The organism is Cellvibrio sp. BR (assembly GCF_000263355.1).
Classification (GTDB): domain Bacteria; phylum Pseudomonadota; class Gammaproteobacteria; order Pseudomonadales; family Cellvibrionaceae; genus Cellvibrio.
In genome coordinates this window covers 440285-555627 of sequence record NZ_JH668202.1, presented here as the reverse complement: position 1 = coordinate 555627, position 115343 = coordinate 440285, and the positions used below count along the sequence as shown (strand labels likewise).

Sequence of the window (115343 nt, the reverse complement as noted above, 5' to 3'; positions counted from 1 at the left end):
AAACAAGGCGATCTTACCGAGCCTGGCGCGGAACATATTATTGGTTTGGATGGTTTAGCAATAATTGTGAATAGCAGTAATTCACTGGGTAGTTTGTCCATCCCGCAATTGGTGAAAATATTTTCCGGTGAAATTACTAATTGGTCAGCCTTGGGCGGTGCTGATCGCCCTATTAACCTTTACGCTCGCGATGAAAATTCCGGCACTTGGGATTCGTTTAAAAGCATGGTACTGGAACCATCCAGTGCGAGCATTTCGTTAACGGCCAAGCGCTTTGAATCCAGTACCGAGCTGTCAGACGCGGTGGCAAAAGATGAAGGGGCTATAGGGTTTATCGGTTTACCTTATGTGCGTCGCGCAAAATTATTGGCAATCTCTTCCACCAAAAGTTCCAAGGCGATAGTACCAACCCATTTCACCGTCAGCACTGAGGATTATCCTCTCGCGCGCCGCCTGTATTTTTATTTACCGCAAAAGAGCACCAACAGTGAGGCGGAAGAGTTTGTTCGTTTCAGTGCAACAGAACGCGGGCAGAGTATCGTAGAGGATATAGGTCTGGTTTCGCAAAATATTAAAACCGGTCAACCCTTTAATAATAATTTTTACCCCGAAGAAATGCGTCAGCTCACCAATCGTTCGCAGAGATTATCAATCAACTTTCGTTTTAAAGATGGCAGTGATGAGTTGGATACCAAGTCCATCAGCGATTTACAGCGGCTAGTGAAATACATGGAAGCTAATTCCCCCAAGCGCGTACAGTTGTTTGGTTTTACTGATGACGAGGGCGCGAGTGAAGAGAATCGCGAATTGTCGTTACGCCGCGCCAAGGTGGTGGAGCAGCAATTGATTGCGCGCGGGATTTATCCACTGGTGGCGCGCGGTATGGGCGATGAGGCGCCGCTGGCAAGCAGTAAAACGGAAGAGGGAAGGCGCATGAATCGCCGGGTGGAAGTGTGGATTTTGTAGGGAGAGCAAATCCCTCCTAACCTCTCTTTTTACAGAGAGGGGTTAGGGGAAACTTGATTATTTAATTTTAAAAAATGCCATCATTTGTTGCAGCTGTAGTGCTTGTCCCGTAAGTTCTTCCGCGGTGGAATAAAGCTCTTCGGCAGAGGAAGAGTTTTGTTGGGTAGCAATACTGATTTGCGTAATTGCCTGGGTAATCTGACCCGCTCCCAGATTTTGCTCAGTGCTGGCTGCAGAGATTTCTTGCACCAGATCTGCTGTTTTTTGAATCGCGGGCACTATCTGATCGAGCAATTGCCCCGCGCTTTCCGCCAGATCTACCGAGTGACCTGCTAATTCGCCAATTTCTTTAGCTGCGGTTTGACTGCGTGCGGCGAGTTTGCGCACCTCACTTGCTACTACTGCAAAACCGCGCCCATGTTCACCGGCACGCCCCGCTTCAATCGCCGCATTTAACGCCAGCAAATTGGTCTGGTAGGCGATGTCATCAATCACACTAATTTTTTGCGCAATTTCGCGCATCGCACTTACGGTATTAATTACCGCCGAGCCACCTTGTTGTGCTTCTTTGGCGCTATTGCTGGCGATGCTGTCAGTGACTTTGGCGTTGTGACTGTTTTGTTCAATGGATGCACTTATTTCCTCCATAGAAGCGCTGGTCTCCTCAATGCTAGCCGCTTGCTCGGTGGATGCCTGGCTGAGTGATTGCGCTGTTGCACTCAGCTCTTCAGACGCGGAGGAGAGCGAATCGGCGGTGGAGCGTACATCGCCAATAATGCTCGATAATTTATTCACCATTTGCCAGACGGCAAACAGAATGCTGTGCTCGTCGCGCGGTTTTAGTTTCACATCGACCGACAGATCTCCCTGTGCGATGCGATCAATAATGGCAGCGGTGTAATCAGGTTCGCCGCCCAATTGTTGAATCAAGCTGCGGGTAATCAATAACCCGAGAATAATACTGATGACGATGCTGAAAAGAATTAGCCCGATATTAAACAGAAAAGTTTTTTCATAATTATTTTTGGTGGTTTCATAGGCTTGCGCAGCAACACTGAGTTGCACATCTACCAATTGGTTGAAACGCTCGGAGACGGGTTCAATGCTAGGGTAGAGTTTGTGTAGCACAAACTGATCGAGACGGGTTGCATCTTGCGCAGCAAATATTTCCAATAGTGTTGCAGTGGCTCTGTCTGCTTCGCCTAAGAGCGGCGTCAGTTCACTTACCAATTGTGTTTCTGCTGTCACCAACTCGGTGGCGAGATATGCTTGCCATTGCTCGCGAATAACGGTCTGCGCCTGCTGAACACTCTCGCTACCGCGTTGCCAGTTCATCCCGCCGTTGCGCACTTTGTGCGCAACATCCACGATATTTACCGCATACATATCAGCAATGAGTTTAAGATTTTTTAACGGAATTACCCGATCAAGGTAAACACTGCGCATACCATCATAGGCAGCGCCCATACCTTTAATGCCTAGATAACCAATGATGGTCATTAAGACAATTAAGGTGCTGGCTAATAAGCTTAATCGCAGTGCTACGTTTATTGTTTTGAACATTAGAGGCTCCCTTATTGCGCACCGGTTGGTGTTAACCCTAGTTAGCGCGAGTGCCTTTGTCAAAGAAGGGCACTCGGGGAGTCTCGTATTGCGGCAGTGGAATGGTGTGTGTGGCGAACGCTAGAGAATTTAGTTTTGTTCCAGCAGCCAGCGTTTGGCAGCTTCCACATCGGTAAACAAACGACCATAACCAATGGAGCGGTTGGCGAGAACATCGCGGACAAATTGTGTGGTTTCGCGGGTGCGTGGATTGTTGTCCACCCAGGCAAATGTGTATTTTTTACTAATGCCTACTTTTTTAAACAGTGCGGGGTGATCAAAGGCTTCAGCGGTGGAAACCGAATCAAATAAATATTGCTCTCCGAGCACTTTAAAACATTGGTGATGCTCACAGGCATCCACCACGCTCTGCCACATAAACAGGGCATTTTCATAATTGCCCATGCCGCGCACATTCACGTGAATGTATTGCTCATGGTGTGTAATTTTTAGATCGAGATCCGTCAAGCTAAATAACTCCTGGTATTGGTTAAGTTGTAAAACAGTTTGTGCTTTTTAGCGTTAAGTAAATTGAGATATGCATAACACTACATACGTTGCTTGCAGGTGTTTCAGAGCATTATCGAGGCTTTTTGGAGTAGGAATAGTGTTCGCTAGGTAGAAACAGCTGGATACGAACAGAAAACACTGCAAAAACTATCACACTCCAGCGCTGACAAGGTGCAAACATTAACCAAACCTAACAAAAAGCCGGAGCAAGTCCGGCTTTTTGTTAAAGTGCTTCTATTGACTTTAGGCTCCAGTCGATTGCATCGCGGTAGTGGTGTTCCGGTAGTAAATCACCCAGCAGTACCAATGTTTCGCGCACTTCGGTGATGTTGTTACTCACTATATTGATATGGCCCACCTTGCGACCGGGGCGCACCTCTTTGCCGTACCAGTAGGTGCGCGCACAGGGCAGGTCGCGCCAGGCTGGATTGTAGTCGGTGCCTATGAGGTTGATCATCACATTCTGGCCGACTACTTGTGGCGCCGGTGTCGCCATGCCGGCAACCGCGCGCAGGTGATATTCAAATTGGCTGATACTCGCGCCCGCTTGGGTCCAGTGGCCGGAATTGTGTACGCGTGGCGCCAGCTCATTAATAAGCAACTGATCGCCCACACGGAAGGTTTCCATCGCCATCACACCCACGTAATCGAGGGCGTTCAAAATCTTGCCCAGCATTTCCTCCGCCTGTGTTTGCAACGGTTGCAAACGCGCCAGTGGTGCAACAGAGGCATAGAGGATGCCGCTTAAATGCAGGTTCAAGGTGAGTGGATAAAACACACAGTCGCCTGCCGCATTGCGCACACCCACCAGCGACACTTCTTCATCAAAGTTGATGGCCTGTTCGGCGATAGCTTCGCCCTGCCAATCCTCGGGCACTTCGTCTTCATCGGTGCGCAGCCAATGTTGGCCGCGACCATCGTAACCGCCGGTGCGACGTTTCAGCAGCACACGTTCGCCCAGCTGATCGCGCAATTCGTTAGCGGTGATGTCGTTAGCCACATTGCGCCAGGGAGCGGTGGCTATACCCAGTGAATCGATCAGTTCTTTCTGGGTTTTGCGATCAGCCAAACGGCCAAATACGTTTTGGTTGATAAAACGCGGGTGTTGGGCGAGGGCATGGGTCACCAGGGTTTCCGGCCATTGCTCGCGCTCGGCGGTGACCAGGTCATCGGCCGCCAGGGCGGGAGCACTGCTTTCATTGATATCCACCGGGCACACGTCCAGCGCCAATGGCATACCGGCGTGTTTGAGCATCGCACCCAATTGGCCTGCACCTAAAACCCAAATTCGTTGACTCATGCCTAACCTCAAAACGCGCTTACTGATTGCAAAAAGAAACTACCGAACATCACCAATTGATTGTTGGTCTCTTGCCTTTTATTGATCTCTTGGATCGGGATTGTCCAGCACTGCCTGAGTCTGGTCATGGCGGAATTGTTCGATCTTGATGGCTAGTGCTGGGTCAGTCACCGCCAGAATCTGGCAGGCCAGCAAACCGGCGTTAAACGCGCCTGCCACACCAATCGCCAAGGTGCCCACCGCCACGCCTTTGGGCATTTGTACGATGGAATACAGGCTATCCACACCGCTTAGCGCTTTGCTCTGCACCGGCACACCCAGCACTGGCAGGCGCGTATGCGCTGCCACCATACCTGGCAAATGCGCCGCGCCACCGGCACCGGCGATAATCACGGCGTAGCCTTGCTCCACCGCGTGTTCAGCAAACTCAGTCAGTTTTTGCGGCGTGCGATGCGCCGACACCACTTCAGTGTGATATTCAACGCCCATTTGCTCCAGTATTTCCACTGCAGCCTGCATAGTGGCCCAATCACTCTTGGAGCCCATAATCACCGCGACTTTTCTTGCCATAGCTATTGCCTGAATCTGAATGAATATTCGCTCAAAAAATGAGCCGGAAACGGAAAAAAGGCGCGCATATTAGCACGATGCGGGTGTGATGCCGACATCATTCTTTGCCTGATATTGACTGCTAGATAAACAAATGACTAAGGCGATCAAAATGATTAAATTAATTAAAGCGATCAGTGTGAGGATCTCTAATGGAAACCCGAACCGCAAGTGATGCCAAGCAACAAGGGCGGATGCGGTGCGGTATTTTTAAATCGCCAACCACTGCATCATCTCAAAATACACCGGAATCCCCACCAACACATTCAACGGAAAGGTCACACCCAGCGCCGCAAATATCGCGAGCCCCACATCTGCTTCTTTAATCGCCGCTTGAATCGCCGCCGGTGCGGCTATGTAGGAGGCGCTGGCGGTGAGTGCAGCGAGGATTAGTGTGCTGCCTTCGGGTAAGCCTAACGCTATGCCAGCGGCAATACCTATTACGGCCAAACCAAATGGGGCGATAAGCGCGAAGCTGATTAAGCGCCAGTGTTGTTTTGGGAAGGGATTTAAATGTTGCGATGCACACACGCCCATCTCTAACAAAAATAGCGCGAGCAAGGCTTTGAAGGCGCCGAGAAATAATGGCGCAATATCTTTACTTGCATCGGGGCCATAGAGGTAACCGATAATTACTCCACCGGTGAGCAAGACTACACCGCGACTGGTGAGCGCTTCATGCCAAATTCCTTTCATGCCGCCGGTGCTGCCGGTGGCTTTTTTGTATAACAGGATCGCCACCACAATCGCGGGTAATTCCAACAGCACCAAGTACAAGGTGGTTTGTGGGGCGATGCTGAGGTTGTTGGCTTCGGCAAACGCCAGTGCCACCGCAAAAGTCCCCGCACTGGCAGAGCCGTAGTGGGCGGCGATGCTGGCGCTATTAGCGGCGTTGAGCAAAATGAATTTACGCAGCAAAGGGTAGAGCAGCAGGGGGATGGCGATACCCAGCAAAATCACCGTGATCACTTCTGGCAGTAAGTGCCAGCTTACCTGGCCGTGCAGTGCCAGCCCGCCTTTAAGGCCAAGGGTCAGCATCAGCAGGATGCTCAAGGTGTCGTAAGCCGCCTTGGGTACTTTAAGGTCGGACTTGGCGAGGCCGGCAAGTACACCGAGCAGGAAAAACATAATGACGATATCGGGCATGGTTCGCTCCACAGCGTGATGACAGTGACGCTATTGTCGCCAAGTTGATCAATTGACGATAATTAATGTTTATACTTATATATATTTACGATTATCTATGGTTATTTAAACCAAGGGCGTGTTTATGAATATTCGCCATCTCACCTTTCGCCTGTTGCAGGTCTATGTCGCGGTGGTGCGCAGCGGTTCCATCTCGCAAGCGGCGCAGCAATTGCACCTCACCCAGCCTACGGTTTCGTTGCAAATCAAACGCTTGAGCGAAGCCGTGGGCGAACCACTATTGGAGCAGTGCGATGGCCGTTATAAACCCACCTTTGTTGGCAATGAGCTGTACCACGCGGCACTGGATGCATTGACGCGCTTTGAGGATTTTGATGGATTTTTAACCGATGCCGCGCGCGGCAATAAAGGCCATTTCAGTATTGGGGTGGTGACTACCGCGCAGTATGTCTTGCCGCGTTTGCTCAGCCCCTATGCGCAGCAATATCCGGCGGTAGATGTGACGTTTAATATTGGCAATCGCGGTAGTGTATTGCAGCGCTTTGAAAATCAATTGGATGATTTGTATTTATTCAGTCATCCACCTACGGGTGATCATGTTGTCAGTCGCCGTTTTTTACGCAACCCGCTGGTATTGATTGCGCCCATTCATCATTGGGCAGCGCAAAGGGATGATGTAGATTTTGCAGAGTTAGTTGATGAACGTTTTTTAATGCGCGAGCCGGGTAGTGCAACGCGTATGGTGTTTGAAAATTTTTTGCGTGAACAGAATTTCCAGTTACACAACACCATGCAAATTGAAAGCAATGAAGTGATTCGAATGAGTGTGGAAAATGGTTTGGGTTTGGCGGTATTGTCCGAGCATACATTGGCGCAATCACAAGCGCGCGTGGCGCAAATTAAACTGCACAATTTTCCGCTGCACAGTCACTGGTATTTGGTGCAACACGGCGATCGCCGCTTACCAGTTACCGCCCATAATTTTATTGAATTTATGAGTGCGCATTTGCGTGAATGGGTGGAGGAGAAATATATCGGCCCTGATATGGTGGGGTTAACCTCTGGGGAGTAATACTGCTTTGGTCAGCTGTTATATTTTCTCCGTTTGGCAATTCCAACAGGTCTCAAAAGCAGCGTCGTTTTGTTCATTGCATTGTGCACATTGCCATTCCGGTGCAGTGGGCGTGTTAAACGCATTGGACAGAATATCGATAGCTTGTTCGTAGTTGGTATCGTCCACCACCCACAGTTCCGGCCAGGTATCAAAGGGCGATATTTCGCCAATAGCGCCCGAGGAAAATTCATTTTTCCACACCACACGAATTCCGGCTTGTTCGAGAATGTTCTGCGCATTACCAACTAGAAAACGGTTTTCGTGGGTGTAGACGAGTTTCATGCTGAAGAATCCTGTTGGCTATTAAGGGTTTTTAAAACTAATTCCACTCATTGTTTTCAGAGCATCCGATTCGGTTTCAATCAGCTGGTCGCCTTCCTGATCGATAAACAATACCGCGAGATTTTGTGCATTGGCCACTTTTAAACCTTCGCGGCTACCCAGACAGGAAAATGCAGTAGACCAGGCGTCGCCCAGTGTGGCATCAGGGTGGAGAATGGTGACAGACACCGTGTTGTGTTCAACGGGTTTGCCACTGCGCGCATCCAGAATATGGCTGTAGCGTTTGCCATTGTCATCAAAAAAGTGACGATAGGTTCCCGAGCTGATCAGTGACATGGGTTCGCCGGAATCGAAGCTCACAATTTTATGCATTTTGCGCTCATTGGGCAGGGGTTTTTCCAGTGCAATACGCCATGCTTCGCCGTCGGTTTTTTTACCTTGAATTTTTAATTCGCCACCGATTTCCACCAGATAATTTTGTACGCCAAATTGCTCCAGAATTTTTACCATGCGTTCAACTGCATAACCCTGACCGATGGAAGAAACATCGATACGCAAATTGGGAAGTTGTTTGCGCAGCTGTGTAGTGTTGACGGTTTCCAAATTATCCAAACCGATGCTGGCGAGCGCCACACCTAATGCATCTTCACTCGGCGGTGTGAATACATCATTTTTAAAACCCCATAAATCAAACAGCGGTTTGATTGTGAGATCGTAACAGCCATTGCTGGCGCGATGCACAGTGCGTGCGATTTCAACTAGCTCCACCAATTCGGCATCCACGGTTTGGGCCTCGGTAGTTTTTTGCGCGTTAAATTGTTCAATCACCGAATCATCGCGGTAGTTGGACAATACCTTATCCATGCGCGCCAGTTCTTCGCTGATGGCAGTTTCAATTTTCTCCACCGGCAGATTGCTGTCGGTGGGTAATTCAAAGGTAAGGTTGTAGGTTGTGCCCTGTGCAAAACCTTCAATTTTGCTCATTTCGAGTTTAGGGCTGCAGCTGATGATAAAAAAACTGGTCGCAAGCAGTGCGAGCTGGGGGATAAAACGCATAGTCATAAATCCGGTAGTGGGTGTGGCTAGCGTTTTGGTTTTGCGCTGTGCGATTTATCGCGGAGCAATTTATCGCGGAGCAAAGAGTAAACGGTAGCCAACACCAGCTTCAGTTTTGAGGTACTTGGGTTCGGCTGGGTCTTCTCCCAGTTTCTGCCGCAAGTGGCTGACTATTATACGCAAATAATGGGAATCTTCCTGATGCGTTGGCCCCCAAATTTCCTGTAATAATTGGGTTTGGGTAATTACGCAATTGGGCACTTTTGCGAGCTTGGAGAGCACAGCGTACTCTTTAGGGGTTAGTTCGACGACGTTATTGGCGGTTTTGACGAGGCGTTTGCCTAAATCGATATGCAAATAACCATCGTCCAGAATTTGTGCGCTCTGCTGCTTAATATGGTCGCGCAGGTTGGCGCGCACGCGGGCGAGAAATTCTTCAATGCTAAAAGGTTTGGTTACATAGTCTTGCGCACCTGCGTCGAGCAGCTGTACTTTTTCTTTATCGCTGTTACGTACCGAGAGCACGATCACCGGTACTGCTGACCAGCTGCGCAATTCGCGCAGAAGTGTTTGTCCGTCCATATCGGGTAGGCCTAAATCCAGCACGACTAAATCCGGTTGCTGGCGAACAATACTGGCGAGACCCTGCTCGCCGTTTTCTGCCTCGCTAATGTCGTAACCTTCGCTTTTTAGTGCGATACGCAACATGCGCCGGATTTGATTTTCATCGTCGATAACCAGAATTTTTGCGCTCATCACAAATGCTCGTGCTTTTTAAATAGACAGGTTATTTCTGGTTCAATGGTAGCGGAATTTCCACCAAAAAGCGTGTGCCGGTTTTTTGTGAACCTTCCAGTGCAGTTACGCTGCCACCGTGGGCGGCGATCATACCTTTGCAAATAGCCAAGCCCATACCAGTATTGTTTTTTTTGTGGTCGCCATCGGATACTACATAAAACATATCGAAAATTTTCTCGCGCAGGTCTTCAGGAATTCCAGGCCCCTTGTCTTCAATGTTAATGGTGCAGTTATCATTAATTTGTTCGAGTGTGACAGTGATTTTTTCGCTGGGCGGAGTAAATTTTGCCGCATTTTCCAGAATATTAAACACTGCCTGTTCGATTAATGCTGCATGTGCATAGAGCAGCGGTGCCGTGCCATTCACGCGAAACTCAATCAATGCTTCCGGGCAGTAACGTTTTAAGCGGGTGAGGGCGCTGCCGATAATATCGCTGGCGGAAACCCAATCGCGCTCAATTTTTAAGGTGCCGTGGCCGAGGCGAGTCATATCCAACAGGTTTTGAATATAGCGGTCCAGGCGGCGACTCTCTTGCAAAATCGTATCGATTAATTCACTGCGATCTTCGCTGCTCAGTTGTTGATCCAATAATCGCAAACTGTCGGCAGCGCCAATCATGGCTGAGAGCGGTGAGCGCAAATCATGCGAGACGGATGAGAGCAGTGCTGAACGCAGTTGTTCAATTTCTGCTTTTACCCGCGCAGACTCCAAATCTTTGGTGAGGTAGATACGTTGCCATGCGTTGGCCGCCTGTTGGGCCATGGCGTTGACAATATCCAGATCATAAGCGGAGAGGCTGGTTTTTTCATTGTGCAAACGCACCAATATTACGGCGATAGTTTTATTATTTTTAGCGATAGGAAAACAGCTCCAGCTGGATTTACTCAGCGTATCACTAAAACGCCCCGAGGGCGCCGCTTGTTTGCGGGTCCATTCAATGGCAGCCATATCCAGTTCGGTGAACTTTTCGCTGTGCGTTGGAAACGTGTCGTAAGTATTATCTTTATTAAATTGCACGATGAATGTTTCTGCCAACAGCGAACTGTTTAGCTCTTTGGTGAGTGCTTGCCATAGTGCGCTCTGGTCGTCGGCGACAGCAAATTGTTCGGCGAGTCGCTGTAGGGACTCAGAGTAGCGATTGGATTCGGCGAGTAATAAAAATTGGCGGCGAATACGTGAGGCGGCAGGGCCACAGACCAAACCAATCACCACTAAAAATGCTAACCGCGTAATATCGTCTTGATTGTGTACCGTAAGTGTGTGCAATGGTTCGGTGAGAAAAAAATTAAAACTGAAGAAAGAAAAAATCGCAGAAAATACTGCCGGTGCAGCGCCAAATCGCAGACCGCTGATAATCACGGCAACTACACAAATTAATACCAGATTGTCCGGATGTAGCCAGTTTTTCGATAATACGGCCACCAGAGTGGCGAGTGCGACCCCAAGAATACTGAGCAAATAACCGCGTGCACCCGGCAAGAATTTTTCTGCGGGTTGAATAAAATGATTTACGCGGCTGTGTTGATCCGGATCGCGATAAACACTCACCTCCAATCCCAAACCACTGTTTATCAAGCGCTGATAAAGTGGCTTTCGCCAGCGCCAGCGGCGTGTGCCCGAGCCTACCAGAACAGTGTTGATGCGCTCTTCACGAATAAACGGAATAATGGTTTGCCAGGTGCTGGGGCCGCGCAGTATCTCTGTGTGCGCGCCGAGTTCCTGCGCCAGTGTCATGGCCGATTGCAGGCGCGCTTTATCTTGCTGCAGTTGTACTTGGCCAGTGTCCACCCATACCACCAACCAATTCATGCCGCGCTTTTCGGCAAGGCGACGCCCGATGCGAATTAAATAGTCGTGCGCGCTGCGGTTGGAAATTAATACCAATAATTTATCGTTGATAACTAAATGCTGTTGTGCGCCGCGTGAATCGAGCCTGGTTTTGAGTGAGTCATCCACATGTTCGATGACAATTTTCATCGCCAATTCGCGCAGTGCGGTTAAATTGGCGGGCGAAAAAAAACCTTCCAGCGCAGAGCGTGCGTATTCCTCTACATAGACTTTTCCTTGCTGTAAACGCTCGATTAAATTTTGCGGGGGTAAATCGATAAAGACAATTTCATGCGCTTGATCAATAAACGAATCGGGTACGGTTTCTTGCACGCGTACGCCGGTAATTTGCAGTACCACATCGTTCAGGCTTTCGATGTGTTGCACATTGAGCGTGGTGTAAACATTGATACCTGCTTTGAGTAATTCCGCAATATCCTGATAGCGACGTTTGTGACGACTGCCGGGAACATTGGTGTGCGCGAGTTCATCCACCAGAATAATTTTGGGGTGCAGTGCGAGCGCCGCATCTACGTCAAATTCTGTGAACTGTTGGTTTTGGTAGTGAATGGTTTTGCGCGGCAATATGGCACAGCCTTGCAATAAGGCTTCGGTTTCGGCGCGCCCGTGCGTCTCTACCAAACCGACACACACGGCGGTTCCCTGTTGCTGCAATTCCTTCGCTGCATTGAGCATGGCGCAGGTTTTACCTACGCCGGGCGCCGCACCTAAAAATATTTTTAACTGCCCACCGCCTTGCTGCTGCACTGTTTTTAGCAGCGCATCGGCTTGTTGGTGACGCTGTGTTTGTTCATCATTCATAGCAAGTGTTATCTAGTGATTAGCGCGGAGCGAGTTGATCGAGCTCGAGATTTAATAAAAGCACATTAACACGCACTTGTCCGAAAATTCCCCATTGTTTTTGTTCGGTATTGTTCGCGATTAATTTCGCAACCTCTGCCTCGCTGATACCACGCGCACGCGCAACCCTCGCGATTTGTACCTGTGCCGCAGCGGGGGATATGTGCGGATCAACTCCTGAGCCGGAGGCGCTGATTAAGTCCACTGGAATTTGCGCAGCAGTAATCTGCTCGCGGGTTTGAATTGCGCTGCTATCAGCAAGTGCGCGTTCGCGCAGCGCCGGGTTGCTGGGCGCCAGGTTGCTGCCGCCAGTAGCTGTAGGGTCGTTGTTGGCGGCGCTGGGGCGGCCGTGAAAATAGCCATCACCGCTAAAATTTTGGGCAACCAACACCGAGCCGCGCGCTTGGCCTTGCTCTAAACCCCGCGTTGTGTTTTGATCGTCAAGTAAACTGCCCTGAGCTTGATAGGGAAACAATAGCTCGCCAAGTTTGGTGATGCCGGCGGAATAGACAATTCCGCACAGGATCAACATCAGCAAACAAAAGCGCATACCGATAAAAAATTGTTGTGAAAAACTGAGTGAAAAATTCATGGTAAACCTCAACGACATAAGTGATTAGCGTGCAATTACATCAACGGCGCCTTACATTAACGGCGTAAGTATCACATCCAATAATTTGATCGCAACAAACGGTAAAACGACACCACCCAAGCCGTACACCAGCATATTGTTGCGCAGTAATTTTTCCGCGCTAATCGGGCGCAAGTTGACGCCTTTTAGTGCAAGTGGAATGAGTGCCGGAATAATCAGCGCGTTAAAAATCAACGCGGCTATCACTGCACTTTGCGGGCTGTGCAACTGCATAAAATTCAGTGCGCCGATACTCGGAATCGCGGCAATAAAAATCGCGGGCACTATCGCGAAATATTTGGCTATATCGTTGGCAAGTGAAAAGGTGGTGAGTGCGCCGCGCGTCATCAGCAATTGTTTGCCAACTTCTACCACCGCAAGCAATTTGGCGGGGTCGGAATCCAGATCCACCATATTGCCTGCTTCACGCGCGGCTTGGGTACCGGAGTTCATTGCTAGGCCAACATCAGCTTGCGCGAGTGCGGGGGCGTCGTTAGTGCCATCGCCTACCATCGCAACCAAGCGGCCTTTGGCTTGTTCGGCGCGGATCAGAGCGAGTTTGTCTTCCGGTTTTGCCTCTGCAATAAAATCGTCCACACCGGCTTCGGCAGCTATCGCACCGGCGGTGATGGGGTTATCGCCGGTGACCATAATTGTGCGCACACCCAGTGCGCGCAATCGGGCAAAACGTTCGGCGATGCCGGGTTTGATCACATCGCTCAAGGCCACTACACCGAGGATGGCGGTGTTGTTAGCGACTACCAGCGGCGTACCGCCCGTTTGCGCGACCTGATTAATGAGACCCTGCAAACTACCCGGTACAAACAGATCGTAACCCTCTGCCCAGCGGCTTACCGCTGTGCCCGCGCCTTTGACAAATTCGCGCGCACTCTTGCCCTGCTCACCTTCGGTTTGGCCATCACTTGCGGGCAGGCTTAAACCCGACAGGCGTGTTTCGGCGGAGAAGGGCGAAAAGACCGCATCGCTTGGCAAGCTGGGTAACTGAAATCCACGATTCTCGGCCAGCTTGACGATGGATTTGCCTTCAGGCGTTGGGTCTTGCAATGAGCTGTAAACGGCGGCTTCCAGCAAGTCCTGTTCGTTTACACCAGCCACCGGCAAAAAGCGGGTGGCCTGGCGATCGCCAAAGGTGATGGTGCCGGTTTTGTCGAGCATCAGGGTGTCTATATCGCCCGCGACTTCCACGGCTTTACCGGATTTGGCGACTATGTTGGCGGCCAGCGCGCGATTCATTCCGGCGATACCAATCGCCGGTAGAAGCCCGCCGATGGTGGTGGGAATCAGGCATACCAGCAGCGCGATCAGCATGGTGTTATCCAGACTCACACCCATAAATCCGGCCATCGCGGGCAGGCTGGCCACGGCGATTAAAAACACCAGTGTCAGCGCCGCAAGCAAAACCGTGAGCGCCAATTCGTTGGGGGTTTTCTGGCGTTTGGCGCCTTCCACCAAACCGATCATGCGGTCGAGAAAACTCTCGCCCGGTTCGGTGGTGATGGCGACAACTATCTCGCCGCTCAACACTTTGGTGCCGCCGATGACGCCCGAGTGATCGGTACCGGCTTCGCGCAATACCGGCGCCGATTCACCCGTCACCGCCGATTCATTGATGCTCGCCACGCCCTCGATAATCTCGCCATCGGCAGGTACATAGTTACCCGCGCTTACCAGCACTTTATCGCCCTTGCGCAGTTCGGTGGCGGGAATGGTTTTAGTGATGCCCCCATGATTATCTAACCGCTCGGCCATCAGATCGCGGCGTGCTGAACGCAGGCTGGTGGCTTGTCCGCGTCCGCGCGCCTCGGCAATCGCTTCGGCGAGATTGGCAAACCAGACGGTGAATAGCAGGATCAGGGCGCAGGTCAGTTCAAAGCCAAAACTGGCGCCAGCGAATGCTCGTTGCAGGGTGATACCGGCGCTTAACAATGTGCCGACCAGCACCACAAACATCACCGGGTTTTTACTGGCGCTGCGTGGATTGAGTTTTTTTACGGCGATCCAGCAAGCGGCGACGAGTTGATTTTGGTTGAGTGTAGGCGCTGCTTTTTGGGATTTTTTAATGGTTGAATTCTTCATTTGGCAGCTCCTGAGTGTTGAGCTAATTGCAGTGCTTCGCCAATCGGGCCAAGCACCATGGAGGGCAGGAAGGAGAGGAAGTTGAGCAGCAGAATCACCGTCACCAGCGTCAGGCAAAAAGTGGTGCTGCCGATATTCAAACTGGCGCTGGATTCCGGCGCGACACGTTTGCGCGCGAGATATCCGGCAATCATCAGCGGGATAAACAGCGGCAAGTAGCGACCCAATGCGAGGCACAAACTGGTACTCAGATTCCACCAAGGTGTGTTATCGCTCAACCCTTCAAACCCCGAACCGTTATTGGCAAAGGCGGAGACGTATTCGTAAATCACTTGGGAGATACCGTGAAAACCCGGGTTGCTGGTGCCGGTGATAGACGGGATTGCCAGCGTGATGGCGGTTAGCCCAAGAATGCACAAACTGGGCAACACAATCAGCACGCCGAGCAGACGAATTTCCGGTGTCTCCAGCTTGCGCCCGAAGATTTCCGGCGTGCGCCCGATCATCAAACCGGCGAGGAATACAGTGATCCACACATACACCATAAAATTCACAAAACCGCAGCCAATCCCGCCCCAGATGGCGTTAATCAACATGCCCGCGCGCGTTACCAAACCGGCAATCGGGTTGAGTGAATCGTGCATCGCATTGACTGAACCGTTGGACGTTTGGGTGGTGAGCGTCGCCCAGAGTGCGGAGGCATCGGCGCCAAAGCGAACCTCTTTACCTTCCATGTTCACATCAGTTGCGCTGAGTCCGCTAAAGGCCGCATTGGGTTGGCGCTCGCTGTAAACGCTGGCGCTGATGCAGGCGATACTGAGTATTCCCATCGCCGCCAAAGACATCAAAGTAAAACGACGGCTGCGCAGCAGATAGCCCGCCATAAACACCACCGCCATGGGGATAAGCACCAGCGCCATGGTTTCCAGCGCATTGCTTAGCGGCGTGGGGTTTTCCAGTGGATTGGTACTGTTAGGCCCGAACCAGCCGCCGCCATTGGTGCCAAGTTGTTTGATCGCCACCATCGCCGCGACTGGCCCGCGCGGGATTGTCTGCTCGGTGCTTGCCGATTCAAGTGTGGTGACAGTCGCCGCGCCCTCATAACTACTCGGCACACCTTGCCAGGTCAGCAAGAGCGCGAGAATAGCGGCAGCAGGGATTAATATGCGCACCACGGCGCGGGTCACATCCACATAATAATTGCCCAGATCCCGCTCTTCGCCCTCAGCGGCAGTGTCTTTATTGTTGCCGCCAAGCAGACCACGCAATACCGCCAGACAAATCGCCAAACCCATCGCTGGCGTCACAAATTGCAAGGTCACAATCGCAACAGATTGCGAAAAATAACTCAGCTGCGCTTGCCCCGAATAATGTTGCTGATTGGTATTGGTGATAAAGGATACGGCGGTGTGCAGTGCCAGATCCCAACTGAGTGGGCCGATACCATCGGGATTTAACGGCAGGCGATGCTGAAATAAGAACAACAAAAAAGCGGCGATAAAGAGTAAAAAGTTGCTAAGCAGAAACGCACTGCCGTAGGTTTTCCAGTCCATGCCGCGCGATACATTAATCCCCAGCAGGCGGTAAAGGGTTTTCTCGATAGGTAAAAAAATCCGGTCGCTGGTGTGAGGCTGCGCAGAGAAAATCCCCGCCATATAAATCCCCAGCGGCCACGCCAGCATCAAGCTGGCAACAACAATCAGCGTAATTTCCAGCATGGTTTACTCCTGAAATTTTTCAGGTGCGACCATGGCCACACATAAGTAGATGGAGAGCGCTATAACAATCAACAACAGCAACGTATTCACGGGCATAACCTCATCTGTTAACGAGGAGATCAGGTTAGGGAAAACGCGCGTAAAGAATCGAGTGGGCAAGCAGCGAGGGGCGTAAAGAAGTTGTAAAGTCGGTTTATCCAATGCATCAGCTATGCTGAGGGTAGTGAATTCATTTCGACCAAATTATTTAAGAGCAAATAGTTTTGATTCTGGCGTTGGTTTTGCAAAGATATTTGCAAAGACCAAAACCGGAAAAGTATCACCAAAAAAGCACTACCGAAAAACCCTGAATGAACAATCTTCCTAAGGATTCTCATGCCCCATCGCGCCCATTTATTTTCCCTGCGAATTGGCCACGCCTTGCGCGAGGCGTGCATCACTGAACATTATGGTGCGCCGCGCTTCACCCGCGATTTATTAGCGGGCATCACCGTTGGCATTATTGCGATTCCACTGGCGATGGCACTCGCCATCGCCAGCGGTGTGCCGCCGCAATACGGTTTGTATACCGCCATCATCGCCGGGTTTTTAATTCCGCTGCTGGGCGGCTCGCGGTTTAGTATTTCTGGCCCTACGGCGGCGTTTGTCGTGATCCTTTATCCCATCGCGCAAAAATATGGTTTGGGTGGCTTGCTGGTGGCCAGTGTGATGGCTGGTGGAATTTTGGTGGTGATGGCACTGCTGCGCTTGGGGCGTTTGATTGAATATATTCCTGAAGCGGTAACGCTTGGTTTTACCGCCGGTATTGCGGTGGTGATTGCGACTTTGCAAATAAAAGATTTTTTTGGTTTGCAATTGCCCGATATGCCCGAACACTATTTGGAAAAGCTCTGGTTGTTAATACAAAGCTTGCCGGATTTTTATTGGCCGAGTTTTGTTGTCGCTGCCGCGACGCTCGCCATCATGCTGTTGTGGCCGTTATTAAAGTTGCCTGTGCCACCGCATTTGCCCGCGCTGATTGTCGGCACTCTGGTCGCTGTAGTGTTGAATCAATCTGGTTTTTCTGTCGATACAATTGGCTCGCGTTTTTCTTACACTTTGGCCGATGGCACCACCGGTTTGGGTATTCCACCCCAGCTGCCGCAATTTGAATGGCCCTGGCTGCAGGCCGGTGCAAATGGCGAATCGATTCAATGGAATTTGCGCGTGGTGCAGGATTTACTCGCCGCTGCCTTTGCGATTGCCATGCTCGGTGCGATTGAATCCTTATTGTGTGCGGTAGTGTTGGATGGTATGTCGGGCAAACGCCACAGTGCCAATAGCGAATTATTAGGGCAGGGCATCGCTAATATCATCACGCCATTTTTTGGCGGTATTACCGCGACTGCAGCGCTTGCGCGTTCAGCGGCGAGTATTAAAGCGGGTGCAGAATCGCCGATAGCGGGAATAATTCACGCGCTGGTGGTATTGCTCGGTTTGGTTGCGCTCGCGCCGTTGCTTGCTTATTTACCAATGCCCGCGATGGCTGCGTTATTGGTGATGGTTGCCTGGGGAATGAGTGAAGCGCATAAAGCGGTGCACTTAATTAAAACGGCACCGCGAGGTGATGTTTGGGTTTTTATCACCTGTTTTGCATTAACGGTGTTGTTCGATATGGTTATCGCGATTACCGCGGGCATTGTGTTGGCGGCGCTGCTGTTTATGAAAGAAATTGCAGCTATGACTCATGTGGATGATGTGACGGATGATGGGCGAATTGATGATAAAAAATTACCGGAAAACTGGCGTGCGTTCAGTATTAGTGGGCCATTATTTTTTGCGGCGGCAGACAGGGTGTTTGGTGAACTCTCAACGCTCTGCACCGAACAGCAACATATTATTCTCTCATTAAAAGAAGTATCGCTACTGGATGCAGGTGGCTTGTCGGCGTTGAATAAACTGATCGCCAAATGTGAAAAAAATAATACCGAATTAATTCTGACTGATATCCCCAAACAGCCACTGAGCACGCTGGCGCACGCCAATATCAAACCGATAAAAGGCGTGCTGCGTTTTTATTTAACGCTGGCTGAGGCCAGAAGAGTGGTTGTCGAAGGCCATTGATTTTGGGTTGTCGCCGCACCAGTTATTTTGCGTGTTGATACCACCGTCGGGCGACGAGTAGCCCATGCAGCCGAGCAGGCTATCGAAAATTTGTTCATGATGTGGATTGAAATTATTTTCTTCACGCTTTTTCAGATTGGAAAATAGCACTTGATGTTGCGGTTGTGCAATAAACTTATCCGATGCCCAAACAATAAAAGGAACGCGAAATTGTTCGGGGGGCGCCATCTCTTTTGGGGTGGCGTGGAAGTGTTGGTTTTCCTCGATAGATTCGCCGTGATCTGGAACATAAAACACTAGTGCATTTTTATTGCGCAATTTATCGAATACATTTTTCAGCATGTAATCAACGTACAGCACAGAGTTATCAAATGAGTTGATCAATTGCTGTTTGGTACAACTATCATCTATGTCCATACATTCCGGTGTGAAGTTTGCAAAGTCTCGCGTATGACGCTGGCTATAAAGGTGATGAGATCCTTTTGTGTGCAATATGATTAGGTGTTTTCCCTGTAGGTGCTTGCTAATGGATCGCTCCATTTGAGCTACTAATAACATGTCATCAATAGGATGTTTGCTGTAAGCATATTCCGCCGCAACTACTTCACGGATTTCGTAGCGATTAGCATCCAGGCTTGAATAAAACCAGGCTTCGCTTTGCATGGCAAATAATTCTGAGGTAAACCCTAATTTACGCAGCACGGCAAATACATTGCGCTCTTTGAGCGTGCGTTGGGCATCGTCTTCAGTACCATTTTCGCGTACAAACATGCAGCGTAGTGAAAGTTTTGTTGCTGTGTCGCATGAGGTGCCACGCATTGCAATCAGGTTGGGTTCTTGTGCGAGCAGCGGAGTTGTGCTGCGCTCGTAACCAAATAGCCCCATATGATCCCAGCGCGTGGTTTCACCAATCACAAATACCACAAATAAATCATCAAGTGCGGGTGTTGCTTGATAGGTGAAGTGTTTGCTTGGGTCATACAACTTTTGATTGCTGGTGCTTTCTTTGCCGAGTTGATGTAGGTAAATACTGAGGCTGGCGATCCAGTTGGTCGGTAAATAAGAGTGAGCAATAATGCCGCCAGTGCTGGCCGTATATTGATTGTTTTTACGTGCGTGATCTTCTGTGATGGCAATAATGGTTTTGATGCTGACATTAAATGCCACTAGTGCGCCTAGTATGGGTAAACAACTTTTGGCAATAGATTTAATTCCCATGTTGCTGTAGGTGGTATTGGTTAATTTGGTAAACCACAGCCACACACAGGGAGCTAATCCCGTGAGCACAAGCCACAGGAAAAATGTGTAACCTACCGCTTCACTGTTTAAGTCAGTATCGAATGTTAGCGTGGAAACAATGGCACCGTAGCCAATCACCACATTGAAAAATGTCATGTAGTAACTTGCTGCAGCAGATACAAGCAAGGTAAAGCTTGAAAAAAATTTATAACCAGTCTGCCCGAATAAGCTGAAAAAACGGACAAGTAAATAACACAGCGAAAATAATGCTAGGGCAGATAAAAGCGCAGAGCTTGTCTGAAGCCAGCCTCCTGCACAATTGCGAATAAGAACCGGGCTATTGAGTATTAGCCCAATGTAAACACTCAGTGCTATCGTTACCTGATGCTGACTGAAATGGGGGAAAAAGGTCATTATTATTATCCAGTAAATAGGGAAGTGCCTGATCTTCCCCTCGACTTGTAATGATGTTTAATTGCTATATGACTTTGCAAACCATTAATGGGGGCTCACTAATTCAGTCAGGTACTAATTATCTAACATTGAATCAGCTTCACCACCAAAGGCTGCCAGTAACGCGGTGATAAAGTTTTTTAACTCCATCGCCATAATCGCGAAGTCGGCATCAAATTGCTCCGCTTTGCTTTCTGGGTTACGTTCGTTAGCTTTATCGCTAATTACATCTTCAAATTTCAAACGCTTCACTGCGACTTGATCATCGATAATGCAGCTGATGGATTCTTTCCATACCAGCGCGATTTTGCTTACGTGCATACCGCTTTCCAAATGATTGCGGATTTCGCTTGCGGTTAAATCCTGTTTTTTACAGCGGACTACGCGGCCATCTTTTGCGGCTTGTAGTTCAACCTCTTCACCCAATTCAAACTGGTGCGGTGCTTCGCTTTCACGCAGCCAATGGGTCATCACTTGGGTGGGAATGTTTTTGGGTGCGATAGGTAAACAGCGCAAACTGCCCAAGGCTTCGCGCAATTTGCTGAGCAAATCTTCCGCGCGTTTAGCGGACGATGAGTTGACTACAATCAACCCTTCCTGTGGTGCTATGTAAGCGTAATCCAGCGATGAACGGGTAAAGGCGCGCGGCAGCAGCGAAAAAATAATTTCGTCTTTTAACGTGTCGCGCTCTTTGCGACCAACCGGGCGCGATTCGGCGTCTTTAATTGCTTGAACTTTTTCTTCCAACTGTTCTTTGATTACGCCACCGGGCAGAATTTTTTCCTGCTTCTTGGCGCAAATCATCACGTAACCGTTAGTCACGTGTATAAATTCACTGCCGTGACGGCCTAGCGGTGGTTCAAAACCATAGCGCATTGGGTCCAGGTTGCCGCAGGGGTTAAAACAATATTCGGCAAGCTTTTCATTTAATTCTTCAGCGGAAATAGTCCACTGTTCGGTGAGACGATACAAACGTAAATTTTTAAACCACATGGAAAATCCGTTAACAAATTAACAGTGAATAATGGGGTGCTTGTAAAGCTTGTCGAAGCTGATGAAGCAGGAGTTGCGGAAGTGTTTCTGAGACCGTCGGAGACATGGATGTCGACGGCGAGCCTCCAGGGAAGGATTTACGGCGTGTCTCGGAAACACTTCCGCAACTCCTGCTGGAGCTCGACGTTGGTACGAATTAATTAACCAACAATATCAATCAACTCAACATCAAAAATCAGCGTTGAGAAAGGCGCAATACTGGCACCTGCACCACGCTCACCGTAGGCGAGGTTGTGCGGAACATACAAACGCCATTTGGAACCCACAGGCATCAATTGCAATGCTTCGGTCCAACCGGCGATAACACCGTTTACCGGGAAATCGATTGGCTGACCGCGATTCACGGAACTGTCGAACACAGTACCGTCGATCAAAGTGCCGTGGTAATGGGTTTTTACTTTAGAAGTCGCGGTTGGAACTGCACCGGAGCCTTGTGTAATTACTTCATATTGCAAACCAGATGCAGTCACAGTAATGCCCGCCTTTTTGGCGTTTTCTGCCAAGAAAGCTTCGCCAGCACCTGCCAACGCCTTGTGCTGTTCAGCCGCTTTGGCTTGCATACGGTTGTTAATTTCTTCAAAGGCGGCTTGCATCTCTTCATTGCTGTAAGGCATTGCAACATCCTTCAATGCATCCACAACGCCTTGGGCTACTGCTTCAGGTGATACACCATCAAACGGGTTGCTGGCCAATTGATCGCCCATTTGACGGCCAATGCCGTAGCTCACGAGTTCTTCAACGCTCTTGAATTGGTTAGACATAATCAAATCTCATCTTAAGGATTTATGGCTCCACTTGAGGTGGAGTCAAGGTAAAAAGGCCGCGCAGTCTAGCAGATCACTCAGCGGATTCCTCCGGCTTTTGACTCTCCAGTGCGACCGGTGGGGCATCGGGCACGTTTACATCGCGCATAAAAATTCCCCAAAAGGCGATAAATAAGGCCGCTATCACCGGCCCAATCACGAAGCCGTTAATGCCAAATAGCGCCAAGCCGCCGAGGGTGGAGAGCAACACGATATAGTCAGGCAGCTTGGTATCGCGCCCCACCAAAATCGGGCGCAGAATGTTATCAACCAAGCCGATTACTCCCGCACCAAAAGCAATCAAAATGATTGCTTTGACATTCTCACCGCTGGCAAACAGATAGATTGAAACCGGCACCCAAACAATCGCTGGCCCCACAGCGGGAATCAGCGACAACACCGCCATTACCACACCCCACAAGAGCGCGCCGGGAATACCCAGCGCCCAGAAAATCAGGCCGCCGAGTGAACCTTGAATCAGCGCAATTACCATATTGCCTTTGATGGTTGCCCGAGTGACTTCGCCAAACTTGGAAAACAACAAGCGCTCGCGGGAATCGCCCAGTGGCAAGGCGCGGATTAATAATTCCAACAGGTAATTACCATCGCGCAGCAGGAAGAACGTCAGGTACAACATCAGGCAGATATTCAGCAGTAGCTTAAAAGTGTTTTGGCCGATACTTAACGCATTTTGTGCCAACCATTTACCGCCGCTCATGGTCACGCTCAACGCGCCTTCTTTGACCTTGGCAAAATCGATTCCAACGCGATCCAGGGTTGCTTGCACGGCGGGGAAGGCTGTGCGTACCTGATCGAGATAGCGCGCCGGGTCTACCTCTCCCGATTCCAGCTTCTTGTAGTAAGCCGAACCCTCGGCAACCACCGAGCTAATCAGGATGGTGACCGGCAATACCACAACCAAAATGCAGGCAAATAATGTGAGTAATGCGCTGGTATTGGGGCGGCCATTGAAATATTTGATCAGCCGCGTCTGCATCGGATAAAAAATTACCGTAATCGCACAAGCCCAAAAAATGGTGCCAAAGAAAGGTTTCAAAACCAGTAAGAAGCCCACAGAGACGATGAGCAGAAAGAGCAAAAAAGTGCGAGTTTCCAGTTTTTGTTGCATGGTGCGAATTCCGTAAGTAGCCCTGCTGGTGATGCGCGACTATACGGCAGCAACTCCGGCGGTGTCATCCCTTTCCCTGTGCTAATCTCAAGCAAGGTGACTTCTGTGGATCAGTCTATGTGGCACTTGCGCTGGCACATCTTTACGGCCGTGTTTGTTCTCGCAAATTGTGCCCGGGCACAGGTCGCTGTTACACCTGCCGAAACTACCCCCAGCATTTATGTGGTGAATGTGGAAGCGGTCACCCCGGAGCGTGAGGATGACTACTACGTCAACCTGCTGCGCCTGATTCTTGCCGCAAGCAAAGCCCCCAATGAGCACATTGAACTGCGATTTTCCGATCGCCAATTCACCCAGTGGCGCTGGCTTATTGAATTAAGCAATACTGAAAGCACCAATAACCTGCTGTGGACAGTCACCTCCAATCACCGGGAAACCCTGCTACGTCCCATTCGTATTCCATTATTCAAAGGCTTAATTGGCGCGCGGTTGATGGTGATTCGCCGTCAGGACGAAGCGCGCTTCAAACAAATAACCTCGCTGCAGGATCTACAACAACTGGTCGCAGGACAGGGCGCAAACTGGCCGGATACGGCTGTGCTAAAAGCGAATGGATTACCGGTTACTGAAGGTGTAGGTAAGGAGCAGTTGTACAAAATGCTGGCAGCTAAACGGTTTGATTATTTTCCGCGCGGTGTCACCGAAATTGCTAATGAAACTGCCTTTTTGCAGCGGTACGATCTGGTGGTTGCGCCGAATTGGTATTTGTCTTACCCCGCGGCCATGTATTTTTTTGTGAATAAAGATAACGAAGAATTAGCCAAACGGATGGAATCCGGTTTTGAACGCTTAATCGATAACGGCGAATTCGAGCAGTTTTTCAAGTCCCATCCTCGCATCAAAAATGGCCTGCCTTATCTGGTGAATCGCAAACCGCTGCTGCTCAGCAATCCCTCCCTGCCCAAATCCATGCCGATTAATCAGCCGCGGTATTGGTATGGGGAGACGGGAGGAGGTTATTAGATTTTACCTTTTGAATGATTGCGCCCGCGTTGGATTGATTCAGGATCGAGGTGGGATATGGGAGAGGGCACATCAAAGGGCGCGATAAATCGCGCCCTTATGATCAATGTTGTGTTTTTTCGGTGGGATTGCTGCAGCTGGCGTCGCTGGTTTTATCGCACCCGCCACATCCACCGCAGGCGGCGGATTTTTTGGCGGAGGGGAACAGCCAGCGGCGCACTAAAAAAATCACCGCCGCCAGAACACAAATACCAACAATCAGTTCTTGCCACGGAATGTCTTGCCACATAGTTATTCCCCCCTTCGTTGATTAACCCACAATTGCGCTGGCGATTTGGTAGGTCGCCCAGGCGGCAAAGTAGGCCAATGCAAATAAATAAACGGTGAAAAAAGTCGTCGCTTTGGCGGAGTTGGTTTCGCGTTTTACCACGGCGATGGTGGATATGCATTGTGGTGCATACACAAACCAGGCGAGGTAGGCGTAGGCCACCGGCAGTGACCAGCTTGCAGCGAGTGCAGAGCCAAGTGCGACATCAATCGATTCTTCACCTACAGCATAAACCGTTGCTAACGCACTTACGGCAACTTCGCGTGCGCCCATGGCGGGGATGAGTGCAATACACATCTGCCAATTAAAACCGAGTGGGGCAAACAGCGGCTGCATAAAGTGGCCGAGTTGACCGGCGAAGCTGTAGTCGATAGCAGGCATAGTGGCGTTTTCCGGGGCGCCGGGGAATGTCGCTAAAAACCAGAGCACAATCGAGAGGGCGAGAATAATGGTGCCCACACGGCGGATAAAAATCCACGCGCGTTCACGCAAACCCATCAACAGGTGATAGGCCATGGGCCAGCGGTAGGTGGGCAACTCGAGCAGCAGTGGAAATTCTTCGCGGCCACTGCGGCGGCGCATAATCCAGGCGATCAGTGCGGCGCTGGCGACACCGGCGAAATAGAGGGCAAAGAGGGTTAAACCCTGCAGGTTAAAAAAGCCCCACACGGTTTGTTCGGGAATAAACGCCGCAATAATTAGCGCATACACCGGGAGGCGCGCCGAGCAAGTCATGAGTGGCGCGACCATGATGGTGATAAACCGCTCGCGTGGGTCTGAGATAGTGCGTGTCGCCATAATGCCGGGAACAGCGCAGGCGAAGCTCGACAGCAGTGGGATAAACGAGCGACCGGACAAGCCCAGCCCGCGCATGGGGCGATCCAGCAAGAACGCGGCACGGGTGAGGTAGCCAGTGTCTTCGAGTACCAGGATAAAAAAGAACAGGATGATAATTTGCGGCAGGAATACCAGCACACCGCCCACGCCGGCGATTAATCCCTCTACGATAAAGTCTTTCAGAATGCCGTCGGGCAATAGCGTGCCGACTAACTCTCCAAGCCCACTAAAACCCGCATCAATTAAATCCACTGCCGGTGATGCCCAGGCAAATACCGCTTGGAAGATCACCAACAAAATACTGAATAGCACCACTAAACCGAGCAGCGGGTGCATTACCAAGGCATCCAGACGATCTTGCCAACGCGGCAGGTGCGCGGGGGCGATGACGTACTGGCGTATCAAACTCTCGATTTCGGCATAGAGCGCTTCTACCGATTCCTGGCGGTCGCTCAGGGTCAAACTCTGCTCGCCAGCGGCCAGTGGTGGCTGTTGTGCATAGCCATCCAAGAGTGCGCGCAACTCGTTCACACCCTGGCTATTCACCGCGACGGTTTCGATAATAGGCATACCAATCGCGTGCGAGAGCGCTGCTGTATCAATACTGATGCCGCGACGTTTGGCTTCATCCATTTGGTTGAGTGCCAGCACCATCGGGCGATTGAGGGTTTTCAGCTCCATCACCAACCTTAAGCCCAGGCGCAGGTTGCAGGCGTCGACGACAGCGATAAGTAAATCCGGGCGGCGTTCACCGGCCAGTTTGCCCAGAATCACATCGCGGGCTACTTGCTCATCGGGCGATGTCACAAACAGGCTGTAGGTGCCGGGTAAGTCGAGCAATTCGGCGGGTTTCGTTAAACCGGTCACTATGCCCGAGCGGCGCTCAACGGTAACGCCGGGGTAGTTGGCCACTTTGGCGCGGGCGCCGGTCAAGCGATTAAACAGCGAGGTTTTGCCGCAATTGGGGTTGCCAATCAGCGCAAAGCGAATAGGGGAGGACATAGAGCTACCTGATAGAGGCCTGATTAGGGGTGAGTGGATGCAGGTTCCACACAGATTTTGGCGGCTTCAGCACGACGCAACGCGAATTTGGTACCGTTGACTTGCACTGCCATGGGGTCTGAGCCCATCAAGCCAAAGCCGATCACTTTGAGCAATGCGCCGGGTAAAAACCCCAGTTCTTTCAAACGCAGGCTGACGCGTTCGTCTTGCGCACCAAACAGCGGTTGTTCAATCAGGGTCGTCACCCGCACGGTCGCGCCTTTGCGACATTGATCAAGGCGCAGCACGGGGGAGAGGGAGTCAGCAAGCACAGCAGTATTCATAGATAATGTCGTCTTGAATGTAAATGAGATTGATTATTAGAAAGAATACTTCATTTACCCCTGTGCCGCAATTTACGGTGCCGTTTTTGCGCAAATCGTTAACATTTCTTTGTGAAACTTTTATTAACGATTTTCCAGCCGGTTGTAGTCCAGCAATGCGGCTTCTTCCGGTGCAGCGATTTTATAGAGTTGATGAACCCTATCGCTAAATGCCCAGAAGTCCGGGTGAGTGCGCCGGATTCCAAAACGAGCCTTGAAGTTGCGGTAGTCCTGCTCCGAGCCCAATTGCTGCAGCTGGGCGATAAACTCGTCCAATTCATGAGGTTCTATGCGCATAAAACTGTTGGGGTAGACGCCGATTACCCCGCGTGCAAGGGTGAGGTTGTCTTCGCCGGGAATACGCCGTTTGTCCTCGCCAAAGAGTGACGATAAATTGGAGTAAGCACTGTTGTGAATCAGGCTAAATAAGCCCACTCCGCGCAATTCGATGAGTGTGGTTTGCGGCAAAAAACTGATGGCCTTACCGCTGGTATTTTGCAACTCCTGATAGAGCGCCAGTTTGTGCGCTGGCAATTTGGCGGTGTTGAGGTTATGCGGCGACTGGCCCGCTTTGCCCAGATGTCGTTTCAACTTGAGGTAGAGCTCTTCCTGATGGGCGTCGCTCTGGTAGTGAATCTTATTGGTGATATCTACCTGCTTTAAATAGAGATCAATATAGGTTTGCAGGTTTGCTTCCGCATCGCGATACCAATACTGCAACGTGGTTTGCTGCGTCTCCCGAGGCAATAATTCAACAAAATTCATCTCGCCTTCAATGCGCAAAAAATCCATGTAGAGCCGGCTCAACAGTTGGTGGGAGACATTGCCGTACACATCAAAACCCGCCACCAATAAATAGTGAATCCGCTCCAGCAGCGGGTAGCCAATCACCCAGGCAGTTTTGGGCGATTGCCCAATCATGCCTTTGTGCACACTGGCGCTGTCGGCGTGGCGAAAAATGGTGAGCGCGGCGTTGTTATTACTGCCTTTATCGCCATCCCAAATACTGTGCATTTCCAGCCCGCCATTAGCGGCGATTTTTTCTTTCACAAAATTGGCTTTAGCCGCTAGATACTCTTTTTGCAGCTCTGAATACTTAATCCAGTTAGTGAGCGGCAGCAGGGTATTACCCGCACCCGCTGGCAATTGCAGGTGTTTGCTATTTTCCGCCAGAAAACGTGCATCCTCATCGGTGGCTTGTGATTCGGGTGAATAGAAAAATACCCAGAAGTGATCCTGAATCACATTGAGTGCCACCTGCCCGCGGCACACTGGGCCCTTGATGAAATTCATAATGGTGAACTGCGCTTCATTGAGCATAAAACGATAGCGCGCATTAATTGGCAGTTGTGCAAAGGTGATGAATGGGTTGGAGGCAGTTGCACTGTTGTAGTCAGGCAGGTGGCTGACTGGATAGGCGGGGGTATAAAACAGTTCTTGCCATTGCTGCGCTCGCGCCGCGTCCAGGCGATAGGGCATATGGTTTTTGGCGACGACACTGGAGGGATCTTGCCAGAGGCGGTAGTAAACCCGGCTCACGCCCGGGTCATCAAATGGGCGTGCGGTGCTGATACGGTTTATGGGCTCGCCCGGTGGCGTGCTGGAGCGCACCAGGCGGAAATACACACCGGGCGCGGCGGCAAAATCGATCTGCGCCAAAAACAGGTGTTCATAAATGTAGCGGTTGATCAACTGTGCTTTGAGTGTGTTGCCATTTAAAAAGGCTTCCCAGCGTGCGACTTCAGTGTAAATTTTTTCCGGGAGCACCGGTGCTTTGCCCATCGCCGCTCCCTGTTTAAGCCACTCCATGGTGACCTTATGCTCTTGTTCATTCAGCCCCGGCAGGCCATAGGGCATACCCAATAATGGGTTCTTGGCGGTATAGCTATGCAGGTTTTCAATGCTGGCGCAGTACTGGGGGCTATTAATGTCCAGATTGAACGCATCCGAGAGCAGGGCATCTTCTGGCAGTGGATTGTCTTGTTTTAACTGCAGCAGCTGGGCCGTCACACTTGCATTGATATTGGCGCTGGCGCTATTGCCACGCTCGTTGATTACCGGGTGAAAGCCTTTGCTGCGCCACTCAGCCGTGGACTGGGCATCCTCAAACAAGCGGGTCAGGCTGGCGCCCAGCAGGCGAGTACCATCATAAACTTTGGCGGGGTTGGCGCCGCGCAATAGTCCTTCATAGGATTCAAGTTTGAGTTGGCAGGGCGAGTCGTAACAACCGTGGCACACCACGCAGCGCTGTTCGATAATGGTTTTGGTATCGCCATAATAAGTGTGAGTCGCCAGTTGTGGGTCGGAGGAAAGCTCACGCGGAACGGCTTTGCCGTAGCGTTGATCCCACTGGGAACCCCCGATACTGACGCAGCCTAACAGGGTTAAAAAAAGAGCAAAAAGAGCAAGGCGACTCATAGAAATCCTTAAAATCTTCAACGCTGAACAGGCCAGAAATAGCCGTCAGTCTAGCGGTTGTCAGTAAAAGTTGGGAACCCTGTATCAAGGAGGCTGTCAGGCCTATAAGTATTACGCCATAATCGCCCATTAATTCGTGTTATCCACCATTACCAACAAGTCACCAACAAAAGGGTTTGCCATGAGTGATGATTACCAGCCCCGTCCCAAATCTTCGTCTACTGCCATGATTGTTACCGTAGTCATTGCCTTGATTGCGCTGGGCCTTGCCTTTATGTTCCTGCGCGATGATGGCTCTGCAATTACCCCTACGCAGGTAACGCCTGGCGCTACCACCCCAACGGCTGTTACTGCCAGTAGCGTTCCGGCGGAACAGGCGCCCATCGAAGAATATCAACCACCGGCCCAAGTAATTGAAGTTGAGCCGCTACCAGCACTCGGCGAGAGTGACAGCAGTGTATTGGCGGCGTTAATGCAATTGCGTGGCGAAGGGCTCATTGAATTACTGGTGCCGCAGGAATTGATTCGTAAATTTGTATTGGCTGTGAACAATCTTTCGGAGGGTAAAGTCATTCACGAATACCGCCCGGTCATATCACCACCGCCACCATTTATTGTGGATAGTTTTACCGTGATGATTGAAGGCGAAGCGGTTGAGCAGGAGCGCGTATCCACCAACAATTACCAGCGTTATGAAACCTATGTCACTACCTTGGCGTTAATTGATAGCGATGCAGCGATTGCCGTGTACCGTCGTTTTTATCCTTTACTCGAAGAAGCCTTTCGCGAATTAGGTTTGAAAAAACCGAATTTCCACAGCGTGCTGATTGCAGCGATTGATAACATCTTGGCGGCGCCAGATCATCAAGGTGACTTATTGTTAGTTCGTCCAAAAGTGTTTTATCAATACGCTGACCCGGCACTGGAACAATTACCACAAACCCACAAATTAATGCTGCGCATGGGCCCCGAAAATGCGCGCAGCGTGAAGGCAAGTTTGCGCCAATTGCGTGCACGCCTTATTACCCAGTGAGTTATTCTTGTGCGTAAGTAGGTGGGCGTTAAAGCCTGAAAAAAGCCGCATTTTTGCGGCTTTTTTTATGCCTGGAAATTCATGTGTGTATTTTCGTAATGTTTTTTCGGTAACAGCAAAAATAATTTTTTTGCGGTGTTTGGCACATAAATAATCTAATCATTTGATTTGTAATAGATTTCTTCTAAAACTCCACAGCAGCCATTGATTTACTTTCTTTTACGCGGATTTACAAAGTTGTTGACAACGTTGTCCGGTCTGGATAGTGTTGATTCATCGACAACGTTGTCTTGGGGCGGCGATTTTCGAAAAGGTTTAATCGTTATCAATACACATAAAAGTACCAATCTCGGGAGATTAACCATGCGTAATAAGTTAAGTGACGCGATCAAGCTAGCCAACAAAAGTGCAATCATGCTCGGTTCTGTTGCAGCCGTTGCGATGATGGGGTTTGCAGTAACTGCTAATGCACAAGATGCGGGTGCAGAGCCGGAAGAAGTATTGGTAACCGGTATCCGTGGATCGCTCAAGCAATCCATTGATGTTAAACGTAACGCTGCCACTGTAGTGGATGCAATTAACGCGGAAGATATCGGTAAGTTTCCGGATCGCAACGCGGCAGAGTCCCTGTCTCGTATCCCTGGTGTGAATGTAAGTCGTGAGTTTGGTGAAGGCGAAAAAGTAAATATTCGTGGTACTAGTTCAGATTACAACCGTACATTATTGAACGGCCAAACCGTAGCATCAGCTGACTGGTTCATTCTGGATAACCCAAACCGCAGTTTTAACTACACCTTATTGCCATCCGTTCTTATCGGCACTGTTGAAGTACATAAGAGCCCCGAAGCTTCTCAGGAAGAAGGTTCTTTGGGGGGTACTGTAATTATCAAGACCCGCAAGCCGCTTGAGCAAGAAGCTAACAGCTTTACTGTGTCTCTCGAAGGTCAATATCAAGAGACTTCAGAAAAAACTGATCCGCAAATAGCTGCGCAGTACTCTTGGAAAAACGACGCAGAAAGTTTGGGTGCGTTGATTTCTTACACCAAGCAAGATCGTTCAGTTGTTCGTGAAGGTTTTGAGGTGCTGGGCTGGGGTGCTGAAAATGCCAATGGTGTATCTGCTCCTAGCCAGCCGATGGGTGTTCCGCGCTTTGAGCAAAGCCGTGAGCGTGAAACAGCATTTGTTTCCCTCCAGGCTGCGCCAATAGATTCATTGACTATGACTTTGAATTTGTTGAATTCCAAAATGGATGCAAACAACCAAAATGCTAACTGGCTGGTTTGGCCAATCACTGATATCTCTGGCGCCACCATCGAAAATGGTAGCGTGGTTGCTAACGAGTCCGACTCTGTGAACGTAGGTGTGAACTGGATTAACCGTGTTTCAAGTACCGAAACCAAGTCTTACAATTTTGAAACCAAATACGAAACTGATGCGTTTACTTTGACTGGTATTGTTGGTTATACCGAGGCTGAAGGCGGTACTTTCCGTGAGACGTCATGGGAATATGTTGCCGCTGGTTCAAGTGCAAGCTTTGACCTGACTGCGCCAAGTCTGGTGTCAGACCCTGCTCCAGCAGATGCTTCTGCCTTTGCTGCTGGTTGGATTTGGGGTGGCTCTAAGCCAACTACCGATGAAGAGACATATGCTCAGGTAGATTTGGTGTTCCCTGTTGAGTTGGGTGCATTTAATGCCATTAAAGTGGGTGCAAAATTACGTGATGCAGAGCGTACACAAGACCGTCATGCTTACAGTTGGCATGCTGATCCGGTTGGTGATAACGGTGGCTATATGTGGTACGTCTTTGACCAGTGCCCAAATTTGGCAACTTGTGACCTGAATGCTTTAGGTGTGCAGAGTGTTGATGCACCTGTAGGTGGAAATTTCCTTGACGTAGTTAAGCAAAACCGTGCGGTAATGGAAGAGATTGCATTTGTTGGATTGAATGGTCGTCCTGCTACTTATGCTATCTGGAATAACTTGCCTGAGATCTGGACTGTTGAAGAGGATATCACTGCATTGTATGTGCAGGGTGATTTCGAATCTGACTCTATCAGCGGTAACGTGGGTTTACGTTATGTTGATACCTCGCAAACTTCAGGTGGTTATGACTACACCGGCTCTGGTTTGCAGCTCGTTAACGTGGACGAAATTGACCCTGCATGGGCTGCCTTGATATCTCCACCTACAGATACTGTGAACTGGACAACAGTAGATAACGATTACAGTGAAATCCTCCCTAGCGTGAACATCAAATATGATCTGAATGATGAGATGGCCTTGCGCTTTAGTGCTGGTCGTGTGATGGCTCGTCAAAATCAGGCATCACTTTCTGCTTACGAGACTGCTGGCGCATTGAACGTTCCTAACCCAACGGGTTCTGCTGGCAACCCATTGCTGAAGCCAACGTTTGCTAACCAGTACGACTTGTCTTACGAGTGGTATTTGGCTGATGCATCTATCGTATCTGCTGCTTACTTCTTCAAAGATATTAGTTCATACATTGGTACAGAAACTTATGTTGAACCTCGTTTGCGTGAAGAAGACAACACTATGGTTGATGTGGCATTCAATAAGCCAACTAATGCTGAAGGTGGCACGGTTTCTGGTCTTGAGTTGGCTGCGACACATACCTTTGAAAATGGTTTTGGTTTAACAGCTAACTACACTTATACCGATGCAGAAAATGATGACCCTGAAGCTTACACTCCAGGCGTTTCACAAAACATGTATAACCTGTCTGGATTCTATGAGAACGACTTGTTAAGTGCTCGTGTTATGTATAACTTCCGTACTGACTGGTACAAAGGTAAGCATAGCAACGGTAATGACTTATTTAACGATGACTTTGGTCAAGTGGATGCAACCATCAGCTTCAATCTGATGGAAGGTTTGAGCCTGAACTTTGAAGCTCTTAACCTGACAGATGAAGAAGTAACTGAATATGCTGATGATAATGAGTCTCGTCTGATGTCTATTTATGAAAATGGTCGTCGTTTCACTGCTGGTATACGTTATACCTTCTAATGAAATGGCCTAGCGTTTAATAAAAAGCCGGGCACTTGTCCGGCTTTTTTATTGCAAATGAAATAGGTTTTAAATGAGTTTTCAATAGGTGTTGTGATGGCAAATATAGAACTTTTGGATAAAAGTTTACACGTAGACTTATGTGTGTATAACAAGTTGAGTTTTGAACATGTTCAGAATGCGAATCTTGTGCCTTTGGTTGCTGATGAATTTATTTATGCAGCAGTTAATTTCCCTGTCGTATTTGTCAAAGATCCCGTTACAGGAGAGTTTCGCGCTGCTGGATTGGTGGGGTTAGAGAAAAATGAAAATCTAATTTTCAGCAATAAAGGTGCTCTATCAACCTATGTTCCGGCTTCAATTTATAGATATCCATTCTCTGCTGTTCTTAATGAAGGTACTGGAAATTTAAGTTTATGTATTGATATGGATAGTAAGCTGGTTGGTAAGCAGGGGGAGCGCTTGTTTCATTCGACTGGGGAACCAACAGAATTAACCATTCGAAAAATAAATGATCTTTCTAAATTGATGGATCAGGAAGTAAATACTTACAAATTTATGGAGTTTCTTTTTAAGAAAGGCTTAATTGAGCCTGTAGAGCTAAAAATTAACTTGGGTAATGATCAAAGTATTCTTGGTGGGATATATAGAGTAAGCCAAAAGGCTTTGAGCGAACTGGATGATGAAACCATTATTTTTATTCAGCGCAATAATTATTTTAGTTTAATTTATTCTCATTTGCTGTCATTTGGACATATCCAGCGCTTGATCGATTTTAAATTAAAAAAACGCGCTGAATAATCATGATATCTATCATTGACCAGCTTCCAAAAGTAGAGATTTTCCATGAATGGCAGTCTCCAGCGCTTTATGAGCTTCTAAAAAAGAAATCTGTTCCTGTGCTATTGAAAGGGCTTGTTAAGTCTTGGCCTATAGTCAATGCAGCGAGTCAGTCGGATGAATGCCTTTTTAACTATTTGTGCAGCAAAGCATCGCCTGGATTGGTCAATACATTGGAGGCTCCCTTTTCAACGAATGGTTATATTTTTTATAACGATACATTGCAAGGTTTTAACTTTGAACGAAAACAATCAAGTTTTCGCGAATTTTCCGATCGCCTGTTAAGTTTCAGAAACAGAAACTCCGCTTTTTTATCCATACAGAGCGCGTTTATTGATGATCATTTTCCAGGCGTGAATATTGAAAATACTATGACGGTTATGGGCGAGAAACTTCGTCCGCGCATTTGGATTGGCAACAAAACTATTGTTGGTGCACATTATGATGATGCAGATAATATAGCGTGTGTTGTCGCCGGCAGGCGCAGATTCACACTCTTCCCTCCTCATCAAATTAAGAATTTGTACGTTGGCCCTTTAGAGTTCACTCCAGCGGGAGCGACTGTCAGTATGGCCTCACTTGTTAATCCTGATTTTGATAAGTTTCCGCTTTTACGGAATGCGCTTGATAATGCGCTTGTTGCTGATATGGAGCCAGGAGATGGATTATTTATTCCTACCTTATGGTGGCACCACGTTGAAGCCTTGGGTGAGATAAACGCGTTGATTAATTATTGGTGTGGTGGATCTATCGGTGGCGGCATGGCGCCACCTTATCCTCATGCCGCAATGCTTATGAGCATGTTGGCGATGAAAAAGCTTTCTCCTGCTGAAAAAAAATCCTGGAAAGAAATATTTGATTATTATGTATTTCAAGAGAGCGACGAAATGGCGGGACACTTACCGCAGGATAAAAGAGGCATCATGGGAGAAATAAATGAAAAAGCTATGGAACGACTAAAAAAATGGCTGATTTCCCAGTTGCAATAACCTTCTGTAAAGAGTCTTGGATATGACAGTGTCATCAATAATTATAGTGGGAGGTGGAACAGCAGGATGGTTGTGCGCCAATCATTTGGGCAAACGATTTAGTGCATCAACAGAATTTAGTCCGCAAATTACTCTGATCGATTCCAACGAAATCCCACCTATCGGTGTCGGTGAAGGCACTGTGCCCGCCATAAGACAATCGCTGAAATACCTGGGTATTTCTGAAACTGAATTAATTCGCCATTGTGATGCAACTTTTAAGCAAAGTGTAAAATTTATTGGTTGGAATCAACAGTCAGCCCCAAATTATTATCATCATGTATTTGACTTTCCAGAGCTGAGGTCGCCAGACCAAATTTATTCATGGTTGGCGAGTGCTAGGCCGGAAATTCCATTTACTGATATTGTCTCTATTCAGGGGCATCTATGTGATGTGGGTCTGGGGCCGAAGCTCATTACCCAGCCGGAATACGCCGGTGTTGCAAATTATGCGTACCATTTTGACGCGGCTAAATTCAGTCAGCTTTTAATGAAAAATGCGACTGAAAAATACGCAGTTAAACATTTAAAAGCCGATGTCGAACAGGTAAAAATAACTGAAATGGGTGACATAGAATCTCTGGTCACTAAACAACTAGGACAGCTAAGAGCAGATTTATATATTGATTGCTCCGGTTTTTCGTCGTTACTCTTGGGGAAATCACTCGGAGTTCCCTTTGTCGACAAGAGTGGTGTTTTATTTGTTGATACTGCGCTGGCCTATCAAACTCCCTATGAATCAGCCGAAGCGCCAATTCCTTGCAGTACCTTGGCGACAGCGAAAAAGGCTGGATGGATATGGGATATAGGCTTGAGTTCACGTCGTGGTGCCGGTTATGTGTATTCTTCCTCGCATACAACTGATAGTGCTGCGGAACAGGATTTTGCGCGTTATCTAGGGCTGCAGGAGAATGATGTCAATTTTAGAAAAATTCCTATGCGGGTAGGGTATCGGGAAAAGTTTTGGCAAAAAAACTGTGTTGCAATTGGTTTATCCCAAGGATTTGTTGAGCCTTTGGAGGCGACGGGTTTATTGATGTTTGATGCAACCGCCAAAATGCTCGCCGAATTAATTCCTTCATCCTCCTCAACTTTTCCAGTGGTCGCCAAACAGTTCAATAAGATAGTGCGAGCAGCTTGGGACAATGTGGTCGACTTTATCAAGCTGCATTATTGCATTTCAGATCGTACAGACAGTGATTTCTGGAATGATAACCGAGAGTTAAGGGGGGTTCCTGACTCCTTGCAGGAAAAGCTGGAGTCGTGGCGCTGGCGCACCCCCAATATTTATGATTTTCCCAATAAATTGGGGATTTTTCATTGGGAAAATTATCTCTATGTGCTCTACGGAATGGACTTTAAAACCAGCTCTGTCCATCGTGAAAGCGAAAATCCGGATTTAACAGGGCAGTGCTCCAGGAGATTTACAGAGCTTAATCTAAAGCTCGATAAACATCGCGATCTTATTAATAAAATCAAACAATATGGGTTGAAAAAAATCTAACATTTCTTACGCTTTTTTTATGAAAATTTCAGTTTGGTGAATCTTCCAATAACCTGAAAACTGCACTGCCAATAATAGTGTTGCCTGCTTCTGTGGCCATAAATTGGCTGGCCAATAAAAAATTTCCAAAATACTCTTTATTTCTTTGACAACGTTGTCCGCAAGGCGTAATCTAATCCTGTCCGATGATGAAAGCCGGGCGGGGTAGCTCTCCATATCCTGTGTGGTGTCAGCGGGCATGAGTTCTCTAGAGCTGTAGTAGTGGTCTTGTGGTTAGTGCCCGAAAGGGCGCTAACCTTTTTTGAATCCGGATTGGATTTAAATAACCACCTTTGTCGCAGCTGGACATGGAAATATGCGACCATTCCACTGTCAGACTTTAAATAGCATTTGGCATGGTTGCGTGGCGCTGTAAGAGCCAAAGTTTATATTTAAAAATAAAGAGGTAGATCATGGTGAAAATGCCGCTTGGCGAGCAGACCTTGTACATCGGGATTGACGGCGGCGGCACCAAGTGTCGTGCCAGTATCATGACCGCTGATTTACAAGTGCTAGGCACTGGCGTTGGCGGCCCGGCTAACCCTTTCCATGGTGTACAGCAAGCTAAAGATTCTATTCGCACTGCCGCCGAACTGGCTCTTATCGATGCCGGTTTACCACCTGCTGTGATGGGGCAGTTGATTGCGGGCGCGGGTCTTGCGGGTGTAAATGTTCCCAGTCTCTATGAAGTGATGAGCGATTGGCAGCATCCCTTCAAAAAAATGTTTCTCACTACCGATTTGCATATCGCCTGCCTTGGTGCTCACAACAGTGATGAAGGAGCGGTGATGATTGCAGGCACAGGTTCTTGTGGTTATTCCTACGTTAATAATGCGTCGTTGTTTTTAGGTGGTCACGGTTTTCCAATCGGCGATAAAGGCAGCGGTGCCTGGATGGGATTGGAAGCGATTAAAGCCGTGCTACTCGATTACGACAACCTTGGCCCGGCCACTATTTTGAGTCGCAGCATTAGCAGTTTTTTGCAGGCTGAGGGTGTGATGATCGTGGACAAAATGTTCGGTGCCAAACAAGGTGATTACGCCAAATTTGCCATTTTTGTGGTGGATGCTGCAGATGCGGGCGATGAAGTTGCAATGAGTATTGTAAAAGAAGGCGCTGCTTATATGAGCGCTGTAGCTCGTCGCCTATGGGCAACCCAGCCTGGTCGTATGTCGATTATTGGTGGTTTGGCGCCGCGCCTTATTCCCTGGATGGACAAAGACATGGCGGACAACCTTTCGCCTGCGTTGTATCAACCAGAATTCGGCGCTGTCTATTTTGCCAAGCAGCAATTTAATGTTCAGGAAATCTCTAGCAAATAGATTTTTGTCTTGCCCGCAAACACGGGGGCTCATAAAAGCCACGAAACAATGAATTCGGTCAGTACCAATAGCCTTACCCAAAAACATAAGAACCCAATGTAAACCCACTAGCGCAGGTTACTTACTATGTCAGTCGAAACTATGGCGGTACCCAAGCAGTCATCCAACTTAATTCCCTTGGCGATGATTGCCGGTTTGTTTTTTATTTTTGGCTTTGTAACCTGGCTCAACGGTTCTCTGATGCCGTACCTGGAGTTGGTACTAACCCTGACGCCTTTTCAAGCATCATTTATTTTATTTTCGTTTTACATTGCAGTAACGGTTTTTGCTTTGCCCTCATCCTGGGTGATTCGCAAAGTCGGTTATAAAAATGGGATGGCCATTGGTTTAGCGGTGATGGCATCTGCCGCGCTGTTATACATTCCCGCTGCAAAATCCCATTGGTTTCTGTTGTTTTTAGTTGCGCAATTTATGATGGGGGCGGGCCAAACGTTAGTGCAAACTGCCGTTAATCCCTATGTAGTAAAAATGGGGCCGGAGGAGTCTGCTGCTCGCCGTATCAGTATTATGGGGATCTTGAATAAATCGGCAGGCATTGTGGCGCCCTTGGTATTTACCGCTTTGATTCTTGGTGGCATGAGTGGCACCGCATCAAAAACACCAAGCCCCGAAGAAATCGAACAGCTCGCGGATAACCTTGTATTACCCTATATCTACATGGCGTTAGTGATTGGTATTGTTGCCTTTTTGGTAAGAATTTCGTCGCTGCCAGAATTGGATTTGGATGAAAGTAAAGAAGAAAAGCTGCCGCTACGCGAAGTGTTTCAGTTTCCGAATTTAGTGTTGGGTGTTGTCGCGCTGTTCTTGTATGTGGGCGTGGAGGTGATCGCAGGCGATACCATTGGCTCCTATGGGCGCAGTATTGGCTATACCAATTTTTCTATCCTCACCTCTATCACTATGGCCTGTATGGTGTTTGGTTACATTCTTGGCATAGTGTTAATTCCGCGGGTAATTTCCCAACAAAATATGCTGTTGGTCTCCGCTGTGTTGGGGGTATTTATCAGTTTGGCAATTGTGTTTGGCAGCAACGAATCCACTTCTATTTCATCGTTTTTTTCATTCCTGGGTATGCCCGCTATTCCCAATACTATTTTGTGTATTGCGCTGCTGGGGCTTGCCAATGCCATTGTATGGCCAGCTATTTGGCCTTTGGCGCTGAGCGGTCTGGGTAAATACACTGCAACTGGTTCGGCGCTATTAATTATGGCAATCGCCGGTGGTGCGGTAGTGCCCGTTATTCTAGGTGCGGCGTCCACTATTGTGGATCGTCAGACTGCATACATCGTAATGACACCCTGTTATTTATTCATTCTTTATTACGCAGCAAAAGGATACAAACTGCGCAGCTGGAAATAATTCATCGCGAGTTATTTTTTGGAACTATTTTTATCATCTGCGAGGTATCCGGTGGTCAAACAACGTTTTCAGGCTTTGGATGTAATGCGTGGTTTGACCCTCGCGTTGATGATTCTGGTCAACACACCGGGTTCGTGGAGTTTTGTTTACGGCCCTTTATTGCACGCTGATTGGCATGGCGCCACAGCTACCGATTTTGTTTTTCCCTTCTTTATGTTTATCGTTGGCTCCTCCATGTATTTCGCTATGCGTGGTTTACGTCAGCTGGCGCCTGCGGCACAAGCACAAAAAATTCTGCGCCGTGTGGTGCTGTTATTTGTGATTGGTGTTTTGCTCTCGGCTTATCCGTTTACCAACAACATTGAAAATTGGCGGGTGATGGGGGTGTTGCAGCGCATTGCGATTGCCTACGGTTTTGCGGCATTTATTATTTTGTATTTTGGTTTTACCGGTCGGGTAGTGATGAGTGCGATCTTATTGCTTGGCTATTGGGGTTTGCTAAATATCGCTGCTGACCCTTACAGCCTTGAACATAACCTGGTGCGTCAATTTGATTTGGCAGTATTGGGTGCAAATCATTTGTGGCAAGGCAAGGGGCTAGCCTTTGATCCGGAAGGCATCCTCAGCACTGTTCCCTCCATTGTAAATGTGATTATTGGCTTTGAAGCGACGCGGGTATTGCTGGCGAGTGAGGATAAAGCAAAAGCCTTAAGCCAATTATTTGTTGCAGCACTGTTATTGATTGGTTTGGCGCTGGTGTGGAATTTGTTGTTCCCGATTAATAAATCACTCTGGACCAGTTCTTTTGTGGTATTGACCTGCGGGGTTGCCATCCTGCTGCTGTTATTGTTGGTTAAACTTGAACAATCTGCGGCGGCAAGCGCGGTTAAACCGGTTTATCATTTTTTTGAAATTATTGGCAAAAACCCCTTATTTATTTATGTGCTGTCGGGTTTGTTGGCGACAACCTTGTATTTAATTCCAGTGGGTGGTGAATCGGCTTACGCGGCACTTTATGCGGCCTTCTGCACCTTTGCTGATCCCTATATGGCCTCATTATTGTTTGCATTGTTGATGGTATTGATCCTGTGGTGTGTGGCCTGGGTGCTGCATAAGCGCAACATTATTATTAGCCTCTAAATAACGCCTTTTTACTTTGGACGTTAAACCGTTTTATAGGTGTTTTTATGAAACAAGCTTTGGTCGGTGCACGCATTTTTACCGGCGAAGAATTTCTGGATGATTACGCGCTGGTACTCGCGGGCGAAAAAATTGACGCGCTGCTACCACGTGCGCAACTGGACTCATCTATTCCGCAAACATTGCTGGTGGGTGGTGTGCTTGCGGCTGGTTTTATTGACCTACAAGTGAATGGCGGCGGAGGGGCATTTTTTACTAACGATACCAGTGTCAGTGCCATTCAAACCATACTCGATGGTCATCGCCCGACCGGCACTACATCGCTGCTGCCAACCTTGATTAGCGATACCCGTGAGGTGCATCAGGCCGGTGTAAAAGCGGTGGCGGATGCGGTTGCTGCTGGTATGAAAGGTGTTCTTGGCGTGCATGTGGAAGGGCCGTTTTTTGATATGGCACGTCGCGGTGCGCACAACGAGCGCTACATTCGCGCAATGGAGCAGGCGGATATTGATTGGTTGGTGGCCTCGGTAAAAGGTCAGCACGATTTTAAAGTGATGCTCACGCTGGCGCCCGAGCATGCGGCGCCCGGTCAAATTAAACAATTAACGTCGGCCGGTGTCGTTGTCTGTGCGGGTCATACGGATGCGCATTACGAATCGGTAGTCAATGCGCTAAAAGAAGGACTCTCCGGATTTACGCATTTGTATAACGCGATGCGCCCGACTACTGGTCGTGAACCCGGAGTCGTGGGGGCTGCACTTGAGGACGCTAACAGTTGGTGCGGAATTATTATTGATACCTATCACGTGCATGCGGCGTCTGCGCGAATTGCTTACTCTGCAAAACCCAAGGGCAAAATGTATTTAGTGACGGACGCTATGTCGACTGTCGGCTCGCCGGAAAAATCGTTTCAAATTTATGGCGAAACTATTTATGAAAAAGACGGTTGCCTGGTAAATGCGGAAGGACGTTTGGCGGGTAGCGCGATTGGGATGATAGATGCGGTGCGTCTGAATACTGCCTGGGTTGGTGTGGAGTTGGCGGAGAGCCTGCGCATGGCATCACTTTACCCCGCGCAATTTATGCAGGTGGATAATTATTTGGGGCGTATCGCCAGCGGTTATCGCGCGGATCTGGTTCATTTTACCGATGATTATCGTGTAACCCATACCTGGGTGGCGGGTGATCTGCGGTCCCATATTTAAAAAGCTGGAACGGTTGAGCAGTAGCTTTTACTGTCAGACTCGCCGTAAACCCATCCATGGGGGATCGTCGTCGACATCCTGTCTCCCACGGACTGCCAGTAAAAACTACTGCTCAGCCTTAGTGCTAAATTTTTAGTTAATGCCACTCACTGGAGTGTTCGATGAAAGTTGTAATTTTGAAAGATGCTGCCGCGGTTGCGCGTTATGGTGCAGATATTTTTATCCAACAAATTAATCAAAAACCTGATTCTGTTTTGGGTTTGGCGACGGGCTCCACACCGGTTGCACTTTATAAAGAGTTGATTGCTGCGTATAAAAATGCTCAGGTTTCATTTAAACGTGTGAGCAGTTTTAATCTGGATGAATACCTTGGCTTGCCATCAAGCCATCCGCAAAGTTATCGCTATTTTATGAATCAACAGTTGTTTGATCATGTTGATATCGACAAGGCGCAAACTCATGTTCCGCCGGGTGATGCGCAAGATCCGTTTAACGCTTGCGAAATTTATGAAGCGGCCATTAAACAGAAAGGTGGTATTGATATTCAATTGCTCGGCATTGGTCGCAACGGGCATATTGGTTTTAATGAGCCATCTTCGTCACTTATGTCTCGCACGCGAGTAAAAACCTTAACGCGCGCGACTATCGAAGACAACGCCCGTTTTTTTGGCGCAGACGAATACCAGCCTCATTTATCCATCACCATGGGTATAGGTACAATTCTCGAATCAAAAAAAGTGGTGCTACTTGCCACGGGTGAAAATAAAGCTGAGGCAATTAAAGCAACAGTGGAAGGGCCATTAACCGCCGCTTGCCCGGCATCGGCCTTGCAGTTGCATGAACAGGTGGTGTTAGTAATTGATGAAGCGGCTGCTTCGCAGCTGTCGGATGTGGATTTTTACAAACATATCGAAATAGAAAATCAAAAATTATTGGAAAGATTGGAGCAGTTGAAACTTCGTTGATTCACACTTCCGTTAGAGTATCGCTAAAAACCAAAAAGGCCGACTTGCAACAAGTCGGCCTTTTTATTGATTGGTATCTGAGTTATTGAACTAGCGTTTAGTCGGGGCTGGGCAGGTGGAGTCACGCACAATTAGCTGCGGATAAAAACCTTCACTCTCCACATCGCGGTGCGCGCGAATTGTGTCAATTAACAGCCCGGTCGCCCGTTCAGCAATCGTGGTATTGGGTTGCTGTGCAGTGGTGAGGTTGGGCCAGGCTTGACGCGAGAAGGGGCTGTCTTCAAAGCCGACAATAGAAAGTTGCTGCGGAACTTCCACGCCTTGAATCCGCGCGGCAAATAAAGTGCCCGCGGCTATTTCGTCGTTACAGGCAAATACAGCAGTAGGTTTTAAGTTGGATGCCAATAGTTGGCGAGTACGTTTTACCCCTGACTCAAACGAATATTCACCGGGGATAATTAATTTTTTATCGAGTGTAATTTTGTTGGCTTTGAGTGCGGCTCTGTAGCCTTCCAAGCGTTCAATACTGGATTTATGGGTTTCTTCACCACCTAAAAAGGCGATAGATTTGTGACCAAGGTCGATCAGGTATTGGGTAATTTTGTAAGCTGCTGTGCGGTCGTCGATAAAAATACAGGGGCCTTTTTTATCGGGCGGCTGTGAGCCGGACAGAATGCGCACAAATGGGATTTTACGTTTGCCCAGGGCAGAGAGTACCTCAGGCATTTCCGACATGGGTGGTGTGAGTACCAGGCCGCCTACTTGACTGCGATCCACCATGTTCAACACTTCATCGATAATGTCGTCGGCTTTGGAATCGCAGGGGTGAATCACCAACTCATAACCCTGACGACGACATTCGCCCAATATGCCTTTTTGCATATCGATCACGTAGTTGCTGTTGGGGTTGTCGTAAATAAACCCGATGGAAGAGGCCGCCCCACGCAGTAACCGCGCAGATAGATTCGGTTGGTAGTTCAGCGCCTTGACCGCCTGCATCACTTTTTCCTGCAGCTCTTGCCCAACCGTACCCTCTTTATTAATGACGCGCGATACGGTTTTAAACGAGACGCCAGCCAGTTTGGCGACATCTTTAATCGTGGCTTTGGACTTGGGTGCGTGTTTATCGACACTGGTTTTCATAGTGGTAGGTTTCAGTTGATCAGCAAAGTGCTAGGTTAGAGCTTAGGCTGGCAGAGCGCAATCATTTCACTGACTGTGACACCACTGATTAGCCCGGCAAATCAGTGAGGCCACGCAAGGATATGTAAAACATTTTGGATCTGTATATCAGCAGTGGCACCATGAACGCGCAAACAGATGTGGATGCGCCGACTGTTGCACAAGTGTTATTGCTGCGCGTGTTCGTGTTGACCCATAACCATAATGAGGTTTATCCATGAAAAAATTCTCTACGCTCATCGTTTTATCATTTAGTTTGTTATTTGCTGGCGCTCAGGCTCAGGCTGCCAAACAATTGGAATCACTGTGGCAAACGATCGATTTACCCACGCCCGAGTCAGTGCTTTATGTGGCCGACAAAAAGGCGCCCTACCTGTTTGTAGCATTGATTGACGGGCAGGGTGATGTGGCTGACGGCAAAGGTGGCATCGCAAAATTAGCCACCGATGGCAAAGTAATCGATAAAAACTGGATTAGCGGGCTCAACGCGCCCAAAGGTATGGCGCTGCACGAGAATTACCTCTATGTGGCCGATATTACCGAACTGGTCATTATTGATATCAAGAAACAGAAAGTTATCAAAAAAATTCCTGTTGCCGATTCAGTTTTTTTAAATGATGTGACGGTAAATTCTTCCGGTGTGGTGTTTGTATCTGACACGCGCACGAATAAAGTCCACCGCTATCTGGATGGTAAAATCGAACTCTATTTGGATAAGGTCAGCAGCGCCAATGGCCTGAAAGCCTTAGGTTCTACCCTGGTGGTAGGCGCTGGCCAAGAGTTAATATTGGTTGATGCAGACAAAAATCGTGCAGTGATTGCCAAAGGGTTTGAGTCAGGAATTGACGGTATAGAAATGATTGAGCGCGGTGAGTTTATCGTGTCTTGCTGGGTGGGCTTGGTGTATTACGTTCACAGCGATGGTGGTCTTGAATTGTTGATCGATTCACGCGAGCAAAAAATCAATACGGCGGACATCGGTTACGATCCTAATACCCAGCAGCTGTTTGTGCCCAATTTTTTCAAAAATACGGTGACAGCGTATCAATTGAAATAATCCCTGCAATTAATCGCCCCACTGCTTATGGGGTCTGCTAAAAGCCGTTGCAGTTGCAACGGCTTTTTATTGTCTCGATATTTGTGTTGGCTAATCTTTTTTGTTCATTTCCTGCGCAAATTTTGCCTGTTGTTCCGGCGAAGCTTCCGTTTGAAATTGTGTTTTCCATTCACTGTAGGGCATACCATAAATGTGTGTGCGCGCATCTTCATAATCCAGCTCAAGCTGTTGTTCTGCTCCGGCGGCTACATACCATTTGCTTAAGCAATTGCGGCAAAACCCGGCGAGGTTCATCAAGTCGATATTTTGCGCATCTTTGCGACTATCCAAGTGTGCAACCAAGCGACGAAAGGCGGCGGCTTCCAATTTTTCCCGCATGGCGGGGCTGAGATCTTCAATTTTCATAGGTTGATACTCGAGTAAATTAAAACGGTGCCGATATTCTACGATGCTTTATCTGAATCAGGGGTAATTGCTGTGTTGCCGTCGTCTGTTATGGATTAAATCCTGTTCTTGTCTTGATCCTCAATTCAAGCTGCCTATACTCAAACGGTACTGTTAAGCTTGTCGCCTGAATTGTTTTGTTATTTCACGGGTTGCTTATCTCTTCGGGGCAAACCTGTTTTTGGATTGGGGGTTTTTGCGTGAATATCATTTTGGGCATTATTGTTGTCCTCGGTTGTGTTATCGGTGGCTTTGTTGTCCATGGCGGTAACCCAATGGCGCTGATGTCGCCCATCGAGGTATTGATTATCTGCGGAGCATCTTTTGGGGCAATGATTATTGGTAATCCACTGTCGGTGACTATGGGGGTTATCAAATCCGGCGGCTCATTGATGACGCCCTCCAAATTCAACAAGGTGTTTTATCTGGAGCTGCTGACGCTGCTGTATGACATCCTCAACAAAACGCGACGTGAAGGTTTGATGGCCATTGAGGGTGATATCGAAGAGCCCGACTCCAGTCCTATTTTTGCTAATTACCCTTCTATTTTGAAAGATCACCATATCGTTGAATTCATCTGTGATTACCTGCGCATTATGGTGGCAGGCAATATGGCGCCCCATGAACTGGAGTCACTCATGGAGCAGGAGCTCGATGGCCACCATCAGGAAGCCTCGGTAGTGCCTGGAGCCATTCAGAATGCGGCAGATGGTTTGCCCGGTTTTGGGATTGTCGCGGCCGTGCTCGGGGTAATTATTACTATGGGTAAAATTGGTGGGCCACCAGCGGAAATTGGTGCTGCTGTAGCGGCGGCTCTGGTGGGCACGCTGCTCGGTATTTTGTTTGCTTACGGTTTCATCGCACCATTTGCGAGTTATTTACAGGGCAAGGTGCGCGACGAGAGTCGCTCCTACGAATGTGTAAAAGCGGTACTGGTTGCTTCCATGAACGGAGTACCACCGCAGGTCGCGGTCGAGTTTGGTCGTAAAGTTCTTTTCCACAGTGTTCGCCCCAGCTTTAAAGAGCTGGAAGAGCAATATCGCGCCAGCAAGAAGTAAGGTCGATTTTTTATGGAAAAGAATTCAGCTCAGCAACCCATTATCATCAAAAAGAAAAAGGGTCATGGCCATGGTCATCATGGTGGTTCATGGAAGGTTGCGCTCGCCGACTTTATGACGGCGATGATGGCGTTTTTTTTGTTGATGTGGCTATTGGGGAGTACTACACCAGAGGAAAAAAAAGCCATTTCTGGTTATTTTGTGGATCCGGGTAGCCCCTATGTGGTGGGTGAGGGCGGTGCTAACCCCGGTTTGATCAGCTTGGACCAGCCCGTGCAACCTTCTACCCCTACTGAAGCCCAAGAGGCTCCCGCGCAGGATGTGAATGAAGAGCAGCTTAAAAAGGAAATGGAGCGCATTGAAAATGAGCAGCTGGAAGAACTGAAAAAACAACTGGAGACGGAGATTAACGCGCTCGATTCGGTGTTCCAACAAATTAAGGATCAGATCCTCATCGATTTTACCGCGTTGGGTTTACGCATCCAGATCGTCGATAAGGATCAGCGACCGATGTTCGATGTGGGAAGTGCCAACCTCAAACCCTATTCGGTGGACGTGTTGAACGCCCTTGCACCTATCCTCAATAAAGTGCAAAACAAAATCAGCATCACTGGCCATACAGATTCAACACCTTACGGTGTTGGAGCTACCTACACTAACTGGGAGTTATCTGCTGATCGTGCCAATGCCGCGCGCCGCGCGTTGTTGCAGGGAACTTATCCGGAAGAAAAAGTAGCCACCGTTCAGGGTATGGGCTCAGCCGCTCCCTTTCTGGTGGATCGCCCGAATGAACCCATTAACCGCCGCATCGCCATTATTGTGCTGAAAAAAGCGGTGGCCGATGCTTTGGGTAGTGGGGCAGGTATAGACAGCAGCAAGCTGATCAACAGCAGTGATACCTTCATAGCACCACCGCCAGCCGGCCCTAAGATTTTGTCGCCAACAGAGGTGAATGACGCGATTGATGCGGCCAATGCGCCCTGATGTAATTCCAATTGCCATAATGAAAAAGCCCGGATCATGTCCGGGCTTTTTCATTATGGGCAGTCTCAGTCTTGTGCAGCGAGTTGATCGCGAATGAAACCGAACAGTTTGCGTGCATTGGTTGGCGGTTTGTTCTCCTCTCGCTCCTTTTGCGCAGCGCGAACCAGTTGGCGTAAATGCTGTACATCAAGACCTGGGCAGGATGTTACCAGTGTCTGGAATATCTGTTTGTCACCTTCAATCAGCAAGTCGCGGTAGCGTTCGATCTGGTGTTGGCGATGCACGTATTGATCGCTGCGGTTTTGCATTTTATCAACCGCTGCTTTGATCTCCTCGTGATTGCCCTCGCGCATCAAACGGCCAATGTATTGAATCTGGCGACGACGTGCTTCTTTAGGGGGGAGTTTGCGCGCAATGTAAATTGCATCCAGCATGGTGTCGCTCAGGGGAATACTGGCGAGCTGCTTTTCGTTCATATCAATGAGACTTTCACCCAGCGCTTGCAGTGCATGCATATCGCGTTTGACCTGCGATTTGCTGAGGATGTAGTCATCGGGATTGATGTCGTCGTAGTTATAAACCATAAAAATATCTGTATTGATCGGGTGAGTAGCGGCTAGTGTGCAGATTTATCTGCCAATCGATTGCCGATAACAAGGGAAACGATGTAAAAGGTCGCGCAGCTTAGTGCACTCAAGCGGTAGTAACAACCGCTTTAGATTAACAATAGAGTATTTATTCGCCTTCTTCAAAGCGATCAGCAATGAGTGCACGGATGGCAGTCATTGCCGCCTCGGCATCATCACCTTCTGTGCTCACTTCCAGGCGGCTGCCACAGCTGGCGGCAAGAAGCATTAATGACATAACACTTTTGGCATCGGCCCACACGCCGTCGCTCACCCGCGCTTGCACATTAGCCTGAAATTGGTTGGCTAAGGTGGCAAGTTTCGCGGCAGCGCGTGCATGCAGTCCGCGTTTATTAATGATGTCGAGAGTTTCAATTGCCATGATTTAATGTTTTTTGTGTTTATTGATATCGCGATGTCGAACCTGAACATCACTAAAACTCTGGTCAAAATAGCGTTGTAGCTTTTCTGCCAGGTAAACAGACCTATGCTGGCCACCCGTACATCCCACCGCAATGGTGATGTAACTACGATTATTCGCCTGATAGCGCGGCAGCCAGCGTGCCAAATAGTGCTCGATATCGTCGTACATCTCTTTGACGGTAATCTGTTCTTCCAAAAATTCGATTACATCCTGATCTTTGCCAGTAAGCGGGCGCAGGTTAGGTTTCCAGTGGGGGTTGGGAAGGCAGCGTGCGTCAAATACCAGATCGGCGTTTACCGGAATACCATGTTTGAAGCCAAAGGATTCAAACAAAATCGCCATCGTCGATTCGCTGCGGCCTACAACACGTTCTTTTACCAAGTCGCGCAATTCGTGCAAATTTAAATGACTGGTATCTATGACCTGATCGGCACAATCGCGAATAGGTTCAAGCAGCTGCTGCTCTGCGGCGATGGATTCCTCAAGGCTGGTGTGTTTATCCGACAGCGGATGCTTGCGCCTGGTTTCGCTAAAACGTTGGATAAGTACGGCGGGTTGAGAATCCAGAAACAGGGTTTGAAATGGCAGGTGCGCTTCTTTCAGCGTACTTATCATCTGCGGGAATATATTCAGATCCTGCCAGGCGTTGCGCACATCAATGCCGATTGCAAAACGCTGTTGGTCATCTTTATGAATTTGTATTTGTGCAACCAGCGCGGGTAGCAGGCTGACTGGTAGATTGTCGATGCAGTTAAAGCCCACATCTTCAAGGACATGCAGGGCGGTACTTTTTCCTGAGCCTGAAAGCCCGCTTACAATCACGAGGTGCATGGTATTGACCTGCTAAGGCGCTATAGCGACCTGATAAAGTGCGGCATCGCTATCGGCAGCACGCAAACGCTGGCGATAGTCAGCATTATTCAGCGCCCCAGCCAGAGCGGCCAGTGTTTGTAGGTGCTCATCATGAGCATCTTCGGGCACTAACATGGCGAAGAGAATGTCCACAGGCTGGGAATCTATGGCATCAAAGTCAATCGGGTCAGCCAATGTCAGGAGTGCACCGATTGTGCCGCTGCAGTTTTCAACCCTGCAATGCGGAATGGCAATGCCGTGCCCTATACCGGTTGAGCCAAGTCGCTCGCGACCAATCAAACGGCGAAATAACTCATCGGCATCAATGCCAGGAACATCCTGTGCGATGGCGTTGGCCAGTAGTTCCAGAGCACGTTTTTTGCTGCCGCCTTCAACGGCACACAAGGTTCGGCCGGGGCTAATAAGATTTTGAATTTGCATGGTAGGAGGTGATTACCAGGAATCTCTCAATTGTTGAGGCAGTGAGCGGAGATGATCTCGCTGCCTCCAGGGTGGGTTAGCGATGACTGCGCATCTTTTCTTTGTGCTTAATTAATTGGCGATCCAGCTTATCGGCCAATGAATCAATTGCTGCGTACAGATCTTCGTGAGTGGCATCCGCAAACAAATCTTTGCCGCTGACATGGATGGTTGCTTCTGCTTTTTGAATCAACTTATCGACGGAGAGGATGACGTGAGTACTGGTAATGCGATCGTGGTGGTGGCTCAGGCGCTCAATTTTGCTGCTGACATAGTCTTTCAGCGAATCGGTAACTTCCAAATGATGACCACTGATGTTTATTTGCATAGATACTTCCTCTCGATAGAAACAAAATGGTTGTGATCAGCACAACCTAACAGCTCGTCCGTGATTTTCTTCCGAATTTCGTATTTATAACCGATTAATGATAATTAAATGGTTTTGCGCTCATTAGAGGGTGGAATATTCAGCGACTCGCGATATTTTGCAATGGTACGACGCGCTACCTGAATTCCCTGTTCCGCGAGCAGGTCGGTGATTTTGCTGTCGCTCAACGGTTTTTTGGGGTTTTCCGCACTCACCAACTTTTTAATAATTGCGCGAATCGCTGTTGAAGAGCACTCGCCGCCGCTATCGGTACTAACATGGCTGGAGAAAAAGTATTTCAGTTCGAAGATACCCTGCGGTGTGTGCATATATTTCTGCGTGGTTACCCGCGAAATAGTGGATTCATGCATCTCAACAATTTCAGCAATATCGTGCAGCACCAGCGGCTTCATAGCCTCGGGGCCGTAATCGAGAAACCCGCGTTGTTTTTCCACAATACAACTGGCTACTTTAAGCAGAGTCTCATTGCGGCTCTGTAAACTTTTCAGGAACCAGCGGGCTTCTTGCAAATTATCCTTGAGAAATGTGTTGTCGCTGCTCGAGTCCGCGCGCTTTACCATGGAGGCATAATTGGAATTGATACGCAGGCGCGGTGCAATTTCCGGGTTTAATTCAACAATCCAGCGGCCATCGCGCTTTTCAACGAACACATCCGGTACTACATATTCCGTGTCACCACTGGCAATAATATCGCCTGGGCGAGGGTTTAGGCTTTGGATCAGGGTGATGGCCTGGCTCAACTCGGCCTCTTTCAGTTTGGTGCGGCGCATTAACTGACGGTAGTCGCGACTACCCAATATAGGCAAGTAAAGTTTGGCGATTAATTTTGCCGAATCCAAAAAGGGTGTTTTGGGGTCAAACTGTTGTAACTGCACCAATAAACATTCAGATAAGTTTTGGCTGCACACACCGCAGGGATCAAACTGCTGCAGCCGGTGTTGAACTGCAACAACTTCATCCAGTTCCAGCTCTTCAAAATCGCCACGCATTCCTTCGAATATTTCTTCAATGGTAATAGACAGCATGCCGCTGGGTTCAACCGCGTCGATAATTGCCATCGCCAACACCCGGTCGCGATCTGACATGGGCGTTAAATTGAGTTGCCACATCAAATGATCATAGAGTGAGTCGGTAACAGCGCGACGGCTTTCAAAATCATTGTCTTCATTATCGTAGTTGCTGGAGCTGCCGGTTGATGAAGTTTGGTAAACATCGTCCCAGCTGGTATCTACCGGTAAATCGCTGGGAATCGAGTCGCTCCAGTCACCGCTGTCGGCGCTGAAACTATCGCCTTCACCATAGACATCGCTATCACCAAAGGATTCCCCATCGCTAAAGCTTTCACCCTCGCCAAAACTTTCAGATTCGCCGTAGCCTGGTTCGTTGAAGTTATCAGCGGTTGATGACGAGAAATTGTCGCTGGCATTGAAGTCGGCGCTATTGTCGGTGCCGGATTCTGCAGCAATTTCCTGCTGGCGGGTGTAATCAATCTTATCGTCCGCGCTGCCTTCGTAATCGCTGCCGGTAGTTGCTGAGTCAAAACCTTCCTCAACTTCCAGCATGGGATTGGATTCGAGCGCTTCCTGGATTTCCTGTTGAAGATCCAGCGTGGAGAGCTGCAAAAGACGTATCGCCTGTTGCAGTTGGGGAGTCATTGTCAGCTGTTGGCCGAGTTTAAGCTGGAGAGATTGTTTCATTGTTGTAGCAACAAACCCTTATTTAACGCGGGATGGAAAACATCTGTTAGGTGGAGTTTAGTCAGGGTTTGCGCTTCAAGCAACATACTTAAGCAAGCTTTATGCCTAGTAGCCAAATAATATTACTTGTCAAGTTGTTTGTCGGGTGGTTAAAGCGTTTGTTGAACTCACAGGCGAAAGTGTTCGCCCAGATAGACTTCGCGGACTTTGCTGTTACTCAACACTGTATCGGCATCACCTTCGGCAATAATGTGTCCTTCGCTTACGATATAGGCAGTCTCGCAGATGTCCAAGGTCTCTCGTACATTATGGTCGGTAATAAGAACGCCAATCCCGCGATCTTTGAGGTGACGGACTATTTCTTTGATGTCGTTAACCGAAATCGGGTCAACACCCGCAAAGGGTTCATCGAGCAGGATAAATTTAGGGTCCGTCGCCAGTGCGCGGGCGATTTCTACCCGGCGCCGCTCACCACCTGAGAGTGCCATGCCAAGGCTGTCACGAATATGGGTGATGTGAAATTCGTTCAGCAGTGCTTCCAGTTTCTCTGCGCGTGCTTCCCGATTCAGGTCTTTGCGAGTCTCAAGGATCGCCATAATATTATCGGCGACGGTAAGTTTGCGGAAAATGGATGCTTCTTGTGGCAAATAACCAATACCGGCACGTGCGCGTCCATGAATTGGCAGTTGGGTGATATCGCGATCATCAATTAATACGTTGCCATTATCTGCCGGTACTAAACCGGCGATCATATAAAAGCAGGTGGTTTTTCCGGCGCCATTAGGGCCCAGGAGCCCAACAATATGGCCGCTCTCTACTGTGATAGAGACATCGATAACCACTTTACGTTTTTTGTAGCTCTTGGCGAGGTGTCGCGCGTGCAAACTAGGCATAGGAATCAGTTGCTATTGGCTGTGGATGAGGGGGCCTGTAGGTCTTCTGGTTTCGCGGATTTAGGGGGAATGACTATCTCTATTCGTTGTCCTTCGCCAGTGTTGTTGCCTTCTGCCTTCATCACTTCTTTGACCAGATCGTAATCGATATGTGGGCCACTCATGACGGCACCATTTTGCTCAACGGAAGCATCTTCAATGAGTAGTAAATGCTCGTTGTTGGGGGTGTAGGTAATTTGTTTGGCGGATGCGGTGACTACCCCTTGTTCTGCTTCCGGCTGTTGCTGGAATTTCGCAGGGCTGCCAGTGGCGATCATTTTTTCCACGCCACCTTCATTGTTGGTGTGGATGATGATTGAGTCGGCATTGATAATGAGTGAGCCTTGGCGGATCTCAACCGAGCCTGTGTAAGTTGCCACCCCGTTTTTTTGATCAACGGTCAGGTTGTCAGCGGAGCCGCGGATAGTTTCATTTTTGTCGCTTGGTAACGCCCAAGCTGTCACCGAACAGCATAAGCCCGCGAGCAGGGGAAGTATTTTAAGCAGTGATTTAGCGCGGTTCATAAGCGGCCTTAACTTGGGACTTTAACTGAAGCTGACTATTGGCGAAGTCTGCTTCCATGCCTTGGGCCGACATCTGGCCTTTTGCGCTGCGCATCTTAACAGCTTTGTCGGTGCGCGCGAATTGTGTCTTTGGGAATAGGTCCAGCAGGCTGGTGGTGATACGTACAACACCATTGGAGTTGGTTTGCTGTTGAATCACGACATCATCCTGCAGCCGGATGAATTCACCATTGAGTTGGCTTTTACCTTCGCGCGCATTAACTAGCCAGGGCGCAGTAGCGTCTTTGTCGTAAAAAGCCATGGCGGGTTGTTCAAAGAGTGTGTAATCGCGCTCCGAAGGGCCGTCTGCACTGATTTGATAATGGGTTACTTGTGGTGTCGTTAGTTGATAGCGAAGTGTTCCCTCTGGACTGTATTCGCGTGTCTCCACAGATTTCATGTAGTACTGGGGAAAACCGCTGGACTCATATTGGTCTGGTTGAATGTCATCTTTGTGCCTGAGGGAAAAGGCAAAGAACACCACCACCAGGGCAAAGGCGACTAGCCAGGGGCCCGGAATATGCTGGTGTAATCGCTGGATGCGCTGTAATAGGGCCATAATTTAGTGAGTGCTTCCAGTGAGGTAGGTATTTAAGGCGGTATCAAAGGTATTTTGTGCTTGCATTATAAGATCACAAGCTGCGCGCACCGCACCTTCACCACCGCGTTCGCTGCTTTGCCAGTGCGCGCGTTGGGCAACACTGAAATGGGCATTGGCCACAGTGAAGGCAAGGCCGACCCGTGTCATAACGGTAAGATCCGGCCAGTCATCACCCATAAAGGCAATTTCATGCAAGGCAAAGCTGTGATGCTGGAGTATTTCCTGTAGTGCATTCCACTTGTCTTCGCGGCCTTGTACTAAAATCTCGATTCCCAAATCGTTGGCGCGTTTGGCAACCAGGTTGCTGGTTCGTCCAGTAATAATCCCTACTTTAACGCCGGTTTTCTGCAGGGCTTTGATGCCTTGTCCGTCCAATGTGCTGAATGATTTAAATTCTTCGCCGCTATTGCTGAAGTAGAGGCGGCCGTCGGTAAGTACGCCATCCACATCTAACAATAAAAGTTTGATCTGTATGGCGCGCTCGCGTAATTCTGAGTTCATGCTCTGTTCCTGGTGGTGCTGCAATTGCAGGTTAGATGATGCCTGCGCGCAACAAGTCATTGATTTTTACGACACCGACAAGCTGTTTTTGTTCGTTGCTGACCAGTAGTACGTTTATTTTTGCTTCTTCCATTACCGCTAATGCTTCAGCGGCGAGCATGTTCTCGCGCAGAATTTTGGGGGTGGTGTTCATTAACTCGTATGTTTTAGCGCTGCGCACATCTACACCGCGATCAATACTGCGGCGTAAATCGCCATCGGTAAATATACCAAGTAGTTCATTATCGCTATTCATGACGGTTGTCATGCCAAAGCCTTTTTCTGACATCACCATTAATGCATCAAGTAGCGGTGTTTCAGGGGAGACGCGCGGTATATCACCGCCGGTATGCATGACATCTGAGAGGCGCAGCAGTAGTTTGCGTCCCAGCGCGCCACCGGGGTGAGAGAAGGCAAAATCTTCCGCGGTAAAACCGCGTGCTTCCAGCAGTGCAATGGCGAGAGCATCGCCCATTACCAATGTGGCAGTGGTGCTGGAGGTGGGGGCTAAATCGAGTGGGCAGGCCTCGTGAACTACACTGATGTCCAGGTTCACTTCAGCGACTTCGCCCAATGTGGATTGGGCATTGGCGGTCATGCTGATAATTTTGATTCCCGCGCGTTTTAATAGTGGCAACAGGGTAACAATTTCGCTGGATGTGCCGGAATAGGAAATGGCCAGCACTATGTCGCTTTTGGTGATCATGCCCAGATCACCGTGACTTGCCTCGCCGGGATGAACAAAAAAGGCAGGGGTGCCTGTGCTTGCCAGTGTGGCTGCGATTTTTTTGCCAATATGACCGGATTTACCCATGCCGGTCACTATAACTCTGCCGCTACAGGCCATTATCAACGCGCACGCACGGGTGAAGTTGGCATCGATGCGCTCACTTAATGCGTTAACAGCTTCTGCTTCAAGGCGGATAGTGCGTAGTGCAGAGCTAAGATAATCAAAACTGGCCATGTGACTATTCCAAAAAGCGGGAGGGCATTATAGCGGTCATGTTCGCCAAGGCGAGGGGCTGCGATGTTTTTTCCGCTTTAGCGGTTATCGAGCGGCATATCAAAATGCTATAGTCCGCCGCGCAAACCTGCTCGCTGCGCCTTCAGGTTAAGTTAACCTCCCCTTTGGTTCAATAAATCGCCACACCCACAATGTCATTAAAAAGAATGGCACCATAAGGAACTAGCGCTGTCCGAGTTTCGGTCACCTTAGTCTGGCTCAGGGCCAACTTGAATGAATTCATCTGACTTAATGGAAGGTTTTACCATGAAATATCTGCTTACCAAAATATCCGGTGCTGTTCTAAGCACGTTTTTATTATTCGGCGTCCATACAGTTGCCCAAGCAGCGGACGCGAATCAAGAACCGAAAGTTATTGTTGAGTCGGTTGCACAGGAACTCTTCGGTTTGGTTAAGGAAAAAAATGCGGCTAAAACCGCAGACGATATCTATTTCAAGCAGGTAGAAAAGGTACTTGATGAAGTGGTTAACTTCCCTTTCATTGCTGCTTCAGTGATGGGCAAGTCCACCTACAGCAAGGCCACTCCCGCGCAACGGACGCAGTTCCTGAAAGTGTTTAAAGATGGCATGGTGAAATCTCTGGCTAAAGGCATTCTCGGCTATGCAGATAGCAAGGTTACACTCGCGGGTGTGGTGACCGATCCCAAAAACGCCAAGCGCGTTGTAGTAAAGCAAGAAGTAATGGCTGAAGGCACTAGTCACAAGCTTGATTACACTATGGTGCAGGGCAAGTCTGGCGAGTGGAAGCTCATCAATGTGGTTCTCAATGGGGTAAATCTTGGGCAGTCATTTAGCGGTCAGTTCAAGGCCGGCCTGAAGAAGCATAGTGGTGATATTGATCAGGTGATTGCCAACTGGCTCGTGGATGCGTGATTTGTGATCTGACCTCAGTATCTTTTTATCCTCAACCCCCAGCCCCGGCTGGGGGTTTTGCATTTCAGGGTGCGGATTTTTAAGTGCGATATGGGCGACATTCCGGTAAACTCCGCGCCTTATTTACTTATCGCTAGATTATGTTCGCCCAAGGCTGTTCACTGCCTGTGACTGCCGGGTGCGAACCAGCCATTATCGGAAAATATTATGCAAGCCGAACAAATTAAAGCCCTGATTGAAAGCCAAATCCCTGAGTGTGATGTGAAATCCGTAGAGGTGCAGGGCGATCATATAGGTTTGGTGATTGTCAGCCCGGCTTTTGCTGGCCTGACTCCTGTTAAAAAACAGCAGTTGGTGTTGTCTACACTCAGCGCCCAGTTTGCCGATCGCAGTATCCATGCGGTGGACTATATCAAGGCGTTTACCCCCGAGCAGTGGCAGGCCCAGCAGTAATTCCGGCTGCAGTCTTGTTCGCTCATTTCGGTGGCTATAGCGATTATTAGTCGGCTATTCCGCTTTTTTCCTCGGTGCATCTTCTTTTAATTTCAGGTTGGCAATGGATAAGTTTTTGATTTCGGGCGGCGGGCCGCTCTCTGGTGAGATTCGTATTTCAGGCTCTAAAAATGCCGGTTTGCCGCTTTTGGCGGCATCTATATTGGCCGATGGCGAGGTGCGCCTCACCAATGTTCCACACTTAAAAGACATGACCACCATGGTGCAGCTACTGCGCACCCTTGGCCTGACTATCGAGATTCAGGGCGAGCATGTGGTAATTGTCGATCCTAATACTATCAACTCCTATACCGCCTCCTACGAGCTGGTAAAAACCATGCGTGCCTCGATTCTGGTGCTCGGGCCGCTGCTTGCACGCTACGGCGAGGCTAATGTGTCCTTCCCTGGCGGCTGCGCAATTGGTTCGCGCCCGGTGGATATCCATTTGCGCGGCTTGGAGGCTATGGGGGCCAGCATCGAAATTGACGGTGGTTATATTCGCGCTCGCTCCAATGGCCGTTTGAAGGGCTGTCATTTCCTGATGGATATGGTCACCGTGGGCGGCACTGAAAACTTGCTGATGGCCGCCGTGTTGGCTGAGGGCAAAACCGTACTGGAAAACGCCGCGCGCGAACCGGAAATTGTCGACCTGGCTAATATGCTGGTCGCCATGGGCGCAAAAATTGAAGGTATAGGTACATCGACCTTGACCGTTTACGGCGTCGAAAAATTGAATGGCTGTGAATACAGTGTCATGCCTGACCGCATCGAAACCGGCACTTATTTGGTGGCTGCTGCAGCAACACGCGGCAACATCAAATTGACCCATACCCGCGCCGATATTCTCGAAGCGGTGATTTTAAAATTACAGGAAGCGGGGGCCGATATCGCCGTGGGCGAGGATTGGATCACACTGGATATGCACGGCAAGCGCCCCAAAGCCGTCAGTTTGAAAACCGCCCCTTACCCGGCGTTTCCCACCGATATGCAATCGCAATTTATGGCGATGAATGCGGTGGCTGAAGGGGTCAGCCATATCACTGAAACAATTTTTGAAAACCGTTTGGTGCAGGTGGCCGAATTGAACCGTATGGGCGCGCATATCGAGCTGGAGCACAACACCGCCATTGTGACCGGTGTGGAGCGTTTGAAAGCGGCGCCGGTAATGGCGTCGGACCTGCGCGCCTCGGCGAGTTTGGTGATTGCCGGTCTGGTTGCTGACGGCGAAACATTGATTGACCGCATCTACCATATCGATCGCGGTTACGAGGCGATTGAACAAAAATTCCAAAACATTGGCGCCAGTGTGCGCCGTGTTAAAGGTTCGTAAGAAGGTGGATGCCATGAGCCAAACCCTGACTATTGCGCTCACTAAAGGGCGCATTCTGGAAGAGACTTTGCCCCTGCTGGCCGCTGCCGGTATTGAGCCGCTCGAAGATATGGAAAAAAGCCGCAAACTGGTGTTCGACACCACTCAGGCCAATGTGCGGTTGCTGTTGTTGCGCGGCGCCGATGTGCCCACCTATGTGCAATTTGGCGCGGCGGATATGGGTATCTCGGGTAAAGATACCTTGATGGAAAACGGCGCTGAAGGCCTGTATGAACCGCTTGATTTAAATATCGCACGCTGCAAATTGATGACTGCCGGGGTGAAGGGCGAATCACTGCCTGCGGGCCGGATCCGTGTTGCCACCAAGTACGTCAATATCGCCAAACAATATTACGCATCACAAGGTCGCCAGACGGATATCATCAAGCTTTACGGTGCGATGGAATTGGCGCCGATTATGAATCTGGCTGATGAGATTGTGGATATTGTGGATACCGGAAATACTCTGCGCGCCAATGGTTTGGAACCGCGCGATTTTATTGCAGACATCAGTTCCCGTTTGATCGTGAATAAAGCCTCGATGAAAATGAAACACGTACAAATCCAAACCATTATCGATCATATCGCTACCGCCGTAGCGGTCGATTAGTTTTCTATACCGTCCATTGCAAATGCCAATGGGTATTTGTAATGGATAGGCTGCATGATCAACCTATTATTTTTTAGTTCACATTGTTATTGGTTTTTTTAAAAGAGAATTCCATGTCTGAATCTATCATCACCCGTTTGGATGCAAGCCAAAGCGATTTTAATCAGCGTTTGGATCAGCTGCTCGCGTGGGAATCGGTAAGCGATACCCGTGTTGCAGCAGTGGTCGATGATATTTTGCAGCAGGTAAAAACCCGTGGTGATGCAGCGGTAGTGGAATTCACTAATAAGTTTGATCGCCGCTCGGCGCAGAGCATTAACGATTTTGTGGTTACTCCCGCGCAGTTGCAGCATGCGCTGACTAAAGTCAGTGCCGAGCAGCGCGTCGCATTGGAAATTGCGGCTGAGCGTATTCGCAACTATCACCAGCATCAGTTGCAAAGTTCCTGGCGCTACACTGAAGCCGACGGCACTGTGCTCGGCCAACAAATTTCAGCGATGGAGCGTGTGGGCTTATATGTGCCCGGCGGCAAAGCGTCTTATCCCTCATCGGTATTGATGAATGCTATTCCAGCGAAAGTTGCTGGCGTTGATGAATTAACCATGGTTGTACCTGCGCCCGATGGCGAGATCAGCCCGATGGTATTGGCAGCGGCAGCAATCGCCGGTGTGGATCGCGTCATTACTATTGGCGGTGCGCAAGCGGTTGCGGCACTGGCTTATGGCACAGAAACCATTGCCAAGGTCGATAAAATTGTCGGCCCCGGAAATATTTATGTAGCTACCGCCAAGCGAGCAGTATTTGGTCAGGTGGCGATTGATATGATCGCCGGCCCTTCAGAAATTTTAGTAGTGTGCGACGGCCTGACCGATCCGGATTGGATCGCGATGGATTTATTTAGTCAGGCGGAGCACGACGAGCAGGCGCAATCAATTTTGCTGTGCCCGGATGCCGATTATTTAAATAAAGTGGAGGCGTCGCTCAAACGTTTATTGCCAACGCTGGCGCGCGAAACGATTGCGAGTGTGTCATTAAAAAATCGCGGCGCATTAATTAAAGTTGCCGATATGGAGCAAGCCATTGCGGTGAGTAATCGTATTGCACCGGAACATTTGGAGTTGTCGGTTGCTGATCCAGAATCGTTGTTGCCGCAGGTGCGTCACGCCGGTGCCATTTTTATGGGGCGTTTTACTCCGGAAGCACTCGGTGATTATTGCGCTGGCCCCAATCACGTATTGCCCACGTCGGGTACTGCGCGTTTTTCATCACCGCTGGGGGTGTACGATTTCCAAAAGCGCAGCTCAATTATTATGTGTTCGGCAGCGGGTGCATCAGTGTTATCGAAGACAGCATCAGTACTGGCGCGCAGTGAATATCTGGAAGCGCATGCGCGCTCGGCGGAATACCGGATTGTCGATTAATTATTTGTTGATAGCGATGAAATAAAAATGGGCACTTAAGTGCCCATTTTTATTTTTGTCAGGTTTTGGTGGGCGGAAATCCTGCAATCGCCTTTAACTCTTGTGATTCGCCATTGCGAACTACCCTGAAGGTAATTTCAGCATTAGGTTGAATATTGCGGATTGAATTGATGAGAGACGGCGCATCTATCAAAGCTACTCCATCAATATGTGTAATGATGTCGCCTTTTTGAAAACCTGCCTCTTCAGCGGGGCTTTTGCTTTCGATTTCTGTCACAACCAAACCATTTACGCCCATTTCTTTGATCTGGTCGTTGGTTAATGAGTTGATTGCTAACCCCAGCCAGCCGCGACGCACCTCACCATACTCGACAATTTGGCGCAGTGAATTCATTGCTTTCTCGGCAGGAACCGCAAAGCTTATTCCAACGGAGGCGCCAGTTTCATCCAACATCGCCGTGTTTATACCTACTAAGTTGCCGTAAGCATCAATCAGTGCGCCGCCGGAGTTACCTGGATTAATTGCTGCATCTGTTTGAATGAAGTTTTCAGCACTGTTGATGCCAAGATTCCAGCGGCCAGTAGCGCTGACTATACCTTGACTAACACTTTGTCCAACACCGAACGGATTGCCAATCGCGAGTACGACATCGCCCACGCGGGTACTGTTGGAATCACCAATGGTGATAGGGGTTAGGTTTTCTGTGGTTATTTTTAATACGGCCAAGTCATTTTGTGGGTCTGTGCCAATTAGTTCTGCAGAGGCGCCGCGCCCATCGTAAAGCAATACAAAAATTTTATCGGCACCATTAACCACGTGTTTGTTGGTGAGTATGTGACCCTGTGCATCGACAATTACGCCTGACCCCAAGGTGTTTTGCATACGTTCTTGCTGTGGGGTATTGGATTTGTCGTAAAGTTGGCGGTAAAGCGGGTTGTTATAAAGATTTTGATAGCGTTGTACAACACGCTTTTCGGTATAAACATTCACTACAGCCGGGGCGGCGCGACTGACTGCATCTGCATAGGAAACTGCGCCTAGAGTGTGTTTTTGTTCATCAGGTTTTGGTGCGTTGTTGCCACGTAGTTGAGGAAATAAGAGAAGAGCAAGTAACGCAATAATAACGCCTGCGGTAATCGGCCAGCTTATAAACTGCAGCAAGCGCTTTAATAGAATCAAGGGTGTCTCCGTCGAGCGGTATTTGTCAGGCCAACAAAAACCCCGCTAGATGCGGGGTTTTACTTTTGTTCGACATCCTGTGTGTGAACTCAATGGGGAGCTATGCATTAAATAATCCGTTAGATGCAGATATTAATTTTTAGTATCGATTCGCTTTGCCGTCAAAGTCGTAATCATCTGCGGACTCTGTGGGCAAGCGAGAACTATCTACTGGGTCATCGCGCAAATCGTAGTCTTCGCTGAGTGTGCCTTTGGTGCCTGGTGCTTTGGGGGCCCAGTCCCGGGGCGGTTCGATATGCTGCCCACTGATGTAGGATTTAGTATTGCCGCCCAACCCACTATTGGCGGAATCCAGTATCTGGCGGCTGATGGCGGGTGTTGCCAACTTTAGCGCACCGCTAGCAAGGTGTTCGTGCACTTCACGATAGGATTGAGTCAGGTTGTTTACCAATTGCGATGTTTGTGCAAAGTGTTCGGCAACGTCGCGTTGATAAGCTTGTAGTGTGGTTTCAGCGTGATGTAGGCGCTGCTCAAGATTGTGCCCCAATAACTGGGCGCGAAACGTATACATAATTAGGGCGGTAAGGCCACCACCGGCGAGCAGGCAAACCAAACCACTGATGATAAGGGTACTAAGTGAATACACAGCTATCTCCTACTGAACAAGGGCGTCGCTCTGACAATATGCTGTCAGAAGCACCAATAAATCTATTATAAGTCCATTTTCTCATTAAAATGGGCAAAAATTATTGCCCATGTGCGAACTCGCACTGAATTTAGAGGTATTGCATGACTTTTCCTTTTGCCAAAGAGCAGGCGCTTTTGATTCCCGGACCTTGTGGTCATCTGGAGGTGATGATCCACGCTGCTGATGACGGGGGTGTATTTGCGGCGCGCCAAGCAGTGGCGATCATATGCCATCCACACCCACTGCATGGCGGCACTATGGATAATAAAGTGGTAACAACACTCATGCGTGTCTACCGCGATTTAGGGGTTCATGCGGTGCGCTTCAACTTTCGCGGTGTGGGGAAAAGCGAAGGCGATTTTGATAATGCGATCGGTGAGCAAGAGGATCTGTTGGCGGTTGTTGCGTGGGTAAATCAGCAGTTCCCCAGTGCACCCTTACTTCTGGCTGGATTTTCATTTGGTTCTTCTGTTGCGGCGCAGATTAGTTATCAAGTCCCAAAATTGCAGCACCTAACCTTGATTGCCCCGCCGGTGGAACGGTATCCCTACGCGCGTGATGGGCGCTTCGGCTGTCCAGTTTGTGTTGTGCAGGGTGATGTAGATGAGCGTGTTATTGCTGAGGGTGTCTATCAATGGGTTGGTGCATTGCAGGGTATGGTTGAGCTGGTTCGCTACCCGCAGGCTGGGCATTTTTTCCATGGATATTTAACAGCACTCAAGGTGGATTTGAGTATGGTGATTGAGCGGCAATGGGTAAGCATAGTATGACAATCGCCATGATGGATTCTTCAGTTTCCCTGTCACCTATGGCGCGCTACCAGCGCGATTTGACTCGGCCGGATTTTCGCCATGACCCTTCACAGGAGCTGGCTGTTCAGCATCTACAGCATCTCTATGAGGAGTTGCTGGTAATTTGGCGTGAAGAGCAGCAGCAATCGGCGCTGGGCAGTTTTCTAAAACGGCTCAAGGGTGGTGATTCACGCAAGCTGGTGCGTGGTCTGTACTTTTGGGGTGGGGTAGGGCGCGGTAAAACCTATTTAATGGATAATTTTTTTGAGAGCTTGCCTTTTGAACAAAAATTACGCGCGCACTTTCATCGCTTCATGCGACGGGTACATGCGGAGCTTAAAAAGTTGGATGGGCAAAAGAACCCGCTTAAAAAAGTCGCCGATATTATTGCGAGCGAGGCGCGCGTTATCTGTTTTGATGAATTTTTTGTCTCGGATATTACCGATGCAATGATTCTTGGCACTTTGATGGAGGAGCTGTTCGCGCGCGGCGTAACGTTGGTTGCGACCTCCAATATAGTTCCGGATGGCTTATATAAAGACGGTTTGCAGCGTGCGCGTTTTCTGCCTGCTATTGCCTTGTTAAATCAGCACACCTTGGTAGTGAATGTTGATGGGGGTGTGGATTATCGGTTGCGCGCTCTGGAACAGGCGGAGTTGTATCACTCGCCACTTGATGCTGCTGCCGATAAAAGCCTGATGTGTAGTTTCAAGAGCTTGTTACCTGCCAGTGCAGTGTTGCAGGATGATGTAGAGTTGGAGATTGAAGGGCGCATGATCCGCGCGCGTCATCTCGGCGAAGGTATTGCCTGGTTTGATTTTGTCGAGCTGTGCGATGGGCCTCGCTCGCAAAATGATTACATCGAGCTGGCGCGTGAGTTGCACACAGTTATCCTTAGTAATGTGCCGGGTCTTGGGCGTGCCAATGACGATCAGGCGCGTCGGTTTGTGAATTTGGTGGACGAATTTTATGACCGTCAGGTGAAGTTGGTGATTTCGGCCGAACAGCCTTTGGCTAGCCTTTATTCTACTGGAAAGCTGGATTTTGAATTCCAGCGCACGGTTAGTCGCCTGTTGGAAATGCAGAGTCATGACTACTTGGCTCGTCCGCATCGGCCAGAATAAGCATAAATATCGGTTGAAATACAAGCATTGGCTGTGTAGTATGCCGCCTCCCTGTTTTAGGGGATTTTTATGTACATCTATTTAGTATCCACATCCGATTAGGCAGGAATAACATGAAGACCTATATTGCCAAAGCAGAATCTGTCTCTCAAGACTGGTTCATCGTGGATGCGGCGGGAAAAACACTCGGCCGTTTATCTGCGGAAATCGCCTCGCGTTTGCGTGGCAAGCATAAGCCAGAATTCACTCCACACGTTGATACCGGCGATTACATCGTTGTAATCAACGCTGCTCAAGTGCGCGTGACTGGCCGTAAAGCAACTGACAAGATTTACTACTCGCACACTGGTTTTGTGGGTGGTATTAAATCTATCAGCTTCCAAAAGTTGATTGAGAAAGCGCCAGAGCGCACCATTCAAACTGCCGTTAAAGGTATGTTGCCGAAGGGTCCACTGGGTCGTGCTATGTTCAAAAAACTGAAAGTTTATGCAGGTAATGAGCATCCACATGCTGCTCAGCAACCTAAAGAACTGAACATCTAAGGGGAGCTGACATGTCTGCACAATTTTACGGCACCGGCCGTCGCAAAACCTCTACCGCGCGCGTGTTCATCACCGCTGGTTCAGGTACCATCACTGTAAATGATCGTCCTTTGGATGAATATTTCGGTCGTCCAGTAGCACGCATGGTAGTGCGTCAGCCGCTGGAGTTGGTTGGTTTGGTTGAAAAGTTTGATGTAAATGTCACCGTAGTTGGCGGTGGTAGCTTTGGTCAAGCGGGCGCTATTCGCCATGGTCTGACTCGTGCTCTGATGGAGTATGACGAGAGCCTGCGCGGTGAGTTGCGTAAAGCTGGCTACGTAACTCGCGACTCACGCGAAGTTGAACGTAAGAAAGTGGGTCTGCGTAAAGCGCGTAAGAAGCCACAATTCTCCAAGCGTTAATGGTTTTCTCCAGCAGCTTTTTGTGCTGCTGGTTGATGATCATCAAAAACGCCCAAGTCTTTGCTGGCTTGGGCGTTTTTTTATGTCTAAAATTGCACCCCTATAACCCACTATATAAGTGTGGTTATTCTTGTAAGCCGCGTGTTAATTCATTAAGATTGCCCGCCTTTTCTTGAGTCACCCAATAATCCTTTGTCGCCAGACTTCGTATAAGCCTTAGTATCAGGTTGTGGGGCGATGTGAGGCGATTTGCTAGCCGTTAAAGCTGTTAGGGGAGAATTCGTCATGAGTAATGACGCAGTAAATAAAACACGCCGTCGCGTGTTGATCGGTGCCACTTGTGCAGTGGGTGCGGTCGGCGTGGTGGGTGCAGCAATTCCATTCGTGGGCTCCTGGAGTCCCAGTGCCAAAGCAAAAGCTGCTGGTGCACCGGTTAAATACAACATTAGCAAAATAGAGCCGGGCGCGATGGTCACTGTAGAGTGGCGTGGCAAACCGGTATTTATTGTGCGCCGCACCCAGGCTGCATTAGATAGCCTGAAAACAGTGGAAGAGCAGGGTGTACTGCTGGATCCAGAATCCAAAGAAACCATGCAACCAAGTTATGCACAAAACCCTGAGCGAGCGATTAACAAAGAATTCGCTATCTTGTTGGGCATTTGTACTCACCTTGGTTGTGCACCTATGTTCCGCCCGGATGTGGGAGCTGCTGATCTAGGTGGCGATAAGTGGCAGGGTGGTTTCTTTTGCCCTTGTCATGGTTCCAAATATGACCTTGCTGGTCGTGTTTATTCCGGTGTGCCCGCTCCTCTCAACCTGGAAGTTCCTCCTCACCGTTATGAGAGCGACTCAGTAGTTGTGATTGGCGAAGATCAGGAGGCTTGATATGAATTGGTTAACAGGTTTGTGGCAGTGGGTTGATAAGCGTCTGCCGGTACAGCGCGCGTGGGATACCCACATGGGTAAGTACTATGCGCCTAAGAATTTCAACTTCTGGTATTTCTTTGGTGTTCTGTCACTGCTGGTATTGGTTAACCAATTGGTGACCGGCATCTGGTTGACTATGAGCTACAACCCATCTGCAGAAGGTGCATTTGCTTCTGTTGAATACATTATGCGCGACGTGGATTACGGTTGGATTCTTCGCTACATGCACTCTACCGGTGCCTCGGCATTCTTTGTTGTTGTTTATCTGCATATGTTCCGCGGCATGATGTACGGTTCATACAAAGCACCACGTGAATTAGTGTGGATTTTTGGTATGACTATTTATCTGGTGCTGATGGCAGAGGCCTTTATGGGTTACGTATTACCCTGGGGTCAAATGTCATACTGGGGTGCACAGGTAATCGTATCCTTGTTTGGTGCAATTCCTGTCGTCGGTGAAGGATTGGTGGAGTGGATCCGCGGCGACTACCTTATTTCTGGTATTACCCTGAACCGTTTCTTCGCGTTGCACGTTGTGGCGTTGCCGATTGTATTGCTGGCACTGGTAGTGATGCATATCCTGGCGCTGCACGAGGTGGGTTCAAATAACCCCGATGGTGTTGAAATTAAAAAGAACAAAGATGAAAACGGCATCCCGCGCGACGGCGTCCCTTTCCATCCTTTCTACACAGTGCATGATTTGGTTGGTATCACTGTTTTCTTGTTTGCTTTCTGTTTCATCATGTTCTTCATGCCGGAAATGGGTGGCTTCTTCCTGGAGTACGCCAACTTTGAAGAAGCGAATAACCTGAAAACACCGACGCACATCGCACCTGTCTGGTACTTCACACCTTTCTATGCGGTGTTGCGTGCAGTGACTTTGCAAATCGAACTTGGGCCAATGGTATTGACTGCAAAACTGCTTGGTTTTGTGGCGATGGGCGCAGCGATTGCACTTTTGTTTGTATTGCCCTGGTTTGATCGCAGTAAGGTTAAATCCATGCGCTACCGCGGTCATATTCCGCGTGTGATGCTAATTGCTTTCGCAGCTATGTTCGTGATCTTGGGTTATCTGGGGGTTAAGGCACCTACCGACGGCAGAACCTTGTTGTCGCAAATCGCTACTACCTTCTATTTCGCTTACTTCCTGACTATGCCAGTTTGGACTACTACTAGCCCGGAAAAAGCCAAGTCCATGGCGTCATGGATTGTGTGCGGTGTTTTTGCCGTCATCTTCGCCTGGATGGGGGTTGATTACATCGGTGGGGATGTGCCTGCATTATTGTTGGTTCTCTGCTTCGCATTAGCAGCAATTTTTGCAGTATTGCCGTTACTGGCAGCACGCGATAAAGACTTGGTTGAACCGACCCGTACCCAAGCGAAAGGTTTGCCTGCGATTGTTGTGCTTGGTGGTTTTGCGCTGTTCCTGATTCTGATGATTGTGCCCATCAAAGCGGTCGCAGCAGGTGGGGCATTTGCCTGCGGTGCCATACCTTGCGACAAGATGGAGCCGGATTTGCATAACAAAGAATCCTTGCAAAGTGGTGCCAAATACTTCATCAACTACTGCATGGGCTGCCATTCTGCCAAGTTTTCACGCTACGAGCGTGTTGCGGATGACTTGGATATTCCGCATAACTTGATGGAAGAAAATCTGATTTTTAGTGGTCAGCGTATCGGTCAGCTGATGGAAATTGCGATGAAACCACAGCAATCCAAAGTCTGGTTTGGTGTTGCACCGCCGGATTTGACCCTGGTAGCGCGCTCGCGTTCGCCAGAGTGGTTGTACACTTACCTGCGCAACTTCTACAAGGATGATACCCGTCCTTGGGGTGTCAACAACCGGGTATTTCCTAATGTTGGTATGCCGCACGTGCTCATTGGTCCGCAAGGGCTGCTGGAATGCGGTGCCGGTCCTAAACTGAATCACCATGGTGGCGCGGCGCGTAACGACTTGGGTGAAGTGGAAATGGATGAGCATTGCGGTGCATTGGTCGAGGGCAAGGTAAAGGGCACTATGACTACTGCCGAGTTTGATCAAGCGATGTATGATCTGGTGAATTTCCTCGAGTATGTAGCTGAGCCTGCGGCAGTTAAGCGCGAAGCGATTGGTTATTACGTATTAGGTTTTCTGATTATTCTGTTTATCTTTGTTTACTTCCTGAACCGCGAGTTCTGGAGAGAGATTCACTGATCGCAGTAAATAACAGCGGAAAGGGCGACTTAGGTCGCCCTTTTTGTTTGAGCTCTTGGCAAAACAAGGTAAATTGCAATTTGTTTAGCCCTGATCAGACCAAGGAAACACTTATGTCCATGACGTCCAGTCGCCCTTATTTTTTACGTGCCGTCTATGAATGGATTTTAGATAACAACTGCACGCCACATATTTTGGTTGATGCCCATGTGACCGGTACCCAAGTACCGCAGCAACACGTTAACAAGGAGGGACAAATTATTCTGAATATCTCCCCTTCGGCGATTAAAGATTTTTTTATGGATAATACTGCCGTATCGTTTAATGCGCGCTTTAGTGGGGTGGTCAATAATCTCTATATTCCCTGTGGTGCAATTTTAGGAATTTACGCTCGTGAAAATGGGCAGGGTATGATGTTCGAGCCGGAAGTTAATCCTGCACCGCCGCCACCCAGTGGGCCGACTCCTGTGTCGACGGGAGGCGGGTCTGTACCCTCAGGTGACACTCCTCCCGCCAAACGACCGGGCTTGCGCGTGGTTAAATAAATCGTCTCGTTTTTGATGTTCACAAACACCAGCTTCGGCTGGTGTTTTTGTTTGGGGTGGCGGTATAACCCTGGTTTGGCTGTATGACATTTGTGCGACACATTTGTGACAAAAATTTCCTCCGGTCACATAACTGTCATATTTGCTGGGTAAAGTAAGTCTCACTGAAGGGACAACTCTTCACAGGTAGACACACTATTTATTACTCATGTAATCACAGATGGAGCGCTCTATGAACGCTATGAAAATTATGAAGGGGTTGGTTCTTGCCGGCTCTATGGTTTGTGCTACTGCATTGCAGGCTGCAATTGATCCAGCGCTGCCAGAGTACAAGGCGACCACTGGCGTATCAGGTAACGTCAACTCAATCGGTTCTGACACACTCAACAACCTGATGACCCTTTGGGCTGAAGATTTCAAAAAGTGGTATCCCAACGTCAATATCCAGATTCAAGGTGCTGGTTCTTCAACTGCACCACCGGCCTTAACCGAAGGTACTGCTAACTTCGGGCCTATGAGCCGCGCGATGAAAACCGAGGAAATCCAGGCGTTTGAAGCCAAGCATGGCTACAAACCCACCGCTGTACCGGTAGCGATTGACGTACTTGCAGTTTACGTAAACAAAGACAACCCGATCGAAGGTTTAAGTATTCCTCAAGTGGATGCCATTTTCTCGGCAACCCGCAAATGTGGTGGTGCCAAAGACCTGACTCGTTGGGGTGATGTGGGCTTGACCGGTGCATGGGCAAATCGTGATTTCACCATGTACAGCCGCAATGCCGTTTCTGGTACTTATGGTTACTTCAAAGATGAAGCCCTGTGTAAAGGTGATTTCAAATCCAACATTCTCGAGCAACCAGGTTCTGCATCTGTAGTCCAGGGTGTGTCTGAATCGATCAACGGTATTGGTTACTCAGGTATTGGCTACATCACTTCAGGTGTGCGCGCCGTGCCTCTGTCCAAGAAAGATGGGCAGCCTTACGTTACTGCCGATGCAACTCACGCGCTGGATGGAACCTATCCGCTGTCACGTGTGTTGTTCATGTATATCAACAAGCATCCGAACCGCCCGCTGGATGCGATTCAGTTAGAGTTTGTGAAGTTGATTCTTTCCAAGCAAGGCCAGGAAACCGTAGTGCGCGATGGTTATATCCCACTGCCTGCGTCAATGGCCAACAAAGCACTGGCTGAATTGCAGAAGTAATCAGCGCGCGCCTGGATTTTCTTGTGTTACCCATAAAAACGCCGACTTGTTCGGCGTTTTTTTATAGACAGAGCCAGGGTAAATATGACAGTCAGATGACAGTTTCGGGTTTTTGTAACAAAAGTGTCATCTTTGATTGTTAGGATTCTTGCGCCAGACGATAAAACAGGTGAGTAGACCATGTCCGAACCCATTACAGCGGCAAAGCCAATCCAGAGCCTGATGCCCAATCGCGAGCAGCGCAGCAAGTTGCGCAACATTCGCAAATTTAAAGACCAGCTATCGCGCTACGGGGTGATGTCTGCCGGACTCGCGGTAGTATTTTCACTCGGTTTAATTTTCTTTTATCTATTCTCCGAAATTGCTCCCTTGTTTCGTGGTGCCTCGGTTGAACCCTTGCACAGCTACACGCCCGCCCAGTTGCAACAGCAGGCCTCCGACCCGACTGAATACCTCACGCTGGAACGCTACGAAGAAATTGGCGCCAGTTTCAAGCGTAGCGGCGCAGTGCATTTTTTTAATGTCAGCGATGGCAGCCAAGTGCTTAATGCCCAGGTATCGCGCACCGCTGATGTGAGTTTTACCAGTATGGCGACCAGTACGCCTGATTACGGTCTGGTTGCTTATGGTTACAGCAATGGCCAGGTATCAATAACGAAAGCCAATTACGCGCTCAGTTATCCAAACGATAAACGCCAAATCACACCGAGTTTGGTGTATCCCTTGGGTGATTCTCCCTTAACCCTGGATGACCAAGGCGCAGCGCTTACCCAGCTAGCCGTACAAGAGACTTCCAGCGGTATTTTATTAGCGGCCATGACGGCAGATGAGCGTCTACTGCTCGCTATTTTTAGCAGCAGTCAAAATATGATTACCGGGGAAGTCAGTATCAGTCAGGAAGTGATAGCGCTTCCCTCGCTTCCAAATGGCAGTAAGCCCGTATCTATGCAGATTGATAGCGGTGCCCAGCATTTAGTGATTGCTACAGATCAGTCGCAATTATTGCTCTACAGCATCATCAACCCTAGCGCTGTAAAAGCTCAGGCACCAGTGACTATTCCTGATGGCAAAGTAACCCGTATGGAGTTTTTGGTGGGAACTGCCTCGCTCATTATTGGCACCGACAAGGGAGCCCTGAGCCAATGGTTTCTGGTTCGCAACCCCGACAACATTTATGAATTGAAATATGTACGTGGTTTTGAGGCGTTGGACGGTGCCATCACCCGTATCACACCTGAGCATGCGCGTCGCGGTTTCTGGGCTGGCGACGACAAAGGCAATATCGGTATTTACTACGCTACCTCCCAGCGCACCTTATTAATTGAGTCGGTGAGTGATAAACCTATCCAGCAGCTTGCTATTTCTCCCATTCACAATCGCAGCTTGTGGTTGGATGACGCTAATAACCTGAGTGTGGCCGATGTCTGGAACAAACACCCCGAGGTTTCTTTCAGCTCGCTCTGGAAAAAAGTGTGGTACGAAGGGCGCGATGCACCGGAATACATTTGGCAGGCATCATCGGGCAGCGATAATTTTGAACCTAAAATGAGTTTTGTTCCGCTTTCTATCGGCACGTTGAAAGCTGCATTTTTCGCGATTCTGTTTGCGGTACCTTTGGGGGTGATGGGGGCAATTTATACCGCCTATTTTATGACGCCCAAATTGCGCGGCATTGTTAAACCCACTATCGAAATTATGGCTGCATTGCCCACTGTTATTTTAGGTTTCCTCGCAGGTTTGTGGCTCGCACCGTTTATCGAAAATCATTTGCCAGCAATATTCAGTATTTTGATTTTATTGCCGGTTGTTATGCTAATTACGGGCTATCTCTGGAGCCGTTGTCCGGATTCGCTGCGCAACCGCGTACCTGAGGGTTGGGAAGCTGTCATTCTAGTGCTGCCGATTATTCTCACCGTGTGGGCTTGTATCGCCGCCAGCCCTTTAGCGGAGATCTGGTTTTTTGATGGCAGTATGCGTCAGTGGTTTACTGAAAACGGTATTAGCTACAGCCAGCGCAATGCTTTGGTGGTCGGCATAGTAATGGGCTTTGCTGTTATCCCAACAATTTTTTCCATTGCTGAAGATGCGGTGTTCAGTGTGCCCCGCCATTTAACACAGGGCTCATTGGCGCTTGGCGCAACACGCTGGCAGACAGTTGTTGGTGTGGTGTTGCCTACGGCCAGTCCTGGAATTTTTTCCGCGGTGATGATGGGGTTTGGTCGCGCTGTTGGTGAAACCATGATTGTGCTTATGGCTACTGGTAATAGTCCTGTGGTGAATTTCAATATCTTTGAAGGCATGCGCACTCTCTCGGCCAACATCGCGGTGGAGTTGCCGGAGACGGCGGTTGCAAGCACCCATTTCCGCGTTTTATTTCTTGCAGCTTTGGTGCTATTGGCATTGACCTTTGTGGTGAACACGCTTGCTGAAGTTATTCGTCAGCGACTGCGTCAGCGCTATAGCAATCTGTAATTGGTGGTGAATCCGATGAAAAAATTAACGCGTAAAAATAGTTCCTGGTTTAACAGTGGATCGCCCTGGATATGGCTCAACGGCGGTGCTGTTGCTCTGTGTATGATCATGGTTGTTGGGCTGCTTGGTTTGATTGCAGTGCGCGGATTTGGTCATTTTTGGCCGGCTGATATTTTGCAAACCAGTATTGTTGATCGCAGCGGCCAAACACACATCATTATGGGCGAAGCTGTACGCGATGAAGTGATTCCAGCTGCCGTTGCGCGCGATGGTGGTTATCAAATTGAATCAGACGTTGAATTAATTACTCGCCACCTTTTTAAAATGGGTAATCGCGATATTAGTGGGCGTGATTTTGTGTGGTATCTGGATATTGGCATGAAACCATGGGAGTACCCGGAAAATGCAGTCTCCATTGAACGGCGCGAGTGGGGTAATTTTTACGGTTATCCGGTTGCGATTAAAGAGGGCAACACACTGGTCAGTGAGTTGGGCAGCAAGGATTTTTGGGAGCAATTGGATCAGCGCTTGGCGCGCGCATTGGATTTACATGCGCAAATTCATCGCATTGAAAAAGTCGATATAGGTCGTATCAACAAGCGCATGGATGATTTGCGCCTTGAGCGTCGCGGTTTGGAATTGGATGGTGTAACCGGCACAGCGTTGGCCACTGCCGATGTGAATTTTTCCGAGCGTCGCGCCGCGCTTGAAGCTGAGTATGCGATTATTAAAAAAACGCGTGATGACATATTGGCACAAGCGACCCGCGATAAATTATTGGTGCGCACTGCTGATGGCAAAGAAGCCGTTATCGCTTTTGATCATATAGTACGTGTCACTCGCCCCAATGTAATGAACCCGGTACAAAAACTGGGTCAGTACGCCGAACGTGTGTGGGAATTTTTGAGCGATGAGCCGCGCGAGGCGAATACCGAAGGGGGTATTTTCCCGGCTATTTTTGGCACCATTACTATGGTGATTGTCATGTCAATTATGGTTACGCCGCTGGGTATTCTCGCCGCTATTTATCTGCGTGAATATGCAAAGCAAGGCACGCTGCTAAAAATTATCCGCATTTCGGTATACAACCTTGCGGGTGTGCCATCGATTGTGTACGGCGTATTTGGTTTGGGATTTTTTGTATATATTCTCGGTGGCAATATCGATCAGTTGTTTTATCCGGAATCACTGCCGGCCCCAACCTTTGGTACACCAGGTTTATTCTGGGCATCGCTCACGCTTGCACTCTTGACCTTGCCAATTGTTATCGTTTCTACCGAAGAAGGTTTATCGCGCATCCCCAGTACTATTCGTCAAGGCAGTTTGGCTCTGGGAGCAACTAAAGCAGAAACACTGTGGAAGGTAGTTGTACCTCTGGCAACACCGGCAATGATGACTGGATTAATTTTGGCGATTGCCCGTGCGGCAGGTGAGGTGGCGCCACTGATGTTGGTGGGGGTGGTGAAATTGGCACCTGCACTGCCAATTGATGGCAATTATCCCTATTTGCACCTGGATCAAAAAATTATGCACTTGGGCTTTCATATTTACGATGTCGGCTTCCAAAGCCCGAATGTGGAAGCAGCGCGGCCATTGGTTTATGCAACTTCCCTGACGCTGATTTTATTGATCATCGCCCTGAATATTACTGCGATAAAAATTCGCAATGATTTGCGTGAGAAATACCGCAGTGCGTCGGATTAATCGCACTGCGCTTGTGAGTTGATAAATAGTACACACATCGATTTATTTGAATTTTATACAGGCAATTTTTATGAGCCCGACTTTATTAGCAGAGCCCACCAAGCTGGAAGTAAAAAATCTGGACTTGTTTTATGGTCAGAAGCGCGCGCTGAATAGCGTTAGCATGAAAATTCCAGAGAAAAAGGTAACCGCGTTTATCGGTCCGTCTGGTTGTGGTAAATCAACTCTATTGCGTTGTTTTAATCGCATGAACGATTTGGTTGACTCCTGTCGTGTTGAAGGCGAGATTTTGCTCGACGGCGATAACATTTACGAAAAAAGTGTCGATGTTGCTGAGTTGCGCCGTCAAGTGGGTATGGTGTTTCAAAAGCCCAACCCCTTTCCTAAATCGATCTATGAAAATGTGGCCTATGGTTTGCGTTTGCAGGGTGTTAAATCCAAGCGTGTGCTCGATGAAGTGGTAGAGAAATCACTTAAAGGTGCTGCGCTGTGGGATGAAGTAAAGGATCGACTGCACGACAATGCATTTGGTTTATCAGGCGGGCAGCAACAGCGTTTGGTGATCGCGCGTGCGATTGCAATTGAGCCCGAAGTGATTTTGTTGGATGAGCCCGCCTCGGCGCTTGATCCAATTTCAACCTTGAAGATTGAAGAACTGATCAACGAATTAAAACATCAGTACACCATTGTTATTGTGACGCACAATATGCAGCAGGCGGCGCGGGTGTCTGACTATACGGCATTTATGTATATGGGGGATTTGATTGAGCACGATCTGACAGATACGCTCTTTACCAACCCGAGTAAAAAACAAACCGAAGATTACATCACTGGCCGTTACGGTTAATGCGGAGGCGCATCATGGTTATGGATATTACAAGTCACACTCACCACATCTCCCAACAGTACAACATAGAACTGGAGGCGATTCGTACTCATCTGTCGGAAATGGGCGGTATGGCTCAGCGTCAGGTGAACGATGCAATTCAAGCGCTGATTGATGCCGATGTGGAGCGCGCCGAGCAAGTGGTGCGCTCGGATACCAAAGTCAACTCCATGGAAGTGACAATCGACGAAGAGTGCGTGCGTATTCTCGCCCGTCGTCAACCGGCCGCGAGCGATTTGCGTTTGGTTATCGCCGTTACCAAAGCGATTACCGACCTTGAGCGTATCGGCGATGAAGCGACTAAAATCGCCCGTCAAGCTATCGCCATGAATAAAGATGGTTTGGCGCCACGCGGTTATATTGAGGTGCGCCATATTGGTGGTCATGTGTCGCACATGTTGCAAGATGCATTGGACGCATTTGCCCGTCTGGATATGCAGTTGGCGCTCACGGTAGTGCAAACCGATAAACAGGTAGATATGGAATACAGCACGGCGATGCGCGAGCTGGTCACTTTTATGATTGAAGATCCGCGCAGTATTACGCGGGTACTCAACATCATGTGGTCACTGCGGGCGTTGGAGCGCATTGGCGATCACGCGCGCAACCTGGCGCAATACGTCATCTATTTGGTTAATGGTGAGGACGTTCGCCACGCCAATCTGGAGCAGATCACCGAAAATGTGAACGCCAAAGACGAATAAGCCCGTCATTTGGCGCGCGCCGCATTTTTTGCGTGACTAAAGCCACTGCCTCTTGTTAAATAACCCGCGTCTGCGTTAAGGCGCGGGTTTTTGTTTTTAGGGTCAACATAAAAGTGGCTTCTGATATTAAAAAATGCATTTTTTGGCGTTTCAACCACCAGGAAATGCTTGTCGGATACCCAACAAATATATAATATAAATAGGCTAATTAACTATGCTGGACACAGGGCGTAATCTTACACACCAGTTAACCCATCAATTGGGTGCGGCAATTGTTCAAGGTCAATATGCGATTGATAAATCCTTCCCGACGGAAGCGGAGTTATCGCAACAATTTAATATCAGCCGCAGCGTCACGCGCGAAGCGGTAAAAATGCTGACGGCTAAAGGTTTGATTGCCTCGCGGCCACGCCAGGGCATTCGGGTCATGCCGAGCAGCCACTGGAATATGTTTGATGCCGATGTGCTGGGTTGGACACTCAATGCGCGCGCCTCGCTGGAGCTGCTGCGTGAATTTACCCAACTGCGTATGGCCATTGAACCGGAAGCAGCGGTATTGGCTGCTGAAAACAACAAGGACACCGCGCGTATCAAAGCGATTGGCGATGCGCTGGCGCGTATGAAGCGTGCCGATGAAGGATTAGATGATCCGCTCACGGCCGATATTGAGTTTCACTGCGCCATTCTCGCGGCAGGCAACAACCGCTTCTTTTTTCAATTGCGCGATTTCATCCAGGTTGCGCTGCGTGTGAGTATCGCCAGTACCAACCAGCTTAAAGGTGTACTGACCGCTGACTACGATGATCACAAGCGCATTTATGACGCCATTTGTGCGGGTGATCAGGAGGAGGCGAGCAGGGCGGTAAAAGTGTTGCTGCAAGAAGTAATGCAATTGATTAATTTATCTCTGGTTAAACCTGCATGAGTGCAGTGATCAAAAATACCTGTTCAGGTTGATTGATTCTGCCTAAGCTCATAACAGCCTAACGCCGCGTGAATCCGGAGAGAGATCAACATGTATAGCTACTCAGCCCATACAGGGTATACCCGCTACGCCAGCCTGCAGGGGCGCAGCGTATTTATTACCGGCGGTTCAACCGGTATCGGTGCCGCGTTGGTTGAAGCCTTTGCGGCGCAGGGCGCACGGGTTGCCTTTGTCGATATAGATGCCGAGGGCGCCATTGAACTGTGTGATGCAATCGAGCGGCAGGGTTATGCCCGCCCCTGGTTTGAAATTTGCGATGTGAGTGACATCAAGGCGTTACAGCAAAGTATCGCGGATGCATGCGTCGTGAATGGTGATATTAGTGTGCTGATTAACAACGCCGCTAACGATCAGCGTTATGACACCCGCGCGATGACCGAAGAGCGTTGGCATCGCAGTTTGGCGATTAACCTGCATCCGGCGTTTTTTGCGGCGCAGGCGGTACAGCCGATGATGGCGTTACAAGGTGGCGGTTCGATTATCAATATCAGCTCCATCAACGTGCAATTTGGTCCGCCAAATTTGGCGAGTTACATCACGGCGAAAGCCGGAATTTTAGGAATCTCCAAAGCGTTGGCCACGGACTATGGTCAAGACAATATTCGTGTGAACTCCATTTTGCCTGGCTGGGTGGCAACACCCAAGCAGTTGGAAAAATGGTTATCGCCGGAAGAGGAAGAAGAATTAATGAAACGCGTGTGTCTCAAGAAACGTTTGGGCGCGCACGACGTGGCGAACCTGGCACTCTTTCTCGCGGCGGATGACTCCGCCATGATCACCTCTCAAGAATTTATTGTGGACGGTGGCCGGATTTAAGCACTGCGGTTAAGTGGTGCAGCAAGACAACCTGGAAGCATTCATTAGTGATCCTGATGAATGCTTCTTGTTTAAGGGGCTGTTCAATTTTTATCGGGTTGATAAGCGCCAATAAAAACAAAATTTTTTAATAACAAGATGCTCTCCAACCACAGCATCACTACACAGAGGTCAATATGATTTTAAACGGACTCGATATCGGGGTATTGGTTGCCTACACCCTGATTCTGCTCTTTGTTGCCTATTGGGTGTCGCGTGACGAAAAAGGCCACGAAAAAAACGCTAACGATTATTTTCTTGCCAGCAAATCCCTGCCTTGGTGGGCGATAGGTGCATCCTTAATCGCCGCCAACATCTCCGCTGAACAAATCATCGGTATGTCTGGTTCGGGGTTTGTGATTGGTATGGGGATCGCCGCTTACGAACTGATGGCAGCAATAACCTTGATTGTGATCGCAAAATATTTCCTGCCGATTTTCCTCGCCAAGGGCATTTACACCATGCCGCAATTTTTGGAGAACCGTTACGATGGCCGCGTACGCACCATCATGGCGATTTTCTGGCGCTCTATACCTTTGTGAATCTGACCTCTGTGCTCTATTTGGGGTCTTTGGCAATCTCACAATTTATCGGCGTAGACATGATTTACGGAATGATCTTCCTGGTGCTTTTCTCTATGGCTTACTCGGTTTATGGCGGTCTTAAAGCGGTTGCCATGACAGACATAGTGCAGGTGATTATGTTGGTGTTGGGCGGTTTATTCGTAAGCTATTTGGCGCTGAACCAAATCTCGGGCGACAACGGTGTTATTCAAGGTTTTACCACCCTGATGGAAAAAGCACCGGAAAAATTCGACATGATTTTGTCGAAAGATAACCCCAACTACATCAGCTTGCCCGGTATTTCAGTATTGATTGGTGGTCTGTGGATTATGAACATCAGCTACTGGGGCTTTAACCAATACATTATCCAGCGTGCACTGGCGGCAAAAAGTTTACAGGAAGCGCAAAAAGGTATGGCGTTTGCTGCCTACGTAAAATTATTTGTGCCCATTATTGTGGTATTGCCTGGCATCTGCGCTGTAGTGCTGGCCCCGGATCTGGCTAAAGCTGACCAAGCCTATCCGGAAATGATGAAATTATTGCCACATGGTTTGTTGGGAATTGCGTTTGCTGCACTGGTCGCCGCGATTGCTTCTTCACTCAGTTCTATGAGCAATAGTATCTCTACTATTTTCACCATGGATGTTTACAAGAAGTTGGTGAACCCGGCAGCGAGCGAACACAAACTGGTATTTGTAGGGCGTATGACGGCATTGATCGCCATGGTTGTTGCGATTTTGCTGGCCAAGCCATTAGTTGGGCAATCACAGCAGGCGTTCCAATTTATTCAGGAATTTACGGGCTTCTTTACGCCAGGTATTGTGGTGATTTTCCTGTTTGGTTTCTTCTGGAAAAAAGCCAGCGCTAACTCTGCGCTGGCAGCGGCAATTGGTTCAGTGGTTTTCTCTGCGCTGTTCTACAAATTCCTACCTGAATTTCCGTTTATGGATCGTGTGGGCGTAGTGTTTATACTTTGCTGTATTGTTGCAGCGGCTATCACTTTGCTCAGCGGCACTAAAGAGCAGGCCAATGCGATTGATTTGCACGATGTTAGCTTCAAAACCACTGGCGGGTTTAATGTTGCAGCGATGGGAGTCATCCTAATCCTGATCGCGATCTACGCTACCTGGTGGTAAGCTGCGTATCACTTGCGCCACCTGAAAAACGCCCCGCTTGGGGCGTTTTTTTTACGGCTTATTATTTTTTTGCCCTCACTGGATTACCAAGAGCTGACCATGGCATCACTGACACTTATCGATACCGTTCCCTGTGCTAATCAGTTAGGTGAGGGCGTGCAATGGAATCATCAGGATGGCTGCTTTTATTGGACGGATATCCACAGTAAAAAACTCTATCGCTATGCGTTAGCCACTAAAAAACTGACGCATTTTGATTTGCCTGAACGCTTATGTTGTTTTGCCTTTGCGAAAAACGATGCGCGTCTGCTCGCTGCATTTGAATCAGGATTTGCCTGGTTTGATATTACAACCGGTGTAATTGAATGGATTGCGAAACCAGAAGCAAATATTAACGGCAATCGTTCCAACGATGGCCGCTGTGATCGGCAAGGGCGCTTCTGGATGGGTTCGATAGTGGAGAATCGCACCAGTGAAGAACAAAGTGCGGGCCTTTATTGTTTGGATACGGATTTTTCCGTCACGCAGCATTTCAGCGGTTTGATGATTTCCAATGCGCTCTGCTGGAGCCCGGATTCGCGTAAGCTTTATCACGCCGATTCGCCCACACACTCATTGCGGGTTTATGATTTTGATGCGCAGACGGGCGAATTATCTAACCCGGAAATTTTTGCCCACACTGCACTGGGGGTAGAGCCGGACGGTGCCTGTGCCGATGCAGAAGGCTATGTGTGGAACGCGCAGTGGGGCGGCAGCCAAGTGGTGCGCTATGCGCCGGACGGCAGTAAAAATCTGGTATTGGATTTACCCGTTACGCAACCAACCTGTGTGGCATTTGGTGGTGAGCAATTAAATGTATTGGCCGTAACCAGTGCGCGCGTCGGCTTAAGTGATGAAGCGTTGAAACAGCAACCACAAGCGGGCAATTTATTTATTTTTGCTACACCCTTTACCGGTTTAACAGAAAATTGGTTTGGTTGATTCTCGCGTTAAATAAAGTTTGATATCTCCAATAACCACAAACCCAGGGTCACGCTGAGCAGCGACCAGAGCGTTGTCTGCACCACAATATTCGCTGCGAGCACAGCGTTGCCTTTCATCGCCTGCACCATCACAAAACTGACGGTGGCGCTGGGGGACGCGGCCAGTACAAACAAAATGGCGAGGTTTTCACCGCGCACACCCAAGCCAATCGCTATGCCGCAAGCCAGCAGTGGCGATATCACTAGTTTCCATAGTGTCGCACTAAGAGTTGCTGCGTCCACGCGTTTTAGTTGCGATAAATCCAACGCACCGCCAATACAAATCAGTGCCAGTGGTAACACCATTTGGCTTAGGTATTTGCCGCTGTCGAGCAAAATAACAGGCATTTTTAAGCTGCTGGCGTTGAACAAAAGCCCAGCGACTATCGCCAGCATAAGCGGGTTTTTAACAATGTCTTTTAGTGTGGCTTTGAAGGAGTTGCTGCTGCGTTGCAGGCTGCGGTTGAGTACATAAATGGACAGGACGTTGTAAAGCACCACGGTCATTGCGACTGGCAAAGCGGCTGTAGCCAAACCACGTTCACCGTAAGCATTGGCACAAAATGCCAGCCCCAAAATCACCAAATTGCCGCGAAACGCACCCTGGATAATCACACCATGGTCGCGCGGTTCCTGAGTAAACCAATGGGCTGTAAGCAAGCTGCCCGCAAATACCAGCAAGGTCATCACCCCAAATGCAATTAATACACCTGCATCGGCCATATGGTTAAAGTCGGCGCTGGCGCTGGTGGTGAACAACATGACCGGCAGGCCGATGTTATAAACGAGGCCGGACGCACTTTTGATAAAGGCATCGTCAATCATGCCGCGTTTTTTTAGCAGCACACCGAGAAATAGCACCACAAAAATGGGCGCAGTGATACCGAAGGCAAAGGAAAAGGTGGTGAGAGCGTTAGTGAGCAAAGTGATTTCCCAATAAATAATTAAGCCCGGCGAGCCGGGCTTAATTATCGCATGCCTGTCACTAATTGCTCAGGCCATTGTCGCGTGGGGAAAAACTATTCAAGAGCAGTTTATTCAGGTACGACAAACGGGAAATAATTTTTCGCGTTATTAAAGCTGATGTCCTGAATCATTTTCCCAACCATCTTGGTGTCGTTAGGCACCAGACCTTTGGCCATATCGCGACCCAACATGCCGCACAGTATGCGACGGAAGTATTCATGGCGCGAATAGCTAAGGAAGCTGCGGCTGTCGGTGAGCATGCCCACAAAACGGCTCAGCAAGCCCAATTGGCTCAAGGCTTCAATCTGGCGGGTCATTCCATCCATTTGATCCAGGAACCACCAACCGCTGCCGAATTGGATCTTGCCAGCGGCAGAGCCGTCCTGGAAGTTGCCAATCATGGTGCCGATCATTTCGTTATCGCGCGGGTTCAAATTGTAAATAATGGTTTTGGCGAGTTTGTTTTGATCGTCCAACCGGCCTAAAAATTTCGCCAGTGGTTTCGCGTAATTGTGATCGCCAATAGAATCAAAACCGGTATCTGCCCCCAAGGTGCGGAACAAGCGTGGGTTGTTGTTGCGAATCGCACCAATGTGGAATTGTTGCACCCACCCTTTTTTGTGATCTTGCAGGGCGAATTCCACCATCATCGCTGATTGGAACTTTTCAATTTCCACTGCATCGAGATTTTTATGGCTGCGAATTTTCAGGAAAATAGTTTTGATTTCTGCTTCGGTGTAGTCCGCAGCATAGACAGTTTCCAAACCGTGATCCGACAAACGGCAGCCGTTCGCGTGGAAGTAATCGTGGCGAATATCCAGCGCGTTGATCAAATCGTCAAAGGTATTGATGTTGACATCGGCCGCAATCGCCAGGCGATCCAGATATTTGTTATAGGCTTCGGTGTCTTCCACCATCATCGCGCGATCGGGGCGCCAGGTGGGCAGCATCGCTGATTTAAACGAGCTGTCGGCGGCAACACTTTTGTGATGCGCCAGGTCGTGGATTGGATCGTCGGTGGTGCATACCAATTTCACATTAGCTTGCGTCATCAAACCGCGTGCGCTGAATTCTGGGGTGGCGAGCAGTTCGTTACATTCATCCCAAGTGCGTTTGGCGGTGCTGCTATCGAGCAGGCGATCGGTAATGCCAAAGGGTTTACGCAATTCCAAATGCGTCCAATGGTAAAGCGGGTTGCGCAAGGTGTAAGGCACGGTTGCACACCACTGCTCAAACTTTTCCCAATCGCTGGCATCGCCAGTACAGAAACGTTCATTCACACCATTGGAGCGCATGGCGCGCCATTTGTAATGGTCGCCTGCCAGCCAGACTTCAGTAAGGTTTTTGAATTGCTTATTTTGACCTACTTGCTCGGGGGGAAGATGGCAGTGGTAATCAATGATCGGCATGTTTTTGGCGTACTCATGAAAGAGTACTTTGGCCTGCTCGGTGTCGAGCAAAAAGTCGTCGTGGATAAAGCTCATTCTCACAATTCCTCAATAATGCCGAAGCGACAGCAATCCTGCGTGAGGCTGTGCGATGGCAAGATAATTTTTACGCTCAACGCCTCTGATGGCCCTGCTCAAACACTGAGCGGCCAACCTGTGTGTAGGGAGACTGGTTGAAGATTTTTATTCCATCGGGTTGTGCCCGAGGGGATAAGTTTGACCGAGGATTGCCTGCCAAAAGGCTAGATGAATACCCAACATGGATTTGTTATTGGTTGGGTTGCGCCGCTATGTTGCAGCTTGCCGATAAGTGTAACGCTTGCCGTTTAAAATACCAACCTGCAGCATAAGAGTTTAATGCTGGCATTACACTTCTTAAACACGGGTGTAATCGTTTACATTATAATGCTGCGAAGCTGGTAATCGGTTAAGCAGGATTGGCATCTTGGGCTATAGTCAAAGTGCGGTGAGAGCAGCAATGTTATCGTTGCGTTTTCAAAAAACAGCGTAGTTCACGGAGCCCATTATGAGTAAACCCATTATTCATCAGAACCCTCTCTATCAATTATTAAAAACGGAGCGGGTTGCGGAATTTAATCAACGCAAAGCACGCGGCGAAGTAAAAGAGGGCATGTTGCGCGGCGGCGATTTTCGCGGTTTGGATTTACGTGAGCTGGACGCAGATGGCCTGGACTTGCGCGATGCTTATTTCCGGGGAGCGGATGTCCGCGGGGTAGATTTTCGCAATACCCAATTAGAGGGCGCGAGTTTTTGTCAGGCACATTTTTCCGGCGCGTTTTTTCCGCGCGAAATTAGCGCCGAAGAATTGCGGCTCTCTTACGATATAGGTATACGCGTGCGTTACAACGCTCGCTAGAGCGATTGTTTTACTTTAGCGCAACAGATCTTTTTGTAATCGGGTGATTGGATGGTTTGTAGCCAGCCAATCACCCGATTGCATTAGTAATTCACAACAGCCGATCCTTTATATATAGAAAGTGACTTATCCAAAGTGACCTATAAAAATATATTTATAAAAAGCATTTATAAAAAAATAGCTAACCCGATTAATTGAAACGATTCATTTTCTTTGCCGATAGCATTGATAAAAAACGCCATTACAAAGAGATTTAGTCAGAGGACAACAACAATGAAAGAAACGTTTTTAGTGCGGCCATTCGCTGCAAGGCTCGCTATTGCCATGCTGGCGCTGGCGACATTAATAGGCTGCAAGCCTGCGGAAAATCCTACTACTGCTTTGCAAAGTGTCAGCAGTGTTGCTGTGGTGCAAGAAGTAGCGGCAGTGGAAGTATCGCTGGTAGATAAACAGGCAACGGCGGAAACCCGTTCGCTGTTCGCGTTTATGCAAACGCAACGTAAGCAGTCGATTATGTTTGGTCACCAGCACGATACCACCCAGGGTTTAACCATCACTACAACAGACGGTACACAATCCGATACCTTTAATGCAGTTGGCGATTTTGCGGCCGTTTACGGGTGGGATACGCTTTCTATCGTCAGCCCCAAAATGGAAGGCGATGTGGTAGAACAAGTCAAAAAAGCTTACGCGCGCGGTGGCATTATCACCGTGAGTTCGCATTTCGATAATCCCCTTACCGATCAACAAAAAGGCGAGTGGCCGGTGGGTACTTCCTGGGATAAAACCCCTGCGGTAGTTGCTGCCTTACCGGGCGGTGAAGCCAACGCCGTTTATAACGGTTACCTGGATCAATTAGCCGAATGGGCGAATAATTTGAAGGATGAAAACGGCGTGTTAATTCCGGTGGTTTTCCGCATCCTGCACGAAAATACCGGCAGCTGGTTTTGGTGGGGCGAGGAGCAATCCACCCCCGAGCAATATAAAAAACTGTATCAGTACACCGTGGAATACCTGCGCGATACCAAAGGCGTACACAATTTTTTATACGCCTACTCACCCAATAATTTTTGGGAAGTGACGGAAGAAAATTATTTGCTGCGCTACCCTGGTGATGCCTATGTAGATGTGCTGGGTTTTGATACCTATGGCGAAGTGGAGAACAATGAAAACTGGTTTAAGAATGTAGTGGATAATGCCGCTCTGGTAGCACGCATGGCTGATGCGCGTGGGAAAATTCCGGTGATTTCCGAGATTGGTATTCGCGCTCCAGATATCGAAGCCGGTAAATACGACAATCAATGGTATCGGAAATTAATTGCAGGTCTAAAAGCGGATAAGGATGCGCGTAATATTTCTTTCCTGCTCACCTGGCGCAACGCACCGGAAGGTGTACCCGGGCCAGATGGTAAAAATGTTCCCCATTACTGGGTGCCTGCCAACCGCGAGGAGAATATTCAAAACGGTACCCTGGAGGATTTCCGCGAATTTTATCGCGATGACTTCACCGCGTTTAATCGCGATATATCCGGGGTTTATACTATTAAAACGGTTGCTAAATAACTGGTTCTTGGCGGCCTCGCAATGAGGCCGCTGTTATGCCGACCGATTAAACAGCTCCAATTGCACAAAATGATTGTGCTCGCGTAAATCAATAAACCTCACTCCCACGCCCAGCAAGCGTACCGGTTGTTCTTTACGGTGATAGGCTTCGCTGCACAATGCGATAAATTCATCGGGTTGAATGCCGGTTGCGCTGCGTTCAATGGTGGTGGTGCTGAAATCAGAGAATTTTATTTTTACGAACAGTTTTATGATTTTGTAATCATCATCCACCCGACGTAAACGTATTGCCAGTTGTTGGCTGAGTGCTGGTAGTTCATGCAAGCACTGCGGTAGGTTTTGTAAATCTTTTGCGAAAGTATTTTCTACGCTGAGTGATTTGCGGCGTCGGTCTACCGTTAATTCCCGCTCATCTATCCCGCGGCTTAATTTGTAAAGGCGGGAACCCATTTGACCAAAGCGCTGCGACAATTCAAACACCGACAGTTTTTGTAAGTCGGCGCAGGTAAAAATACTGAGTTCTGCTAATTTACTTGCCATGGCTTTGCCCACGCCAAAAATCTTTTTCACTGGCAGTTGCGCCACAAAGCTATCTACTTGTGCAGGAGTAATCACAAACTGGCCGTTGGGTTTGTTCCAATCGCTGGCGATTTTGGCGAGAAATTTATTGGGCGCTATGCCCGCCGAAACCGTGATGCCAATTTCCCGTTGAATGCGCGCGCGAATTTCCTGGGCGATACGGGTTGCACTACCCTGGTGGTGCTTGCAGTCGCTGACATCCAGAAACGCTTCGTCCAGCGAGAGTGGCTCGATTAAATCGGTGTAGTCGTAAAAAATGTTGCGCATTTGCTGCGAAGCTTCGCGATAAGCATCCATACGGTGCGGCAGGATCAATAAATCTGGACAGAGACGCATCGCGGTACTGGAGGGCATGGCGGAGTGCACACCAAAGCGGCGCGCCTCGTAATTGCAGGTGGAGATAACCCCGCGCCGATCGCTGCTACCGCCCACGGCAATCGGGCGACGGGCCAAGCTTGGGTCATCGCGCATTTCTATCGCGGCAAAAAAACAATCGGCATCGCAGTGAATGATTTTGCGCATGGTGAAAAGGCAACAGTAGAGGCATAGTTAATAAGATGGCTGTATTTAAATACAGTATTTGGTGCCTGTCATCTATTTTCACTTATGAATCTATTTTCATTGAAATGCGATGTCGTAAATTTAGGTTAACTTGTATGACAATAAGACCTTTTTGCCTTTATGCTCGCTACTAACCGATGTTCAACAGACGGCGGCGTTAGATAGATAACAACAAATAGGAGACATCTATGAGAATGATAAAACCATTGGTAATGGCCCTCGGGTTGGGCATGAGCATTGCTGCTCTGGCCGACACCCAAGTCAAAATCGATACCACCAAAACCGGTCCGGTCATCAATAAAAACATCTACAGTCAATTCGCCGAGCATTTGGGTCGGGGGATTTATGAAGGCCTGTGGGTTGGTCCCGAATCTACCATTCCCAACACCAAGGGTTGGCGCAATGACGTGGTTGGTGCCTTAAAAGAATTGCAGGTGCCGCTGATCCGCTGGCCTGGCGGGTGTTTTGCCGATGAATATCATTGGCGTGAAGGTATTGGCCCGCGTGGCGAACGCCCGGCACGTGTTAATACCAACTGGGGCGGCGTGATAGAAGATAACGCAGTAGGCACGCATGAGTTCTTCGATCTGGTTGAAATGCTTGGCGCGGAAGCTTACGTAAACGGCAACCTGGGAACCGGCACCCCGCAGGAGATGGCAGAGTGGCTGGAGTACATGACCTCGGACAGTAAATCCACGCTTGCTGAGCTGCGCCGCAAAAACGGCCGTGATAAACCCTTCCGTGTGCATTATTTTGCGATTGGCAACGAGGCATGGGGTTGTGGCGGCAATATGACCCCCGAGTTCTACACCCATCTTTACAAGCAATACGCCAGCTTCCTCAAAACACCAAAGGACAATACGCCTGTTTTAATTGCGAGCGGCGGCCACACTGAAGACACCAGCTGGGCGGATCACCTGACTGCCAACGTGAAACCCAATTGGGCATTGCGTATGGATGCGGTGAGTTTCCACTACTACACCTTGCCGACTGGCGATTGGGTGAAAAAAGGTGCTGCGACGGGTTTCCCCGAAAGTGAATGGATGTCCACTATGGTGAACACCCTGAAGATGGATCAATTCATTATCAACAACAAAAAAGTGATGGACAAAAACGACCCGGAGAAAAAAGTTGGTTTTTATGTGGATGAGTGGGGCACATGGTACGACGTAACTGGCGATGACGATCCAGGTTTCCTCTACCAACAAAACAGCCTGCGCGATGCGATTGTAGCTGCGCTCAACTTCAATATTTTCCACAAACATGCTGACCGTGTGCACATGAGTATCATTGCGCAAATGGTTAACGTATTGCAGGCGATGATTTTGACAGACAAGGAAAAAATGATCCTCACTCCGACATATCACGTGTTCAAAATGTACAAACCATTTCAGGATGCAACTTCACTGCCGATTGAGCTGAAAAACGTAGCGCGCTACAAGCTGGGTAAATCATCAATTCCTGCGGTGAGTGCAACAGCCGCGCGCGCTAAAGATGGCAAAATTTATATCGCCCTGGTCAACGCCAATCCTAATCAGGCAGAGACTGTTGATATTAATCTTGCAGGTATTAATTTGAATGCTGTTAAGGGTGAAATTCTGACTGCAGCGGCAATGGATACCCACAATACTTTTGCGGCACCAGAGAACATCAAACCAGCACCTTTTGCTGCGCAAGCGAAGAATGGCAAGTTGGCAATAGAAGTCCCTGCCAAAGCGGTTATTGTGGTGGCGGTGGAATAAACAAAAGGGCGCGATAAATCGCGCCCCTACAAGATAAAACCATTTTGTAATTTCGTAGGGGCGCAATTTATTGCGCCCTTTTTATTACGCCCCTTCATTGCACCTCATTACGTCATTTCAATCTAGAATTTTTTGGATTTTCTAAAACAAATCCTCAATTGATAAATAACGCTCGCCGGTATCGTAACTAAAAATAAGTACGCGGCTGCCGGCTTTCATCTCTGCTTGTTTTTGGGCAACGGCGGCGAGGGTGGCGCCGGAGGAAATGCCAACAAAAATCCCCTCTTTTAATGCGCACTGGCGAGTCATATCAAACGCTGCTTCTTCACTCACCAGAATGGTGCCGTCGAGTGTTTCTTTGTTTAATACTTGGGGAATAAAACCGGCGCCAATACCTTGCAGACGGTGCAAACCTTTTTGACCACCGCTAATCACCGGGGATTTTTCCGGCTCCACCGCGAAGGTTTGGAAGTGCGGGTAAGCTTGTTTGAGTATTTCACTGCAGCCGGTAATGTGTCCGCCGGTGCCGACACCGGTAATCATGTAGTCGAGGCCATCGGGAAAGTCGGCAAGAATTTCGCGAGCGGTGGTGGTGCGGTGAATCTCCACATTTGCCGGGTTATTGAATTGTTGTGGCATCCAGCTGTTCGGTGTTTCCGCGAGTATTTCATTCGCTTTGGCAATGCAGCCGCCCATGCCCAGTTCTTTGGGCGTGAGTACTAATTCTGCCCCCAGTGCCTTCATATATTTGCGGCGCTCGACCGACATAGATTCCGGCATGGTAAGAATTAATTTGTAACCTTTTACCGCGCACACCAGCGCCAAACCAATACCGGTATTGCCTGAGGTGGGTTCGATGATGACGGTGTTTTTGTTGATTATGCCTTTGGCTTCGGCGTCTTCAATCATCGACAGGGCGATACGATCCTTAATGCTACTGCCAGGGTTGAAACGTTCGACCTTCATCCAGACTTCGATGTCACTGCGAAATAGATGGTTGATGCGAACGTGTGGAGTATTGCCAATAGTCTGCAGAATATTATCGAATTTCATAAGGTTCCCTCGTGAGTAAATAAGCCAGCACTGATTCTACGCCTAGTCCAGGCGTTTCTTAAAGCGACTTGCCGCCGCTATCACCCCAAGCACGGTAAACCCGATCAGCCACCATAAATCCGGCTGCAAATCTTCCAGCGTCGCGCCGCGCAAGACTATGGCGCGCACCATGCGGATAAAGTGCGTCGCAGGCAGCGCTTCGGCAATCCACTGTGCCGCCTTCGGCATGCCCTCGTAGGGGAACATAAAACCGGAAAGTAAAATTGATGGAATCAATAAAAACACCGTCAGCTGCATCGCCTGCAATTGGGTTTTGGCGATGGTGGATACCAGCAAGCCAAGCGTCAGGCTAGCGCTGATGAAGGCGAATACGCCGAGTACCAACTGATCCAACCGGCCGTTGATTGGCACATCAAAAATCAAATGCCCGAGGCCGAGAATAATCGACACCTGAATCAGGCCGACAAAAATATAGGGCACGATTTTGCCGATCATAATTTCGCTGGAGCGCACTGGTGTAGTGATCAGCAATTCCAGGTTGCCGCGCTCGCGCTCGCGTACCAGCGCCGCTGAGGTGAACATCACCATGGTCATGGTAAGCACAATCGCCACCAGCCCGGGCACGATATTAATCGCTGAGCGCCGCTCGGGATTAAAGAAGAGCGCGATTTCAAAGGTGCTTTTGCGCGCGCTGGGCTGCGCCTCAAAACCACTGGCAAAGGGCATTTGTTGCAGCGCAAGCAGCGCGTTGCTGACCATGGTGTCGGAGCCATCAATTAGCCACTGGGCGATAGGGCGTTGGTCTTGCAGCCGTTGGCCAAAATCCTCGGGGATCACCAACACGGCGTGCACATGGCCACGGCGAATTGCGTCTTCCGCCTGCTTGGGGGTTTGATAGGTTTCGGTAAAGCTAACGACTTGGGTGGCGGTGAGATCGCTAATTAACGCGCGCGCGGTTTGGGTATGGCTTAAATCCACCACGCCGACGGGCAGGTCGCGTACATTGGTGTTGATCGCAAAACCGAATAGCAATAGTTGGATCAAGGGCACCATCACAATCATGCCGAAGGTGGGGCGATCTCGCGTTAGTTGGCGTAGCTCTTTAAACACAATCGCACCGATTCGCTGCAGGCTTTGGCTGAAGGCGTTCATTGCCGCGCTCCTTGTCCGTAAGGCGCATTACTGCCAGTGCAATGGACAAACACGTCTTCCAGGCTCGGGCGTACAGCATGTATCTGGCGATTGGCAACTAATTCCGGGTGCACACTGCGCAGCCAGCTTTCCGGTTCGTCAATTGCCTCTTTAATCAATACGCGCAGATGCGTTCCCTGTTGCGCGGTCGATACCACTTCCGGCAGCTCGCCCAATTGTTGTTTGAGCAGGCGCAAATTCTCACCGTCGATTTCAACCACGCGGGCGCCCAGCTCGCGCATCAATTGCGCGGGTGCACCATCGGCGCGTTTCACGCCGCTTTCCATAATTGCCAAGCCGTGGCAGCGCTCAGCTTCGTCCATGTAATGGGTGGAGACCAGGATGGTAGTGCCGCTATCGCAGAGGTCGAATAACTTCTCCCAAAAATCGCGCCGGTTTTCCGGGTCTACTGCAGAGGTAGGTTCGTCCAGAATCAATAATTCCGGTTTGTGCAGTGTCGCAGCCGCGAGAGCCAATCGTTGGCGCTGGCCACCGCTGAGTGCACCAGCTAGACGGGTTTTGCGTTCATCCAGTTGATAGCGGCTGAGCTGGCTGTCGATCAGTTGTTTTACGCTGCGGCTCTCAAGGTTGTAGATCTGCGCCATAAAGCGCAGGTTTTCCTGTACGGTTAAATCGTCGTAGAGCGAAAACTTTTGCGTCATATAGCCGAGGCGACGGCGCAATAATTCCGCTTGCTCGGGAATATCCATTCCCAATACACGCACGCTGCCCGCACTCGGCGTGAGCAGGCCGGTGATCAAACGCATGCTGGTGGATTTGCCACAGCCGTTTGGGCCGAGGAAGCCGTAAATGGTTTTGTGAGGAATGCGTAAATCCAACTGGTCTACGGCGACAAAATCGCCAAAGCGGCGGGTCATGCCGATGGTTTCTATCGCCCAGTCTTGAACGCTCGACTCTTTGGGATCAGTCATGGGGAAGCTCAACCTGTACCGGCAAACCGCTGGGCAAATGTGCCGCCGAGTCGGGCAATTGCACTTCGGCTAAATAGACAAGGCGGGCGCGATCGGTCGAGTTGAGTGCGAAGTAGGGTGTAAAGGCCGGGTCTTGAGAGATCCAGCGCAGCTTGCCGGTTTGTGGTTGGTCGAGGCCATCGACATGGATCACTAATTCCTGCCCGGCACTGATGTTCAGGCGATGGGTTTCGGGAACATAAATTCGCGCATAGGGCGCATTTTTATCAAGCAAAGTCGCGACTGCTTCGCCAACGCTGGTGCGTTCGCCCAGGTGTTTGGGCAGGTGGTCAAGCCGTGCATCGCCAGTCGCGCGAATGCTCAGTTCGCTCAAATTGTATTGCTCCAACTCCAACGCAGCCTTGGCCAGTGCAACTTGCGCTTCGGCTTGCTGCAAATCTTCTTCGCGGGTGCCGTTGGTCAGCAGCAATAAGTTTTCGTGGGATTGATCGAGATTGGCCTGCGCTGAATCGCGCTTGGCGCGGGCGCTATCCAACTCGGCGGCACCGGCGAGTTTTTTACTCACCAGTGTTTCAGCGCGGGCAAAGGTTTTTTGCGCTTCGACCAGCTGCGCTTCTGCGCCTTTGACTTGTGAGCGTGCTGCTGCAATATCTTCCGGGCGAGCGCCGTTTTGCAGTTTGGTGAGGTTGGCTTGGGCGCTGGCGAGGTTGGCCCCGGCCTTGGCAACCAGCGCCTGCTGGCGGCGATCATCCAGCTGCAGCAATAAATCGCCCGCTTTGACATCGCTGCCTTCGGCAATTGGGAGTTGGGTGATAATTTCGGCAGCGGTGGCTTTGAGCACTATGCGGTCGCGCTCCAGGGTGCCGAGTGCGAGATTGGTGCTGTGGTCGCTGCAGGCCATGAGTTGTGCAGCGAGTGCGAGCAGTAGGCTTGGCATCAACATTTTCCTGATGCTTTTGTTGATAAGGCGCTTGTTCATAAGGCGGCTGTTCCTGATGTTCATCGAGGTACCGAAAAATACTTGGCAATAGAATTCACTGAGTGTGCCAGAAATAGCGTGTAATCATGGGCAAAACTCCCGCGCCTTGTGCGCTTATATTGAAGGATAGAATCTGCCGATAGAGCCATGTGGACTTTTATGTCAGAATCCCGCCAGTTTTCCATTTATCACCCTGCCAACAAAGGAACTATTCATGCTTGAAACTACCTTGTCATCACTTAACGGCTTGCCCGCTTTTCTGGCGTATTTTGCGATGGCAATTGTGCTATTGCTGTTATTTATTCGTATTTATACCTGGGTGACGCCACAGGATGAGCTGGCGTTAATCCGCGCTAATAATGTCGCTGCCGCATTGGCATTTGGCGGTGCGCTAATTGGTTTTGCGCTGCCATTGGCTAGCGCCATTACCAACTCTATGTCGCTGCTGGATTGTGCAGTATGGGGTGCCGTCGCCTTGGTGGTGCAGGTATTAACCTTTGTGGTGCTGCGTGTGGCCATCAAACAATTGCCGGAACGCATTAACCAAGGCGAAGTAGCAACCGGCAGTTTTGTGGCAGCGAGTGCCATTGCTGTAGGTTTGATCAACGCCGCGTGTATGACTTATTAATCTTTTGCAGGCCATTAAATTATGAAACAGACTAAACGAGCAGTAATGAAACGCAGTAAAAAAGCCGCATTGGTATTGATGGTCCCTGTGGCAACCCTGTTGCTCGCCGGGTGTGGTGAGGAGAGCGAGCAGGCGATGGTATTCAGCGACCCGAGTGAGTGCAGTGCCGCCGGGTTGAATGACACAACACAATGCAATGCGGATTACGCTGCTGCCCAAGCCTTGCACCCGCAAGTGGCGCCCAAGTATTTGAACAAAGAAGAATGTGAAATCGACTTTGGTGCTGGCCAATGTGAAACCGCGCCGCAGCAAACTGCACAGGGTGGCAGTGTATTTATGCCGATGATGATGGGTTTTCTCGCGGGGCAGATGATGAATCGCGGCGGCAGTAATTTGCAACAGCCCGCAGCGGCGGGTGCTGGTTCAAAAGTACCAACACAACCGCTGTACAAATCGCGCGATGACCGCGGCACTTTCCGCACCGCGACCAATACGCCGGTTGCCAAAGGCATTGGCCCTATCACCCTCAAACCTTCGCAAGTAAAACCGCAAGTCGGCCAGGTAGTTCGTCGCGGTGGTTTTGGCCAGCAAGCGGCTGCACGCAATAGTTTTGGTGGTTAATGCATGAAACGCATCAGTGTTACCGAGCGCGCGAATTGGCGCGCTTACGCCGAAGAAGTTGGATTTAATTTTCACACGTTTGACGGCGAGCCCTATTGGGATGAAACCGCTTATTACCAATTCAACTTGCGCCAAATTGAAGAGGATTTGGAAGCGCCCACCGAAGAGTTGCACCAGATGGTGATGGATATGGTGGGCGATATTACTCGCAGCGAAGAAATGCTCACGCTGCTGAATATCCCGCGCGATTTCTGGAGTTATATCTGGAATTCCTGGAACAAAGGCGAACCCCATTTGTATGGGCGGATGGATTTGGTTTACAACGGTTTTGGCCCCGCCAAATTGTTGGAATTAAATTACGACACACCAACATCATTATTTGAAACCGGATTTTTCCAATGGGTCTGGTTGGAAGATCAAATCAAAAATGGTGTGTTGCCGGAAAGTGCCGACCAATTTAATTCCCTGCACGACAAAATCGAAGCCGCTTTTGCGCAGCTCAATTTACCCCAGCCCTTTTATTTCGCCAGCGTGCGCGATAATTTGGAGGACTTGGGCACCGTAAATTATTTAATGGACATGGCGGCGCAAGCGGGTGTGGATGTGCGCTATATCCCGCTGGAGGATATTGGCGAGCTGCAAGAGCAATTTGTCGATTTGGATAATCAACCGATAAAAGGCCTGTTCAAGTTGTACCCTTGGGAATTTATGGTGCAGGAAGATTTTGCCAAAACCATCATGGCCGCCAACACCCAAATGCTCGAACCAGCGTGGAAAATGTTGTTATCCAATAAAGGTATTTTGCCGCTGCTGTGGACTCGCTACCCCAATCACCCCAATTTGTTGCCCGCGTTTTTTGAAACGGCAAGCAGCGAGCCACTGGGTGCGGGATGGGTGCGTAAACCGCTGTTGTCGCGTGAAGGTGCCAACGTGGATTTAATCACCAGCAGTGGTGAAAAAATTTCCGCCGCAGGCCCTTACGCCGACGGCCGCTACGTGCGCCAAGCCTTACATGCACTGCCAAAATTCCGCGACGAATATCGCAACGCCGACACCTACGCCATGCTTGGTAGTTGGGTAGTGGGCGACAGCGCTGCGGGAATTTGCATCCGCGAGGATGCAACCTTGATCACCAAAGATACATCGCGTTTTTTACCGCATATTATTTTGGATTGAGTGGTTAGCAAAGGGCTCAATGACGGCAATAAAAAAGGGGCTGCAAACGTTTGTTTGCAGCCCCTTTTTGTTTTTTTTGCAGTTGTTTTGCGATTGTGTGATTAACCCGCTGGCAAGTTCGACACAATGGTAATCATCACGCCTGCTGCAATGGCTGAGCCTATAACCCCGGCTACGTTTGGCCCCATGGCATGCATCAACAAGTAGTTCTGTGGGTTGGCTTGTAGGCCAAGTTTGTTGGACACACGCGCTGCCATAGGTACTGCCGAAACACCGGCAGAGCCAATCAGTGGATTGATTTTGTGTTTGCAGAACAGGTTCATGGCTTTGGCCATCAGCACGCCAGCGGCAGTGCCAATACCGAAGGCGACAATACCCAGCGCCAGAATGCCCAGGGTTTTGGGATCGAGGAATTTATCCGCCGCCAGTTTTGAACCCACTGCCAAGCCGAGGAAGATGGTGGTGATATTGATCAGCGCGTTTTGCGCTGTGTCAGACAGGCGATCCACCACGCCCGATTCACGCATCAGATTGCCCAAACAGAAAGCGCCCAGCAGCGGAGTAGCATCGGGCAGAATCAGGCCGACCAGCGCCAGCATCACAATCGGGAAAATGATTTTTTCGCGTTTGCTCACGGTGCGCAGCTGCTGCATCACAATGCCGCGTTCAGCCTGAGTGGTGAGCAGGCGCATGATGGGAGGTTGGATCAGCGGTACCAGTGCCATGTAACTGTAGGCCGCGACCGCGATGGCGCCCAGTAGGTCAGGGGCCAACTTGCTGGCGACATAGATCGCCGTTGGGCCATCGGCGCCACCAATAATGCCAATGGCTGCGGCGTCGGCGATAGAGAAGTCCAGGCCGAAATAACTTAATCCAATTGCCCCCAATACTGTCGCAAAAATACCAAACTGTGCGGCAGCTCCAAGTAGCAGGGTTTTGGGGTTGGCGAGCAGGGGGCCAAAGTCGGTCATGGCGCCGACACCGATAAAAATTACCAGTGGCGCGATACCGCTGGCAATCGCCACCTTGTAAAAGGTGTAGAGCATACCGTCGTTATAGCCAGCTGCCTGCGCGGTGTGCAGTGCTGTTTGGTAGAGTTCCGGGCTGCCGTTACTGAGCGCTTTATAGATTACGGCATCCGCCGTGTCAGCGCTCAGGCCTGCAAGTTGGGCCAGGGCGATACCTATTTCGGGCGTCCCGTTGTGCAGTGCGTGTTCCACCGCCGAAAACGCGAGGCCCGCCGCAGGCAGGTTGGCCAGCAGGCCGCCAAAACCAATAGGCACCAACAGCATTGGCTCAAAACCTTTGCGGATGGCGAGGAACAGCAGTAGCAGGCAAATGCCGATCATGATCATCTGACCGGACTGCATGTGGTAAATGCCGGTGGATTGCCAGAGTCGTAACAGGGTATCCATCAATTATTCCCCCGCAATCGTAAGCAGGGTTTTGCCAACCACGACAGAATCGCCGGTTTTGACATCGATACTGGTGACAGTACCGCTGCAGGGCGCACTGATCTGGGTTTCCATTTTCATGGCTTCCAGCAGCAGTAATACATCGCCTTCCTGCACTTCATCGCCAACATTGACCGCAATTTTGATGATATTGCCTGCCAGAGGTGCATTGACTGGTCGCGCTTGTACATCGGCGGCCGGTTTGCTGGCCGAGGTACTGGTTCCCGTGTGCAGAGGCTTGATGCCGGTCAGGTCGCCACCGTTATTGACGCTTACCGTGTATTTTTTGCCTTCCACTTCCACGGTATAAATTTCTTCACCCGCATCGTTGGTCATTAGCGATGACTCTTTACCGGTAGGTGCCGGCTCAAATGCGGTGGGGTTGTTGCGATGTTCCAAAAAGCGCAGGCCGATCTGTGGAAAGAGCGCGTAGGTGAGTACATCATCCAGTGCGTTTTCACCGGTTCTCAGGGTGATATTGCGCAGTGCCGCTTCTTTTTCCAGCGCCGACGTCAGTTGCGCCAGTTCCGGTGCGATGTTATCCGCCGGGCGGCAGGTAATGGGCAGTTCGCCGTCTTGCAATACTTTTGCCTGCAGTTCGGCGTTCATGGGTGCGGGCGTTGCGCCATATTCACCGCGCAATACACCGGCAGTTTCTTTGGAGATATTTTTATAGCGTTCACCGCTCAGCACATTCAACACCGCTTGGGTGCCAACGATTTGCGAGGTGGGCGTTACCAGCGGGATAAAGCCCAAATCCTCACGCACGCGCGGGATTTCGCCCAGCACTTCATCAAAACGGTCGATGGCGCCTTGCTCGCGCAGTTGGCTTTCCATATTGGTCAGCATGCCACCGGGAACCTGCGCTATAAGAATGCGCGCATCCACACCTTTTAATGAGCCTTCAAACTTCGCGTATTTTTTGCGAATTTCACGGAAGTAGGTGGCGATTTCTTCCAGCAGTACCAAATCCAATCCGGTGTCGCGATTGGTGCCTTCAAGGGTGGCGACCAGAGTTTCGGTTGGGCTGTGACCATAGGTCATGGACATAGAGGAAATGGCGGTATCCACATTGTCGATGCCCGCTTCCACGCACTTCAAAATAGTCGCGTGCGCCAAACCGGTGGTGGCATGGCATTGCATATGAATCGGAATATCGCACTCGGCTTTGAGGCGTTTGACCAGTTTGAAACCATCATAAGGTTTGAGCAGGCCGGCCATGTCTTTGATACAAATCGAGTCGGCGCCCATGTCTTCGATTTGTTTGGCTTGGGCAACCCAGCCATCCAGATTGTGTACCGGGCTCAGGGTGTAAGAGAGTGTGCCCTGCGCATGTTTGCCGTGGCGTTTTACCGCTTTCATGGCAATTTCGATATTGCGCATATCGTTCATCGCATCAAATACGCGGAATACATCGACACCGCTGACCGCTGCGCGCTCCACAAAACTCTCAACAACATCATCGGCATAGTGGCGATAGCCCAGCAGGTTCTGGCCACGCAGCAGCATTTGTTGCGGGGTTTTGGGCATGGCTTTTTTAAGCTCGCGAATGCGATCCCAGGGGTCTTCACCCAAATAACGAATGCAGGCATCAAAGGTGGCGCCGCCCCAGGATTCGAGCGACCAAAAACCGACGCTGTCCAGTTTGGCCGCAATCGGCAGCATGTCATCCAAACGCAGGCGGGTGGCAAACAATGACTGGTGCGCGTCGCGCAGCACTACATCGGTAATTCCCAGAGGGTTATTGTTGTTCATCATGGTAAAAACTCCTGAATCAGCCGCGCGATTGTTTGTCGCGATGTTGACGAATGGCTGCCTGAATAACGGCTAGGGTAGTGGGGTCAATCGCGTCGGAAGTCGTTTTGCGTTTAGGTACTGGCGCTTCTTCTACCACCGCTTCCGGGAAGTAGGTATCGATAAAACGCGACATCATATTGACCGCGACAACCAATAGGGCGAGGAACACAAAGACCGTGCCCATGCCAAAAATCAGTAAGTCGAGCGCTTGCTCAAACAGTTTCATTTGCATAAAAACAGACTCCTCGTGGTACTTATCGGCGATGAAGCATGCCGTTATTAGCGTAGGGATTTGCGGGATCGCCAGGAAAATCGCGCGTTTATTATGGTGATGCTTTCAGGGTGTAGCGCTGTCGATCAAAGAGGGTATACGCTGGTTCAGGTAAACCCGGGGTGGGACACCTTAAAAAAAATGGCGCCATTGGGCAAGCAAAAACATACACTTGGCTGCGAATGGCTGGTTATTGGGAGGGTTCGTGCGCCCATCAAATCCTGCAAGGTTGGTCTATTCTTGCTGTCATCGGCAATTTAAAAACGGGGAATGGCGGTTGATACCGATAAAAATTCGCGCTTTCGTGGCTATAGCGCTGCTCTGCTGTGTGCAACCTTCACGGGCCAATGATGGCCTATCGATTATCTACACCTATGCCAAAGATTCTTTCGGCGCAATTCTGGAAGAGTTCTCGCAGCAAGAGGGTATTCCAGTCCGGTTCGAATTCAAGGAGCAGAACGACCTCAAGTCCAGCATGATGGGCATGATGGAACAAAACACTACCCCCGATGCCATCATCATGCCGGCAGACCATATGGGGCTGCACAGTTTCATTAAATACAGCGAAGTAAATCCCGCTGATTTTCCTGCCAAGGTTCCCGCGCGTATTTGGGCCAGCAGCTATAGCGATGGCAAGTCCTATGGTGTGCCGCTGATTCAGGGCAATCACCTGATGCTCTTTTACAATAAAAAATGGGTGCAGGAACCCGCAGCGGATTGGGAGGCCATGTTTGCCCAGCGCGCGGCCCTGCAAGCAAAAGGTGTTGCACCCATCGCCTGGAGTTTTGATGAAATGTACTGGTTTTTACCCTTTTTGGGCGCCTATGGCGGTTGGCCGCTCAATGCGGGCAAGGTGCAGTTAAATACCCCCGAAATGGCGGCAGCGCTCGATTTTTATAAAACGCTACGCCAACGTGAATTGCCCTATCCAGGGTGCAGTTACCAGTGTGCGGTCGATCTGTTTAAAAGCGGGGCAGTGGCTTACACCATCAATGGTGACTGGATTGGCAAGGAGTTTCATGCCGCTCTGGGGGAAGATCTGGGCGTCAGTGCTATTCCTACCGCCGATGGGCGCAAAATGGTACCCACCTTCAGCTCCCATGTATTGTCCTTCCCCAACCAAAGCCTGACGGGCAGTAAACGCGCGCAGTTGCTTAAACTCGCCAATTACCTGCAAAGCACCGCAGTGCAAAAGCATTTCTGGCTGGCGATGGGCGCAATTCCCGTTGAACAGGCGGCATTTGAGCACGCGCAGAAAAATGCACGTGGCTACCTTAAAAAAACCATTGAACTCATGGCGGAAACCAAACCCCTGCCGGCAGATAAAGAGATGACCTTCATTTGGGATGCGATGGGCAAAGGCTTTTTACGTCACCGCGAAGGCGCACTGGATGGACAGGCCGCTGCAAAATATATGCAGCAGTTGGCCGAGCGTCATATTCGCAATGCCCAGCGCATGGTGACGCCAGCTACTGCTAACCCCTGAGGAGCCGATCTTGACCCAGCAGGCCGTTCCGAGTTTTCGTCGCACAGTCTTACTGCTGGTGTGGGCTGTCATTGCAGTGCCGCTAATAATTTTGTGTATTTATCAATTGCGCGCCGACTATGAACGGCAAGTTGCCAGCTACCAGCGCGAGTTGGTACATGAAACCGAGCGTTTTTCGTTTCAGTTGACGCAGGCCATGCTGCAGTTAATGGGTGACCTGGATCGCATCGCCAGCGATGGCTCGGTTATTCGCTCGCTCTCCATGCCCATTTTGTCGCCCATTTCCGTGCAAAAAATCGAAGCTTATCTTGGTACTAATCCGGCAGCTGAAACGGTAATGCTGATCGATAAAGAGTTTTTCCCTATAGAGGTTATCCCCACCTGGGCGCTCACCGAGGATATTTCGGCCTACGAGCCCTACATGGCGCAGGTCGTTTCATCGCCTGAATCCATCAGTGATCCACGCCCGCGATTGTTTATTTCGCCCAGTTTGCCGGAGAAGCCGCGAACGCTGATTTTTATCCGGCCGATACTTACGGCCAGTAGTTCCCTGTCCCAACCGTTTCAAGTGGATGGCCTGCTGCTGGTTGTAGTTAATGCGGAAAAGTTGGTGCAGGCGGGTGTCGACCCGCACCAGCGTCAGCCAGCCTTATTGCGCCTGCTAGCCGGTGACGAGGTGATTGTTAGCCGCAGCGATAGTAGCAATGATCTTTTTCGCCATCAGGCGGCCATTGTGCTTGGCTCGGGTAACCAGTCGCTGCAACTGGAGCTGGGCCGCCCGATTCAAGGCATTCTCGCGCAGGTGCTCCTGGCCTATCGTCCGCAAGTAATAGTGGTAGTGGTATTTATTGCCTTGATGGTGGTGGTGATTAACAGGCTGGCCGATAAAGTCGTGCGGCCATTGCAATTACTGGATGCGCAGCGCGCCGCCCTACAGCGGTTGGTGCAATATGCCATGCAGGTTCATCAGGCCGACCCATTGGACGAGCTTGGGCAATTGAGCTTGGCCTTGGCGCAAACAATTGGTGGTCAGGTATTTGGTTTGTATCTGCTGCGCAGCGAGTTTTTTGCGGGTTGTGAGTTGCTGGGTAAGCTGGATCAATCCACCCAACAACTCCTGCGCAAGCATCACGACGCCTTGAATAATCATGCCTCGCTGTCGCTGTTGATGGACAGCCGGGAGGATCTACACCTGTTTGCGATTGGTGGTGAGGGGGTGGATTATCAGGGGTTTTTAATCACCGCACGCAGTGACCGCAGCAAACTGGCAGAGGAGGCGCTTATGGTGTTGTGTAGCATGCTCTCCTCGGCGCTGCGCCAGCACCGCCTCAATGCCCGGCTGCATCAACTGGCCCATTTGGATTCAGTGACAGGGCTGCCTAATCGTCATCTGTTTAATGCCCGTTACAACGACAAAATTGCCGCCTTTCCGACCACAGATCAATCCGCCCACTTCGGCGTGTTTGTGGTGGATGTGAATGGGCTGAAATATGTAAATGATCATTATGGTCACCAATACGGTGATCAAATGCTGGTTGAAGTAGCGCGCGCCCTTAAAAAAGCGGCGCGAGCAAACGACACAGTGGCGCGGGTGGGCGGCGACGAATTTTATTTGCTGTTGGAGCAGGCAACTGAATCTGTATGTGAAGGTTTTGCCGAGCGACTGAAGGCACAGTGTGGTGATTTGCACATGAACATTGCAGGCGAAACACTTCCCATCAGCTTCAGTATGGGGTTTGCCAGTACCGACAAAGATTCACTTAAAAATTTGTTGATGCTGGCTGATGAACGTATGTATTCCGCTAAAAAACAACATTACCGACAACAATCGCCCCACTCCAGCTAGGGCTGATTGGCAGTTACCGTTTTAATCACCTTACAAGGGTTGCCTGCGGCTACTACACCTTCGGGAATATCTTTATTGACCAGGCTGCCAGCACCTATTACCGAACCTTTGCCAATAGTCACACCTGCCAAAATAATCGCCCCACCGCCAATCCAACAGTCATCGCCGATGGTGACGGACGCGCAAAACTCTTTTCCAGTCGCACGCTCCTGCGGGTCGAGTGGGTGAGTGGTGGCGTAGATTTGTACATTGGGGCCGAACATTACATTGTTGCCAATACGCACTTCGGCTACATCCAAAATCACGCAGTTATGGTTGGCATAAAAGCCGTCACCCAAAAAAATGTTGCTGCCATAATCGCAAAAAAAACTGGGCTCAATATAGGCGCGCGACACCTGACCGAACAATTCTTGATACAGCGGTTTGCGCGCTTTGGTTTGGTCGGCGCGCAGGGCGTTCAATTGCTGACAGAGTTGTTTGGCGCGTTTGCGCGCGGCTACCAATTCTGGTGCGAAGGGGTTGACCTCAACAAACGGGTTCATAGTTTGACTCTCTGGTAAGGGGTATTTGCGGTAGAATGGCGTGAAATCCAGCTGTAATCATAGAGCAAGCCCCATGAGAACCAACGATATTTTTCGCAAAATTACCCAGTCACTTACGCTGGGCAACTTACAAATCCAACAGTTATTTGCGCTGTCTGCGATCGACCTGAACGATAAAGAAATCGCCAACCTATTGAAAACCGATTATCAGCCCGGCTTTGAACCCATGCCGGATTATGTGTTGCTGATTTTCCTCAATAACCTGATTGAACAACAGCGCGGCAAAAAAAACGACGCTGAACAAGAGGTGATTGAGAAACACGCCAAAATCTCTAACAACGATGTGCTAAAAAAATTGCGTATCGCCTACAACTTGCATGAACAGCAAGTGCGCGATGCACTAAAGTTGGCAACCATTGAGTTGACCAAATCGGATCTTGCGGCCTTATTCCGCAAACCAGGTCATGTGCATTTCAAAGCCTGCGACGATGAGTTGGTGCTGGATTTTATTGAAGGGTTGGGATTGTTGCTGCAACAGCGCCAGGCAGGGGCCTAAGTTATGGAGCAAAATACCGCTGCCCGTGTGGCTGTGGCACGCTGGCTAAATGCAGTGGTGATTGGTTTAAACCTTTGCCCCTTCGCCGCAAAACCCACAGGAGAAAACCGCGTGCGGATGGTGGTGAGTAATGCCACTGACGATGAACTGCTATTGCAGGATTTACAGCGCGAACTGGAATTGCTCGATGCAACCCCTGCCAGTGAAATAGAAACAATACTGCTAATTATTCCGCAACACTTGCAGGACTTTTTTGATTACAACCAATTTTTAAATTGGGCCGATCAGCTGCTTAAACGCAATCGCTGGACAGGTGTTTATCAGTTGGCCACCTTTCACCCGGATTATTGTTTTGCGGGCGCTGAACCGGACGACGCCGAGAACCTAACCAATCGCGCGCCCTATCCAATCCTGCATATTATTCGTGAAGCCAGTTTGGAAAAGGCGCTGCAGTTTTTTCCTGATGTGGAAGCGGTGCCAGAAATAAATAAAGCGCGGGTGGAAAAATTAACAGCGGAAGAAAAGCAGGAGTTGTTTCCGTATCTCTTTCGCGGAATCTGATTGCAAGAGTGTTTAGCCTGGCAGTGCATTCCTTTGCTAGCGCCAGATATTGTTAATTAGTACTGAACCTGAAAGCTGATAAATACTTCTCTGCCAACATAGTCATAGCCACTATACAGCGGTGAGTTGCCAACGCGGTTGTAGTAGCCTGCAGAAATTTCTGGTGGTGTTTCGTTAGTCAGGTTGCGCACACCCACTGTGGTTTTCCAATTGTCTGCCTGGTAGCGAGCGGAAAGTCGGTGTTCAAGATAGCTTGGCACCCTGTAGTCAGAAAAACTTTCGGCGGGGTCTTCATCAGCTTCCGCGTAACCATCCATGCTGCTAATCCAATCCACGCCATAGGTAAATTTCCAGCTGTCGATTGCGTAACCTATTTCACCTGAACCGCCAAACTCCGGGCTTTCCAAACTGCCGTTAAATTCTTCCAGCGGGTCGTCGCTGAAAAGTTTGGACGACTGTTCGTAATATCGTGTCAAACTTAAATTGAGCGACACTGTGCCCGCCCCCAGCTCCTGTGAAAGTGTGGTATTGATGTCCAACCCACGCACAATTTCTGTAGCGAGATTCGTGTAAGTATCATTCACTGTTAATTGTTTGGTGATTGGGTCGCGGCGCACTAATCGGCACAGACCTTTGTCGGCTGCAAAATCTGCGGAATCGTAGCAGCGATCCAAAATTTCATCTTCCCCGGCTTTTTGTACGCCGTTATTAATTTGAATATCAAAATAATCGATGCTGATGCTCAAATCCGTGCTGTCGCCAAGGGTGGGGGTGAAAATAATACCGTAGGTGGTGTTGTCGGATGTCTCTGCAAATAAACCTGCGTCAGCGCCGCCCAAACTAAACACTTCAACGCCATTGGTGGCCAGAAACTCAGGTTGCCCTGGCAATTCCAGTGCGCAGTTTGCCGCGCGATTTGGGTTGATTCCGTCTGCTCCGTATTCGTTACAAGGGTCAAGCGATGCAGAGCGAAAGCCGCTGGTTGGGCCTTGAAATTGTTCAAATAGCGCCGGTGCGCGAAATGAAGTACCGCGCGATGCACGCAGTGAAATCCATTCCGTGGGTGAATAAATAAAACCAACTTTGTAAGTGTCGTCTGAGCCGTAGGAATCATAATCGGTATAACGAATTGATCCGTTAAGGGTTAATTCTTCTGCAAATCTCGCCCCGAGTAAAATCGGAATTTGAATTTCGGTATAGATTTCGTTGACATTGTCATCGCCAATTGTGGGGGTTGCACTACTCAAATTAAAAAGATTGCCAGCGATGCTGTTTGCATCGGGTTGATCATTAATTTCCATGCGGCGATGTTCAATACCAAAAACGCCTTGCACTGAACCTGCGGGAACATTAAATAGCGGGCCATCGATAATTGCGCTGAAAATAGACTCTTCATATTCGGTAGAGCCTTGGGTGTTGCGAAAAATATAATCTTTAAAATCTTGTGGTAATTCGCCCCCGACCACAGCAGCGGTTAGATGCGGGTAGGGAATGCATTTTTCATCGGGATTGGTGAGATTAATTTCACAGGTGAGACCGTCGCGAATCAGTGTTGGATCTACGCCGGCGGGCGCACTAATCGCATCGCTGGCGTAGGTGAGTTTATCAATCAGGAACGAATCCCTTTCATAGCTGGCATCCGACTTGGCATAGCTGGCATAAATGTCGTAGCGCCAGTCAGGTAAAAATGTCAGGTCGCCGCGTATACCAATTGTGGGTTTGTAAAAATCGATATCCTGTACGCTGCTGTCGTTGCCGAAACCCACAAACGCGCGCACACCAACCCGCTCTCCATCGCTGGTTCCCTGGTCGGCCGCAAAATCGCCGTAGGCAAGTTCAGTGGGAATTAATGGGCTGCCGCGCCGGTAATCCATGGAGAGTTGACGATAACTGGTTTGGTTGGACTCGCGCCGCGACGCTAGCAGCTCGGCATATAATTGCGCGTCCCCCAGTGTTTGCAAATCGTATTTACTTTGTAAAAAACCGGTATAGGTTTTTGCCGGGGAAATTAAATCTTCATTCAGCATGCGTTGTTCAAATGTGTCGCGCACATTCAAGTCATTAGTGCCACCGCCGACTCCCTCGTAGCCAATCACGCCGGTTGTCACTGAAGCGTTAGGGCGAAAGCGGGTAAAGGTAGTTCCGGATGAACCGGGCCCGCCCACGACCGGGCCATTCAAGCCAAGAGTATCCCAGTTATCTGCTGTGACGCCCTGGGTGCCAATGGTATTAATGGTTACACCATTCGAACCCGTAGTGGTGATGGGGTAGCATTTTGATTTGCCCGTATTAGGGTCAATAAAATCTGCCGATTCTCCGGTTTGCGGATCGCGCAGCTTATCCTGATTGCAGCGCGTCCACTTTCTGTCACCCAGGGTGAGTGGTTTACGTTCGTAATAATCAAAAGAACCGGAAAGTGAAAAACGTTCCTCGTTCATGCCACCGGAAAGTGATAAACGAATTTGTTCACCGTCCCCTTCGGTGGGGTAATTAAAATCTCCTTCAATGGCCCAGCCTTCCACCTCTTCTCTGGTGATGACGTTAATAACCCCGCTTACTGCATCTGAACCGTAAATGGATGAGGCACCATCGCGCAATACTTCGACACGTTCGATCATGGCAGTGGGTAAAACATTTAAGTCCGCCGTGCCGACTGCACCTTGGGTGCCGGAGGGAGCGACACGCCTGCCGTTAATCAGTACCAGTGTGCGGCTTGCACCCAAGCCACGCAGGGAAATGGTATTGGCACCCGGGCCGCCATTGGTGACATAACCACCGTAGGCATTATTGATTTGTGATGCACCACCGGTGAGGGCATTGGATTGCAATAAATCAACCGTGGAATTTAACCCTGCGGTGGCAGCACTTTCGCGGGTAATCATTTGGGTTGGTGATATTGTTTTTAAATTGGTTTGGCGAATGCGCGAACCCACTACCACCAACTCTTCAATTTCACTGGCGCTATTTGGATTGCCGGTTTGGCTTAATGCTGAGGGGCTTAACAATAATAATGTGCTGCCAAGCGGCAACAGATATTTGGTTAGCGAGACTTTGGTAGTGGTTATGGCCAAGTGCAAAGCATTTTTAGTAAACATCACAACTCCTTGCGTTTTTCGGGTTAGATTGAATTACGAAGAGTGCATCCAGAGTTGTTGGTCTATTGCACGCGAATGTGCACGCCCATGCAGTCTGAATTGTTTGGTGGATGTATAACTTTTTACATTCTAGTAATAAGCAAAAAGCTTGCCGCGCAAAAACGGGTAAAAGTGTGTGATGTTGCGCACAACTAATGCGCAATTCAGAGTGAAAAAATAATTAATAAAATTTTAGACGACAAGGTGATGTGTTGGTGCGGTGCAATCAAAATGGTCAGGCAATAATTTGGTGCGGTTTTTTAATTTTATTTTTTTAATTTTATTGGCGTGTAATAAAACATTTATTCAAATGGCGCTAAAACAATCCATTAATTCCATTACGGCCAATGCATCCTGCAAGCTGCAAGGGTTGTCACCTTCGCCGCGGAAATAGTCGTTTACCTGTGCAATTAATGGCTGTTGCACATGCGGCGGATAATTCATCTTGATGCTGTGTTTACCATCGCCATTAATGACGTGAAACTCGGTGTCATCAAAAAAGCTGAAACTGATACTGCCTTGGGTGCCGATAATTTCACAGTAATCGCGCTTATACATTGGCGCCAGGGTAAAGTGCCAACGGCCTTGCAGTACAATACCGGATTCCAATTGCGCCCAACCTTGTACCAGATCATCTGCTGCACTCAATTGACGTTGGTTAAGTGAAAACCCCTTGGCTGCTTTTACGCCGCCAAACCAGTGCAGCATTAAATCCAGTTGATGCGGTGCTAAATCGTGAAACAAACCGCCGCCGGAAATGGCGGGGTCAAGTCGCCAATTATTTTCGTTTGGCGGTGTTGTAGGCGCGGGGCGCAACATATCAATCTGTGCCAGTAGTGGTGTGCCTATGGCACCGGTGCGCAACAGCTCTTTAATTTTTACAAAGCAGGGCATTGCGCGGCGGTAGTGCGCGACACACACTTTGTTGCTACTTTGTTCGGCGGCAGCAATCAGTTGTTTGCATTCGTCTGCATTGAGAGTGACGGGTTTTTCGATATAGACATCTTTGCCGGCGGCCAGTGCTGCCAGTGCGTAGTTTTTGTGTTGCGCGGGTGGAGTTGCGATATAAATGGCATCTATATCTGGATTGCTGAGCAGCGCTTCGGCATTGTCATACCAGTGTGGGACTTCATGGCGTAGCGCATAGTCTTTGGCTTTTTCAAGATCACGACGCATCACCGCAAGCAATTGCGAGTTGGGGTTTTTGTAAAACCCCGGGCCACTTTTTACTTCGCACACACTGCCAACACCAATAATGCCCCAGCGGATTGTTTTGTTCTTGTTCATATTGTGTGGTGCCAGTGTGAATTTTTATACGAGAGTAATTTTATCTTTTTCGATCAAAATTTTACGTTGTTTATAAAGCAAGCTCAGGGCATTTTTGTAATTGCCTTTGCTCACGTTAAACGCTTTGTGAATAGCATCCGGGTCGCTTTTGTCGGTCAAGTAGGAGACGCCGCCTTTTTGTTCCAGATCGCTGAGAATTTTTTCGGCTAAATCTTCTTTGGTGTCGCGTGCGTGTTTTTGCAAGCTCAAATCAATTTTGCGATCAGCGCGAATTGCTTTGATATAACCTTTTACTTTTTCGCCGTAGAGCAGGGTACGGAATGCATCGTCGCGGAAAATAAGCCCCAGGTGAGTGTGATTCACAACGGCTTTGTAACCCATATCGCTGCGGCCGCAAATAATTAAATCAACGGCTTGCTGCGCGCGCAAACCACTGGCGCGCTCTTCCAAATGGCGGTTTAACCGCGAGGACGCGGTAATGCGGCCGGTGTATTCATCTTGATAAATACACACCACATAAGAGCGGCCCACTTCCATGGGTTTGTGCTGTTCGCTATAAGGCACCAGTAAATCTTTGGGTAGACCCCAATCCAAAAATGCCCCCACGTTGTTCACTTCTTTCACTTCCAAAAACGCACATTCACCCACCATGGCTTTAGGGGTAAGGGTGGTGGCGATAATGCAGTCGTCTGAGTCCAGATAAATAAATACATCCAACTCTTCGCCGATTTTCATATCAGCTGTCACGTAGCGTTTGGGTAATAAGATGTTGCCAAACTTGCCACCATCAAGAAAAATGCCGAAATCGGTGTGTTTGATGATTTTTAAGCGGTTTTGCTGACCTATACGTAACATACTTGACTCAGTGAAAGACGTTGCAGATTGAGCGCTGTGCGCGAATAGCGCACAGTTTATTAGCAAGGTGGGGTTAAGGCCAGCAAAACTCCGGCGGGGTGTATGTTTGCTGTGTTTGGGTTGTGAAATTTTATTGGCGAATGTTGAGTTGTAATTTATGCAGTTATTTTCGTTTGACTATGCCGGCCACGAATTTATGGTCGCAGCGACACCGGCAACGGGAGAAGAACAAGTCGTGGTTGATGGGCAGTTGATGTCCAGCAGCCGCAATTTTGGGATCACTAGCACCCACGAGTTTGTCGTGCCGGCACTGGGGGCGATGAAATTGGTTTATGTACTCAACTTGCGTGCAGGGGACGTGAACTACGAATTGTGGCTCAACACGCAGTGCGTCATTGAAGGCCGTGCGCCGGTTTCTACCGAGCAGCAGGTTGCCGCCCAGGCGTTTGCAGCGCAACAGCAAACTTTGGCCGATGGGGTAAATCCAGGTGCGGCGCCTGCTCCCGGTAAGAGTAACTCCTGGTTATCGATTGGGTTAATCGCCTTCAAGTTTTTAAAAGCCGCACAAGTGGTAAAGGTCGCCTTGATGGCCGCGTCGGTTGCCGTGTACAGCGTGATGTTTACCCTGGAATTTGCGCTGGCGTTAATTGGCGTATTGGTATTTCACGAATATGGTCATTTACGGGCGATGAAAAAATGTGGTCTGCCCACCAAGGGTATGTATTTGATTCCGTTTGTGGGTGGTTTGGCGGTGGGTGATATGCCTAAAACCCGCTGGCAAGATGTGTATATTTCCATGATGGGGCCGGTATTTGGCCTGATCCTGACGGTAGCCTTTTATATCGTGTATCTGATTACCGGAAGCCATTTTGCCGGTTTGGTGGCATCCACCAGTGCGCTGTTGAACTTGTTTAACCTGATTCCTGTACACCCGCTGGATGGTGGGCGCGTGGTTAAATCGCTGGTGTTTTCCGGGCGCAATTATCTGGCATTGGTGGCTTTGCTCATTATTTCCGCGCTGTGTTTTGTATTGGCGTGGAAGTTGGGTTTGTATTTCATCACCTTTTTTATTGTGCTGGGAGTAATTGATATTCTTGCTGGTTGGCGCATGGGGTTGGCGGAGGATATTCCCCCCTTAACACGCTACGGTATCTGGTTTTCAGTGCTCTGGTATTTAGCTGTAGTGGCGATGTTTATCGGTATGATTTTATTGATCGCCGCCGATGAACTGCCGGGTTCCGAGATTGCAATTAAGGTATTGGCTTCTTAGGTTGTTGTTTAATCTGGTTCGCTTAACGCAAAAAATCCCCAGTTGGGGATTTTTTGTTTTTGGGGTGGTGAGATCTGAACTACTTACAAAAAAGGATCATCTTCATCGGCGGGGAAATAGCGGTCGGCGGTAATCACCTCGGGTTTGATTCTGTGTGCCAGCAGGTCATCCACATCCTGATTTACTTGATTGATCAAGGGCAGGGCTTGGTCGCGATCAAGTGATTCCAACAACGCGTTACCCCAGATGGATACATGGCGCAGATAAATAGTGCGCGTATCCGACTTTTTAGCCCATTCGCCCGATACCAAACGCCCTATGCGGTCGATTTTGTAGCGGATTTCAGTGACTTGTTGCGGATCTTGTACCTGGGCAACCAGCTCATCGGTCATTTTGATCCAGCCGCGGCGATACAACTCCCAGCCATTATAAAAACGCAGAATCCAGGTGAGGTATTCATCTCTTGTCTGGATTTGCTTATTGATTTTGTCTGCCTCATACACTTTTACAAAATACGCGCGGGAAGGCATGGCGTCTGGCCAGGTGTCTTGCGCAGAGCGATGGGTGCTACAGGCCAGTAATGTTGAAGTGAATGCAATCAGTATCAGTAAACGAAAAAGTTGTGCGATTTTCTGCATGGGAAAGAAATGCTCTGTTGTGCTAGAGGGTGAAGCCAGTGTGATCCACCAATGTTGCAGTAGTATAAAAGTTAGTTGATTGATTGCACAGCGCTGTGCTTTTTCAGGAGGCGGAAAGTGAGGGCCCCGCATGAGCTGCGGGGCCAATGATCTTAGCGTTCACGTTCGCCGCGCATACCGGCGCGGTTGTCACTGCCGCGATCTACACGGGGCGTTTCGCGGCGCTCGTTAGTCTGGAAACGGGATTGGGCGCGCTCCACTGGCTGCGGGCGCTGTGTTTGGATCCGCTCCATGCGGCTCGGTTCTATCTGCCTGCTGGGTTGCTCGGTGCGATAAATGCGCTGCCGTTCCTGGTTTGTGTTTGGACTGGGCTGTACCCGATATTCCGGTTGTTGGGTTCTGGCCGCAGGCTGTTGCACAGCATTCTCGCGACGTTCCAGTTGCCGACTGTGACGCTCTACCTGGTTGTTTTCCCGCTCTGTTTGGAAATTGCGCACCCGCGGCTGTTCCTCGCCCTGACGAATACGCGGTGCCTGTTGCTCAGGGCGATTGTGTTCGGCACGATTATTCATACGCTCGCGCAGTTGCTCGGAACGGGCGGGATTGCGCTGTTCATCGCCACCGTAGATCCGTGCACGCGCATCGTTACCGCCAATAGGGCCAGCCTGGCGGCGCTCCAGACGTTGCTGGAATTGCTCGTCGCGCCCCTGGCGTTGATCCCGTGCGCGGTTAGGTGCGATGTTGTTGTCGCGCAGATTGCTACGGTACTCGCGGGTATCCCGATAGCTTTCGCGTGGGCTATTGAAGCGTTCGCGGGTGTGATTGTCGTAATAGGCCACGCCGCGTCTATGCACGGGGTTGTGGTGCCAATGACGGGCATTGCTGTGACGCACAATACTGCGACTGTTGTAAAAGCGGTGATGGTGGTGGTGATCTACCACCACAACACGGCGGTGATGCCAATGTACCGCGCTGAAATAAAAGCGGGGGCCGAGGTAAACGCGGGGGCCCCAGTAGAAACCGGATACAAAGACATAGCTGCTGGGGTAGTGCCAATACACCGGTGGGTAGTCCGGCCACCACCAGCTGCCATACACCACACGGGTATCGTAAGCGGGTACATACACCACTCGCTCAACCGAGGGTTCAATTACAATGGTTCGCTCTTCGCGAATCACTCGCACATGTTCAACTTTGTCCAAATTACCCGAATCATACGCGCGGTTACGCAGGTTCTGGATACTGTCCATCACCCGCTCTTCATTGGCGAGAAAGGCGTCACCCAATTGCTGGGTCCAATCCAAGTCATCGCTCATGCGCTTTAAAATTTCAGGGAAGGCGACCAAGGCTTTTACGCTGGGGTCCCAATCCTGATTGTCTACTGCATTAACGGCATCTTCCCCTTTATAGCGCGGGTTATTGCGCGCCCAGCGGTCTGCCTCCACCACTTCAAGCGGGTAGGTGGATGCGATCAGCACATGGGATAAAACCGTGTCGGGGTAGAGGGCGACAGGGGCGAGCAGTGAATCCAACTGCGCTTCACTAAAGCTCGCTTGCGTCGCGGCACCGCGATAGGCTGGAGGCTCCACGGCGTTAGTGGTGGTACAACCCACCAGTAACGGCAACAGCAGGCTGAGTGTTAACGCTAGTTTTCCGGGGCGTTGCAGTAGCTGGCTAGTCATGATGCTTCTCACTGTTATCACGCATTTATCAACCCAAGCACCCATTAGAGGGCGGATTGGCGCTCATGGTTCATTTATAGGCGCACGGGGCTTAATGCTGGCTGAACTGTTTATCACCGCTTTGCTCCCGGTTATAGCTCCCTCGGTCTTCACTACTTATCTGTACTGCTTACGCTGTTGCTTGACTAATCAACAAGCGCCCCGATAATGGCGCACCGCTGTAATGCAAACTGCAGTATTGCCCCTCATACCCGAAAACCCAGAGCCGAACGCCGAGAGCCGCGCATGATTGATGTGAATTTTCAGTTAAAAGGTAGTGCTATTACCGTAGTGGTATTAGCGATTATTCGCTACGAACCCAAGAGTTTGATAGACGAACTGAAAGAGAAAATTACCCAAGCGCCGCAGTTCTTTGTGAACTCCCCGGTATTGATTAATCTGGATCGTCTTGAAAATCCGGAAAGCCTGAAAAAAATAGCGGATTTACTGACTATTTGCCGCGAACTGGATTTACAACCACTAGGTTTTAGCGGCGTACCTGAGGTATTGTTAGCGCCAGTCAACAAGACCGGTTTGGCCATATTGCCAACCCCCAGTGAGCGCGCGCTTAAACTCCCCAAACAAGATACACCTGCTGCGGTAGAAACGGTGGTTGAGCGTGTTGTGGAAACCGTTGTTGAAACTGTGATTGAAGAGCGACTGGTGCAGCGCCAGAGCAAAGTCATTACTCGCCCGGTGCGCTCAGGCCAACAGATTTACGCGGAAGGCGCGGATTTGATTGTTCTGGCGCAAGTCAGTGAAGGTGCGGAAGTCTTGGCTGATGGCCATATCCATATTTACGGCACCCTGCGCGGCCGTGCACTTGCCGGTGTAAAAGGCGATGAAACGGCGCGCATTTTCTGCCAGCAAATGGAGGCGGAATTAGTTTCGGTGGCAGGTAATTTTGTATTGCAGGATTCCCTGCCAAAAGAATTATTCAAAAAGCCGGTGCAGGTATCACTGCAGGGCGAAAAAGTGGTTGTGGACGCATTGGTAAATAGCTAGATGTGCATGCCCATTTGATATTTCCGGATTTTGTTTAACTATCCATGATTTGTTATCTATCCATTATTTTTTATTTAGCCAGTTTTGTTATTTAAAGGAGCCTCCCTTGGCCAAGATTATCGTTGTTACATCAGGTAAAGGCGGAGTGGGCAAAACCACCTCCAGCGCAGCAATCAGCACCGGCTTGGCGATGCGCGGCCATAAAACCGTGGTTATCGATTTTGACGTGGGTTTGCGTAACCTCGATCTGATTATGGGTTGTGAGCGTCGCGTTGTTTACGACTTCGTAAATGTTGTGAAAGGCGAATCGACATTGAATCAAGCGTTAATCAAAGATAAACGCACTGAAGGTTTATACGTGTTGCCTGCCTCGCAAACTCGCGATAAAGACGCACTCACCCGCGAGGGTGTGGAAACTGTTATCAATGAACTGTCCAAAGATTTTGAATACATCGTGTGTGATTCCCCTGCCGGTATTGAACAGGGCGCTTTGATGGCATTGTATTTCGCCGATATCGCAATTGTAGTCACCAACCCGGAAGTATCTTCTGTGCGTGACTCGGATCGTATCCTCGGTATTCTGCAAAGCAAATCGCGCCGCGCTGAGCAAAATCTGGAGCCAATCAAAGAGCATTTGCTACTCACTCGCTACAACCCGGTGCGCGTAGAGGCGGGTGAAATGTTAAGTGTTAGCGATGTAGAAGAAATTCTTGCCATTCCGCTGCTGGGTGTAATTCCCGAATCAGAAGCGGTATTAAAAGCGTCGAATCAGGGTACTCCGGTGATTCTCGACGACGCAACTGCTGCAGGTCAGGCCTACAACGACGCAGTGGATCGCCTGCTGGGTAAAGATATTCCTCACCGTTTCCTGGAAGCGGAAAAGAAAAGTTTCCTTAAGCGTTTGCTGGGGGTATAAGCCGTGAGCATTTTTGATTACTTGCGCAAGAAGCGCGCGCCGTCATCGGCATCTGTAGCAAAGGAACGTTTGCAAATTATCGTGGCGCATGAGCGTACCAAACGCAACTTGCACCAACCGGATTTCCTGCCGCAAATGCAGCAGGAAATTATTGCGGTAATTCGCAAATACATTCACATCGAATCCGATCAGGTGACTGTGAACCTCGACAATTCTGACAACTGTTCGGTGTTGGAATTGAACATCACACTGCCGGATTAAACCATGCGCAGTGTGATTCTGCAGCCAATAAAAAAGGGACGCGCTGTGTAAGCGCGTCCCTTTTTTTGCCGCAGTCGCTTGTTAAGCTAAGGCGCCGCTTTGTGTGAAGTTACTTTAAATAATAAAATTTGCTTTTCATAATACTCTTTACGGCACATTTGATATTCTACCGTTTGCCATGCTGGGGCTCCGCCATACAGCTTACCTTTCACTTGACAGTCTGCTTCAATAAATTTTACCCAGAGCCCCTGAGCTGCCCTAAATTCCTCAACCGTAACTCTTGGGTTTTTTTTCAGTTGTGAAATAGCGTATTTATATTCTAAATTCAGCTGTACATCTAATTTAGCAACTTCTTTTCCATGGCATTGCGCTCTTTGAATAGTACTTGGCTCGTCAAAACATTCACTAGCTGATACACCCATAGAAAAAATTGCTATTGCAAAAACATAATATTTCATGTGACTCCTTATTTAGCTTAATGCGGTTTACAAACTGTCAAGCGCACGTAGTGCGCGTGTTGCTACACTTTGTTATGCTTTTCCATTTTTCTAAGCTCTTCTTGCAAAGTATACGAAACTTCGCATGCTGGAAATTGTAGATTTTCTACCTTAGAGCAAATAAGACCCGCAAGTTCATTAAGTAAAAATAAAGCTCTTCTATCTGCCGATCCAACCAAACAGGCCTCACGCAGGACTAATTGATAAGAATTCTTTAATTCCGTAAATGTAATGTCAGGTAGTCTAGTATAATAAGGTCTATTATTATCAAACTCTAACAGCCACAACTGAAAGTTATGGAGCACCCAGTCCGGTATTTTATAATTTTCCATTTCATAATTCTCAGGCTGGTCTTACCCGCAAAAAGTGACTTACAAACTGTCGAGCGCACGAAGTGCGCGGGTTGCTACGCTTTGTTAGGCCTTTTGTTTTTTAAGAATTTGCTAACTATAAAACCTGCCTCAGCACCAATGCATGCGGATATGAAACCGGCAGCGCCACCTACGTAGAAAGAAATAGGCCAAAATGAAGCCCCTCCACCTTCGTATGGGCGGAAAAACTCTGCATAAATAACAAAAGCTGGCATTACCATACTTGCAG

At 49.3% G+C, this 115343-nt stretch carries 109 protein-coding genes (1 of these 109 cut by a window edge); 53 read left to right on the top strand and 56 right to left on the bottom strand.

The genetic code is table 11. The features are described from left to right. Positions 1-966 carry the 3' portion of a phosphate ABC transporter substrate-binding/OmpA family protein gene (locus O59_RS12730; protein WP_007643326.1) on the top strand. The gene continues 762 nt to the left of window position 1, outside the view, so 966 of the gene's 1728 nt are visible here — the last part of the coding sequence; its start codon lies off the left edge, out of view; the stop codon is at positions 964-966. A gap of 57 nt (positions 967-1023) precedes the next feature. Here the strand turns inward: O59_RS12730 and O59_RS12725 are convergent, their stop codons facing one another. The 5 genes from O59_RS12725 to O59_RS12705 all read right to left on the bottom strand — a co-directional run bounded on the left by O59_RS12725 (position 1024) and on the right by O59_RS12705 (position 6133). Then, the gene (locus O59_RS12725; RefSeq protein ID WP_007643325.1) at positions 1024-2529 is read right to left on the bottom strand and encodes a methyl-accepting chemotaxis protein; all 1506 of its coding nucleotides are present in this window, start codon (positions 2527-2529) and stop codon (positions 1024-1026) included. A gap of 129 nt (positions 2530-2658) precedes the next feature. Beyond that, positions 2659-3036 (bottom strand): hypothetical protein, encoded by a 378-nt coding sequence (locus O59_RS12720; protein ID WP_225318444.1) that lies wholly within the window; start codon positions 3034-3036, stop codon positions 2659-2661. Positions 3037-3301: 265 nt separating this feature from the next. Beyond that, a complete protein-coding gene (gene purK / locus O59_RS12715; RefSeq protein WP_007643315.1) occupies positions 3302-4378 on the bottom strand; it encodes a 5-(carboxyamino)imidazole ribonucleotide synthase in 1077 nt (358 codons plus the stop codon). Between the two features lie 78 nt (positions 4379-4456). Beyond that, a complete protein-coding gene (gene purE, locus O59_RS12710) occupies positions 4457-4948 on the bottom strand; it encodes a 5-(carboxyamino)imidazole ribonucleotide mutase (protein ID WP_007643312.1) in 492 nt (163 codons plus the stop codon). A gap of 249 nt (positions 4949-5197) precedes the next feature. Continuing rightward, on the bottom strand, positions 5198-6133 hold the full coding sequence (locus O59_RS12705) for a sodium-dependent bicarbonate transport family permease (protein ID WP_007643310.1): 936 nt from the start codon (positions 6131-6133) through the stop codon (positions 5198-5200). Between the two features lie 124 nt (positions 6134-6257). On the opposite strand from O59_RS12705, the gene O59_RS12700 reads away from it, so the two are divergent. Further along, a complete protein-coding gene (locus O59_RS12700; RefSeq protein ID WP_040392357.1) occupies positions 6258-7205 on the top strand; it encodes a LysR family transcriptional regulator in 948 nt (315 codons plus the stop codon). Positions 7206-7223: 18 nt separating this feature from the next. Here the strand turns inward: O59_RS12700 and O59_RS12695 are convergent, their stop codons facing one another. The 8 genes from O59_RS12695 to kdpF all read right to left on the bottom strand — a co-directional run bounded on the left by O59_RS12695 (position 7224) and on the right by kdpF (position 16614). Continuing rightward, the gene (locus O59_RS12695) at positions 7224-7529 is read right to left on the bottom strand and encodes a DUF2007 domain-containing protein (RefSeq protein ID WP_007643305.1); all 306 of its coding nucleotides are present in this window, start codon (positions 7527-7529) and stop codon (positions 7224-7226) included. 21 nt (positions 7530-7550) lie between these two features. After that, positions 7551-8585: an FAD:protein FMN transferase gene (locus tag O59_RS12690; protein WP_232283083.1), complete on the bottom strand. Its 1035-nt coding sequence runs from the start codon at positions 8583-8585 to the stop codon at positions 7551-7553. A 69-nt stretch (positions 8586-8654) separates the two neighbouring features. Further along, positions 8655-9341, bottom strand: a complete 687-nt coding sequence (locus tag O59_RS12685) for a response regulator (RefSeq protein WP_007643297.1) — start codon at positions 9339-9341, stop codon at positions 8655-8657. A gap of 31 nt (positions 9342-9372) precedes the next feature. Beyond that, positions 9373-12033, bottom strand: a complete 2661-nt coding sequence (locus O59_RS12680; RefSeq protein ID WP_007643295.1) for a sensor histidine kinase KdpD — start codon at positions 12031-12033, stop codon at positions 9373-9375. Between the two features lie 19 nt (positions 12034-12052). Next, the gene (kdpC, locus tag O59_RS12675) at positions 12053-12664 is read right to left on the bottom strand and encodes a potassium-transporting ATPase subunit KdpC (RefSeq protein WP_007643294.1); all 612 of its coding nucleotides are present in this window, start codon (positions 12662-12664) and stop codon (positions 12053-12055) included. A gap of 51 nt (positions 12665-12715) precedes the next feature. Continuing rightward, positions 12716-14800, bottom strand: coding sequence for a potassium-transporting ATPase subunit KdpB (gene kdpB / locus O59_RS12670; RefSeq protein ID WP_007643293.1), 2085 nt, complete (start codon positions 14798-14800; stop codon positions 12716-12718). Further along, the gene (gene kdpA / locus O59_RS12665) at positions 14797-16518 is read right to left on the bottom strand and encodes a potassium-transporting ATPase subunit KdpA (protein ID WP_007643292.1); all 1722 of its coding nucleotides are present in this window, start codon (positions 16516-16518) and stop codon (positions 14797-14799) included. Before kdpA ends, kdpB begins: the two co-directional genes overlap by 4 nt. 3 nt (positions 16519-16521) lie before the next feature. Beyond that, complete coding sequence (gene kdpF / locus O59_RS22310) at positions 16522-16614, bottom strand: K(+)-transporting ATPase subunit F (protein ID WP_081489706.1); 93 nt, start codon at positions 16612-16614, stop codon at positions 16522-16524. A 279-nt stretch (positions 16615-16893) separates the two neighbouring features. On the opposite strand from kdpF, the gene dauA reads away from it, so the two are divergent. Beyond that, complete coding sequence (gene dauA / locus O59_RS12660) at positions 16894-18621, top strand: C4-dicarboxylic acid transporter DauA (protein WP_007643290.1); 1728 nt, start codon at positions 16894-16896, stop codon at positions 18619-18621. On the opposite strand, the gene eptB is transcribed toward dauA, so the two are convergent. The 4 genes from eptB to O59_RS12640 all read right to left on the bottom strand — a co-directional run bounded on the left by eptB (position 18577) and on the right by O59_RS12640 (position 23298). Next, the gene (gene eptB / locus O59_RS12655) at positions 18577-20274 is read right to left on the bottom strand and encodes a kdo(2)-lipid A phosphoethanolamine 7''-transferase (RefSeq protein ID WP_050977060.1); all 1698 of its coding nucleotides are present in this window, start codon (positions 20272-20274) and stop codon (positions 18577-18579) included. The genes dauA and eptB overlap by 45 nt on opposite strands. Positions 20275-20388: 114 nt before the next feature. Continuing rightward, entirely contained in the window at positions 20389-21306 is a 918-nt protein-coding gene (gene rdgC, locus O59_RS12650) for a recombination-associated protein RdgC (protein WP_007643287.1), read from the bottom strand. A 200-nt stretch (positions 21307-21506) separates the two neighbouring features. After that, the gene (locus O59_RS12645; RefSeq protein ID WP_040392356.1) at positions 21507-22127 is read right to left on the bottom strand and encodes an FKBP-type peptidyl-prolyl cis-trans isomerase; all 621 of its coding nucleotides are present in this window, start codon (positions 22125-22127) and stop codon (positions 21507-21509) included. A 76-nt stretch (positions 22128-22203) separates the two neighbouring features. Next, positions 22204-23298 (bottom strand): AI-2E family transporter, encoded by a 1095-nt coding sequence (locus O59_RS12640; protein WP_007643278.1) that lies wholly within the window; start codon positions 23296-23298, stop codon positions 22204-22206. 105 nt (positions 23299-23403) lie between these two features. On the opposite strand from O59_RS12640, the gene O59_RS12635 reads away from it, so the two are divergent. Beyond that, entirely contained in the window at positions 23404-24321 is a 918-nt protein-coding gene (locus tag O59_RS12635) for a transporter substrate-binding domain-containing protein (protein ID WP_157152565.1), read from the top strand. A 103-nt stretch (positions 24322-24424) separates the two neighbouring features. Here O59_RS12635 and O59_RS12630 read toward each other — a convergent pair whose 3' ends face one another. The 4 genes from O59_RS12630 to O59_RS12615 form a co-directional block, all read right to left on the bottom strand. Continuing rightward, positions 24425-24610, bottom strand: a complete 186-nt coding sequence (locus tag O59_RS12630) for a FeoB-associated Cys-rich membrane protein (protein ID WP_007643276.1) — start codon at positions 24608-24610, stop codon at positions 24425-24427. 21 nt (positions 24611-24631) lie between these two features. Beyond that, positions 24632-26488 (bottom strand): ferrous iron transporter B, encoded by a 1857-nt coding sequence (locus O59_RS12625; RefSeq protein ID WP_007643275.1) that lies wholly within the window; start codon positions 26486-26488, stop codon positions 24632-24634. A gap of 23 nt (positions 26489-26511) precedes the next feature. Continuing rightward, complete coding sequence (locus tag O59_RS12620; protein ID WP_007643273.1) at positions 26512-26811, bottom strand: FeoA family protein; 300 nt, start codon at positions 26809-26811, stop codon at positions 26512-26514. A gap of 123 nt (positions 26812-26934) precedes the next feature. Further along, entirely contained in the window at positions 26935-29268 is a 2334-nt protein-coding gene (locus tag O59_RS12615) for a fatty acid cis/trans isomerase (protein ID WP_007643272.1), read from the bottom strand. Between the two features lie 181 nt (positions 29269-29449). Here O59_RS12615 and O59_RS12610 point away from each other — a divergent pair, with 181 nt between their 5' ends. The 5 genes from O59_RS12610 (at position 29450) to O59_RS12590 (ending at position 36700) form a co-directional block, all read left to right on the top strand. After that, complete coding sequence (locus O59_RS12610) at positions 29450-30301, top strand: DUF3014 domain-containing protein (RefSeq protein WP_050977059.1); 852 nt, start codon at positions 29450-29452, stop codon at positions 30299-30301. Between the two features lie 363 nt (positions 30302-30664). Further along, positions 30665-33328 (top strand): TonB-dependent receptor, encoded by a 2664-nt coding sequence (locus O59_RS12605; protein ID WP_040392353.1) that lies wholly within the window; start codon positions 30665-30667, stop codon positions 33326-33328. 96 nt (positions 33329-33424) lie between these two features. Further along, positions 33425-34129: a SapC family protein gene (locus O59_RS12600; RefSeq protein WP_007643267.1), complete on the top strand. Its 705-nt coding sequence runs from the start codon at positions 33425-33427 to the stop codon at positions 34127-34129. A 2-nt stretch (positions 34130-34131) separates the two neighbouring features. After that, positions 34132-35157: a cupin-like domain-containing protein gene (locus tag O59_RS12595; protein ID WP_081489705.1), complete on the top strand. Its 1026-nt coding sequence runs from the start codon at positions 34132-34134 to the stop codon at positions 35155-35157. A 22-nt stretch (positions 35158-35179) separates the two neighbouring features. Then, a complete protein-coding gene (locus tag O59_RS12590; protein WP_040392350.1) occupies positions 35180-36700 on the top strand; it encodes a tryptophan halogenase family protein in 1521 nt (506 codons plus the stop codon). A 6-nt stretch (positions 36701-36706) separates the two neighbouring features. Here the strand turns inward: O59_RS12590 and O59_RS12585 are convergent, their stop codons facing one another. Continuing rightward, on the bottom strand, positions 36707-36940 hold the full coding sequence (locus tag O59_RS12585; RefSeq protein WP_040392348.1) for a hypothetical protein: 234 nt from the start codon (positions 36938-36940) through the stop codon (positions 36707-36709). A 212-nt stretch (positions 36941-37152) separates the two neighbouring features. Here O59_RS12585 and nagK point away from each other — a divergent pair, with 212 nt between their 5' ends. From nagK to nagB, 5 genes are all read left to right on the top strand, one after another. Beyond that, positions 37153-38061, top strand: coding sequence for an N-acetylglucosamine kinase (gene nagK / locus O59_RS12580; protein WP_007643257.1), 909 nt, complete (start codon positions 37153-37155; stop codon positions 38059-38061). 126 nt (positions 38062-38187) lie between these two features. Continuing rightward, positions 38188-39480 carry an N-acetylglucosamine MFS transporter NagP gene (nagP, locus tag O59_RS12575; protein ID WP_157152564.1) on the top strand — a complete coding sequence of 431 codons (1293 nt, stop codon included), beginning with the start codon at positions 38188-38190 and terminating at the stop codon, positions 39478-39480. A gap of 51 nt (positions 39481-39531) precedes the next feature. Further along, positions 39532-40620, top strand: coding sequence for an acyltransferase family protein (locus tag O59_RS12570; RefSeq protein WP_007643251.1), 1089 nt, complete (start codon positions 39532-39534; stop codon positions 40618-40620). A 47-nt stretch (positions 40621-40667) separates the two neighbouring features. Continuing rightward, positions 40668-41825 (top strand): N-acetylglucosamine-6-phosphate deacetylase, encoded by a 1158-nt coding sequence (gene nagA, locus O59_RS12565; RefSeq protein WP_007643248.1) that lies wholly within the window; start codon positions 40668-40670, stop codon positions 41823-41825. Between the two features lie 161 nt (positions 41826-41986). Further along, complete coding sequence (gene nagB / locus O59_RS12560) at positions 41987-42790, top strand: glucosamine-6-phosphate deaminase (RefSeq protein WP_007643240.1); 804 nt, start codon at positions 41987-41989, stop codon at positions 42788-42790. 90 nt (positions 42791-42880) lie between these two features. On the opposite strand, the gene O59_RS12555 is transcribed toward nagB, so the two are convergent. Continuing rightward, positions 42881-43933 carry a LacI family DNA-binding transcriptional regulator gene (locus O59_RS12555; RefSeq protein ID WP_007643238.1) on the bottom strand — a complete coding sequence of 351 codons (1053 nt, stop codon included), beginning with the start codon at positions 43931-43933 and terminating at the stop codon, positions 42881-42883. A 256-nt stretch (positions 43934-44189) separates the two neighbouring features. Between O59_RS12555 and O59_RS12550 the strand changes: the two genes are divergently transcribed. Continuing rightward, positions 44190-45029, top strand: a complete 840-nt coding sequence (locus O59_RS12550; RefSeq protein ID WP_007643236.1) for an ATP/GTP-binding protein — start codon at positions 44190-44192, stop codon at positions 45027-45029. A gap of 90 nt (positions 45030-45119) precedes the next feature. On the opposite strand, the gene O59_RS12545 is transcribed toward O59_RS12550, so the two are convergent. Further along, positions 45120-45434: a DUF1244 domain-containing protein gene (locus O59_RS12545; protein ID WP_007643234.1), complete on the bottom strand. Its 315-nt coding sequence runs from the start codon at positions 45432-45434 to the stop codon at positions 45120-45122. A gap of 239 nt (positions 45435-45673) precedes the next feature. Between O59_RS12545 and motA the strand changes: the two genes are divergently transcribed. Both motA and motB read left to right on the top strand, forming a co-directional pair. Beyond that, the gene (gene motA, locus O59_RS12540; RefSeq protein ID WP_040392543.1) at positions 45674-46531 is read left to right on the top strand and encodes a flagellar motor stator protein MotA; all 858 of its coding nucleotides are present in this window, start codon (positions 45674-45676) and stop codon (positions 46529-46531) included. A gap of 12 nt (positions 46532-46543) precedes the next feature. Beyond that, a complete protein-coding gene (motB, locus tag O59_RS12535; protein WP_007643228.1) occupies positions 46544-47515 on the top strand; it encodes a flagellar motor protein MotB in 972 nt (323 codons plus the stop codon). A gap of 65 nt (positions 47516-47580) precedes the next feature. Here the strand turns inward: motB and yjgA are convergent, their stop codons facing one another. The 11 genes from yjgA to O59_RS12480 form a co-directional block, all read right to left on the bottom strand. Next, complete coding sequence (gene yjgA / locus O59_RS12530) at positions 47581-48099, bottom strand: ribosome biogenesis factor YjgA (RefSeq protein WP_007643226.1); 519 nt, start codon at positions 48097-48099, stop codon at positions 47581-47583. A 151-nt stretch (positions 48100-48250) separates the two neighbouring features. Continuing rightward, positions 48251-48523 (bottom strand): HPr family phosphocarrier protein, encoded by a 273-nt coding sequence (locus tag O59_RS12525; protein WP_007643225.1) that lies wholly within the window; start codon positions 48521-48523, stop codon positions 48251-48253. A 3-nt stretch (positions 48524-48526) separates the two neighbouring features. After that, complete coding sequence (rapZ, locus tag O59_RS12520; RefSeq protein WP_040392346.1) at positions 48527-49396, bottom strand: RNase adapter RapZ; 870 nt, start codon at positions 49394-49396, stop codon at positions 48527-48529. A gap of 12 nt (positions 49397-49408) precedes the next feature. After that, positions 49409-49858, bottom strand: a complete 450-nt coding sequence (gene ptsN / locus O59_RS12515) for a PTS IIA-like nitrogen regulatory protein PtsN (protein WP_007643223.1) — start codon at positions 49856-49858, stop codon at positions 49409-49411. Between the two features lie 76 nt (positions 49859-49934). Then, entirely contained in the window at positions 49935-50225 is a 291-nt protein-coding gene (gene hpf / locus O59_RS12510; protein WP_007643222.1) for a ribosome hibernation-promoting factor, HPF/YfiA family, read from the bottom strand. A 104-nt stretch (positions 50226-50329) separates the two neighbouring features. Further along, the gene (locus tag O59_RS12505) at positions 50330-51982 is read right to left on the bottom strand and encodes an RNA polymerase factor sigma-54 (RefSeq protein WP_007643221.1); all 1653 of its coding nucleotides are present in this window, start codon (positions 51980-51982) and stop codon (positions 50330-50332) included. Positions 51983-52149: 167 nt separating this feature from the next. Then, the gene (lptB, locus tag O59_RS12500) at positions 52150-52875 is read right to left on the bottom strand and encodes an LPS export ABC transporter ATP-binding protein (protein WP_007643219.1); all 726 of its coding nucleotides are present in this window, start codon (positions 52873-52875) and stop codon (positions 52150-52152) included. Positions 52876-52880: 5 nt separating this feature from the next. Continuing rightward, positions 52881-53438, bottom strand: coding sequence for a lipopolysaccharide transport periplasmic protein LptA (gene lptA / locus O59_RS12495; protein ID WP_007643218.1), 558 nt, complete (start codon positions 53436-53438; stop codon positions 52881-52883). Further along, the gene (lptC, locus tag O59_RS12490; protein WP_007643217.1) at positions 53425-54036 is read right to left on the bottom strand and encodes an LPS export ABC transporter periplasmic protein LptC; all 612 of its coding nucleotides are present in this window, start codon (positions 54034-54036) and stop codon (positions 53425-53427) included. The genes lptA and lptC overlap by 14 nt, the downstream gene beginning before the upstream one ends. A 3-nt stretch (positions 54037-54039) precedes the next feature. Then, positions 54040-54579, bottom strand: a complete 540-nt coding sequence (locus tag O59_RS12485) for an HAD family hydrolase (protein ID WP_007643216.1) — start codon at positions 54577-54579, stop codon at positions 54040-54042. Between the two features lie 31 nt (positions 54580-54610). Continuing rightward, complete coding sequence (locus O59_RS12480; protein WP_007643215.1) at positions 54611-55582, bottom strand: KpsF/GutQ family sugar-phosphate isomerase; 972 nt, start codon at positions 55580-55582, stop codon at positions 54611-54613. A 273-nt stretch (positions 55583-55855) separates the two neighbouring features. On the opposite strand from O59_RS12480, the gene O59_RS12475 reads away from it, so the two are divergent. From O59_RS12475 to hisD, 5 genes are all read left to right on the top strand, one after another. Then, positions 55856-56515, top strand: a complete 660-nt coding sequence (locus O59_RS12475; protein WP_007643212.1) for a phospholipid-binding protein MlaC — start codon at positions 55856-55858, stop codon at positions 56513-56515. 207 nt (positions 56516-56722) lie between these two features. After that, positions 56723-56968, top strand: coding sequence for a BolA family protein (locus tag O59_RS12470; RefSeq protein WP_007643211.1), 246 nt, complete (start codon positions 56723-56725; stop codon positions 56966-56968). 103 nt (positions 56969-57071) lie between these two features. Continuing rightward, on the top strand, positions 57072-58337 hold the full coding sequence (gene murA / locus O59_RS12465) for a UDP-N-acetylglucosamine 1-carboxyvinyltransferase (protein WP_007643210.1): 1266 nt from the start codon (positions 57072-57074) through the stop codon (positions 58335-58337). Between the two features lie 13 nt (positions 58338-58350). Beyond that, positions 58351-58986, top strand: a complete 636-nt coding sequence (gene hisG / locus O59_RS12460; protein ID WP_040392342.1) for an ATP phosphoribosyltransferase — start codon at positions 58351-58353, stop codon at positions 58984-58986. Between the two features lie 113 nt (positions 58987-59099). Further along, complete coding sequence (hisD, locus tag O59_RS12455) at positions 59100-60407, top strand: histidinol dehydrogenase (RefSeq protein ID WP_040392340.1); 1308 nt, start codon at positions 59100-59102, stop codon at positions 60405-60407. 58 nt (positions 60408-60465) lie between these two features. Here the strand turns inward: hisD and O59_RS12450 are convergent, their stop codons facing one another. Together O59_RS12450 and O59_RS12445 are read right to left on the bottom strand one after the other, a co-directional pair. Further along, positions 60466-61587 carry a trypsin-like peptidase domain-containing protein gene (locus O59_RS12450; RefSeq protein WP_007643207.1) on the bottom strand — a complete coding sequence of 374 codons (1122 nt, stop codon included), beginning with the start codon at positions 61585-61587 and terminating at the stop codon, positions 60466-60468. A gap of 139 nt (positions 61588-61726) precedes the next feature. Next, positions 61727-62233, bottom strand: a complete 507-nt coding sequence (locus O59_RS12445; RefSeq protein WP_007643206.1) for a YhcB family protein — start codon at positions 62231-62233, stop codon at positions 61727-61729. A gap of 143 nt (positions 62234-62376) precedes the next feature. Here O59_RS12445 and O59_RS12440 point away from each other — a divergent pair, with 143 nt between their 5' ends. The 17 genes from O59_RS12440 (at position 62377) to O59_RS12365 (ending at position 80289) form a co-directional block, all read left to right on the top strand. Continuing rightward, the gene (locus tag O59_RS12440) at positions 62377-63045 is read left to right on the top strand and encodes an alpha/beta hydrolase (protein WP_007643200.1); all 669 of its coding nucleotides are present in this window, start codon (positions 62377-62379) and stop codon (positions 63043-63045) included. Between the two features lie 29 nt (positions 63046-63074). Continuing rightward, on the top strand, positions 63075-64190 hold the full coding sequence (gene zapE, locus O59_RS12435; protein ID WP_304412005.1) for a cell division protein ZapE: 1116 nt from the start codon (positions 63075-63077) through the stop codon (positions 64188-64190). 113 nt (positions 64191-64303) lie between these two features. After that, entirely contained in the window at positions 64304-64732 is a 429-nt protein-coding gene (gene rplM, locus O59_RS12430; protein WP_007643196.1) for a 50S ribosomal protein L13, read from the top strand. Between the two features lie 11 nt (positions 64733-64743). Then, positions 64744-65133, top strand: coding sequence for a 30S ribosomal protein S9 (gene rpsI, locus O59_RS12425; RefSeq protein ID WP_007643195.1), 390 nt, complete (start codon positions 64744-64746; stop codon positions 65131-65133). Between the two features lie 285 nt (positions 65134-65418). Then, a complete protein-coding gene (gene petA / locus O59_RS12420; protein WP_007643191.1) occupies positions 65419-66018 on the top strand; it encodes a ubiquinol-cytochrome c reductase iron-sulfur subunit in 600 nt (199 codons plus the stop codon). 1 nt (position 66019) lies between these two features. After that, positions 66020-68254, top strand: a complete 2235-nt coding sequence (locus O59_RS12415) for a ubiquinol-cytochrome c reductase (protein ID WP_007643189.1) — start codon at positions 66020-66022, stop codon at positions 68252-68254. 113 nt (positions 68255-68367) lie between these two features. Then, positions 68368-68799, top strand: a complete 432-nt coding sequence (locus tag O59_RS12410; protein WP_007643187.1) for a ClpXP protease specificity-enhancing factor — start codon at positions 68368-68370, stop codon at positions 68797-68799. Positions 68800-69031: 232 nt separating this feature from the next. Further along, positions 69032-70003: a PstS family phosphate ABC transporter substrate-binding protein gene (locus O59_RS12405; RefSeq protein ID WP_040392338.1), complete on the top strand. Its 972-nt coding sequence runs from the start codon at positions 69032-69034 to the stop codon at positions 70001-70003. A gap of 180 nt (positions 70004-70183) precedes the next feature. Continuing rightward, positions 70184-72475: an ABC transporter permease subunit gene (locus O59_RS12400; protein WP_007643174.1), complete on the top strand. Its 2292-nt coding sequence runs from the start codon at positions 70184-70186 to the stop codon at positions 72473-72475. A gap of 15 nt (positions 72476-72490) precedes the next feature. Then, positions 72491-74179, top strand: coding sequence for a phosphate ABC transporter permease PstA (gene pstA, locus O59_RS12395; RefSeq protein WP_040392336.1), 1689 nt, complete (start codon positions 72491-72493; stop codon positions 74177-74179). 70 nt (positions 74180-74249) lie between these two features. Next, positions 74250-75026: a phosphate ABC transporter ATP-binding protein PstB gene (pstB, locus tag O59_RS12390; RefSeq protein WP_007643172.1), complete on the top strand. Its 777-nt coding sequence runs from the start codon at positions 74250-74252 to the stop codon at positions 75024-75026. Positions 75027-75046: 20 nt separating this feature from the next. Next, positions 75047-75769 (top strand): phosphate signaling complex protein PhoU, encoded by a 723-nt coding sequence (gene phoU / locus O59_RS12385; protein WP_081489713.1) that lies wholly within the window; start codon positions 75047-75049, stop codon positions 75767-75769. Positions 75770-75983: 214 nt separating this feature from the next. Beyond that, positions 75984-76694 (top strand): FadR/GntR family transcriptional regulator, encoded by a 711-nt coding sequence (locus tag O59_RS12380; RefSeq protein WP_007643167.1) that lies wholly within the window; start codon positions 75984-75986, stop codon positions 76692-76694. Between the two features lie 90 nt (positions 76695-76784). Next, the gene (locus tag O59_RS12375; protein ID WP_007643165.1) at positions 76785-77570 is read left to right on the top strand and encodes an SDR family NAD(P)-dependent oxidoreductase; all 786 of its coding nucleotides are present in this window, start codon (positions 76785-76787) and stop codon (positions 77568-77570) included. Positions 77571-77746: 176 nt separating this feature from the next. Next, positions 77747-78151 (top strand): sodium/glucose cotransport protein, encoded by a 405-nt coding sequence (locus O59_RS22200; protein ID WP_007643163.1) that lies wholly within the window; start codon positions 77747-77749, stop codon positions 78149-78151. Then, positions 78148-79308, top strand: a complete 1161-nt coding sequence (locus O59_RS12370; RefSeq protein WP_007643161.1) for a sodium/solute symporter — start codon at positions 78148-78150, stop codon at positions 79306-79308. Before O59_RS22200 ends, O59_RS12370 begins: the two co-directional genes overlap by 4 nt. 99 nt (positions 79309-79407) lie before the next feature. After that, positions 79408-80289, top strand: coding sequence for an SMP-30/gluconolactonase/LRE family protein (locus O59_RS12365; protein ID WP_040392533.1), 882 nt, complete (start codon positions 79408-79410; stop codon positions 80287-80289). Between the two features lie 8 nt (positions 80290-80297). Here O59_RS12365 and O59_RS12360 read toward each other — a convergent pair whose 3' ends face one another. After that, a complete protein-coding gene (locus O59_RS12360) occupies positions 80298-81254 on the bottom strand; it encodes an AEC family transporter (protein ID WP_007643157.1) in 957 nt (318 codons plus the stop codon). A gap of 110 nt (positions 81255-81364) precedes the next feature. After that, complete coding sequence (gene uxaC, locus O59_RS12355; RefSeq protein WP_007643155.1) at positions 81365-82780, bottom strand: glucuronate isomerase; 1416 nt, start codon at positions 82778-82780, stop codon at positions 81365-81367. A 490-nt stretch (positions 82781-83270) separates the two neighbouring features. Between uxaC and O59_RS12350 the strand changes: the two genes are divergently transcribed. Both O59_RS12350 and O59_RS12345 read left to right on the top strand, forming a co-directional pair. After that, complete coding sequence (locus O59_RS12350; protein WP_007643153.1) at positions 83271-83621, top strand: pentapeptide repeat-containing protein; 351 nt, start codon at positions 83271-83273, stop codon at positions 83619-83621. Between the two features lie 273 nt (positions 83622-83894). Continuing rightward, positions 83895-85184, top strand: a complete 1290-nt coding sequence (locus O59_RS12345; RefSeq protein WP_007643151.1) for a glycosyl hydrolase — start codon at positions 83895-83897, stop codon at positions 85182-85184. 33 nt (positions 85185-85217) lie between these two features. Here O59_RS12345 and dinB read toward each other — a convergent pair whose 3' ends face one another. Next, positions 85218-86285, bottom strand: a complete 1068-nt coding sequence (dinB, locus tag O59_RS12340; protein WP_007643149.1) for a DNA polymerase IV — start codon at positions 86283-86285, stop codon at positions 85218-85220. 233 nt (positions 86286-86518) lie between these two features. Between dinB and O59_RS12335 the strand changes: the two genes are divergently transcribed. Further along, the gene (locus tag O59_RS12335) at positions 86519-88066 is read left to right on the top strand and encodes an alpha-N-arabinofuranosidase (RefSeq protein WP_007643144.1); all 1548 of its coding nucleotides are present in this window, start codon (positions 86519-86521) and stop codon (positions 88064-88066) included. A 141-nt stretch (positions 88067-88207) separates the two neighbouring features. Here O59_RS12335 and cysK read toward each other — a convergent pair whose 3' ends face one another. Genes cysK through O59_RS12315 form a run of 4 tightly spaced genes read right to left on the bottom strand, consistent with a single transcriptional unit; the run spans position 88208 to position 92221 of the window. Continuing rightward, positions 88208-89119, bottom strand: a complete 912-nt coding sequence (gene cysK, locus O59_RS12330; RefSeq protein WP_007643143.1) for a cysteine synthase A — start codon at positions 89117-89119, stop codon at positions 88208-88210. A gap of 42 nt (positions 89120-89161) precedes the next feature. Further along, the gene (locus tag O59_RS12325; protein WP_007643142.1) at positions 89162-90271 is read right to left on the bottom strand and encodes an ABC transporter permease; all 1110 of its coding nucleotides are present in this window, start codon (positions 90269-90271) and stop codon (positions 89162-89164) included. Next, on the bottom strand, positions 90268-91242 hold the full coding sequence (locus O59_RS12320) for an ABC transporter ATP-binding protein (protein WP_007643141.1): 975 nt from the start codon (positions 91240-91242) through the stop codon (positions 90268-90270). Before O59_RS12320 ends, O59_RS12325 begins: the two co-directional genes overlap by 4 nt. Continuing rightward, a complete protein-coding gene (locus O59_RS12315; protein ID WP_007643140.1) occupies positions 91235-92221 on the bottom strand; it encodes an HlyD family secretion protein in 987 nt (328 codons plus the stop codon). Before O59_RS12315 ends, O59_RS12320 begins: the two co-directional genes overlap by 8 nt. Before the next feature lie 214 nt (positions 92222-92435). On the opposite strand from O59_RS12315, the gene O59_RS12310 reads away from it, so the two are divergent. From O59_RS12310 to O59_RS12300, 3 genes are read left to right on the top strand one after another with little or no spacing between them, the layout of a single operon-like run. Then, on the top strand, positions 92436-92849 hold the full coding sequence (locus O59_RS12310) for a DUF350 domain-containing protein (protein WP_007643139.1): 414 nt from the start codon (positions 92436-92438) through the stop codon (positions 92847-92849). Between the two features lie 45 nt (positions 92850-92894). Next, the gene (locus O59_RS12305; protein ID WP_007643137.1) at positions 92895-93470 is read left to right on the top strand and encodes a DUF1190 domain-containing protein; all 576 of its coding nucleotides are present in this window, start codon (positions 92895-92897) and stop codon (positions 93468-93470) included. Positions 93471-93473: 3 nt separating this feature from the next. Then, complete coding sequence (locus tag O59_RS12300; protein ID WP_007643135.1) at positions 93474-94646, top strand: glutathionylspermidine synthase family protein; 1173 nt, start codon at positions 93474-93476, stop codon at positions 94644-94646. 101 nt (positions 94647-94747) lie between these two features. Here the strand turns inward: O59_RS12300 and O59_RS12295 are convergent, their stop codons facing one another. Genes O59_RS12295 through O59_RS12285 form a run of 3 tightly spaced genes read right to left on the bottom strand, consistent with a single transcriptional unit; the run spans position 94748 to position 98129 of the window. Further along, positions 94748-96061, bottom strand: a complete 1314-nt coding sequence (locus tag O59_RS12295; RefSeq protein ID WP_007643131.1) for a sodium ion-translocating decarboxylase subunit beta — start codon at positions 96059-96061, stop codon at positions 94748-94750. A 3-nt stretch (positions 96062-96064) separates the two neighbouring features. Next, on the bottom strand, positions 96065-97858 hold the full coding sequence (gene oadA, locus O59_RS12290; protein WP_007643128.1) for a sodium-extruding oxaloacetate decarboxylase subunit alpha: 1794 nt from the start codon (positions 97856-97858) through the stop codon (positions 96065-96067). A gap of 16 nt (positions 97859-97874) precedes the next feature. Continuing rightward, a complete protein-coding gene (locus O59_RS12285) occupies positions 97875-98129 on the bottom strand; it encodes an OadG family protein (protein ID WP_007643126.1) in 255 nt (84 codons plus the stop codon). Positions 98130-98445: 316 nt separating this feature from the next. On the opposite strand from O59_RS12285, the gene O59_RS12280 reads away from it, so the two are divergent. Together O59_RS12280 and O59_RS12275 are read left to right on the top strand one after the other, a co-directional pair. Beyond that, positions 98446-99654, top strand: a complete 1209-nt coding sequence (locus tag O59_RS12280; RefSeq protein ID WP_157152563.1) for an extracellular solute-binding protein — start codon at positions 98446-98448, stop codon at positions 99652-99654. A gap of 10 nt (positions 99655-99664) precedes the next feature. Beyond that, positions 99665-101500 (top strand): GGDEF domain-containing protein, encoded by a 1836-nt coding sequence (locus O59_RS12275; RefSeq protein WP_007643120.1) that lies wholly within the window; start codon positions 99665-99667, stop codon positions 101498-101500. Here O59_RS12275 and O59_RS12270 read toward each other — a convergent pair. After that, positions 101497-102042 carry a sugar O-acetyltransferase gene (locus tag O59_RS12270; RefSeq protein ID WP_007643118.1) on the bottom strand — a complete coding sequence of 182 codons (546 nt, stop codon included), beginning with the start codon at positions 102040-102042 and terminating at the stop codon, positions 101497-101499. The genes O59_RS12275 and O59_RS12270 overlap by 4 nt on opposite strands. A 73-nt stretch (positions 102043-102115) precedes the next feature. On the opposite strand from O59_RS12270, the gene O59_RS12265 reads away from it, so the two are divergent. Further along, positions 102116-102598, top strand: coding sequence for a DUF1456 family protein (locus O59_RS12265; protein ID WP_007643115.1), 483 nt, complete (start codon positions 102116-102118; stop codon positions 102596-102598). 3 nt (positions 102599-102601) lie between these two features. Beyond that, a complete protein-coding gene (locus O59_RS12260; RefSeq protein WP_007643112.1) occupies positions 102602-103159 on the top strand; it encodes a DUF1415 domain-containing protein in 558 nt (185 codons plus the stop codon). A gap of 56 nt (positions 103160-103215) precedes the next feature. On the opposite strand, the gene O59_RS12255 is transcribed toward O59_RS12260, so the two are convergent. The 3 genes from O59_RS12255 to O59_RS12245 all read right to left on the bottom strand — a co-directional run bounded on the left by O59_RS12255 (position 103216) and on the right by O59_RS12245 (position 108435). Next, on the bottom strand, positions 103216-106254 hold the full coding sequence (locus O59_RS12255; protein WP_007643110.1) for a TonB-dependent receptor domain-containing protein: 3039 nt from the start codon (positions 106252-106254) through the stop codon (positions 103216-103218). Between the two features lie 345 nt (positions 106255-106599). Continuing rightward, positions 106600-107580, bottom strand: coding sequence for a Gfo/Idh/MocA family protein (locus O59_RS12250; protein ID WP_007643106.1), 981 nt, complete (start codon positions 107578-107580; stop codon positions 106600-106602). 24 nt (positions 107581-107604) lie between these two features. Beyond that, complete coding sequence (locus O59_RS12245; protein WP_007643104.1) at positions 107605-108435, bottom strand: S1 RNA-binding domain-containing protein; 831 nt, start codon at positions 108433-108435, stop codon at positions 107605-107607. A 157-nt stretch (positions 108436-108592) separates the two neighbouring features. Between O59_RS12245 and O59_RS12240 the strand changes: the two genes are divergently transcribed. Then, positions 108593-109705: a site-2 protease family protein gene (locus O59_RS12240; RefSeq protein ID WP_007643102.1), complete on the top strand. Its 1113-nt coding sequence runs from the start codon at positions 108593-108595 to the stop codon at positions 109703-109705. A gap of 83 nt (positions 109706-109788) precedes the next feature. Here O59_RS12240 and O59_RS12235 read toward each other — a convergent pair whose 3' ends face one another. Beyond that, positions 109789-110343: a hypothetical protein gene (locus tag O59_RS12235; RefSeq protein WP_007643098.1), complete on the bottom strand. Its 555-nt coding sequence runs from the start codon at positions 110341-110343 to the stop codon at positions 109789-109791. A gap of 152 nt (positions 110344-110495) precedes the next feature. Further along, entirely contained in the window at positions 110496-112025 is a 1530-nt protein-coding gene (locus O59_RS12230) for a DUF3300 domain-containing protein (protein WP_007643095.1), read from the bottom strand. A 285-nt stretch (positions 112026-112310) separates the two neighbouring features. On the opposite strand from O59_RS12230, the gene minC reads away from it, so the two are divergent. The 3 genes from minC (at position 112311) to minE (ending at position 114246) form a co-directional block, all read left to right on the top strand. Beyond that, the gene (gene minC / locus O59_RS12225) at positions 112311-113069 is read left to right on the top strand and encodes a septum site-determining protein MinC (RefSeq protein ID WP_007643093.1); all 759 of its coding nucleotides are present in this window, start codon (positions 112311-112313) and stop codon (positions 113067-113069) included. Positions 113070-113175: 106 nt separating this feature from the next. Beyond that, positions 113176-113985 (top strand): septum site-determining protein MinD, encoded by an 810-nt coding sequence (gene minD / locus O59_RS12220; RefSeq protein WP_040392330.1) that lies wholly within the window; start codon positions 113176-113178, stop codon positions 113983-113985. Positions 113986-113988: 3 nt separating this feature from the next. Beyond that, the gene (minE, locus tag O59_RS12215; RefSeq protein WP_007643089.1) at positions 113989-114246 is read left to right on the top strand and encodes a cell division topological specificity factor MinE; all 258 of its coding nucleotides are present in this window, start codon (positions 113989-113991) and stop codon (positions 114244-114246) included. Positions 114247-114332: 86 nt separating this feature from the next. Here the strand turns inward: minE and O59_RS12210 are convergent, their stop codons facing one another. From O59_RS12210 to O59_RS22050, 3 genes are all read right to left on the bottom strand, one after another. Next, positions 114333-114704: a lysozyme inhibitor LprI family protein gene (locus O59_RS12210; RefSeq protein ID WP_040392327.1), complete on the bottom strand. Its 372-nt coding sequence runs from the start codon at positions 114702-114704 to the stop codon at positions 114333-114335. Between the two features lie 62 nt (positions 114705-114766). Next, positions 114767-115075: a hypothetical protein gene (locus O59_RS12205; protein WP_040392325.1), complete on the bottom strand. Its 309-nt coding sequence runs from the start codon at positions 115073-115075 to the stop codon at positions 114767-114769. Positions 115076-115149: 74 nt separating this feature from the next. After that, positions 115150-115343: hypothetical protein (locus O59_RS22050; RefSeq protein WP_232283081.1), on the bottom strand; the 194-nt coding region annotated here is incomplete at its 5' end.

Bases quoted from the DNA above. Each gene is read 5' to 3' on its own strand.
- O59_RS12725 (WP_007643325.1), bottom strand. From the start codon at position 2,529: ATGTTCAAAACAATAAACGTAGCACTGCGATTAAGCTTATTAGCCAGC.
- purK (WP_007643315.1), bottom strand. From the start codon at position 4,378: ATGAGTCAACGAATTTGGGTTTTAGGTGCAGGCCAATTGGGTGCGATG.
- purE (WP_007643312.1), bottom strand. From the start codon at position 4,948: ATGGCAAGAAAAGTCGCGGTGATTATGGGCTCCAAGAGTGATTGGGCC.
- O59_RS12705 (WP_007643310.1), bottom strand. From the start codon at position 6,133: ATGCCCGATATCGTCATTATGTTTTTCCTGCTCGGTGTACTTGCCGGC.
- O59_RS12700 (WP_040392357.1), top strand. From the start codon at position 6,258: ATGAATATTCGCCATCTCACCTTTCGCCTGTTGCAGGTCTATGTCGCG.
- O59_RS12695 (WP_007643305.1), bottom strand. From the start codon at position 7,529: ATGAAACTCGTCTACACCCACGAAAACCGTTTTCTAGTTGGTAATGCG.
- O59_RS12690 (WP_232283083.1), bottom strand. From the start codon at position 8,585: ATGCGTTTTATCCCCCAGCTCGCACTGCTTGCGACCAGTTTTTTTATC.
- O59_RS12685 (WP_007643297.1), bottom strand. From the start codon at position 9,341: ATGAGCGCAAAAATTCTGGTTATCGACGATGAAAATCAAATCCGGCGC.
- O59_RS12680 (WP_007643295.1), bottom strand. From the start codon at position 12,033: ATGAATGATGAACAAACACAGCGTCACCAACAAGCCGATGCGCTGCTA.
- kdpC (WP_007643294.1), bottom strand. From the start codon at position 12,664: ATGAATTTTTCACTCAGTTTTTCACAACAATTTTTTATCGGTATGCGC.
- kdpB (WP_007643293.1), bottom strand. From the start codon at position 14,800: ATGAAGAATTCAACCATTAAAAAATCCCAAAAAGCAGCGCCTACACTC.
- kdpA (WP_007643292.1), bottom strand. From the start codon at position 16,518: ATGCTGGAAATTACGCTGATTGTTGTTGCCAGCTTGATGCTGGCGTGG.
- kdpF (WP_081489706.1), bottom strand. From the start codon at position 16,614: ATGCCCGTGAATACGTTGCTGTTGTTGATTGTTATAGCGCTCTCCATC.
- dauA (WP_007643290.1), top strand. From the start codon at position 16,894: ATGCCCCATCGCGCCCATTTATTTTCCCTGCGAATTGGCCACGCCTTG.
- eptB (WP_050977060.1), bottom strand. From the start codon at position 20,274: ATGACCTTTTTCCCCCATTTCAGTCAGCATCAGGTAACGATAGCACTG.
- rdgC (WP_007643287.1), bottom strand. From the start codon at position 21,306: ATGTGGTTTAAAAATTTACGTTTGTATCGTCTCACCGAACAGTGGACT.
- O59_RS12645 (WP_040392356.1), bottom strand. From the start codon at position 22,127: ATGTCTAACCAATTCAAGAGCGTTGAAGAACTCGTGAGCTACGGCATT.
- O59_RS12640 (WP_007643278.1), bottom strand. From the start codon at position 23,298: ATGCAACAAAAACTGGAAACTCGCACTTTTTTGCTCTTTCTGCTCATC.
- O59_RS12630 (WP_007643276.1), bottom strand. From the start codon at position 24,610: ATGTGGCAAGACATTCCGTGGCAAGAACTGATTGTTGGTATTTGTGTT.
- O59_RS12625 (WP_007643275.1), bottom strand. From the start codon at position 26,488: ATGTCCTCCCCTATTCGCTTTGCGCTGATTGGCAACCCCAATTGCGGC.
- O59_RS12620 (WP_007643273.1), bottom strand. From the start codon at position 26,811: ATGAATACTGCTGTGCTTGCTGACTCCCTCTCCCCCGTGCTGCGCCTT.
- O59_RS12615 (WP_007643272.1), bottom strand. From the start codon at position 29,268: ATGAGTCGCCTTGCTCTTTTTGCTCTTTTTTTAACCCTGTTAGGCTGC.
- O59_RS12610 (WP_050977059.1), top strand. From the start codon at position 29,450: ATGAGTGATGATTACCAGCCCCGTCCCAAATCTTCGTCTACTGCCATG.
- O59_RS12605 (WP_040392353.1), top strand. From the start codon at position 30,665: ATGCGTAATAAGTTAAGTGACGCGATCAAGCTAGCCAACAAAAGTGCA.
- O59_RS12600 (WP_007643267.1), top strand. From the start codon at position 33,425: ATGGCAAATATAGAACTTTTGGATAAAAGTTTACACGTAGACTTATGT.
- O59_RS12595 (WP_081489705.1), top strand. From the start codon at position 34,132: ATGATATCTATCATTGACCAGCTTCCAAAAGTAGAGATTTTCCATGAA.
- O59_RS12590 (WP_040392350.1), top strand. From the start codon at position 35,180: ATGACAGTGTCATCAATAATTATAGTGGGAGGTGGAACAGCAGGATGG.
- O59_RS12585 (WP_040392348.1), bottom strand. From the start codon at position 36,940: ATGCCCGCTGACACCACACAGGATATGGAGAGCTACCCCGCCCGGCTT.
- nagK (WP_007643257.1), top strand. From the start codon at position 37,153: ATGGTGAAAATGCCGCTTGGCGAGCAGACCTTGTACATCGGGATTGAC.
- nagP (WP_157152564.1), top strand. From the start codon at position 38,188: ATGTCAGTCGAAACTATGGCGGTACCCAAGCAGTCATCCAACTTAATT.
- nagA (WP_007643248.1), top strand. From the start codon at position 40,668: ATGAAACAAGCTTTGGTCGGTGCACGCATTTTTACCGGCGAAGAATTT.
- nagB (WP_007643240.1), top strand. From the start codon at position 41,987: ATGAAAGTTGTAATTTTGAAAGATGCTGCCGCGGTTGCGCGTTATGGT.
- O59_RS12555 (WP_007643238.1), bottom strand. From the start codon at position 43,933: ATGAAAACCAGTGTCGATAAACACGCACCCAAGTCCAAAGCCACGATT.
- O59_RS12550 (WP_007643236.1), top strand. From the start codon at position 44,190: ATGAAAAAATTCTCTACGCTCATCGTTTTATCATTTAGTTTGTTATTT.
- O59_RS12545 (WP_007643234.1), bottom strand. From the start codon at position 45,434: ATGAAAATTGAAGATCTCAGCCCCGCCATGCGGGAAAAATTGGAAGCC.
- motB (WP_007643228.1), top strand. From the start codon at position 46,544: ATGGAAAAGAATTCAGCTCAGCAACCCATTATCATCAAAAAGAAAAAG.
- yjgA (WP_007643226.1), bottom strand. From the start codon at position 48,099: ATGGTTTATAACTACGACGACATCAATCCCGATGACTACATCCTCAGC.
- O59_RS12525 (WP_007643225.1), bottom strand. From the start codon at position 48,523: ATGGCAATTGAAACTCTCGACATCATTAATAAACGCGGACTGCATGCA.
- rapZ (WP_040392346.1), bottom strand. From the start codon at position 49,396: ATGCACCTCGTGATTGTAAGCGGGCTTTCAGGCTCAGGAAAAAGTACC.
- ptsN (WP_007643223.1), bottom strand. From the start codon at position 49,858: ATGCAAATTCAAAATCTTATTAGCCCCGGCCGAACCTTGTGTGCCGTT.
- hpf (WP_007643222.1), bottom strand. From the start codon at position 50,225: ATGCAAATAAACATCAGTGGTCATCATTTGGAAGTTACCGATTCGCTG.
- O59_RS12505 (WP_007643221.1), bottom strand. From the start codon at position 51,982: ATGAAACAATCTCTCCAGCTTAAACTCGGCCAACAGCTGACAATGACT.
- lptB (WP_007643219.1), bottom strand. From the start codon at position 52,875: ATGCCTAGTTTGCACGCGCGACACCTCGCCAAGAGCTACAAAAAACGT.
- lptA (WP_007643218.1), bottom strand. From the start codon at position 53,438: ATGAACCGCGCTAAATCACTGCTTAAAATACTTCCCCTGCTCGCGGGC.
- lptC (WP_007643217.1), bottom strand. From the start codon at position 54,036: ATGGCCCTATTACAGCGCATCCAGCGATTACACCAGCATATTCCGGGC.
- O59_RS12485 (WP_007643216.1), bottom strand. From the start codon at position 54,579: ATGAACTCAGAATTACGCGAGCGCGCCATACAGATCAAACTTTTATTG.
- O59_RS12480 (WP_007643215.1), bottom strand. From the start codon at position 55,582: ATGGCCAGTTTTGATTATCTTAGCTCTGCACTACGCACTATCCGCCTT.
- O59_RS12475 (WP_007643212.1), top strand. From the start codon at position 55,856: ATGAATTCATCTGACTTAATGGAAGGTTTTACCATGAAATATCTGCTT.
- O59_RS12470 (WP_007643211.1), top strand. From the start codon at position 56,723: ATGCAAGCCGAACAAATTAAAGCCCTGATTGAAAGCCAAATCCCTGAG.
- murA (WP_007643210.1), top strand. From the start codon at position 57,072: ATGGATAAGTTTTTGATTTCGGGCGGCGGGCCGCTCTCTGGTGAGATT.
- hisG (WP_040392342.1), top strand. From the start codon at position 58,351: ATGAGCCAAACCCTGACTATTGCGCTCACTAAAGGGCGCATTCTGGAA.
- hisD (WP_040392340.1), top strand. From the start codon at position 59,100: ATGTCTGAATCTATCATCACCCGTTTGGATGCAAGCCAAAGCGATTTT.
- O59_RS12440 (WP_007643200.1), top strand. From the start codon at position 62,377: ATGACTTTTCCTTTTGCCAAAGAGCAGGCGCTTTTGATTCCCGGACCT.
- rplM (WP_007643196.1), top strand. From the start codon at position 64,304: ATGAAGACCTATATTGCCAAAGCAGAATCTGTCTCTCAAGACTGGTTC.
- rpsI (WP_007643195.1), top strand. From the start codon at position 64,744: ATGTCTGCACAATTTTACGGCACCGGCCGTCGCAAAACCTCTACCGCG.
- petA (WP_007643191.1), top strand. From the start codon at position 65,419: ATGAGTAATGACGCAGTAAATAAAACACGCCGTCGCGTGTTGATCGGT.
- O59_RS12415 (WP_007643189.1), top strand. From the start codon at position 66,020: ATGAATTGGTTAACAGGTTTGTGGCAGTGGGTTGATAAGCGTCTGCCG.
- O59_RS12410 (WP_007643187.1), top strand. From the start codon at position 68,368: ATGTCCATGACGTCCAGTCGCCCTTATTTTTTACGTGCCGTCTATGAA.
- O59_RS12405 (WP_040392338.1), top strand. From the start codon at position 69,032: ATGAACGCTATGAAAATTATGAAGGGGTTGGTTCTTGCCGGCTCTATG.
- O59_RS12400 (WP_007643174.1), top strand. From the start codon at position 70,184: ATGTCCGAACCCATTACAGCGGCAAAGCCAATCCAGAGCCTGATGCCC.
- pstA (WP_040392336.1), top strand. From the start codon at position 72,491: ATGAAAAAATTAACGCGTAAAAATAGTTCCTGGTTTAACAGTGGATCG.
- pstB (WP_007643172.1), top strand. From the start codon at position 74,250: ATGAGCCCGACTTTATTAGCAGAGCCCACCAAGCTGGAAGTAAAAAAT.
- phoU (WP_081489713.1), top strand. From the start codon at position 75,047: ATGGATATTACAAGTCACACTCACCACATCTCCCAACAGTACAACATA.
- O59_RS12380 (WP_007643167.1), top strand. From the start codon at position 75,984: ATGCTGGACACAGGGCGTAATCTTACACACCAGTTAACCCATCAATTG.
- O59_RS12375 (WP_007643165.1), top strand. From the start codon at position 76,785: ATGTATAGCTACTCAGCCCATACAGGGTATACCCGCTACGCCAGCCTG.
- O59_RS22200 (WP_007643163.1), top strand. From the start codon at position 77,747: ATGATTTTAAACGGACTCGATATCGGGGTATTGGTTGCCTACACCCTG.
- O59_RS12365 (WP_040392533.1), top strand. From the start codon at position 79,408: ATGGCATCACTGACACTTATCGATACCGTTCCCTGTGCTAATCAGTTA.
- uxaC (WP_007643155.1), bottom strand. From the start codon at position 82,780: ATGAGCTTTATCCACGACGACTTTTTGCTCGACACCGAGCAGGCCAAA.
- O59_RS12350 (WP_007643153.1), top strand. From the start codon at position 83,271: ATGAGTAAACCCATTATTCATCAGAACCCTCTCTATCAATTATTAAAA.
- O59_RS12345 (WP_007643151.1), top strand. From the start codon at position 83,895: ATGAAAGAAACGTTTTTAGTGCGGCCATTCGCTGCAAGGCTCGCTATT.
- dinB (WP_007643149.1), bottom strand. From the start codon at position 86,285: ATGCGCAAAATCATTCACTGCGATGCCGATTGTTTTTTTGCCGCGATA.
- O59_RS12335 (WP_007643144.1), top strand. From the start codon at position 86,519: ATGATAAAACCATTGGTAATGGCCCTCGGGTTGGGCATGAGCATTGCT.
- cysK (WP_007643143.1), bottom strand. From the start codon at position 89,119: ATGAAATTCGATAATATTCTGCAGACTATTGGCAATACTCCACACGTT.
- O59_RS12325 (WP_007643142.1), bottom strand. From the start codon at position 90,271: ATGAACGCCTTCAGCCAAAGCCTGCAGCGAATCGGTGCGATTGTGTTT.
- O59_RS12320 (WP_007643141.1), bottom strand. From the start codon at position 91,242: ATGACTGATCCCAAAGAGTCGAGCGTTCAAGACTGGGCGATAGAAACC.
- O59_RS12315 (WP_007643140.1), bottom strand. From the start codon at position 92,221: ATGAACAAGCGCCTTATCAACAAAAGCATCAGGAAAATGTTGATGCCA.
- O59_RS12310 (WP_007643139.1), top strand. From the start codon at position 92,436: ATGCTTGAAACTACCTTGTCATCACTTAACGGCTTGCCCGCTTTTCTG.
- O59_RS12305 (WP_007643137.1), top strand. From the start codon at position 92,895: ATGAAACGCAGTAAAAAAGCCGCATTGGTATTGATGGTCCCTGTGGCA.
- O59_RS12300 (WP_007643135.1), top strand. From the start codon at position 93,474: ATGAAACGCATCAGTGTTACCGAGCGCGCGAATTGGCGCGCTTACGCC.
- O59_RS12295 (WP_007643131.1), bottom strand. From the start codon at position 96,061: ATGGATACCCTGTTACGACTCTGGCAATCCACCGGCATTTACCACATG.
- oadA (WP_007643128.1), bottom strand. From the start codon at position 97,858: ATGATGAACAACAATAACCCTCTGGGAATTACCGATGTAGTGCTGCGC.
- O59_RS12285 (WP_007643126.1), bottom strand. From the start codon at position 98,129: ATGCAAATGAAACTGTTTGAGCAAGCGCTCGACTTACTGATTTTTGGC.
- O59_RS12270 (WP_007643118.1), bottom strand. From the start codon at position 102,042: ATGAACCCGTTTGTTGAGGTCAACCCCTTCGCACCAGAATTGGTAGCC.
- O59_RS12265 (WP_007643115.1), top strand. From the start codon at position 102,116: ATGAGAACCAACGATATTTTTCGCAAAATTACCCAGTCACTTACGCTG.
- O59_RS12260 (WP_007643112.1), top strand. From the start codon at position 102,602: ATGGAGCAAAATACCGCTGCCCGTGTGGCTGTGGCACGCTGGCTAAAT.
- O59_RS12255 (WP_007643110.1), bottom strand. From the start codon at position 106,254: ATGTTTACTAAAAATGCTTTGCACTTGGCCATAACCACTACCAAAGTC.
- O59_RS12250 (WP_007643106.1), bottom strand. From the start codon at position 107,580: ATGAACAAGAACAAAACAATCCGCTGGGGCATTATTGGTGTTGGCAGT.
- O59_RS12245 (WP_007643104.1), bottom strand. From the start codon at position 108,435: ATGTTACGTATAGGTCAGCAAAACCGCTTAAAAATCATCAAACACACC.
- O59_RS12240 (WP_007643102.1), top strand. From the start codon at position 108,593: ATGCAGTTATTTTCGTTTGACTATGCCGGCCACGAATTTATGGTCGCA.
- O59_RS12235 (WP_007643098.1), bottom strand. From the start codon at position 110,343: ATGCAGAAAATCGCACAACTTTTTCGTTTACTGATACTGATTGCATTC.
- O59_RS12230 (WP_007643095.1), bottom strand. From the start codon at position 112,025: ATGACTAGCCAGCTACTGCAACGCCCCGGAAAACTAGCGTTAACACTC.
- minC (WP_007643093.1), top strand. From the start codon at position 112,311: ATGATTGATGTGAATTTTCAGTTAAAAGGTAGTGCTATTACCGTAGTG.
- O59_RS12210 (WP_040392327.1), bottom strand. From the start codon at position 114,704: ATGAAATATTATGTTTTTGCAATAGCAATTTTTTCTATGGGTGTATCA.
- O59_RS12205 (WP_040392325.1), bottom strand. From the start codon at position 115,075: ATGGAAAATTATAAAATACCGGACTGGGTGCTCCATAACTTTCAGTTG.